The following is a 111,003-nucleotide window of genomic DNA, read 5'->3' as shown; positions in this document are numbered from 1 at the left end:
GCGGACCGGCTGGTACGCGCCTGCGCTCTTCCTCCACAAGGTCGCGCGGCGCTTGGTCCCACTCACGCTGCTACCATTATGGTTGCTGAGCGGCGCGCTGGCCGTTGCCGGCAGCGGCTGGTGGTTGCTCGTCTTCGCCGCGCTGACGGCAGCGGCATCGATCGCGACCGCGGGTGCACTCGGCGTGCGGCTAATCGGGCCGTTGCGGATCGTCTCCGGGGCGATGCTCCACCTCGCCGGCCTCGCGCTCGGCACGTTGCTGTTCCTCGGCGGGCGGCGCTACGCACAGTGGACGCCGCAGAAGGATGCGGCATGAGGCGCCTCGCTACCTTGCTCGCGCTCGGCATCGCGGCGATCGCCGGAACCACGCTGATCCAGCGGTCGGCGGCTCAGGGCGATCGGGTCACCTTCTCCGACGATTTCGACCGCGGACTGTGCGTCGGACGCTGTGCCGCATCGCCTTGGGCGATCGCGCAGCAGGTCCGCGGCCGCGTGCGCGCCGCGCCCGCACCCGATCGTTCGGGGCTCGCGCTGCTCGCCAAGGCTGGTGCGAAGACCGACGGAGTCGCCAAAGCCGATGTCGTCGCCCGTCTCCGCCCGATCGGACCGGGTCGCCGCCTCACTGTTGCCTTCGACCTGCGTATTTCTGCCGGCACCCCGCTCAATTCGCTCCAGCTCGTCGATCTCGAATGCGCCAGCTGCGGCGAAGGTGGCAATCCCGGGATCCGCCTCTATCTGCGTCGCGGGCGATTGCGGGTGGACCGCTCGAAGATCGGCGTCGCGCACGCCTGGACCCGCGATGACGCGCCGGCCCTCGCGAACGATCGCTGGCATCATATCGAATGGCAGGTCCGCGTCGCCGCCGATGACCGCGGCGCAGTGCGCGTGCTGCTCGACGGCCGTGACGTGCTCGTCGCGCGCGGAGCGACCGCCGCCGCATTGCCGCGCGTCGCGGTAGACCGCGTGCAGATCGGGATCACCGCGAACTCGAACCCGGTTCCTGCGACCGCGTGGTTCGACAACGTTCGCGTCGATGTGCGCTAGCAGGCACCGTCGCCGCGCTTGACCGCGCTGATCGTGCGCATGATTAGGTCGATGTCCTGCCTAGCCGACAACGAGCGGATATAGCGCACGTCGAGTTCGGACCGCTCGTCGAAATCGATGTTGGCGCGCCCAGACACCTGCCACAATCCCGTCAGCCCCGGCTTGACCGCCAGCCGCGGCAGATGCGCCATGCGGTAGGTGCCCGCGGCGAACGAGGTCGGCCTGGGTCCGACCAGCGCCATGTCGCCCTTCACCACGTTCCACAAATTGGGCAGTTCATCGAGGCTGGTCTTGCGCAGGAACCGCCCGATCCGGGTCACGCGCGGGTCGTCAACCAGCTTGAAGTCGGGCGAGTCGGCCGCGTGGACGTTGCGCGCGCGCAGCTTCTCCTTTAGCGCCTCCGCGTCGACTACCATCGTGCGGAACTTGAACAATCGGAAGCGCCGGCCAAGATAGCCGGTCCGTTCCTGCACGAACAACACGGGACCGCGATCGTCCAGCCTGATCGCGATCGCCACCGCCAGGAACACCGGCGACAGCACGATCGTCGCTAGCAGCGCCAGTGCGCGGTCGAGTAATGGTTTCAGCTGCCGTGCATAACCGCGCCGCTGCACCTCCAGGTGGAGCGGCACCCCGCGCATGTCGCACTCGAACCGGACACGCCGCGCCAGATCCTTGCGTCGTTCGATCGGCACTGGTTCGGTAGAGGTGTCGGTCATGCAATTCTTGCCACGTCGCTTCGCTGGTGCGGGCGCGATGATGAACAATCCGTCATGATCTACGGTCAGCGCAGCGTCCGATCACGCGAAATCCGCTCCGAAACGGCGGCGGAGCGCGAAAACCATGCGGCGCACCACCTGCATCGGCGCGAGCAGCAGGTACCAGTAATGATTGCCCTGCATCAGCCGCACCGCCGCACGCAGGTACAGCGCCTCGGCCGGCAACCAGCGGAAGCCAAGCGCGCGGTCGTTGACGTGGATGCGCGAGATCGTGTCGGCGGGTTCGTCCGCGGTGTTGCGCCCCCTACCTCCAGTCGTCGCCCGGTAGCCGAGGTCGCGCGCGATCACGCGGGCCTCGGCGCACAGCTTGTTCTCGGGCCAGCAGAACAATCGAGGCGAGATGCCCAATCGCTGCTCGAATGTCGCGCGGCACAGCGACAGATCGCCCGCAATGCGGTCGTGTAGCATCTGCACGCTCTCGCGTACGCCGTCGCGGAAGCCTCGCTCCGCAAGCGCGAGCCCCGACATCGGTATCGGGCTTCCCACCGGCACCTCGGACGGCAGGTCGCGACGATACCAGTCGTATTTCGTTCCCGGTGTCGCGTCCCATTGCAGCCACGCATGCGCGCGCCAGTTCGCCGCTTCGACGCGACCGACCACGTGCTCGCTGATCGGCACCCGCGCGTGCGCCACGCCATGCGGCTCGACCTCGAACTCGGGCTGCGCCTCGATCGCGGCGAGCTCGTCCCAGTTCATGTACCCGTCGACTGGCCCCTCGCCGCGCAACCCGCTGCCCGGATCAACGAAGTCGAGCGAGGCGAAGAAGGTGGCTGGCGCTTCGAACGCGCGCAGCAGCGGCGCGGCAAAGCGGAAGTTGTCGAGATAGCCGTCGTCGAAATGCAATACGACCTGACCGGGCGTGACCGGCGCACCGGCGTGACGTCGCTCGGTCATGGCACGGCTGCCGACGATCTGAACGCCCATGCGTCGCAGCACGCTGAGGTGCCGCTCGAAGGTAGTCGGATGAACCGCGATCTCGCGCGACCACGGCAACCACCGGGGGTCGGGGCTGACCGAGTGATAGGTCAGCACCGCAATGCCCGGCGGCGCGATCATGTATCGATGGCCGACCACCAGTCCCAAGACCGGCAGCATCAAAGCCACCCACTGCCACGACGTTGGCAGCAGCAACCACGCGGCCGTCGCGAGGACCAATGTCGCGCCGACTACGCCCGCCCAGCACAGCGTACGGCGCGTCCGCTCCCGCTTGCGCGTCACGCCGTTCGCCGCCGCTTATCGCGCCACGCCTTTGCATGCGAGCGCGCGGCATCGTAGGCGTAGAGCAGCGTGCCCGCTGGACTGTCTGAATAGAGGGTAACCCGGTAGAGCGGATCGCAACGATCGGCGAAGCGCAGCTTGTACGGCGCGGGAGTCATGCCGTTGCCCATCTTGTCGTAGCAGGTGATCGTCGGCGTCTCGAAACAATGCCGGATCATCCGTGCCGCCAGCACGTGACCGAGCGATAGGTCGGCGAACTCCTCGTCGTAAGCGACCTTCAGCAGGAACAATCGCTCGCCGCCGAGAACGCCGAACTCGAACGCGACCAGCCGCTCGCCCAGCCACATCAATCCGATCTGCAACGCGCCTGCCGCGGCGGCACTGCGCACCAGGTCGGTGTAGAAGCGCGACGCCTGCGGATCGTCGAGAATTGCCGAGCGCTCGCGCCCCTTCCAGCCCGATTGTTCGAGCGCGAGCATCTGCCGCCATAGATCGCTGGAGGTCGGGTCGGCGGTGACATGCGCGAAACGCATACCCAACCGCGCGGTCGCGTCGCTCTCACGGCGCAGCATCTGGCGAATACGCTTGCTGCGCGCGCCGAGCCACGCCTCATGGTTGCCGCTGGTGTCGATCAACGGCGCGAGCGCGTGCGGCGCGATGCGGACGCGAAAACGCCCGCGCCATTCTTCCGCTGCCTCGATCAGGCGTGAGCCGTGCGGCAGGTACTCGAGCTCAACCGCCGCCACCCCCGCGAGAAGACGCCGCGGCAGATCGTGACGCAGCGGAGCGCTGTCCGGCACACCGAAATGCACGCTGTGCGGGTTGGTTGCGCTGCGTCGTATCGCCAAGCGGAACGGCTCTAGCCGTCGCTGCGCAGCCACCAGCCGCACGCCGTCAATCTCCTCGATCTCACCGAACGCCGCTGCCCAGCAGTTGAACCAATCCGATCCGAAATGGAAGGGTTCGCGAGAACTTACCGCCAGCATTTAACCACTCTGCAAGTGCCCCCCGATACAGCGGGCTTTATCGCGCATCTTCCGAAGAATTGGTGAATGTACGGATCGGACCTTCTTGATCGTCCCACATCGGCGATGTTGAGCCACGTGCTCGATGCCGATGATGCGGCGGCGTTCGACAACTTCATGCGCGACGCGCCGTTCGGCGCTTATCAGCAGACCCGCGCCTGGGCCGCTGCCGCGCCGCGGCACGCGCGGCGCGGGTGGCAGTTCTTCATCTGCCGCGCCGACGGCGAGATCGTCGGGGCGGCCGTGATCCGCTCGACCCGGCTCGCGGCCAAATCGTGGCTGGCGACGCTTCAGCGTGGCCCGGTCGTCCACGATCCCGCCGCGCTTCCGCTCGTGCTCGGCGCGCTGCACCGTGCGCTTAAACAGGCGGGGTGCTGCTCGGTGCAGGCAGCTCCGCGCGTTCGCGGCCGACCGCTGCCGTTGGTCGCAGAGGCGATGCGCGACGGCGGCTACGTGCCGCTGCCCGCCGAGGCACAGGCGCTACATCACGTCAGCGGGATCGTCTGGCTCGACAAGCCCGAGGCAGCGATCCTCGCCGGGTTCAAGCAGCGCGCACGCCGGGCACTCCGTGCGGCGGAAAAGGCGGGGATCACGGTCCGCCCTGTCGCTGGCGAGGACGATCTGAAAACCTACCAGCACCTGCTCGACCGCTTTGCGGCGTCCCGGAGCGACTATGACATGTCCGGTCAGCCCGACGCGCGTGGCCAGGCGCATCTGATCGAACGCTCGGGCGGCGCGATGCTGCTCGCCGAGCGCGACGGGGTAGCGGTCGGCGCGCACGCCTTTGTCCGGCAGGGTGACGAGGCGATCTGGCTGTCGCTCGTCACGCTCGACCGCGACGGCGCCTCACCCGGCTATCCGTTGTTGTGGCAGGCGATGCGCACGGCGGCCGCGATGGGCTGCGTCGGCTACGATCTCGCCGGCCTGCCCGACGACGAACCGGCTGACGCGGGCGAGGCCGGACGCGTCCAGTTCAAGACTGCCTTCGCCCCGCATCGCCGCGTCATGCCGCCGATGCAGATGCTGGTGCTCCAGCCGGTGCAGCACCTTCTGCTGTTCGGCGCGCGCGCGGTCTACCGCCGTCTGCGTCGCGCGAGTGCCCGACGTGGCTGAGGCAAGCCTCACCTCGCGCTGGCGCGCGCGGCTGCGCAAGGCATGGGGCGACCACGTCTACCGCTCGAGCGAGAGCGTGATGCTCGAGTGCCGCCGCGCATGGGTGCGTGCGGGGACCGGCGTGAGCGACGGGCTGACCTTCGTGACTGCGCGCAACGCCGATGCGCTTCCACCGCTCGGCACCTGGCTCTCGCCCCGCGCCCGCGCATTTGCCGACATGTGCCGGGCGGGCAAGTTGGGGCTGTTCGTCCTGCGCGACGGACAGGCGGTCGGCTGCGCCTGGCTCGCGCTCAGCGACCACCGCGACGCACACTCGCGCGAATTTTATCGGATCGCACCCGGCGAGGCTTATCATTATTGCTGGCTGGTCGAACCGGCCGAACGCAGCCGCGGTACCGCGCTTCACCTGTGTCGCTATGTCCTGCGAATGCTGGGTGAACTGGGTATCGAACGGCAGTTCGGCATCATCGATCGCGACAATCGTGCGTCCTACCAGGTGCAGCGACATTTCGGTTACCGCGAGTGCGGCGTCCGCGTCCGCCACATCCATCTGTTCCACCAGCGCTGGACCCGCGTCTCACACTACGAGGGCATGCTCGGGTTCAAACGCATTCCACGCGTCGCGAGCGGGTCATGACGGTCCAAACCGACGCCTATCGCCCGCGCAGCTCGATGCGCACGCTGGTGCGGTCGGCCGGCGTCGTGTCCGCGATCCGTGGGCTGGATTTCGGGCTGTCGTTCCTCGTCTCGGTGCTGCTCGCCAATCGCTTCGGCGCGTCGGGGCAGCTCGACGCCTTCTTTCTCGCGCGGCGCACCACGGTCGGCTTCGCCGACACGATCCGCAAGCTGATCGGCCAGGTCGTGCTGCCGCCGGTGATGGCGGCGGTCGATCGCGGCCAGCCGCTGTCGCTTCAGCTGCTGCCGAGGCGGATCGGCTGGTTCCTGGGCCTGTTCGCGCTCGCGCTCGCGGCGGCGATGCTGGTGCCTGAACGGCTGGTGGCGCTGTTCGCGCCCGGCTTTCGGGGGTCGCAGGCGGCGCTCACCGCGGAGATGATGAGGATCATGCTGCCGCTGCTGCCGATCGCGGTTGGCGCCTCGATCCTGGCGGCGATCCTGCAGGCACGCCGGCGCTATCTGCTGAGCGAAGGCACCAACCTGGTGCAGCGCGCGATGCTGGTGCTCGTGCTGGCGCTGCTCGTCCCTCCGCTCGGCATCGTTGCGGGCGCGTGGACGATGCTGGTCAGCGGCGTGGTCGGCTTCGTCATCCTGCTGGTCGGGGCCTGGTCGATCGTCCGTCCGCATGCCGTTCTGGGCGCGGCGGGACCTCCTGTCTCGACAACATCGCCGAGCGCCGGCGGCGGCATCGTCGCCGCGCTGGTCATCAATGCCTATTTTCAGGCAACGGCGCTGCTCGACTTCGCGTTCGCCTCGACCGCGGCCGACGGGTCGGTCGCCTCGCTCGAATATGGCTCGCGCCTCGTCTCGCTGGTGCCCGGACTGGTGATGTCGAGCCTTGCCACCGTGCTCGCGCCCGAGCTGATCCACGCGGTGCAGCAATCCAACCCACGCGCCGCCGCCGCCGGCATTCAGCGGTTCCAGCGTATATCGGTGTTCGCGCAGCTGCCCGTGTCAGTCGGCATGATGCTGGGCGCGCCGCTGATGGTCGGCGCGCTGTTCGGCCACGGCGCCTTCGGTGCGAAGGCGATCGCGACCGCGGCCGCCTGCACTGCGGGCTACGCCGCCGCGCAGGTCTTTCTCGCGCCGTCGAGCGCGATCACCAGCGCGATCTACGCCGATCCGCACGCCTCGCCGCTCGCCGACCTCGCCCGCGTCGCCGTGCTGGGACTGCTGATGCGCGTCGGCGCACTCGCGCTCGCCGCGCCTTTGTGGGGCGCGGGCGGGATCGCCTGGGCCGCCGCAGCAGCGACCGCCGGTACCTTCGTGGTCGCGCAGGTGATCGCGGTGCGCCGCTTCCACCATTTCGCGATGCGCCCGCAGGCGATCGACTTGGCGCGCAACGCTTTGTGCGCCGGCATCGCCGCGCTCGCGGGTGCGGCACTGCTGCACGTCGTTCCGGCGCCTCACGCGGTCTGGACCCAGCTGCTCCTGCTGGCGGCGCTCGGCGCGCTGGTCCTGCTCGTCTATGCCGCCGCCGCCATTGCGCTGCACGTGCCCGAGGTCGCTCAGGTGCGCGACATCGTCGGCAAGATCATCGCCAAGCGTCGGCGGCGCGTGTGACGCCCGCTCGCGTCGCCTTTCTGCTGCCGCACTTCCGCGCGGGCGGTGCCGAACGGGTCGTGCTCAACTGGATCGGTGCGCTCGACCGTACCCGCTTCGCGCCGGTGCTGATGCTGGGCCGCGTCGAAGGTGCGTTCCTCGATCTGCTGCCCGCCGACGTACCCGTCGTCGCGATCGGCGGGCGTCGCGCGCTGACGCGTCCGTGGCGGATCGCGCGCGCGTTGCGCGCCAACCGCATCCAGGCCGCCTATTCCGCCACCAGCGCGATGAACCTGGCGCTGCTCGCCGCGCCGACGCGAGTGCCGCGGATCACCTCCGAGCATACGCCGCCCGCCGCCTTCGGTGCGGAGGCGAAGTGGCCGCTGCTGCGCCGCGCTGCCACTACGACGCTGCGTCATCGCGCCTCCGCGATCGCGGTGCCGACGCAGGCGATCGCCGATCAGATCACGTCCACGCGCGTCCACGTCATCCGCAATCCGGTGCTCGCGGGCTCACCGCCGCCGCTCGCCCCTTTCGATCCCACCCGCACGCACATCGTCGCGGTCGGCCGGCTCGTTCGCGCCAAGGGGTTCGACACGCTGATCGACGCTGCCGCGCTGCTCGCACGTACGGACACGCCGTTCACGCTGGCGATCCACGGCGACGGACCGGAGCGCGACAGGTTGTCGCGGCGCATCGCTGACGCGGGCATGACCGGGCGCGTGACGCTCGCGGGGCACACCGCCGACCTTGCCCCCGTGCTCGCCACAGCAGCGCTGGTCGTCTCATCGTCGCGGCGCGAGGGGTTCGGCAACGTGCTGATCGAGGCGATGGCGCTCGGGACCCCCGTTCTGGCGACGCGCGCGGGTGGGCCTGAGACCTTCATCGAGGACAAACGAAACGGCTTCCTCGTTGCCCCGGACTACCCCGCCGCGCTCGCCGCGCGCATGGACGCGCTTCTGCGCGACCCGGCGTCCCGAACCCGCGTTCGCGCCGCCGCGCGCGAGACCGCCGGGCACTACACCGTTGCCGCCTCGACCCGCGACTTCACCGCCCTGCTCGACGCCGTGCTGCCGCGGCACGCGCCCACTTAACCTTAAAGTTACGCCGCTCCGGTACCTATCCGATCCTGCCATTCCGACGAGTTTTCCCGCGCATGCGCTTGACCCTTTTTCTACCACTGGCAGCGACATTGTCGGCCTGCGCGGGACCTGTGCGCTACGCGCCCGCCCCCGCGGTGCCGCTCACGTCGGGGTCGCTCGACTTGGCGCGCGATGCGTCTCGAATGGTGGAAGCGCGGCTCGATCAGGACGGCGACTTCCACGCCGGCGACCTCGTCCGCCTGAACTTTCCCTACACGCCGCAGCTCAACAGCGACCAGCGCGTCCAGTTGTCGGGCGCGATCAGCCCGCCGCTGCTGTCACCCGTCGCAATCCGCGGAATGACCGCGTCCGAGCTGCAGGCAAGGCTGCAGGCGCTCTACCGGCCCAAGCTGGCGCGCCCGGAGGTGTCGGTCTCGATCCTCGAATACAACCGTCCGCCCCCGCCGCAGGAGATCTTCGTGCTGGGCGAAGTCGCCAAGCCCGGAAATTTTCCGTACCGTGACGGCACCACGCCGTTCGAGGGGATCGCGCGCGCGGGCGGCGGAAACCGCGATGCAGACCTGTCGCGCGTGGTCGCGCTGACGCCGATCGGCAATCAGCTGGTCGCGCGCATGCTCGACCTGTCCGCGACGCTGAAGGGCAGCGCGCGGCCGATCGACTTCCTACCACCCTATACCATCCTGATCGTGCCGCCGACGGGTATTGCGCGCGACGTCGATCGCTCGCGCCAGATTCGCGCCATCATCGGGTTCAACGGCATCAACATCGGCTCGGCCGTTACGTTGATCCAGCCGTGATCGCCGTAGTGCCACGCCGGGCCGCGCCATGAACGGGATTGGCGCCACCTACCTGCGCATCGTGCTGTCGCGCTGGCGGCTGATCCTCGCGCTCGTGCTGTCGTGCACGCTGGTCGCCGGGGGTGTCAGCCAGTTCATCCTGACGCAGAAGCCGAAGTTCGAGGCGGCGGCACGGCTCAACATCGTGCCCACCGCCGAGGAGCTCGGCTACGCGAGCCGGTTCGTGCGAGGGTCGACCTTCGACGGCGGCAGCGTGCTGCTGGGCACCTACGCCGAGTTCGCGCGGACGCGCCCGGTCGTGGCGCCAATCGTCGACCGCTACATCGCCGAGCATGCCGCCGCCGCCGGGCAGACCAGCGCGCAGTGGATCGCGGCCAACACCGGCGCGCCGTCCTTCTCACCCGGCCGCATCCTGTCGATCCTCAATTACGGCGAAGCGCCGCCGCTTCCGTTGCGTGAGGACATGATCGAGGCGGTGCTGGAGGGCACCACGATCGAGACGGTCGAGGGCACCTACCTGATCCGCATCGCCGTCGAGTGGGACGACCCGCAGTCCGCGGCCTGGTTCGCCAACGCGCTGGCCGACGCGATCATCGCGCGCGCCGACAACGCCTCGCGCAACTCGGGACGCGAGCTCGCCGGCACGATCGAGAACCGGCTGGACCAGAAGCGCGCCGAGCTCGCCGCGGTGCTGAAGCGGTCACGCGATCTCAAATCTTCGATCGGCGTCGTCGACATCGACCGGCAGAAGCAATCACTGCTGGAAGCGCGGCTGACCGAGCAGGCCGCGCTCACCACCGACCGCGCCGCCCGCGACTCGGCGGCGAGCCAGGTCGCAGCACTGCGCCGGCAGGCAGGCGGGAAGCTGTCGAGCGCGCAGGGTGTGCTCGATCAGACGCTCGCGGTCGAGGCGCCACGCGCGTCCGGGCTGGAGCGCAGCGTCGCGATCCGCGAGGGCCGCATCGCGCAGCTCGACCGCCAGATTGCCGGACTCGGCGGGTACGAGGATCGCGTCAAGGCGCTCGATGATCAGGCGACCGCGCTGCAGGCGGAGGTCACCGCGCTGACCGAGCGGGTCAGTTTCAGCCAGACCGAGAACCTCGCCAATGGCCCGCGCATCCAGCTGATCGAGCGCGCGACCCCGCCGCTGGTCCGATCGTCGCCCAAGGTGTTCTTCAACACGATACTGGGCTTCATCGCCGGATGCGCGCTGGCGGCGTGCGCGCTGTTGCTGCTCGGTCCCGCGCCGGAACGCCGGCAGGACGACGACGTGCAGGAAGAAGAAGCGCATGCGCCAGATGCGCCGCTCGACCCGGTCGCTGACGAAGACCTGCGCCCGGTCGCGGCCGTCCACCCGATCCGACCCGAGCCTGCACCGGTAACCATGCCGGCCCCTGCACGCCCGATCAGCTTCGGCAACGTGGCGGTCGCGACGCCGCCCGGTCCGGCAGTCCGCGTTGATCATCACCTCGCCCGGCCGCTGCCCCGCCCCGCCGCCCAGCAAGGCTATTCGCCCGCGGAGATCGCCGCGGCTGGCCAGTTGCTCAGCGAGGACGCGACGCTGCGGCTCGACGACGATCGCCCGGTCTTCGTCGGCGCGGTCGGACAGGATCGCGACGCGCAGCACTTGTCGCAGCTCGTCCACGGCCTGCTGCGTCGCGGCGAGCGCCGGCTCCACATCGTCGACGGAACGCAGCCGGGCGCGAACTGGGACGGACCGAACAAGCCGTTCGTCTATCTCGGCGGTTTGCAGGACAGCGCACGGCCGGACGTGATCGCGCGCGTGCCCGACGACGCGGTGCTGCTGCTCGCCGCCAGCGGCGACGAACGCGTCTACTGGCGCGAGCAGGGCGACACCGCCGCGCTGCCGACCGCGCATGTCGTCGATTTCGACAGCTGACCTGCCGCGCGGCGGCGCCGCGCATCCGTCGGATCGGCGCACCGCAGAGACGGTGCGCGCGCTCGCGATGGTGCCGCTCGTCGTCTACGCGGTGCTGACGCAGCTCGACGCGGTCGCCAACCGGCTGTCGGGCGGATCGCCGATCGGCACCACCGAGCTGACGCTCGCCGCGTTGATCGGCATGACCGTGCTCATCTTCCTCCTGCCTCGGGATGGGGCGCCGGCGCGCGCGTACGGCAGCACGGGGGCACGGTTGATCGCGCTCATGTTCTGCTGGGCGGTGGTCAGCTCGACCTTGTCGGCGCACAAGGCAGAGGGCTTGAGCTACCTGTCCAAGCTGCTGGTCGCGGTCGCGCCGGCGCTGTGCACGCTGGTGATCGCCGACCGACCCGCGCGCATCCGCCTGCTGTTATGGGCGATCATCGCGGCGGGTGCCGTATCGGCGGCGATCGTCGTAATCGAGTCGCGAACCGGCACCCGCCTCGTCTCCACCTCGGTCGCGGCGACGACGGCGGGGTTCGAGGGCGTGGCACGTTCGGCCGGCGGATCGGATCAGAACCCGACGACCGCCGCGCAGATGCTGCTCGTCTCGGTCGCGCTCGCCGCCGCGCTGTTGTTCTCGGGCGAACGGCGATTTCGCCTGATCTACGCGGGCGTGGTCGTGCTCGGCACGCTCGCGCTGGTGCTCGGCTCGGCACGCAGCGCGATCATCGGGCTCGCGGTCGCGTTCGGGTTCATCGCCTTGTCGTTTCGCCGCAAGCCCTATTTTCCGCTGCTGATCGTCGCGGGGGTGGTCGCCTGCGTCGGTGCGATCCCGTTCCTGCCGCCGACGCTGCTCGAACGCTTTTCCGCGGTCACCGATTTCGGGCGTGACCAGACGCTGTTTCGCCGCATCACCTACCTGCGCATCGGCTTCGACCTGCTCCAGCAATCACCGATCTGGGGTGTCGGGCCGGGCAACTTCCCGCTCTACTATCTGCTGCCCGACTATCGCTGGATGCCCGGACGCGAGCTCTACCCGCGCGAACTACACAACACCTACCTCGATGCCGCGGTCGAGTATGGGCTGGTCGGCTTCCTCGCCTTCGCCGCCGCGCTCGGCTACGCGCTCGCCTCCGCGTGGCGCGCCGCGCACGCGCGCAACCCGACGCTTGCGCGCTCGGCGTTCGCGGTCGGGGTCGCGCTCGCCGCATTGATGGCCGCATCGTTCTTCATGCCGCACAAGAACCTGCGTTACCTGTGGCTGGTGGTCGCGATCGCCGTGCAGTGCGGGCGCCTGCGCGCCGCCGAGGAGGACACGTGAAGCTCGCCGTCATCGTCACCGAGTTCCCGAAGTCGACCGAGACGTTCATCTACCGCGACCTCACCAAGTTCATCGAGGCGGGCGTCGACCTGCGCCTGTACCACGTCGCGCCGTACCGCCACGCACAACCGCTCCACGGCTTCGCCGCGCCGCTGAAGGAGCGCGTGGTCGACATCGGCTTCGCGCAGCCAGTCGCGGTGCTACGCGCACTGCTGCGGCATCCGCGCCGGCTGCTCGGCGGGATCGCGCGGATGCTCTGGGCCTATCGTCTTCACCCGAAGATCGCTGCCAAGTCGCTCGCGCTCGTACCCAAGGCGCTGGCGCTCGGCGTCCACGCGCGCGCCTGGGGCGCGACTCACGTCCACGCCGAATTCGCCGGGCATCCCGCGACCGCTGCCTGGATCGCGCATCTGGCGGGTGGCCTGCCCTATTCGGTCAGCTGCCGCGCGCACGACGTTTTCCGCACCCAGGCGCTGCTGGCGGAGAAGCTGGGCGACGCGCAGGCGGTTCGCACCGTCAGCGAATTCGGTCGCGACTTCCTGCGCGCGCGCGTGCCCGGCATGGCGACGCGCGACATCCACGTCATCCATTCCAGCGTCGACGTGTCGCGCATCGCGGCCGTAGAGCAGGTGCCCGCGACCGATCCGTTCCGCATCCTCTACGTCGGCGCGCTCGAACCCAAGAAGGGCGTCGCGCACCTGCTCGACGCGCTGGTGCTGGCGGGAGCGGACCTGGGCGAGTGGCGCTGCGACCTGATCGGCCACGGACCCGACGCCGAGACGCTGCGCGCACGCGCAGAGGCGCTCGGACTCGCCGATCGCGTCCGCTTCCACGGCGCGCAACCGTTCGAGGTCGTCGCGGAGGCGTATCGCACCGCCAGCGTCTGCGTCGCACCGAGCGTGATCGGCCCGGACGGCCGGCAGGAAGGCATTCCCAACGTGATGATCGAGGCGCTCGCCTATCAGCGCCCGGCCATCACCACCGCGATCTCAGGGATTCCCGAACTGATTCGCGACGGCGACACCGGCTTGCTGGTGCCGCCCGGCGACGCAGCCGCGCTCGCCGCCGCACTTCGACGCGTCCACGCCGATCCGCTCGCCGCGCTGGCGATGGCACGCCGCGGGCGCGCGCACGTCGTCGCCGAGTTCGACCTGGAGAAGAACGCGCGGCGGCAGCTCGCGCTGTTCTTTCCCGCCTGATCTTCAATAAGCGGCGCGGTCGCCGCCTTTACCGAGCGCGCGCTTGACCCGCGCCGCCGCATTCTTGATCATCCGGTGACCGGCGACCTTTACCGCATCGATCCCCGGGTTAGCACCCGACGCGGTCGGCGGCACGCCCAGCGCGCGCATCCGCTGGTTGACGCGGTGCAGCCGCGCCTCGCCGTCGCTCATTGCCGAACGCCAGGTGATGCTGAACGAGATCGAGGGCACCGGTCCGTTCTGCACCCAGTGCGGCGCCTTGACCGGTACGTAGACCGCCTCGCCCGGTCCCATCGCGAAGTCGCGCGCCTTCGCGTCGAAGCTCGGGTCGTGGCGCATGTTGCGATGCGCGCCGCCGCGGTGGAACGCCTCGTGCACCTCCTGCGGCACGATCTCCGCGTCGCCGGTCGGATAGACCCGCATCGTCTTGGTGCCCGCGATCTGGAGCAGGATGTTGTGTTCCGGGTCCATGTGGAACGGGGTCACCGATCCCGGCGCCGACAGGAAGATGAACGCCTCGCGCCGGCGATACTCGCCCGTCATCAGCTGCGTCACCGGCGCGATCTCAGCCAAGCACGCGTCGATCAGCGCCGCATAGGCCGGGTCTACATCGACCTTCTTCAACACCATCCAGCAGCCGTTGGTCGCGATCGTCCGCACGATCTCGCCCGGCGACAGCGTCGACTGACGGATACCCGAGGGGTCCTGATCGACCTTCAGATTGCCCAGGCTCTGCTCGACGTGGCTCGCCGGCAGTCGTTCGGCGAGCGCCGCCAGCGCATCCGGGGCGAACAACGGGTGATCGTGCAACTGGTGGCGGACCGCCGCCGCCTCGCCCGGATAGGCGCGCGCGAAATCGACGAGGCCGCCGTCTGCGAAGAGCGTTGCGTCGGTCATGCAGCTATTCCCTGGATTGTAGCGGAGCGATCCACGCGACGCGCGCGCCAGCGGTCCTGGCCCAGGCACAGCAAGCGCGAGAAAGCATTGTCGAACGGCACCGCCAGCGAGACGATGCGCCGCCGCTCGGGCCAGATCCGGTCGATCATCGGGTGACCGGCGCGTGCGCAGCTATCCACCCGCCGCAACCCACGGCGGTCGAGCGCGTAGGCGAGATATTCCATCTCGATCAGCACGCCGGGCGAGAAGCTCGCCCATGCCTCGTCATACGCGATCTTCAGCTGGAATGCCTCGTCGCCGCACTCGAGGTTGGTGAGCATCGCGATCGGCTGTCCGCCCACGCTCATGCGGTGGAAGTCGAGCGTGCCGTCAGCGTGCGCGGCGCGCAGGATCGCGCGGAAACAATGCTCGGTCGCCGAATCAGCCGTGGCGGCAACGCCTTCGCGCCCCTTCCACCCGGTCTGCTCCAGCGAGAACAGCGCGTCGATCCACGGGTCTACCGCGTCGCCGCGGGAAAGCCGGTCGAATACCAACGCGCCGCGATCGGCCAGCCTGGCGCGCAGCCGGCGATGTTCCTTCAACACCTTGCCGCGCACGTGCTCGGCCGCGTGCTCGGCACTCGAGCGACCGGCATGAAGCACTGCGCGCGCGTAATCGCGCGTGTGGTAATACGGGCGGCCCTGCTCGCGCAGTATGTTGAACAGCGCCTGCGAGGCGGCGCTGTCGGGATCGAGCGCGGAGAGCCGCAGATACTGCCCCGGTCGTCTTGCGAGCTCCGGCAATGCCGCGCGCCAGAACGCCGCCTCGGCACCCGGTCTCACCAACGGCTCGCCCAGCGCGCGGACGCGCTGGTCCCAGTTCTCGACACAAAGTGCCAATCCACGCACGCGCTTGATCGCGATCGGAAGCGCGCCGGCCAGCATCTCGCCCTGCCATACGAGCAGCACCTGCGGGCGTTGCGCCTCGGGCAAGGCGACGCACGCCTTCACGGCCTCGCGCGTGTAGAACGGGTTGGCGGTGCCAGCTGCGCGCGCGAGTTCATCCCACGCCGCCGCGGGTACGTCCTGCCAGTCGATGATGGATGCGCGTTCGGTCATCAGGTCCGCTTGTGGTGGTGCGGCCGGCATAGCAGTCCAAGTCTCACCAACCGGTTCACACGCTGGACGCCCGAGAGGTTGATCGTTACGCTTCCATTAACCCTGTCTGGCCGCGAGCATGATTACCGACCCCTGGTTCCTCATCGCTGTCGTCGCCAGCTTCACCGGCTACGCCATCTACCTCGCCGGCTTGCAGCGACGGCTGGTCGAGCCGAATCGCGCGTCGTGGCTGATCTGGAGCAGCGCGACGCTGGTCGAGGCGTTCACCTACGCCGCGGTCAATCCGGGAACGCCGCAGTCGATCGTGTTCATGCTGTCCGCCGCCGCCTGCGTCATGATCGCGGTCGCGCTGTGGCAGCGCTCGCGCTGGTCGGCGCCCGATTTGCTCGAAGGCATCTGCATGGGGTCGTCGCTCGCCGCGATCCTGTTGTGGCTGGTATTCCGCGAGGCGTTCTGGGCGCACATGCTGGTCGTCGCCGTCGTGCCCGTCAGTTTCTGGCCGACGTGGCGCAGCGTCTGGGGCGACCGCGCGCGCGAGCGATCCCCGGCATGGGGCCTGTGGTCAATAGGCGATCTCGCCACGCTGATGCTGGCGACGCGTACGGGCGGACAGGATATCGGCGAATACGCCTACATCCTGGTCGAACTCGCCTGCCATGCCAGCGTGTGGTTCATGATTGGGCTCGGCACGGTCAATCCGCTGCGCTCGTTCGGCTGGCGCGAGGGTCGGCTGCGCGTGCTCGACGTCTACGCACCCGCCAACCCGTTCGCGGTGCGCGAGACGCATTTGGGCAAGGCGGTGTTCGCCGCGCAACCGTTTGGCGCAGGGGACGAGATCGTGGCGTTCACCGGGCGCCGTCTGCCGGCTGAGCGACTACCCAGGCGGCTGATCGGCCAGGCTGATCGCTTCGTCCAGATCGCGCGCGATACCTACCTCGGTCCCTCGGGCGGCATCGACGACCTGATCAATCACAGCTGCGCCCCCAATGCCGGGCTGCGGTTCACGGGCGACACACCCGTCCTCGTCGCCATCCGCGACATCGCCGAGGGTGAGGAGATCGCGTGGGATTATTCCACCACGCTCGCCGACGCGCAGTGGCGCATGACCTGCACGTGCGGCGCGCCCGAATGTCGCGGCATCATCGCCGCGTTCGACACGCTGCCCCCTGATCGACAGCGCTGGTATCTGTCGCGTGAATTGGTTGCGCCGTATCTCGTCCCCAACCGCAGCGACGTGGCGGCGTAAAAAGAAACCGATGCTGACCTTCTCGTAAAAACACGACCGAGATTGTTCTTCCCGCCGTTTCAGCACGCATACTCGTAAGATGGACTAGTGCAACGCTGCCACGGACACTGCCGGCCTCTCACGTGTTCAAACACGTAACTTGATCGTTACGATTGCGAGATCGTCGTTCGAGAGACAAGCAGATGAGAGGATCAACTCTATGAACGCTCGTTCTTTGCCCGGTACGATCGCGCTGACCGGCTCGCTAGCTGCGACGCTCGGCCTTGCGGCCTGCGTGAATCCGTCTGCCAAGATCGCGAGCTCGCTGGAGGGCTACGGCTTCCAGCCCGCGCAGTCGCAATGCTTTGGCGATCGATTGGAGGCGAACCTGTCGCTGGGTCAGTTGCAGCAGCTCGGCCGTGCGACGCGCGCCGCGCGAGAGGGTGACACCACGCCGGGTCGATTAACCGCCAGCGACTTCATCCGCGTCGCGGGACAGGTGAAGGATCCGAAGGTCCCCCTCGAAGTCGGCAAGGCGGCGGCCGGCTGCGGCATCCTGACTGACCCCGCCTCCCCGCTCTGAACATTCGGTCGCGGTGGCGGTCTACGCCGCGGCATCCATTTCGATAGCAGCCGGTGCGCGCAGCGTCAGGATCGCGCGCGCACCGGTCCCGCGCCCGTCGCTTTCAAGGCGCAGTGCACCCTCCATCGCGGTCATCGAATTGGCGCACCAGTGGAGCCCCAGCCCGCCCGACTTGTGCGCGCGGGTCGAATAGCCGCGCTGGAACAACGTCGCGCCGACCGCCGGATCGAACCCCTCGCCATCGTCGCTGATCCGCACCGTCACGTGCTCGTCGTCGCGCGCGAACGAGACGGCGATCCGCCCGCCGCTCCGACCCGCCGCCGCGATCGCCTCGCCCGCATTGGCGAACAGATTGCCGACCACCTGGCTCAGGATCACGCGATTGGCGAGCACCGGACATGGCTCGGCCGGATAGCTGAAGCCGATCTGGACCTTGCCCGAGTAGCGCGCGATCGTCGCATTCTGCGCGATCACGTCGGTCATGTCGCACACCGACAGCTGCGGACGCTCGTGCGCCGCCGCCTGCTGCTGCCCGATGATGTCGAGCACGTGGCCGAGCGCGTCGCGTCCGATGCCGAGCTGCTCGACCTGCTCGGCCCGCGCCGTCTCCATCGCGGCGACGCCCGCGCGCACGAACGCGGCGAGTTTCTCACGCCGTGCCGCGGGGATGTCCGGCTTGCCCAACTCCTCCGCCGCGCGCGCCAACATCGCCTGATCGACCGGTGCGGCGCGGTTGATGCCGTGGCTGATCACGGTCGAGATCGGCGACAGCGCATTGCGGACATTGTGCATGACCGCCACCGCGCTCTCCGACCGGCCGAGCGCGAAGCTCTGCGCCTCGATCTGTTCGCGCAGGTCCTTCAGCTGCGTCAGCATGCCGTTGAAGCTCAATCCCAGCGAGCCGATCTCGTCGCGCCGCCCATCGTCCTCCAGCAGCGCGAGCGAGCCCGAGGCGCGAACCCGTTCCATGTGGCGCTCGACCCGCGCCAATGGGGCGAGCACCAACCGGCCAATCATGCGCCGCAGCATCATCAGCACGACCAGCAGCAGCAGCACCGATCCCGCGATCGCGAGCAGCAGCATGCGCCGGCCGAGCAGCGTCACCTCGCGCGGTACGGTGAAGCGCGCGCTCGCAACCGGCTGCCCGTCCGCGCCCGCGATCGGCACGGTGATCGTCATCCGCGCGCGCGATTGCTGCACGACTTCGCCCGCGGTCGGCGTCAGGTCGATTACCGCATTGAGCTGGAGCAATTCGGCGAGCTGGCGCGAACTGATCTCGCGCGCCATCAGCACGTAGCCGCGCGGGGTACCGGTCCCGTCGCTGCGACGGACTTTGGCGACACCGACGGCGGCGACGACGCCGCCCATCCGCGCGTAGAAACTGGTCGAACTGCGCGTGCTCAGCAGCCGCGGCAGATCGAGTCCTTCGATCGATCCGACCAGTCGTGCACGCATCTTCGGCTGATCGCGCCGCGCCTCGTCGATCCAGCGTGCGATGACGATGCGGCGATCGATGCCGACATAAGCCATCGCGTTGACGTCGAGGTTCGCCATCGCGAGCGGCGAGAAGCTCTCGTGCTCGAAGGTGGCGCTCGGATGCGCCATATATTCGTAGCTGTCGTTCCAATCGCCGTAATCCTTGACGGCGCTCTCGACCTTGTTGGCGTACTCGGCGAGCGCGGCGTGGGTCCGCTCGACATGCGCGTCGACCGAGTGCCGCTCGAGCTTGCCGAAACTAGGCGTGATGATCGACGCGAGCAGCAGCGCGATTGCGACCGCGCCGCCTGCCCCGACCAACGTCAGGATCAGCACCAGTCGCGCGCCGAGCGACCGCGGGTTGCGCAGCGCCCTTACACGGGTGCCGACATGGCGACGGACGTGCGCGGCCATCAGCCCGTCTCCCTCAACCGAGCGTGCCCGTCGCGGGCTCCACCTCCAGGAAGCGCGCGTGCGCCATGTCGCGCGCGAGCGGTTCGGCCAGCGGCTTGGCGAAGTGGTAACCCTGCAGGTGGCTCGCGCCCGCGACGCGCAGCAGGTCGACCTGCGCGGCAGTCTCCACCCCTTCGGCGATGACGGTCAGGTTGAGCGACTGCGCCAGGTGAACGATTGACCGCACGATCGCGGCCGATTCCTTCTCGCGCGACATGCCGTCGATGAAGCTGCGGTCGATCTTCAGCGCATCGAGCGCGAATTTACGAATATTGTAGAGCGACGAGTAACCGGTGCCGAAATCGTCGAGCGCGATGCGGAAGCCCATCTGCCGCAGGCGGTACAGCGTTTCCGCGGCGCGGTCGGCATCGTCGAAGATTGCGGTTTCGGTGATCTCGATCTGCAAACGCTGCGGCTCGACCTCGGCGCGCTGGCAGCGCTCCATGATATAACCGACAAAATTGTGCCGCCGGAATTGCCGCGGGCTGAAATTGACCGACACGTACTGCCCCGGCCAGCTTTTCAGGACATCCAGGCTTTGCGCCAGCACCCAGTCGCCCAGCTCGTGGATCAGGTTCGATTCTTCGGCGATCGGGATAAAGGTCGCCGGGCTGATCGGGCCGTATTCGCGCGTGTTCCAGCGCAGCAGCGCCTCGAAGCCCACGACCTCGAACGCGCCGTGCGCGACGATCGGCTGGTAGACGAGCGCCAGTTCGTCGCGCGCGATCGCCTGCGACAGTCCGGTCTCGATCCGGCGACGCACGCGTACGCCCTCGTCCATGCTCTCGTCGAACAGCCGCGCGACACCGCGACCGCTCCGCTTCGCGTCGTTGAGCGCCAGGTCGGCGCGACGGATCAGGTCGATCGGGTCGCGGTTGTCGCCCTCGCCCGCGGTCACCACGCCGGCCGAGGCGGCCGCCTGAACCGAATGCCCCAGCACCTTCAACTCGACCGAGATGGCGTGCACGACGCGCGTGCACGCCATCTCGGCCGCCTGCTCGCCCGCCGCCTCGAACAGCAGCCCGAACTCGTCCCCGCCGAGGCGCGCGACCAGGCCGCCCGCCGGGATCGTTTCCTGCAGGATCGCGCAAATCGCGCGGATCAGCTCGTCGCCCGCCAGATGCCCGAGCGTATCGTTGACCAGCTTGAACCGGTCTAGGTCGATCATCCCGACAGCGAAGCGTCCCGGCTGCTTCGATCGCTCGCCGAGCGCGCGCAGGAAGGCGAGCCGATTGGGCGCCTCGGTCAGCGAGTCGTGATTGGCGACGTGGATCGCCTTCATCTCGTTGGCGGCGAGCTCGGCCGCCTGTTCCTCCAGCTGGATCACCTGCCGCGACAATTGCTCACGCGCGACCTTCAACGCACGGTCCGCCTCCCAACGATGCGCTAACGCGGTCGCGGTCTGGACGATCTCGGCCACCTCGAACGGTTTTGCGATATAGAAGATCTTGTCGGCTGGGCCGGCCACCTTGCTGATCTCGACCGGCGAAAAGTCGGAATAACCGGTCACGATGACGATGTTGATGTCGGGGTCGGCCGCGCGGATGCGGCGCGCGGTTTCCTTGCCATCGATGCCGGGCGGCATGCGCACGTCGATGAAAGCGACAGCGAACGGTTGATCGCCGCCACGCGAGCGCTCGACCTCCGCGACCGCGTCCAGTCCCTGCATGTGATGAACGCAGTCGAAGCTGACCGCTTCGCCGTCGTCCTCCGCCGCTTCGTCGCCGAACAGGTCGGCCGCCATCGCGGAAAGCGTATCGTCGCGCGAACTCGCCGCCGACGCGAAGCTGCGCCGATAGCTGTCGTGCATCGCCGGTTCGTCGTCCACGATCAATATGCGCATGCGTCACTGCCTCTTCGTCACGCAGGCCAGTCGGGCCGCGGATGGCGAGACGGTAAGCGAGGAGGGTTAAACGCGCGTAAAGGGTGTTGCGTCGCGCTCCGCCAGCGCCTGCTGCCCCAGCACGACGGCGCCGAGCGGTCCGGCGTTCGCGCCAAGCGCCGCGGGCACGATGAAGGTATCCATATCCTCCAGCTCGGGCCGTACGACGTAACCGTTCAGGGTCAGCTTCGTCGCCGTCCGCAGTCGTGGCAGCAGGTGCGGGTTGCCGACCATCACGCCGCCGCCGAGCACGATGCGGCGCGGCACGCCCGTCAGCGTAAGTGTCCCCATCAGGTTGGCGAGCGCGTCGACGACGCTGTCCCACACGGGATGATCCGCGGGCAGGTCCTCGCCCTTGATGCCGGTCCTCGCCGCGATCGCCGGCCCCGAAGCAAGCCCTTCAACGCACGCCCCGTGAAACGGACACGCGCCGCTCCAATCGTCACCGGCCAAGCGCGGAACACGAATGTGGCCGAGTTCGGCGTGCGTCAGCCCGTCGACCGGCTGACCACGCGCGATCATGCCGGCGCCGATGCCAGTACCGACCGTCACATAGGCGAGCGCGTCGAGGCCACGTCCCGCGCCCCACCGCGCCTCACCCAGCACCGCACCGACGACATCGGTGTGGAAGCCGACCGGCACGTCGTAGCGATCGGCGAAGCGACGCGCGACGCTCGTGTTCGCCCAGCCGGGCTTGGGTGTCGAGGTGATCTGACCGTAGTCACGCGATTGACGGTCGATCGACACGGGGCCGAAACTGCCGATGCCGATCGCAGCGAACCCGCGCCACCCATCCAGCACGGCCTCCAGCGCGGCCAGCGTCTCCTCGGGCCGCGTGGTCGGCACGCGGACTTCCTCGAGGATCGCGTCCGGCCCGCTCGCCAGCATGGCAACGCATTTCGTTCCGCCAAGCTCGAGCGCGGCGATCAGCGCGGCCTCGCTCACGCGCTCGCTCCGGCAGCGGCGTCGATCCGGCGAAGCATGGCGGTGAACTGATCGATCTCTTCCGTGCTGAACCGCGAGAAGATATGCGCCTCCAGTTCCTTCGCCTTCGGCGCCACCTCGGCGTAGAGCGTTCGGCCGGCCGCGCTCAGCATCAGGTGGTGCGAGCGCCGATCCTGGCTGTTGGGGCTGCGCTCCAGCAGTCCGCGTTGCGTCAGCGCGATCGCCGCGCGGCTGACCGTTACCTTGTCCATCCGCGTCCGCTCGCCAATTTCCGCCTGCGTCGTCGCTGTCCCTTCCGCAATCACGGTAATCAGCCGCCACTCGGGAATGCTGAGCCCGAACAGCGCCTCATAGGCGGTGGCGATGCGGCCGCTGACGCGGTTGGAGGCGACCGACAGCAGAAAGGGGACGAAATCGTCGAGGATCAGGCGATCGGTCATCAGCGATGTGGCTACCACGCACTGTTGCGCGCGCAAAGCGCCGGAACATGCCGCGGTTCATTGCATTTTCATGACAAGGTCCGCATCGGTGCGGCGGAGGCAGGCGTGGCACAGGTTCGGGCAAACGGCATCACGATCGAGTATGAGGATTTCGGCGATCGCGATGCGCCGCCGATCATGCTCGTCATGGGATTGGGCGCACAGCTCGTCCGCTGGCCGATCGAGCTGGTAGACGATCTGGTCGCCCACGGCTTCCGCGTCATCCGCTTCGACAACCGAGATGTGGGTCTGTCGACTAAATTCGATCATGCGGGCACGCCCAACATCGTGTGGACCGCGATGGTGCAGCAGTTCGGCCGCACGCCACCCGTGCCGTACACGCTGCAGGACATGGCCGCAGACACGATCGGGCTGATGGACGCTTTGGGGATCGAGGCCGCGCACATCGTTGGCGCGTCGATGGGCGGGATGATTGCACAGCTGGTCGCCGCCTCCTGGCCCGATCGTACGCTATCGCTCACCTCGATCATGTCGACAACGGGCCGCTCGGACTGCTCGCGCCCGACGATGCGCGCGACCGCGGTGCTCCTGCGCCATCCGCGCGGCGACGATCTGGAGGCGATCGTCGCACACGGCACGCTCGCCGCGAACGTCGTCGGTGGACGCTTTCCGATGGAGGGTGCGTTCCTGGCCGAGCGTATCCGCAGCGAGACGCTGCGCAACCGCCATCCGGCCGGCTTCGTACGACAAATGGCGGCCATCATCGCCGATGGCGATCGCAGCAGTCGGCTCGCGCGCATCACCGCGCCGACGCTCGTCATTCACGGCAGTGACGATCCGCTGGTGCCAGTTGCGGGCGGGCGAGAGACCGCGCGCGCCATCCCCGGTGCACGCCTGCTCGAGATCGACGGCATGGGACACACGCTGCCGCCAGAGGTGCTGCCGCAGATCGTCGCCGCGATCGACGCTCACGCACATGGCGCCTCGATGGGAAAGCCGATCGCCACCGCGGCGTGATGCGGGTTGTCGTTCTGTAGCCATACAAAAAAGATTTCCACCGGCTAAGAGAGCCAAACCCTCCGCCGATCAAGGGTGACTGGCAATTAGAAGTTCCGGCGTGGTCCACCTAGTAGCCGGCAGGAACGGAATCTCGGCGCCCGGAGCGCCCGAGCGCGACAATGAAGTTTTCCGTCGCGACACCCGTCAGGCCCGGGTCAACGCGCTCAGGAGCCTCTCAAGCAAGAGATGATGCAGCGGCGGCGCCCGTCCGCCGAAGGTGAACAACGGCACCAGCCATCCCAACCCGCACCGTCCATCGAGGCGCAGGCCAGGCCAGACATCGAGCGTCGGCCCCCAATAACGGTCCATCGCCTGCGCGATGCGCGGCAGGTTCGCGTGGCCGCGCCGATCTGTCATGCCGAGCGCTTCCAGCGCCGACATGCGATCCGCAAGACGCAGGGCCGGATCCTCGCCACCGCGGTCGTTCAACAGCGCGTCGCCCTCGCGCGCCAGCACGAGCAGATCGTGTTCGACGTGACCTTCACGCATGTGGGTGCTGGGGGGCATGTCGTCCGGGCAGACGTCACGGGATGCCGCGACGTAGCCACGTCGGCGCATGTCCCTCGTCACCGTCGAAGGACGCAACTCGATGCCGTGATCAGGGCAGACGAGCGACGACGGCAGCTGGTGCGTGCGTCGCCACCACGGATCCGGATGGCGGTCCAGCATCTCGATCATGCAAGCGGGGCAGAACCTCAGCCTGTCCGGCGGCGGCAAGTCGACGAACCAGCTGCCGAGGACCTGGTGTGGCCAGCCCCCATCCCCCTGCATCACGGCGATCGCTCCGCCCACCGCCTCCGGCCCGGCGAAGTGGCCGTGGTATTGGAGCAGCGTCCACTCGCGCACGGCGTCATCGACCGCCATCCGCCCGAACGCGCCGGACGCCGCGATCCTGCCGATCCCGACGGGCATGTCGTCGAACAAGGACAGGTCCGCAGAGAGGACCGCCTTCTGCAGGGCGCCGCGCGACTTGCCGCCCAGATAACGCGAGAGCCGCGCCATACCGGAATACAGCGTCTCGTCATGGCGCATCGCGGTGACCGGTGCGCCGCTCATGCGGCCTGCGCCCGCGGCAGGGACGCCTCGGCCACAGCCATCCGCACCTCCTCCAGCCATTCCATCGGCAGTCCCGCCGCTCGCAGGACGTCGCATGCCGACAGGTCGCGATCGTCGAGCGCCCGCGACACGCACCACGTCAACCGCCTCCCGCGGAACGCATCCGTGGCCTCCAGCGCGGCCTCGACCGCGGTGATCGTCTGCGGCAGCTTGGCGGCGCGCTTCCTCAGCCAGTCGCGCTTCGCCACGCGGCGCTCGATCTCCGCGAAGGTCGCGCGGCACGGCGGCTCCGCGGCCACAATCTCCGCCACCGCTCTGCGCGTTGCGCGCGCCAGCCGCACGTCGATCGCGAACCAGTTGCGCAGTGCCCGTCGGCGATGCGGCCGACGGTGACGCCGCGGAGGCGCCGTGACCGACATCTTCGGGATCGGAACGCCGCCCGACGCGCCGGTCGTCCACGGCACCGCCACGCCCGCCATCGCCGCTTCACGCATCAGCGTCTTCGGATCCAACCCGAGCGCTCGGGCGGTCGGGCGCAGGCCGTCACCGCAAGCGACCGCCGCCTGGAGGGCGGGCACCAGCATCGGCCCGAAACGACGATACCTGGGCTCACCCACGGTGCCATCTGCATGGCAGGCGCGCGTGTAGATGTAGCCGCATGAGCAGGCGAAGTCGCCGTATAGCGTGCCGCGGTCGCGCCTCACCGTCACGTCCGTGATCGCCTCCAATCCGTGATGGTGCGCGAGCGGGTTGCGGCACGGCCAGGGACCCGCTCCGAAAGGGCGCGCGACCGGCACGTCGGCAAGGCGCTCGAGCACCGCTTCCAGCAGGACGTGCTGAAGCGGGTGCGCCGCGCGGCGATCGTTGCGGACGAGCTGGGTCAGCCACGACTTCTCATTCTCCACGAGTTCGAGGCCGGGAATGAGGCGCGTCACGCCGCCCCACCGATCCGCGAAGGCGGCATGGAGGGCGGCATGGTCAACCTTGCGCCTGGAGCGCATCAGACCGACCGCCGCCATCCGGTCACGATGGTCTGTCATGATCTTGCCGTAGGACCGAGCGGGGGGCGGTGCGTCAAGCAGGGCAGCCGCGCGACCCGCGAGGTCGGCAAGGCTTTCGATATCGGCGTCACTCGCGCCTTCAAGCGCGAGCGGCGCCTCCGCCCGGCAGACAGCCCTTGTCGCCGCGACGAACGAATGGCGCTCACCGCCCGGCGTCACGTCGCTCAGCCTGAGGATCGATCCATGCACCGGGCAAACGGGGACACCCGGCATCTGGTGATCGCGTCGCCACCACAGGTCGCCCGCCGACTGCTCCATGTCGTCCAAGCAGGCCGGGCAGAAGCGCAACCGATCCGGCGGCCGCACCCGGAACGCCGCCAGGCCCAGCCTCACATACAGACCGGCCACCTCGCCGCGCATGGCCGAGCGTGCCTCTGCCCGGATCTCGGCGGGCGCGAACGCGGTGTGGAACGGCATCAGCGTCGCGCCGTCGATCCAGGAATCCACGGCGTCGCCCTGGTCTTCAGCAGGAAGGTCGCACGCGAGGTCATCGAGGCCACCGGGCAGGTCGACGGACGCCACGGCCCAACGCCGCCCGAGCAGCTCGCGCATGAACGGCCCGGCGCCCGGCGCCTGCAGGTAACGCCGACCCCGCGCGATGGCGGAGTAGAGCAGCTCCTGCGTCCTGATGGCGGGCACCAGCACGATGGATCAGGCGGCTGCCGCGATCCCGTCACCGCCCTCGCGGCGCAGATCCCCATCAATGAACGTCGCCTCGACCTCGGCCTTCGTCGGCGGCCTGCTGCGCGCGGTCTTCGACACGGCGCCTTCGGTCTTCAGTTCGGAGATGATGTCCGCCATGCGCGCGAAGTAGACCGGCAGATTGCTCGCGTCGGGCGCGCCCACCGCCTCCGACGTCCGCCGCATGACCTCGGCGGCGCGGGCCTCGTCGAAGCCCTGCCATTCCAAGTTCTCACGCACGACGCTGGCGCACTGCCCGACATAGGCGGGTCCCGTACGGCGCGCCGCCTGGTCCGCGTCGGTCGAAATCGATCCGTTCAGAACCGGTCCGTCGACATCCTTCAGCGAATTCCAGAACGCCTCGTTCCGAGGCGCGACATCGTCAAACCTGCGAATCAGCGCCGGATCGCCGCTGCGCACCGCGGCGAGCAGCCCCTCCATGGGCGCCAGGTGCCGGTCGGCCACCTCGTTGATCATCTCCTCCGTGATGATCTCCTCGATCTCGCCGCCACTCGCCTCGCTGTCGTCCATCGCCGCCACCTGCACGGCGAACCAGAGCTTGGTAACGATGTCGACGATGCCCTGGCTGCGATCATGCAACGCCTTCAGCATCGCGGGCGTCGGCGGCGTGTATTGCGCCGTCCACTGGTATTCCCAAAGCTCCGTCACGAAGCGCTGCCACTGCGCGTCACTTTCGGGATAGTGGTTCCAGATGCCCGCGGCAGGACCGATGGACCGGCGTCCCATCCGGCCCGTCTTCGAGAAACGGTCATATGCCGACATGGTCCCGACGAACAGGACGGGCACCCCGATCTTGTTCACCAGGGTGGTGAGGAACGTCATCAAAACGTGCTGCTCGTCCCCCGCCTTGCCCAGGTGCTGGATCTCGTCGATGACCAGGCAGCCGAGCGAATGGATGTTCGCCACCGCGACCATGCCGTCCATCAGATCGTCGTCCGACACGTGCTTGCCGGCATAGAGCTTCTGGTAGGTCTCCTGCCCGAGGAGCGCGTCCACCCCCTTGAAGAAGTCGCGGCAGGTCTGCCGGATCGACCCCATCGCAGGACACTCGAGCTTGAACCAGACGATCTGGACCTGTCCGTCGGCGTGCCGCTTCATCTGCGGATAGCGCGCCAGCACCCCGTCCAGCGTGGCGGTCTTCCCCATGCCGGGAACGCCGAGCAGTGCCGAACTGCTTGCGTGCCGGATCACGACCGGCGCGCCCGGCTCGAGCAGCCCACCCGCCTCGCGCGCCGAAGCCACCGCATGCATCCGCGCCTCGTGCGCCCGGGTGCTGTCGTCGCGCCCACGATAGCCCTCGCGCAGCACCGCGTCGAAGCCGCGGGCGAAGTCCGCCTGCCGCGCGCCGGCCCTGAAGAAGCGAAGCACCCGGAGCGCGCACAGGTATCGCTCGCCATGGGACAGCTTGCGCTCGGCCTCGTCCCGCTCCGGCAGCCTCGTCAGGAAACGCACCCACTCCGGGCGGGACAGGGGTGCAGGCAGGGCCGCGATATAGGCGTTGTTCTCGTAGTCGGACGACATCGCCGCGCTCCTCGGGATCAGTTCAGGAAGTCGGACTGGCGATTCTGCCGGTCCGTAGTGGCGGGCTTGCCCTTGTCGCCGGCGATCGCCTGCCCGACCGGCACCACGTCGCTGGCGGGCTGCAACCCCCGTCGACGGGCACGCTCGCGCTCGCGCTCCTCGATCCGGTTCGCCTTGCCGCCCTGCGCCTGCCCTGCGGTCAGGGGACCCGGACGCTCGGCGTTGGCCGCGTCGTTGATAGACTTCATGGCGCGAGCGGCGCGCGCGAGCCCGGCATGGAACGCCGGCTTGTTGTTCGCGGTGTCGACGGCGTCGTCACGCCGAAGGGCACGCGCCTCCTCGAACGATACATCGGCATAGGCGATCGAACGGTCGGTCAGATCGAGCGCGACGCGCCCACCCTGAGCCGTGCCGTCGTGCAGCCAGACGCGCGTCGTCCGCAGCGGATCGTAGGAGACGTCGACGTGCGACACCCCGTCCTGACGGGCGCGGTCGAACACCTGCCACTGCTCGCGCTCCGCCGGGCGGTAGTAGAGATCGCGATAGCGATAGCCCATCGACGTCACCGTCGCGCGTCCGACGGGAAGCATGGAGAACTCGACCTGGTCGACCGAGGCGCGGACCAGTTCGTCCATCCCTCGATCGACCGACCAGTTCCAGAGCTCCCGCGGCACAGCCCTGACCCGGTCGGCAATCATCTCGCGGGTGCGCGGATAGTCGACCAGCTTGTTGCTGTTGTTGAGGAAGATCGCGACCTCGATGACGCAGGCGGTCACCTCCGCCAGCGTCAAGATCGCATCGCGGCGGTAGTCGCGATCGCCTCGCTCCTGCACCTTCTTCTCGATCATGCCGTCCAGCTGCGTGCGCAGCAGCCGGTGGAACTGGTCGAACTTCTTCTCGGTCGACCCCTTCTGGTCACCCCGATAGGGGGAGGCCACCTCGACGACGACCGACGACTTCTCGGCAAAGGCGGTCGCGTCGAATCCCTCCCATTCGCCCCGGTCGGCCATGTATCGCGCGGGCTGGACACCGGAACACGGCCACTCGCCCGCGTCGATGGACACGCCGTATCCGGCGCAGAAGGCAACCTTGTCCTCGACTACGTTCCGCACGGCGAGGCCGGCCGCCATCCAGGACGCGTTCTCGAAGCCGACGTAGATGCCGCAGATCAGCTTCGTCAGCACGTCGGTCACCTGGTAGAAGGTGGGTCGGCCGACAGGCACCGTCCGGTCGATCTCGGACACGCAGCCGACGTCGATCGGGGTGGAGTCGATCTCGAAGCGGCTCCCCGCCCCCATCAGCCCCGCCACCGCCGTCCCGACGATGCCGCGCATGTCCTTGTCGTAGCGCGAGCCGCCCTCGCGCTTGCGCCGGATCTGCAGCAGGTCCGGGCGCTTGTCATACCAGAACCGGAACTGGCGGAAGGTCGGGTAGCCGGTCACCGCCCACTCGGCCTTCGGCGGATACTCGGTCCTGCCCGTCACCGGATCGACGACCGTGTCGAGGAAGAAGTCGGTGACCATCAGGTCGTAGGCCGCCTTCAGGCTGACCTTCCTGCGCGCGGCTCGGTCCGAGACGTAGTAGCGGCGGAGCCCGGTATCGAAGATGTCCTCGATCGCCGGCGTCACGTTCACGCCGCGCTTCATCCCCTCCGCGGGCGGCGCGCCCAGCTTCGCCTCGCCGGGCGTCCGCTTCCCCTTCCCGCAATTCCCGAACGACGGGGTCAGCGCGTTGGCCGACATGCCCCGCCGCCAGTAGCGGTCGAGCGCATCGTGCACGGTCTTGGCCGACGCGAACGCCTTGCGCTCCTCCGGGTCGGCGCAAGCCTGCAGCGCTCGCTCGATATCGGCAACCGCGCGGCCCCGCACCGCGTCGTCGAAGATCATCGGCGCCCGGTCCAGCAGCGGACCGATGATGCGCATCAGCCTATCGCGGCGGTCCTTCTGCGCCTTCGTCAGCCGTGCGGGATTGGGGTGCAGGTCGTATCCGTGCTCCAGGAGAAGGCGGGCCGATCCGTCGTCGAGCTGGGCCATGACCTCGGCGCGCGGCCGCCGCGCCAGCCGCGTCCGCGACGACGACAGGTCGAAGAGCACGACCTCGCCCCCGTGGCACCATACGACGCGCTGGTCGACGGTCTCGCCGCCGTCCCCGAACCGGATGACGTCCCGCGCGTGCAGCATCACGCCGCCTCATCCGGTCGGATCGTCGGCGCGACGACGAAGTCCGAGGCAGGCCGAGACAGAGTGAACTGCCGATCCATGTCGAACGCCAACGCGTGCTTCGCGCACAGCAACCGGACGGCGGTCGGAAAGTCGCGGCGGTCGAGCGTCCCAGCCGCGTCCAACGCGCGGGCGAGCTGATCGAGCGTACGCGGGCCACCGTCAGCGATCGCCGCATGGACGGCGAGCATCGCTCGCTGCCAGTGCCCGTCGGGCCGTTCGGGATCGGGCCTCACCCGGAGGACGAATTCGATGTTGCCCTTGCGGACCTTGGACAGCCGGTCCTCGGTCAGGAGGTCCCAGGACACGCCGCGCTCCAGCCAGTAGCGGCGCTCGATCTCGAGCTTCTGCCGGGTGCGGCGGATCGATACGAGCTTTCCTCGGGTCGGGACCGCCGGCATGTCGATCGCCGAACTCTCCTTCACCGCATATGCGGCCTGTTCGACACGGCCGTCGACCAGACGCTTCACCAGAAAGTCCGTCGACAGCGGGATGGGCTCGCGCGGTCGTCCGTCCGCCGGATGACGCACCTTCATCTCGGCCGCGATCCGGAGCGTGTCCTCCAGGATCAGCGGCACCTGCTCCTTCACCTCGATGACGGCCGGATCCCACTGGAAGTCGCGCAGCGCCGCGGTCTCCCAGTCCGACAGCGTGTGCATGACGCGTCCGGCGCTCGGGATCCTGCTCGAGCGGCCCCGCGACGCGACGTCGTGGACGAAAAGCCAGGGCCTGTAGGCCGCACCCTCGCCGCGACCACGACCCTGCCGCTGACGGTTCTCCAACACGGCACGCGTCTGCGTGCGCTTCCTCTTTGCCATTACTGACGACCTTCGAATCCGGCGACGCGGCGCGAATCGCGCTCAGTCGTGCATCGCCTGTCGGGCGTTAAGGTCCGGTTCGACGCCGGACCGGGCGAACGCTCAGCCGCGTATCGCCACCGCGAAGCGAACCAGCGATGGTGGCTCGCACATCGATCTCGCTTCGAAGGACATCGGCACACCCTCACATAAACCTTGACAACGTGTCAAGGTTCAATGTTGGGCCTAATCGACGGACGTCAAGTCCCGCTGCCGGGAGTCGCGCCGCGGCGTCTCCCGAGCCGATGGTGGGCGTTCGGGATTGACCCTCTCGATCCTGAGTCCCCGCGGCTTGTCGGGCGAGGGCGCGCGCCAGTCGATGTCGGTCTCGGCATCGGCATCGGCCATCCTTGCCCGCGCGCGATCGAGCATCCCGTCGATGCGACCTCTAAGCTCGCGCAGAGCCTCGGTCTTGCGCTCGAACTCGGCGAGCGCCTCGTCCTCGGCCGCGTGATCGCCGTCGCCCGCCCGGTCCATCATCGTCAGGAGCTGCGCGATGACGTTGGTGGAGAAGCCAACGTCCTGGGCGAGCGCGATCGTCCGCATCCGCTTCACGTCGGCGTCGCCATAGGCGCGGTAGCCACCCTCGCTACGCGCGGGCTCCGGGATGAGGCCCTGCTTCTCGAAGTAGCGGATCATCCGCTCCGAGAGGCCGCTGGCCTTCGCTGCCTGACCGATGTTCACCCCTTCAAGATAGGACGGAAGCCGCCTGCGTCAAAGCGCAGTCCGTCGATTGAGGGTGGTCCAGGGGAAAACTGGCTGCCGCCGAACGACGGAGATCATCATGGGCAAGGCAATCACCGAGGCGTCCTGGATCGGCAAGGCCGCCTACGAGATCATGCAGACCAAGGGCTGGAACGGCCGCGAGGCCAACGCAAGCGCGCGCGATCTCGCCGCTGGCCTCCTCGACTACGGCGTCGACCTCGCACGCATCGATCCACGCGACTACGCACGGCGGCACTTCGGCTTCAGCGCACCCTCCGCCGCGCGGATCGCGCCCGTCGCCACCCGCCTCTTCGTCAGCCATGACGAGGACGGACTCGAACTTCACGTCGATGCCGGCGGCCTCTTCGCCGATCGCCTGATCGGCTGGGACTTCGCCAACGCGATCATCGACGCCTTCCACGGCCGCAGCTGGAGCGACGCCCGAGGCTACTCGGTCGACACCGCCAGCGACGGGATCGTCGTCACCATGCCGGCCACCGCCGTGCGCCACGGCGTCGCCTTCACCCTGTCCCGCGCGCAGGTCGTCGACTTCGGCAACGCCTGCCTGACCGTCGTGCGCGACGGGTCCCACCTAGAACTCGCGAGCGTGCCGGGCCGCTGGGGCGCCGGGCCGACCAGCCCCGTCGTGCGTGCACGCCTCGCCGAGCGCTCGCGCCTGGCGGCATAGCCCGCAAGCTCAACCCATCGTCTAATACCGATGCATCGTTGACGAACGACGTTCGCATCGGCTATTTCCGATGCATGGATGAAGCATCAGCCCTGGCCGCTCTGGCCGCGCTCTCGCACCCGACCCGTCTTTCGGCATTCCGCCTCCTGGTGCGCAACGAGCCCGACGGCTTGACCACCGGTCGACTCGCCGAGGCGGCGAACCTGTCGCAGAGCACCTTCTCGACGCATCTCGCGGTCATGGCGAAGGCCGGGCTCGTCACCGCCGAGAAGCAGGGGCGCCATCAGGTCCAGCGCGCCGGCATCGACACCCTCCGCGAGCTCATGACCTTCCTCGCCAAGGACTGCTGTCAGGGCCGCGCCGAACTGTGCGAGCCGCTGCTCGCCGAACTCACCTGCTGCTGAAGGACCGCGCCGTGGCCGACGTCATCATCTACCACAATCCCGCATGCGGCACTTCCCGCAACACCCTCGCGATGATCCGCAACGCCGGCATCGAGCCGCACGTGATCGAATACCTGAAGACGCCGCCGTCGCGCCCTTTGCTGATCCAGCTCATCGAGCGCGCAGGGCTGACGCCGCGACAGCTGCTTCGCGAAAAGGGCACGCCCTATGCCGAGCTCGGTCTCGACGACGAGGCGGTCAGTGACGAGGGGCTGATCGACGCGATGATGGATCACCCGGTCCTGATCAACCGTCCGCTGGTCGTGACTCCGCTCGGCGTGCGCCTGTGCCGCCCATCCGAGACGGTGCTCGACATCCTGCCCGATGCGCAGCGCGGCGCCTTCGCCAAGGAGGACGGCGAGCAGGTAGTCGACGACGCCGGCGAGCGGGTGCGCTGATGGCGACGATGGCAGCGGAGGCGCGGCGTCCCGGCATCGGCACCTTCGAGCGCTATCTCTCGATCTGGGTGGCGCTCTGCATCGCTGCGGGGATCGGCCTCGGCCACCTCCTCCCCGGCGCCTTCGCGGCGATCGCGTCGGCAGAGGTGGCCCGCGTCAACCTCGTCGTGGCCGGACTGATCTGGTTGATGATCGTCCCCATGCTGCTCAAGATCGACTTCGGCTCGCTCGGCTCCGTCCAACAGCATTGGAAGGGTGTCGGCGTCACGCTGTTCGTCAACTGGGCGGTGAAGCCGTTCTCCATGGCGGCGCTCGGCACCTTCTTCCTCGGCTGGCTGTTCGCGCCGCTGCTGCCCGCGGGCGAGATCCCGTCCTATATCGCCGGGCTGATCCTGCTGGCCGCCGCGCCGTGCACCGCAATGGTCTTCGTCTGGTCGAACCTGTGCGACGGCGAGCCGACCTATACGCTGAGCCAGGTCGCGCTGAACGACGTCCTGATGGTCTTCCTCTTCGCGCCGCTGGTGGCGCTGCTCCTAGGCGTCGCCTCGGTGACGGTGCCGTGGGACACGCTGCTGCTGTCGGTCGCACTCTACATCGTCGTGCCAGTCATCGTCGCCCACATCGTCCGCCGGGCGCTGCTCGCCTCGGGCGGCCAGCCCGCGCTCGACCGGCTGCTGGCGGCGCTGGGACCGGTGTCGCTCGTCGCGCTGCTCGCCACGCTGGTCCTGCTGTTCGGCTTCCAGGGCGAGCAGATCATCCGGCAGCCGGCGGTCATCGCGCTCATCGCCGTGCCGATCCTCATCCAGGTCTATCTCAACGCCGGCATCGCATATTGGCTGTCGAAGCGGGTGGGAGTGGCGTGGTGCGTGGCGGCGCCCGCCGCGCTCATCGGCGCGTCGAACTTCTTCGAGCTTGCGGTCGCGGCCGCCATATCGCTGTTCGGCCTGAAGTCCGGCGCGGCGCTGGCGACCGTCGTGGGCGTGCTGGTCGAGGTTCCCGTGATGCTCTCCGTGGTGTCAATCGTGAAGCGGACCCGCGGATGGTACGAGTCCGGGGCGCGCGCATGACCGACCTCACCTTCACCGACGTCCCGCGTGGCGAATACGACGTCATGCGCCTCCAACTGGAGATGGCCGGTCTCCCGACCGACGATCTCGACGGCCCCGACCGCCTTTTCTTCCGCCTGTCGGACGGGCATGGCCCAGTCGGCTACATCGGTCTCGAGGGGAACGGGCCCGACCGCCTGCTTCGCTCACTCGTCGTCATGCGCCGGCATCGGGGCCACGGTCACGGTCGCGAACTCGTCCGCCGCCTCGGGCGGGTATGCGACGGCGCGGTCAAGCGGCTGCACCTGCTCACCACGGGCGCGGCGCCCTTCTTCCGTAGCCTCGGTTTCGTCGATGCCGAGCGCGGCACCGCGCCGCAGGCGATCGCATACACCAGCCAATTCACCTCGCTCTGCCCGTCCAGCGCCATCTACCTCGTCAAGGATATCGCATGAGCCGCCTCCGTCACCTGCGGGACGCCGACGTCCTGCCGGCCCTCGATCCCGCCTTCGTGATCCGCCGGCCCGCCATTGGCTTGGCAGACGACCAGTCGCCGCCGCGCATCCTGCTGCTCTACGGCTCGCTACGCGAACGCTCCTTCTCCCGCCTCTGCGTGGAGGAGGCCGCCCGGCTGCTCCAGCTCTTCGGGGCCGAGACGCGCATCTTCGATCCGTCCGACCTGCCGCTGCCCGACCAGGTCGCCGGCGACGACCATCCGGCCGTCCGCGAACTGCGTGACCTGTCGATGTGGAGCGAGGGTCACGTATGGTGCAGCCCTGAGCGCCACGGCCAGATCACCGGCGTGATGAAGGCGCAGATCGACCACCTGCCGCTATCGATAGGCGGCATGCGACCGACGCAGGGCAGGACGCTCGCGGTCATGCAGGTTTCGGCCGGATCGCAGTCCTTCAATAGCGTGAATACGCTCCGTCTGCTCGGCCGCTGGATGCGGATGTTCACCATCCCCAATCAGTCGTCGGTCGCCATGGCCTACAAGGAGTTCGGCGACGACGACCGAATGCGGCCGTCCAGCTACTACGACCGCATCGTCGACGTGATGGAGGAGCTGGTCCGCTTCACCATCCTCCTCAGGCCGCATACCGATCAGCTGGTTGATCGATATTCCGAACGGAAGACGGCGGGAGTCCGCGCGACGGAGGATCACTCAGCTGTAGCGATCGGAGGCAGGTGACCGGGATTGAACTTCGTCGCGTTCCGCCGCGAACAATCCCCCAACCGAATCGTGTTGACTGACCGGGCCGAGTCACGGCGGATCGTCGGATGACGACCGAATGGCTCCTACCGCTGTGCATCTTCCTCGGTGCCGCTCTCTATTCGAGCGTCGGTCATGCCGGTGCGTCCGCATACATCGCCCTGATGGCGCTTTTCGGCATCCCCGCCGCCGTCATGCGGCCGACCGCATTGGTCCTGAACGTGATCGTGGCGACGTTCACGTCCGGACGCTTCGTCCACGCGGGCCTATTTCGCTGGCGCACGTTGTGGCCCTTCCTCATCGGCGCGATCCCCATGGCGTTCGTGGGCGGGATGATCGTCCTGCCGGGACACGTCTATCGGCCGCTGGTCGGCGTGGTGCTATGGCTCTCCGCGGCGCGACTGCTCTGGCCCACGGGGCTGAAGGCGGTCGACGAAACGCGGGACCCGCCTCTGGTCGCCGCCATTCCCGCGGGCGCCGCCATCGGCCTGCTGTCAGGCCTCACCGGCACAGGGGGCGGGATCTTCCTCTCGCCGCTGCTGCTCTTCCTCGGCTGGTCGACCGCACGTCCCGCCTCGGGTGTCGCCGCGGTCTTCATCCTCGTGAACTCGATCGCGGGCATCGCGGGGAACCTCGCTGCGCTCGGCAGCCTACCGCCTTCGCTGCCGATCTACGCCATCGCGGCGCTCGCCGGCGCCGCCATCGGTACGACCGCAGGGATCAAGCTGTCGACCAAGATCATCACCAGGGCGCTGGCAGCCGTTCTCGTCATAGCCGGGGCCAAGATGATCGGCGTCTACTGACAGATGCGATCATCTTCGGGACATCCTGGGCCAGCCTCGCACAATGGAAGTCTTCATTGTTGCAGCAACGCGCTGCCGGAGGTTTCCATTGTCACTCGGAAAAATTGATTGTTCGCTTACACGTTCCCGGCAACCCGCTTCTAACTCACTCGACGGTGACGCTCTTCGCCAAATTGCGCGGTTGATCGACGTCGGTGCCCTTGGCGACCGCGACGTGGTAGGCGAGCAGCTGGATCGGCACCGCGTAGACCAGCGGTGCGATCAGCGGGTGAACCTTGGGCATGGTGATCGTCGCGACGCAGCCCTCGCCCGCCGCCTGGATGCCGTCATAGTCGCTGATCAGCACTACGCGCCCGCCGCGTGCCTGTACTTCCTGCATGTTGCTGACGGTCTTGTCGAACAGCGGGCCCGACGGCGCGATCACGACGACAGGTACGGCGTCGTCGATCAACGCGATCGGCCCATGCTTCATCTCACCCGCGGCATAACCTTCGGCGTGGATGTAGCTGATTTCCTTGAGCTTCAACGCCCCCTCAAGCGCGAGCGGGTAATCGGTGCCGCGGCCCAGGTAGAGCACGTCGCGCGCCGTAGCGACGACGCCCGCCATCGCCTCGATCGCCTCGTCATAGGCGAGCGCGGCGTTGATCGCGGCCGGTGCCTCGCCCAGGTGGCGGACGATCTGACGCTCCTCGCCAGGCTTAAGCTGCCCCTTCGCGCGCGCCAGATTGGCGGCGAGTGCAGCGAGCACCGCCAGCTGGCAGGTGAACGCCTTGGTCGAGGCCACACCGATTTCGGGCCCGGCGTGGGTCGGCAACAGCAGGTCGGCCTCGCGCGCCATCGAGCTGGTCGGCACGTTGCAGACGACCGCAATCGTCTGCCCCTCGCTGCGCGCGTGACGCAGCGCTGCCAGCGTGTCGGCGGTCTCGCCCGACTGGCTGATGAACAGGGCGAGGCCACCCGCCTCCATGACCGGCGCGCGGTAGCGGAACTCGCTCGCGACATCCAAGTCGACCGGCACGCGCGCGAACTGCTCGAACCAGTATTTGGCAACCATTCCGGCGTAGAAGCTGGTGCCGCACGCGACGATGGTGACGCGCTTGATCCCCGACAGCTCGAACTCGGGGATCGGCAACGTGATCGTCTCGTCCATGCGCTGCAGGTACGAGCGCAGCGTCTGCGCAACGACGATCGGCTGCTCGTAGATCTCCTTGAGCATGTAGTGGCGGTGATTGCCCTTGGAGATCAGCTCACCGGTCACGCCCGAGATCGTGACGGCGCGCTCGACCGCATTGTTGTCGCGATCGAACACCTGCGCGCCCTCGCGCGTGCAGATGACCCAGTCGCCCTCTTCCAGATACGCGATCCGCTGCGTCAGCGGGGCGAGCGCCAGCGCGTCGGAGCCGAGATAGGTCTCGCCGTTGCCGTGCCCGACGACCAGCGGCGAGCCGAGCCGAGCGCCGATCAGCAAGTCGGGGTGGCGGCGGAACAGGATCGCGAGTGCGAAGGCGCCGTGCAGCCGCGGTAGAACGGCGCGGACGGCGCTCTGCGGGTCGAGCCCGGCCTCGACCTGCTCGCTGACCAGGTGCGCGACGACCTCGGTATCGGTTTCGCTGGTAAAGACCCGGCCGCGCGCGATCAGCTCCTCGCGCAGCGGCTTGAAGTTCTCGATGATTCCGTTGTGGACGACGGCAACCTCGTCGGTCGCGTGCGGGTGCGCGTTGTTGGTCGTCGGGCCGCCGTGCGTCGCCCAGCGCGTGTGCGCGATGCCGGTCTGGCCGGGCAGCGGATGCTCGGCGAGTTCGCGCGCCAGATTGACCAGCTTGCCCGAGGCGCGCCGGCGCTCGATCGCGCCGTCATGGTCGGTCGCGATGCCGGCCGAATCGTAGCCGCGATATTCCAGCCGCTTCAATCCGTCGAGCAGCCGGTCCGCCACGTCGTCCCGCCCCACGATGCCGACGATGCCACACATATACTCTACCCCATTGAAATGCCGGGCGCGGCTGCTGCCCGGTGGTCGCGGTCACGACCTAGTCACCGATAGCATGATCACGCAACCGCCCGCTTGCCGCCGCGTGAACATGCCGTCACGTGCGTGCGCGAGCAGCCTTGCGCGCGCGCATCTTCTCGCGAAAGCGAGTCGCCCAGTCCGGCTTGCTGACCTGCTCGGGTCGCACGAGTGCCAGAGCGCCCGCCTCCACGTCGCGGGTCAGTACCGAGCCTGCCGCGACGATCGCACCGTCGCCGACCGTCACGGGGGCGACCAGCGCCGAGTTGGAGCCGATGAACGCACCCTCGCCGATCACCGTCTTGTATTTGAAGAAGCCGTCGTAGTTGCACGTGATCGTGCCCGCGCCGACGTTCGCGCCCGCGCCAACCTCGGCGTCGCCGAGATAGGTCAGGTGGTTGGCCTTGGCGCCGCGCGCGAGCCGCGTTTTCTTCACCTCGACGAAGTTGCCGACCTTGGCACCCTCCTCCAGCACCGCGCCGGGGCGGAGCCGCGCGTAGGGGCCGACCTCGACGCCTGACCCGATCTGCGCGCCCTCCAGATGGCAGAAGGCGCGGATCGTCGCGCCGTCCGCGACGCTTACGCCGGGGCCGAAGAAGACGTTCGGCTCGACCACCACGTCGCGCCCAAGCACCGTGTCGTGCGCGAACCACACCGTTTCGGGCGCGATCAGCGTCGCGCCGTCCGCCATCGCGCGGGCACGACGCGCGACCTGCCACGCCGCCTCGACCGATGCCAGTTCGGCGCGGCTGTTGACGCCAGCGACCTCGGCCTCGCTCGTCTCGATCACCGCAGTGATGCGGCCGTCCTCGCGTGCCAGCATGACGATGTCTGGGAGGTAATATTCGCCCGCGGCATTGTCGTTGCCGACCCGCGCGAGCAGCGCGAACAGGTCGCGCGAGGCGACGGCCATCAGCCCGGAATTGCACAAGGTTTCGGCACGCTCGGCCGCGTTCGCGTCCTTAAATTCGACCATGCGGGCGATCCGGTCGCTACCCGCCTCGGTGAGGACGCGGCCGTAAGCGGCGGCATCGGCGGGGCGAAACCCTAGCACCACGGCCGCGGGCGCGTCCGCGCCGTGCAATCGCTCGAGCATCCGCTGCATTGTCGCTGCGCCGACCAGCGGCACGTCACCGTAGAGGATCAGCACGTCGCCATCGAACCCGTTCAGCGCCGTTTCCGCCTGCGCGACCGCGTGTCCGGTGCCGAGCTGCTCAATCTGCTGCGCGGTGGCCGCACCGCGTGGGGCTACCGCTGCCTCGACCTGCTCGCGTCCCGCGCCGACGACGACCACCGTCCGCTCCGGCGTCAGCTGCTGGACGGTATCGATCAGGTGCAGCAGCATCGGCTTGCCCGCGAGCGGGTGAAGCACCTTGTGGAGGTCGGACTTCATGCGCGTGCCCTTGCCCGCGGCAAGGATGACGACGGCAAGCGGCGTTGAGGCGAGAGGCGGCTGGCTCATGGCGTGCGCCCTGCCACCGTGCGCGATCAATTGCCAGCGGCTGCCGACGCCATCGTAAGGAGTCATCGCAGGCGAGCCCGCTTGCCTTGGCGAGCGGGCGCGGGCACGGCCGCGGCGATGACCTCTCTTCCTTCCATCGTCGGGTTCGACCTCGACGGCACGCTGGTCGACACCTCGCGCGATCTTGCCGCGGCGGTCAACCACGCGCTCGGCGCCGCGGGACGCCCGACCCTGCCGGTGGCCCGGATCATCACGATGGTCGGCGGCGGCGCGCGCCGCATGCTGGCGCAGGCGCTCGATGCGACCGGTGGATACGACCCGGACGAGCTCGATCGGCTGCACGACGCGCTGCTCGACTATTATGCCGCCAATATCTGCGTCGACTCCACTTCGTATCCGGGTGTCGTCGAAGCGCTCGACGCGCTCGCTGAACGCGGCGTCACGCTCGGGATCGTCACCAACAAGCTGGAGCGGTTCACCCGTCCGCTGCTCGGTCAGCTCGGTCTCGCGCATCGCTTCGCCGCGATCATCGGCGGCGACACGCTGGGCAACGGCATGGCCAAGCCTTCACCAGAGCCGATCCGGACGATGATCGAAGGCTGCGGTGGAGGGCGTGCGGCGTTCGTCGGCGACTCGATCTACGACGTTTCGGCGGCGCACGCCGCCGGCATCCCGGCGCTGGTCTATCGCGGCGGGTTCACGCTCGAAGGCGTCGACCGGCTGGGCGCGGACGGCGTGATCGATCATTACGACCAACTCGTCGCCATGCTGGAGCGGCTATGACCTTTCTGCGCGCGCCTCTTGTCTGGCGCATTTTGCTCATCGCGGCGACGCTGTTCGCCGTCACGATGGCGCTGTTGCCGCACCCGCCCAGTGTCGGCGACATCAACGACAAGTACCAGCACATGACCGCCTTCGGGACGCTGACGATCCTCTACGCGCTGGCTTATCCCGCGACGCCGCTGCTGCGTATCGGTGAGCGGCTGTCGTTCCTCGGCGCGCTGGTCGAGGTGTTCCAGTCGATCCCCGCGCTGCACCGAGATTGCGACGTCATGGACTGGATCGCCGATACGTTCATCATCGTCGTCGTGCTGGGGATCATCGCATTCGCGCGGCGTCGGCGCGGCGTCGCGCCTTGATCAGCAGGTGCCGCGCGAGCAGCAGCGGCGGCATCCGGATCCAGTGCGAGCGGACGTAGAACGCCAGCCGCGTCGCGGGATGGGTCTCTCGCCCCCAGGCGTCGCGCGATAGCAAGCGCCGCTCGTACAGGTGATCGCCCAGGCGCACCCTACGCCATGCCGGAGGCACCGGTGTGTCGAACAGGCGCGCGGCCAGTCGCACGGCACGGGCAACGAAGGGAACTGCCTGATGCTCCGCGGCTCGGGCGTGCAGCTTGAGCCAGAAATCGCCGTCCTCGTCCGTGAACTCGCGCAGGAGCCGATCGATGTCCCACAGGTTGCGTAGCCCGCCGGCCAGGTCGCCGTCGGCAAAGAGGTGAAGCGCGGCGTGGATCACCATGTCGGCCGGCGCGAGGATGCTGAGGCCATTCGCCAGCGGCACCGCCCCCGCGATCAGCGCATCGGCGTCGGGGGTCGGGCGCGAGGTCGGCGGCAGGATCGTGTGGTGAACGTCGATCATCCGGTCGCGGTCGCGGTGGAGCAGCGGCGGCAGCTCGTGCATCCAGCGGCGATAATAATCGTCGTCATAGGCGTCTGGCTTGGCCCAGTCCCAGCCGGCGCTGAGCAACGCCTGCTCGACTGTGGACAGATCGTCGCGGCGTACCAGCAGGTCGAGGTCGCCGATATGGCGCCCCTGCCCCGCCAACAGCCCGCCCGCAACGAACGCGGTTCCCTTCAACAGCACGAGCGGAATATTGAGCGGCGCCAGCACGCGACGCATCATCTCCGCCTCCCACAGCGCCGCACGCCGCTGCTCGGTCGCGTCCTGACGCGCATCGCGCAGGATTTCTGAGACGACCGGCGGCACCGCGGCATGGTCGAGCCGCAAAGCGAGCGTACCGACCAGCTGCTCGGCACGGGCGACGCAGATCACTGCATTCCACGCCGCCGCATCCAGTTCGGTGGCGCGCGCCGGCTCCGCAAGCAGGCGGGCGAGCAGCCGCGCGGAGTTCACAGCCCGCGCCACAGCTCTTCCACCTGCTCGATAGCGGCTTCGCTGTCGGGATAGTCGATCGCGCGCGCCGGTACCTGATCGACCAGTCTGGTCAGCGCGCGAAAGCCGCGCTCCCCCAGCGCGGTATAGTTGGTCGACGCCTGGGTCAGGCGGACGAACGCCTCCGCCGCGCCGACCGATCGCACCTCACGCGCCAGCCCGAAGGTCGGAAACAGCAGCAGCGCCGGATGCGCCGGCTCGTCCATGCGCGCGATCGCGTCGGCGGGTGGCACGAGATGCCGGATATCACCCTTCGGTGTCCCGAGCAGCAATGGGCCGAACCGCGCGTCCGGGCACGCGCGCTCGATTACGCCGATCGCCTGGTTCTTGAGGCTGATCGCCCGCGGAAAAGCGTGCGCCGCGCCATTCTCCGGATCGATCAGCACGAACTCGTCGCCCATGAAGCGCCAACCGCGCGTGCCGAGCAGCGTCGCGAGCGTCGACTTTCCCGACCCCGACTCGCCCGTCATCAACAGCGCGCACCCGTCGCGCTCGACACATGAGGCATGCAGCAGCAGGTGCCGGCGGTGGCCGAGTGCGACCTGCAGGTTCATCGCCATCTCGGCCGCGAGCAGCCCGTGCGCCAGCGGCAGCGGCGCGGTCTCGGGGAGCATGTAATCGCCCTCGATCCTCACCGCCGGACGAACGAGCCGTCGCCACGGCGCCGTCGCGGGCAGGCGAATGGTAAAGTGCGCGATCTCGGGCGTCGGATAATCGGCATAGAGCTCGCGCAGCGCCGCGATCGGCGCGGCAAAGTCGCTGCCGACCCGAAAGCCGATCGGACCGACACGGATCGATGTGACGTGCCTCACGTCACGTGCACCAAGCCGACCGTGACCAGTTCCTCCAGTCGCGCAGTGAGCAGGTCAGCGTCGGCATCCGCGACTTCGAAACGCTCGATCAACGCCCGCAGTAACTCATCGCGGGTCAAGGCACGCTCCGCCAGCAGCTCGAGCAGTTCGGGCGCGGGTGAGGCGAGCAGGTGCGTCATACCCGACGCACGATGATAGAGTGCGTAAAGGTCGTCCAGCGGGTGGATCAGCAGCGCGTCGGCGGGCGGCGCGCGGTAGCGCGTCGCGGACAAGCGACTATTTCCGCAGCATCTGGACCGAGGCGAAGCAGGTGAACCCTGCATTGCCCCGCTGCAGTCGCTGCACGTATTTCAGATAGGCACGGCTGCGATCGTAATCGTAGCCCGGCAGGTTCGATCCACTGGCGAGCGCACGGCGTACGTCCTCGCCTTTCAAGGGCCGCCCCGGCGGCGCATAGGCGCCCGCGGTTCCGGCCGCCACGACCTCACCGTCCTTGTTGATATAGCCGCCCGCGCGCCCGGCGTCGGGCACCGGGATATCGCACATCAGCACCGATCCCGCAGCCTGCGCCAGCGCGGGTCTGATCGACACCACCGAGGCGGCACCGACCGCACCGAGCATCAGCGCGCGGCGTCGCGTCGTACGACCTGCCTGATCGTCGGTGTGGGAGGTAGTGTCGTCGTCCATTGGCCTCTTCTACGCGCCATCGCCCTTCCACATTACTAATGTGGCGGCAAGACAGCGAGGAGCGCGACCTTGCGGGCGTGCCATCCGGGCACGTTAACCATGTCGCATGCACCGCGACCACCTGCCTCTTGCCGCGCGCCGCGAAGCGGCTAGTCAGCAGCGGGTGATCGAAGGCTTCGCGCTCCGCACCTGGCTTGCCGGCACGATCGCGGTCGTCACCGCGGCGATCGTCTTTGCCTATTCGCGCGACGTACAGCTCGCGCTAATCGCGCTGGTCGGCGGGGCGACCGCGACCGTGATCGCGCGCAGCATCGGCGACAACGACCTTGCCGACATCGAAGCAGGTGGCGAGGGTGAGAGCTCGCTGGAACTCGCGCCGGTGCTGGAGGCGATCCTCGATCCCGTCGTCATGGTGCGCGACGGCCGCGTAATCGCCGCGAATGGCCCTGCCCGTCTGCTGCTCGGCCAGCATATCATCGGCGAGGACGTGCGCACCGCGATCCGCCATCCGGCGGCGAGCGATTACCTGACGATGTCACCGGCCGACCGCGGCGACGCGCCGATCGAACTCGTCGGGCTGGGTGCGCAGGACCGGCGCTGGCAGATGCGTGCGACCGAGACGGCGCCGGGCACGCAGATCGTCCACCTGCTCGATCAGACCGGACAGCATGCAGCCGAGCGGATGCGCGTCGATTTCGTCGCCAACGCCAGCCACGAACTGCGCACACCCTTGTCCTCGATCCTCGGCTACGTCGAGACGTTGAGCGACGAGGCCGGAGACGACCCCGCGATCCGCCGCCGCTTCCTCGGCATCGTGTTCGACGAAGCGACCCGCATGGAACGACTCGTCGAGGATCTGATGAGCCTGTCGCGGATCGAGGCGGAAAAGTTTCGGCTGCCGTCCACCACGGTTGATCTCGCGGTACTCGCGATCGAGGTGCACGAGGCGCTGCGCCACAGCCGCGGCGCGCGCGGCGAGGACGTCGTGCTGCGGATCGGCGAGGATGTGCCGCCGGTTGCGGGCGACCGCGTTCAATTGTCGCAACTGCTTCACAATCTGATCGGCAACGCGATGAAATATGGCCGTGCCGGGACACCGGTGACGGTCACGCTGAAGACCGGATCGCGCGACGCAGTGCTGCTGCAGATCGAGGACGAGAGCGAGGGCATCGCGCCGGAGCATCTTCCACGGCTGACTGAGCGGTTCTACCGCGTCGACGCCGGGCGCAGCCGTTCGCTTGGCGGCACGGGGCTAGGCCTTGCGATCGTCAAGCACATCGTCGAGCGGCACCGCGGGCGGCTCGACATCGCCAGCGTGGTCGGCACGGGCACGCGCGTGACGGTGACGCTGCGCGCGGCGGAGCGCTGATCCTCGACCGGTCCGACGCGCTGTCATCAAGCGGTAACGCGAGTGTCACACGGAGCCTGAGCGGGTCGGCGCCGCGGGGGCGCGACTGTCTGTTTAAGGGAATCGATGCGTCGTCTCGTCCTGGCGCTCGCGGCAGTGTTGCCGGTCGCGCTCGGCGCCTGCGTGGATCAGGCGGCCGGCGGCGGTGCGGGCGCGCGCGACCAGATCCGCGTCGTCGGCTCATCGACCGTTTACCCGTTCACGACGCTAGTCGCGGAGCAGTACCTCGCCGCCAATCCCGACGCGCGGCCGCCGGTGATCGAGTCGACGGGCACCGGAGCGGGCATCCGCCTGTTCTGCAGCGGTATCGGCGCTTCCTACCCCGACTTGGTTGACGCATCGCGTCGCATGAAGCGCCGAGAATATGACGAATGCGCCAGCCACGGCGCGGGCGATCTGATGGAGGTGCAGATCGGGATCGACGGGATCGCGCTTGCCGAGGCACGTCGCAGACCGCCGATGCAGCTGACGCCTGCGCTGCTGTTCCGCGCGCTCGCCGCCGCCCCCGGCGGACGACCGAACCGCAGCCGTACCTGGCGCGACCTCGACCCTGCCCTGCCCGCGACGCCGATCCGCGTCTACGGCCCGCCCGCGACGAGCGGAACGCGTGACGCCTTCGCCGAACTGATCCTCGCGCGCGGATGCGAAGCGCTCGACCCGCGGTTGGCGACCATGCGCGAGCGTGACCGACCGGCATTCGATGCGCGCTGCCTGCGCGTGCGCGACGACGGCGCGTTCATCGACGCGGGCGAGAACGACAATCTGATCGTGCAAAAGCTGCGCGCCAACCCCGATGCGCTCGGCATCTTCGGGTACAGTTACCTTGAAGAGAACAGCGATGCGGTGCGCGGCATCGCGATCAGCGGCGTAGCACCGACCTATCAGGCGATCGCCGACGGACGCTATCCCGGTGCGCGACCGCTATACGTCTACGTCAAGCGATCGCACCTGCGTGCGGTACCGGGGCTGCGCCGTTTCCTCGCGCTCTACGCCGCCAACTGGGCCCCGGGCGGGGCCCTCACGCGTCGCGGGCTGATCCCCAGTGCGGCGAGCGTGCGTGCGCGCGCCGCCGACACGATCATGCACGATCGCGCGCTCGACCTGCGTACGCTCGACTGATGTCGCCGCTGACGCTCCTGTTCCTGATCTCCGCTCTGGGACTCGTCGCCTGGGTGATCGCGCGCACCCGCGCGCGCCGTTTTCGCCGCGTCACGCGCCAGCGGTTCAGCTCGCTGCCGCAGCATCACGGCTGGTATGTCGCTTTGTGCACGGTGGTACCCGCGCTCACGTTTCTGCTGATCTGGTATTTCGTCTCCCCTGCGCTCGTGACCGACGCGGTGCTCGCCACGTCGCGCGCTGCCTTGCTGCCCCCGCCCGGCTTCGATCGCGCGGCGATCCTGTCGGAGGCGCGCGAGATCGCCGCCGGACGCGCCTTCGGTGCCTTCACCCCGCTCGGCCAGGCACTCGCCCCCGCCTACGCCGCCGCGCAGGCGCGCTTCGACACGATCGGTACCGTGGTGGCGCTGCTGCTCGCGTTCGCGGGCGGCGCGTGGTCGTTCCTGCGGGTACGCCCCGGCTTCTCCGCGCGCAGCCGGACCGAAGGGCTGATCATGTGGCTGCTGCTCGCCGCGTCGCTGGTGGCGATCGCGACCACGGTCGGGATCGTGCTCAGTCTGGTCGTGGAAAGCGCGCGCTTCTTCCGCATCGTGCCGGTCGCCGACTTCCTGTTCGGCACGCACTGGAGCCCGAGCGTGATCGACCCGCGCGATCCCGGCGCAGCACTCGGCGCCGTTCCGCTGTTCTGGGGCACGTTCTTCATCGGCGCGGTGATCGCGATGGCGGTGGCGGTGCCGCTGGGGCTGATGAGCGCGATCTACCTGACGCAATACGCCACCCCCCGCGCGCGCCGCTGGATGAAGCCGCTGCTGGAGGTGCTCGCGGGCGTACCGACGGTCGTCTATGGCTATTTCGCCGCGCTGACCGTCGCGCCGGTCGTGCGCGAGGCGGGTAGCGCGCTCGGCATCGCTTCTGCCTCGTCGGAGAGCGCGCTCGCGGCCGGACTGGTGATGGGGATCATGATCATCCCGTTCGTGTCGTCGATGGCGGACGACTCGCTCGCGGCCGTTCCCTCCGCGATGCGCGACGGCAGCCTCGCGATGGGGGCGACCAGCGCCGAGACGATCAAGCGCGTGCTCGTGCCCGCCGCACTGCCGGGCGTGATCGGCGGCGTGCTGCTCGCAATCAGCCGCGCGGTAGGCGAGACGATGATCGTTGTCATGGCCGCGTCGGGGACCGCCACGCTGACGCTCAACCCGTTTGCCAGCACCACCACCGTGACCAAGCAGATCGTCGACCTGCTGACCGGCGAAGCCGAGTTCGCCTCCGCCAAGACGCTCGCCGCCTTTGCGCTGGGATTGACGCTGTTCGCCATCACGCTGCTGCTGAACGTCGTCGCGCTGATGGTCGTGCGACGCTACCGCGAGGCGTATGACTGAGACGCTCGTCCCCCAGGCGCCGGTCAGCACGGCCGAGATCGCGCCGCATCGCCCGACCGACTGGCGGAGCCACGCGATGGAGCGACGCATCCGTCGCCGCTACACGGCCGAGCGGCGCTTCCGCCTGCTCGGGCTCGGCGCAGTGGTGGTGTCGGCTGCATGTCTGGCGTTCCTGCTGATCGTGATGATCGCGCAAGGTTATCAGGGCTTCGTCGAGACACGGCTGACGCTGCCGCTCGACCTGCGCGACCTGAGGCTGGAGCGCTCGCCCGAGCGGCTGAAGGGACCCGGCGCCGACCTGGCGCTCGCGGGCGCGGGGCTGGAGCGTGCGGTCGATGCAGCAGCGAACCGGGCCTACGAGGCCGAAGGCGGCGCCGCGCTGCTGTCGGACGGAGCGTGGCTGCGCGTGCGCGATGCGATCAAGCACGACCCGCGGCTGCTCACCCACCCCTTCACGCTCGCGCTTCCCGTCGCGAGCGCGATCGACGTCGCCGCCAAGGGCAACGGCACCCCCGCTGCCGAGCGATCGGTCGCCAAGCTCGGCGCGCATCTGTCTTGTGGCGCGGCGTGGGATTTCTTCACCGGCGCCGATTCGACCGACGCGGCGCGTGCGGGGATTTGGGGAGCGCTCAAGGGATCGTTGCTGACGATGGTCGTCACGCTCGCGCTTGCCTTCCCGGTCGGCGTGCTCTCGGCGATCTACCTGGAGGAATATGCGCCGCGGAACCGCGCCACCGACTTCATCGAAGTGTCGATCAACAATCTCGCCGCGGTCCCGTCGATCGTCTTCGGGCTGTTGGGACTGGCGGTGTTCCTCGGCACGCTCCACCTGCCGCGTTCGGCGCCGTTGGTCGGCGGACTGACCCTCGCCCTCATGACGATGCCGGTCATCGTGATCGCGTCGCGAAACGCGATTCGTGCGGTGCCGCCGTCGATCCGCGATGCCGCACTGGCGGTCGGCGCGTCGCCGATCCAGGTCGTGTCGCACCACGTGCTGCCGCTCGCGGCACCCGGCATCCTGACGGGCACGATCATCGGCATGGCGCGCGCGCTGGGAGAGACCGCGCCGCTGCTGATGATCGGCATGCGCGCCTTCATCGCCGCGCCGCCTGCCGGGTTCACCGACTCGGCAACCGCACTGCCCGTGCAGATCTTCCTGTGGTCGGACCAGGTCAGCCGCGGCTTCGTTGAGAAGACATCGGCGGCGATCCTGGTGCTGCTCGTCTTCCTGGTCGCGATGAACGGCGTCGCGATCTTTCTTCGCAACCGTTTCGAGACGCGCTGGTGATGAGCAACAATCCGCCCAAGATGACCGCCAGCCACGTCGACGTGTCCTACGGCACCAACCACGCGATCCGCGACGTGTCGATCGACGTGTATCGGGAGGATGTCACCGCGTTCATCGGTCCGTCGGGCTGCGGCAAGTCGACCTTTCTGCGCAGCCTGAACCGCATGAACGACACCATCCCGACCGCGCGCGTATCGGGCGACATTCGCCTCGATGGCGAGGATATCTACGCGCGAGAGATGGATGTGGTGCAGCTGCGCGCGCGCGTCGGCATGGTGTTTCAGAAGCCCAATCCATTTCCCAAATCGATTTACGAGAATGTCGCCTACGGTCCCAAGATCCACGGACTGGCGCAATCGAAGGGCGAACTCGACCGCATTGTCGAACGCTCGCTGACGCGTGCGGGATTGTGGAACGAGGTGAAGGATCGATTGTCCGATCCGGGCACCGCGCTGTCGGGCGGGCAGCAGCAGCGGCTGTGCATCGCGCGCGCGATCGCTGTCGATCCCGAAGTCATCCTGATGGACGAACCCTGCTCCGCGCTCGATCCCGTTGCCACCGCGCGGATCGAGGAACTGATCCACGACCTGCGCGGGCGCTACGCGATCGTGATCGTCACGCACAACATGCAGCAGGCCGCGCGCGTCAGCCAGCGCACCGCCTTTTTCCACCTGGGCCAGCTGATCGAATACGGCGACACCTCCGACATCTTCACCAATCCTCGGCAGGAACGGACCAAGGATTACATCACCGGCCGGTACGGCTGAGGGAAACAGCGATGGCAAGCAGCCAGGAACATACGGTCAAGGCGTTCGACCAGGACATTGGGCAGCTGCGCGGGCTGATCTCGCAGATGGGCGGGTTGGCCGAGGCGGCGATCGGCAACGCGATGCTGGCGCTCCAGCGCGGCGACCACGAGCTCGCGGCACAGGTACGTGCCGACGACAAGAAGATCGACGCGATCCAGCACGAGGTCGAGCGCGCGGTGGTGCGCATCATCGCGCTCCGCGCCCCGATGGCGAACGACCTACGCGAGGTGGTCGCCGCGCTGAAGATCGCGACCGTGGTCGAGCGGATCGGCGATTATGCCAAGAACATCGCAAAGCGCGTGCCGCAGATCGAGAGCGAGCACCGGATCGATCCGATCTCCACGCTGCCCGCGATGGCGCGGATGGCGTCGGACATGGTCCGCGACGTCCTCGACGCCTTTGCCGCGCGCGATCCCGACGCCGCGATCGCGATCTGCGAGCGCGACGACGCGCTGGACGATTTCTACGACAGCATCTTTCGCACGCTCGTCACCTATATGGTCGAGAATCCGAAAACGATCAGCCAGTGCGCGCACCTGCTGTTCGTCGCCAAGCACCTGGAGCGGATCGGCGATCACGCGACCAACGTCGCCGAGATGATCCACTTCGCCGCGCACGGCACCCCAATCGCCGAGCGCGACCGGTCGGACGACGTCGCGACCTCCCCTTTCTCGTCAAGGAGCTGACCCAAATGGCACGCGCACGCATGTTGCTGGTCGAGGACGACGCGAGCCTCGCCGAGCTGCTCGTCTGGCATTTCTCACGCGAGAATTTCGACGTGCAGCACACGATCGACGGCGAGGAGGCGCTGCTGCTCGCGCGCGAGACCCCGCCCGACATCGTTTTGCTCGATTGGATGGTCGAGGGCATCTCCGGCATCGAGGTCTGCCGACGCCTGCGCCGCGCCGCCGAGACGCAGAACGTGCCCATCATCATGCTGACCGCGCGCGGTGAGGAGGAGGACCGCGTTCGCGGGCTGGAAACCGGCGCCGACGATTACGTCACCAAGCCGTTCTCCCCACGCGAGCTCGTCGCGCGCGTCGGCGCGGTGCTGCGCCGCGTGCGCCCTGCGCTCGCGGGCGAGGCGCTCAGCTACTCCGATCTCGAGATGGATACGGTCGGTCACAAGGTTCGGCGCGGCGGCGAGGTGATCCCGCTCGGGCCGACCGAATTCCGCCTGCTCAAGCATTTCCTGGAGCATCCCGGCCATGTCTTCTCGCGCGAGCGGCTGCTCGACAGCGTTTGGGGACACGACAGCGACATCGAAAGCCGGACCGTCGACGTCCACATCCGCCGCCTGCGCAAGGCGATCAACGAAGGCGGCCGGCCCGACATCATCCGCACCGTCCGCTCGGCCGGCTACGCGCTCGATGCCGGGCACTGAACGCTGGAAAGTGCCGCTCCGGCGCTGAATCTTGGATCGCATCCGCAACGACGGACCCTTCCTGCCGGTCGCACGTTGGCCAGACCGCGTGTCATTCACACGATTGATTTTCGGCAGGAGAGTTCTGATGAAGTCTATCCTACTTGCAGCCGCCGCGATGATCGCGACCCCGGCCATTGCACAGACGACGACCACCCCGACGGACAGCGGCTCGACCATGCCGCAGGACCAGACCGCGCCGCCAACCGACTCGACCGGCACGACGACGCCGTCCGACCCTGCGATGTCGACTCCGCCGACCGCGTCGGACCCGACGATGTCGTCGCAGAGCATGCCGACGACGCAGTCTTCGTCGATGCCCGCGCCGACGACCGGCGGCGACGGCACGATGGCGACCCCGGCAGGCGGCTACCAGCCGAGCCAGCCCGCTATGAGCGGTCAGATGGCACCGGGCGCGACTGTCCGCTACCAGCAGGCGCAGGACCCGAACACCGCCTATCCGCCGCCGGCACCCAAGGCGAGCTACCCGATCTGCAAGGCCGGCCAGTATGATGGCTGCATGCAGGCGAGCGACGCGCGCGGTTCGCGCAAGGCGACGCGCCGCCGTCGCTGAGACGATGAGCGGGCGGTTGCGCCCGTTTGAATGATGAGTATGGGAAGGCGCTCCAGTTCACACGAAGGAGCGCCTTTTCCATGTCCATCCGTTTCGATGACAAGGTCGCGATCGTCACCGGTGCCGGCGGCGGCTTGGGGCGCGAATACGCGCTCGAACTCGCTCGCCGCGGCGCGAAGGTCGTCGTCAACGACCTCGGCGGCGACCGCAGCGGTACCGGCGCTTCCGACGCCGCGCAGAAGGTCGTCGAGGAAATTGAGGCCGCGGGCGGGCAGGCGATCGCGAATGGCGCCAGCGTCACCGAATACGACCAGATGGTCGCAATGGTCGCCCAGGCCAAGGAGAAGTGGGGCGGCGTCCACATCCTGATCAACAACGCGGGCGTGCTGCGCGACAAGACGTTCGCGAAGATGGAGCCAGCCGACTTCGACTTCGTCGTCAAGGTGCACCTGATCGGTTCCGCCAACGCGACCAAGGCGTGCTGGGAAACATTCCGCGAGCAGAATTACGGCCGCGTGCTGATGACCGCGTCGTCGACGGGTCTGTTCGGCAATTTCGGCCAGTCGAACTACGGCGCGGCGAAGCTAGGCCTCGCGGGTCTGACGAAGACGCTGTACCTCGAAGGCGCGAAGAACAACATCAAGGTCAACACGCTCGCGCCCACGGCGGGAACGCGCATGACGCAGGACATCTTTCCCGAGCAGCTGTTCGACGCCTTCTCGCCCGACAAGGTCGTGCCGGCGGCACTGTTCCTCGTCAGCGAGGATGCCCCGACCAACCAGATCGTAGGCGCGGGCGCGGGCGTGTTCCAGGCGAGCTACGTCACGCTGACTCAGGGTGTGGCGCTGAAGGGCGACGATTTGTCGCCCGAGGGGATCGCGGCGCACTGGGCGCAGATCACCGATCGCACCGGAGAGATCGTGCCCGACTCAGGCTCGGCACAGGCGATGCTGATCGGGAAGAAGCTGCAGGAAGGTTGAAATTTCGCGGGGCGCGTCTGGGAAGGCGCCCCTTGTCATTCCTCAACAAGCTTGAGCAGGCGGCGCTCGACCGGCGCCAGGACCGGGCCGAGCTCGTGACCCCGTTTCACCACCTGCCCCGCCTCGCCGACCAGCGCCCACATACCCTGACGTTGCCTGAGACTCGGCCGCTTCTCGATCCGGAACTCGGGCCGCTCGGTCGCACGGCGAAAGGCCGAGAACGTCGCCGCCTCGCGTCCGAGATCGATTGCGTAATCGCGCCAGTGACCCGCCGCGACCATGCGGCCGTACAGATCGAGGATGCGGGTTAGCTCCTGCCGGTCGAACGCGACCTGCGTCGGTCCGCCCGCCACTTTCGGAAACGGCGTGACGGTACCCATCAGGCGCGGTTACGCCTTTCCTCGCTCTGTTCATCGAGCAGCACGTCGAGCCGCTTGCGCATTGCCTCCAGCTCGCAGCGGAGCAGTTCAACCTTCTGCGTCGCAGGGTCGAACATCTCCGAACACGGCGTGCCGTAGGGCACGAAACGACGCTCGGGCGCCTGTCCGCCCTCCACCATCGTCGGTCGCGCAGGGATCCCGACCATCACCGCACCCTCGGGCACGTCGCGTGTCACGACGGCGTTGGCACCGACCCGAGCACGCTCGCCGACCGTAATCGGCCCAAGCACCTGCGCGCCCGACCCGATGATCGCACCATCGGCGATCGTGGGGTGCCGCTTGCCGCCGACGCCATTGTCGGGGCTGGTCCCGCCCAGCGTGACGCATTGATAGATCGTGACATTGTCGCCGATCACCGCTGTCTCACCGATGACGACGAAGCCGTGATCGATGAAGAAGTTACGCCCGATGGTTGCACCGGGATGAATATCAATCGCCGTGGTCGCGCGCGAAAAATGGTTCACGCAGCGGGCGAGGAAGAACAATCGGGCGCGGAAAAGGCGATGCGCGACCTTGTGCCAGCCGAGCGCCCACACACCCGGATAGGTCAGGATCTCCGCACGGCTTCGCGGTGCCGGATCGCGCGCGCGGATCGAATCGAGGTAAGTAAGAAGAGACATGGTACCGCGCCCCTATACGCGTGAGCGATCCACTTAGGTGCACGTCCTGCCCTTTTCCAGCGCGCGACGACGTGCGATCAAAGCCTAGTTCCACCATAGGATTTCTCGCTCGACCGCTTACGGCGCGTTTGACAAGGAGATCACATGCCTGATCTGACCCTCATCGACACTGGCACGATCCTGCCGTTCATCGCGATCGGATTTGCCGCGCAGCTGGTCGACGGCGCACTCGGCATGGCGTTCGGTGTGATCTGCAACGTGCTGCTGGTCGCAGTCGTCGGCGTCGCGCCGGCACGTGCGTCCGCCAACGTGCATATAGTGGAGACGTTCACGACGGCGGTGTCGGGGATCAGCCACGCGCTACACGGCAACATCGACCGCAAGCTGTTCGTGCGGCTGCTCGTGCCCGGACTGATCGGTGGTGTCACCGGCGCTTACGTGCTGACCAGCGTCGATGGCAGTGTCGTGAAGCCGTTCGTCCTCGCCTACCTCGTCGCGATGGGCATCTACCTGCTCGTCCGCGGCCTCACGTCGATGCCGCGGCATGGTCACGCACGGATCGTCGCGCCGATCGGGCTGGTTGGTGGTTTTCTCGACGCAGTCGGCGGTGGTGGCTGGGGCCCGATGGTGACCTCGAACCTGCTGGTTCAGGGGGTCGAGCCGCGCCGCGTGGTCGGCACGGTCAATTCGGTCGAATTCTTCCTGACGCTCACCGTGTCGGCGGCGTTCATCTATCATCTGGGTTTGAAGGATTTCGCGACGGCCACGCTCGGGCTGCTGATCGGCGGGGTCGCTGCTGCGCCGCTCGGCGCGGTGCTGGCGAAGCGCATCCCAATCCGCACGCTGCTGATCCTCGTCGGGGCGGTCCTGACCATCACCAGCACCTACGGCTTCATCGTCGCGGTGCTGATCTGAACGCTGATGCACGCCAACCACGCACCGGTTGCCTGATCGAACCAATCGTTTATTGCCACGTGATCTGATCGAGTGGAGCGATGAATGTCAGCCACCTATCTGCCGACGCTCAAGCAGCTGCAGTATCTGATCGCGCTCAAGGATCATGGACATTTCGGCCGCGCCGCCGACGCCTGCTTCGTCACGCAGTCGACGCTGTCGGCGGGGCTGCGGGAGCTGGAGACGCTGATCGGCGTGACACTGGTCGAGCGGACACGCCGTGTGGTTCGCTTCACGCCGCTCGGTGATCAGATCGCGACCAAGGCGCGGCGCGTGCTGCGCGAGGCGGAGGAACTGGGCGACATGGCGCGCGCGGCGGGGCGGCCGTTGTCGGGGGAGATGAGGATGAGCGTCATTCCGACGATCGCCCCGTTCATGCTGCCGCGCATCCTGCCGCGGCTTCGCGCCGATTACCCCGAATTGAAGCTTTTCCTGCGCGAGGAACCGAGCGGCCCCGCGTGCGAGGCCTTGGCGAACGGACGCGCCGACTGCGTGCTGCTTGCGCTTCCGTACGCGTGCGGCGATGTGTCGGTCGCGCCGTTGTTCGACGATCGCCTCTTCCTGGCTTTCCCGGAGGGCGAAGTCGCGGCATCGCACGGCGCGATCCAGCCGGCCGATATCGACGAGACGCGGTTGCTGCTGCTGGAGGACGGGCATTGCCTGAAGGACCACGCGCTCGCCGCCTGCAACCGCCCGGAGCTGCGCGCCGAGGCGACGATGCTCGGCACTTCGCTCCACACCGTCGTTCAGATGGTCGACAACGGGCTCGGCGTCACCATGCTACCCAAGATCGCGCTCGATGCGGGCATCCTCGACCACACCCGTGTCGCGGCACGCCCGCTCGACGCCGAGCACCCATCGCGCACACTGGCGCTGGTGTGGCGTCGCGCGTCACCGCGTGAACGCGATTTCCAGCTGCTCGCAGAGGTGCTAAAAACCGCGCATTGATCTCAGCGCCAGCGATCGGCGGCGTGATCGTCGCTGTCGCGCGCCTCGACCCAGCGCCCCTCTCCACCGACAACCTCGCGCTTCCAGAACGGCGCGTCGGTCTTCAACCGATCGATCAGGAAGGCACAAGCCTCGAGCGCCGCGGCGCGGTGGGCCGAGGCGGCGCCGGTGAAGACGATCCGCTCACCCGGCTGCATCGGCCCGACACGGTGGATGATCGACGCGGCCGAAAGCGACCAGCGTTCCACCGCCTCCTCCGCCAATCGGGTCAACGCTGCCTCGGTCGCGCCGGGATAATGTTCGAGTTCCAGCGTCGCGACGCCGTCGTCGGCGCGCACCAGACCAGTGAAGGTCGCGACCGCTCCGCCCTGCTCCAGCGCAATCTGCTCCACCGCCACGTCGATCGCCTCGGTGGTGACGAGCACGCGAATGATCGCCTGATCGCTCATCCGCCCGTCACCGGCGGAAAGATCGCGACCTCGCGCGCGCCGACCACCGATGTATCCAGCGGCACGAACGCCTGGTCGATCGCGGCGCGCAACCGTGCCGGATCGGCAAAGGCGGCGGCATGGCCGTCGCTGCGTGACGAAAGCCAGGCGATCAGGTCGGCAACGGTGGCGATGGTCACGGGCGGATCGACTTCTTCGGCACCCAAGCCGATACGTTCGCGAACCCAGGCAAAGTATAACAATTGCACGCGCTTAATCCATGTGCCTGATACCGACGCGCAGGTAATCCCAGCCGGTGATCAGCGTCAGCGCGGCAGCTCCCCACAGGCACCCGAGCCCCACCGCCTTGATCCACAGCTGCGCCGGCAGCGCACCAGCGAGGATCAACGCGCCGAACGCGACGAGTTGCAGCGTCGTCTTCCATTTGGCGAGCCGCGAGACCGGAAGCGACACTTGCAGTCCCGCCAGGAACTCACGCAGGCCCGATACCGCAATCTCGCGCAGCAGGATGACGAGCGCCGCGATGATGTGGACGCCGGTGATCACCGCGACATCGTCGTGACGCGTGCCGACCAGCATCAGGATGACCGCCGCGACCATGATCTTGTCCGCGATCGGGTCCAGAAAGACGCCCAGCTTAGACACCGTCCCCTGCGCGCGCGCCAGATAGCCGTCGAAGTAATCGGTGACGCCCATCAGGCAGTAGAGCGCGAACGCGATGCCGAACCCCGCCGCCCAGGTCGGCCACCACAGGAACCAGACGAGCAGCGGTACCGCCACGATGCGCGACAGCGTGAGAAGGTTCGGAAGCGACAGCATGGCCCGGCACGCTTGGACCCGGCGCGGGTATGATACAAGGGGTGCGGGTGCACCACCTCTCCCGATTTGGCCGGTGCGATCGGGCCGACACGCGCACAAACGCCATTGGTGCGGGGAGGTTAAGCGGCTATGCCGACGCCAATCCAGCCATTGGACGGGCCTTCTCTCGCGTCATGATCAATGCCCTCGGGCTCCTGAAACGCCGCAATTTCCTGCCGCTGTTCACCACCCAGTTCTTGGGCGCCTTCAACGACAATCTGTTCAAGCAGGCGATGGTCCTGTTCGCGACCTACGCGATCTTCAACGACCCCAAGGTCGAACAGAGCTTCAACGCGTTCGCGACCGCACTGTCGACGCTGCCGTTCCTGCTGTTCTCCGCGCTCGCCGGGCAATTGGCCGATAGTCACGACAAGGCGCGGATCATCCGCATCGTCAAGACTGCCGAGATCGGCATCATGCTGGTCGGCGCCGCCGGTTTGCTGGTCGCGCACACCGCCTGGCAGACGACGGGCGTCGGGCTGATGCTGGGAGCGGTGTTCCTGCTGGGCCTGCATTCGACCTTTTTCGGACCGATCAAATACGCGATCCTGCCGCAGCATCTGGCGCGCGGCGATGTGCTGGGAGGTACCGGGCTCGTCGAGGCGGGTACCTATCTCGCCATCCTGACCGGCACCGTTGTCGCCGGATGGATCACGCCGCACAGCGCCGCGATCGGCGTGCTGATCGTCGCTGCGATCGGCTGGTTTTCCGGGCGTCAGGTCCCGCCCGCACCTCGACTGGGGCCGCCGATCAAGCTCGACCTCAATCCGTTCCGGTCGTCGTGGCAGCTGGTATCCGCGACGCTGCACATCCCGCGACTGTTCCTCGCGATCCTCTCGATCAGCTTCTTCTGGACGATCGGCGCGGTGCTGATCATCATCTTCCCGCCGCTGGTAAAAAACGTGCTGACCACCAGCCAGCAGGTCGCGAGCATCTTCACCGGTACGCTCTCGGTCGGCATCGCGATCGGATCGGTGGTGATCAACACGATGCTGAAGGGCCGCATCTCGGCCAGATACGCGCCGGCGTCGGTGATCGCGATGGGCGTGTTCGTCGTGCTCTTCTCGCTGCTGGTGCGTACCTGGGTGCCGGCACCGGCGGGGCAGCTCTACGATTGGACCGCATTCATTGCGCAGCCGCGCGCGGCGCTGGTGTTGCTCGTGCTGCTTGCAATCGCGGTGACGGGCGGCATGTTCGTCGTGCCGCTCTACGCCTTCCTGACCACCACCGTGGCGGAGGATCAGACCGCGCGAACGGTGGCGGCGAACAACGTCGTCAACTCGGGCGCGATGGTCGTCGGCGCGGGCGTGGTCACCGCCATCAGCATGGCGGGCGTCACCGCCGAGGACCTGCTTTTCGTCGTTGCCGGCATGTGCCTGGTAAGTGCGTGGCTGGCGCAGAAACTGCACCGCGCGTGCGACAACGGCTGCCCGGCAGCGGATTGCGCCGGCTGATCCGGCCTCAGAATATCAGCGTGTAGAAGCAGGTAAAGAAAGCGAAAAAGCTGAGCACGAACAGTTTTACGTCCTGATCGTCGCTGCGCTTCGTTGGTGTCGTGACGGGCGGCGGCAGCGTGCGACGAAAAGGATGGCCGGCGGCTTCGTTGGTGAGAACAAGTCTGCGTTTCATGGTGGTGGTAAACGCGACGTTTACATTTTGGTCGATCAGCGCCGGTGGTTAACGCCCGTGTCGAAACGGGACGTGCCCGAACGGGACAGAGACAAGGAGAGAACGACGTGCCGCTCTACGCCTTCAAGGGACATCGCCCGACCTGCCACCCCACCTCTTGGGTCGCGCCCAGCGCGGACGTGGTCGGTGACGTAACGCTGGGCGAGGATGTCAGCGTGTGGTTTCGTGCGGTCATTCGCGCCGACAACACGCCGATCCCGATCGGCGCGCGCAGCAATGTGCAGGAGGGCGCGATGCTCCACTCCGATCCGGGGTCGCCGCTGACGATCGGCGAGGATGTGACGATCGGCCACCACGCGATCCTGCACGGCTGCACGATCGGGCACCGCGTGCTGATCGGCATGGGCGCGACAGTGCTGAACGGCGCGGTGATCGCGGACGATTGCCTGGTTGGCGCCGGCGCGCTGGTGACCGAGGGCAAGACCTTCCCGCCCGGCAGCCTGATCGTCGGCAGCCCGGCAAAGGCGGTACGGCCGCTCGACGAGCGCGCGATCACGATGCTGAAGGTGTCGGCCGCGCATTACGTCGAGAATGGTCGCGCCGCCGCCGCCCACCTGCGCGAGGTCGAATAGCACGCTGGACAGTCGCGAGCCGGTCTGCATAACCCGACTTATGTCGAAGCCTGCGATCCTATCCCGCCTGCGCCTGCCGATCATCGGCTCGCCGCTGTTCATCATCTCCAGCCCGGAACTGGTGATCGCGCAGTGCAAGGCGGGCATCGTCGGCTCGTTCCCGGCGCTCAATGCACGCCCGGCGACGATGCTCGACGAATGGCTGCACCGCATCACCGAGGAGCTCGCCGCGCACAATCGCGCCAATCCCGACCGGCCCGCCGCCCCCTTCGCGGTCAATCAGATCGTGCACAAGTCGAACGATCGGCTCGAACAGGATTTGGCGGTCTGCGCCAAGTGGCAGGTGCCGATCACGATCACGTCGCTCGGCGCGCGCGCGGAGGTCAACGACGCGGTGCACGGCTGGGGTGGCATCACGCTGCACGACGTGATCGACGACCGCTTCGCACGCAAGGCGATCGAGAAGGGCGCCGACGGGCTGATCGCGGTCGCGGCGGGCGCCGGGGGTCACGCCGGGCGTACTTCGCCCTTCGCGCTGGTGAGCGAGATCAGGCAGTGGTTCGACGGCCCGCTCGCGCTGTCGGGGTCGATCGGCACCGGCGACGCGGTGCTCGCGGCCGAGGCGATGGGCGCCGACTTCGCCTATGCCGGCTCGATCTTCATCGCGACCGAGGAGGCGAACGCCGACGATCGTTACAAGCAGGGGATCGTCGAGGGACGCGCGTCCGACATCGTCTATTCCGACCTGTTCACCGGCGTGCACGGCAACTATCTGCGCGGCTCGATCCAGGCAGCGGGGCTCGACCCCGACAATCTGCCCGCGGGCGACTACAAGACGATGAACTTCGGCGGCGGCGACAATGCGGGCAAGGCGAAGGCATGGCGCGACATCTGGGGTTCGGGTCAGGGCATCGGCGCGGTCGACAAGGTCGAGAGCGTCGCCGCGCGGGTCGACAAGCTGGAGCGCGAATATCGCGCCGCGCGTGAGCGGCTAGGGGTGGCCGAAGCCGCCTGACCGGCCAGCCGCGTTCGGATCAGAACGCGGTCGCGAGCCGATCGAGCATCATGCGCGCGGGGCTGGGACCGGGCAGGCTGCGCTCCTGCGCCGCATCGAGCCGCGCGACGCGGCGATGCAGGTCGACGCTGGCCGCGATCATCCGCTGCGCTTGTTCGGGCAGATCAACGGCGACGAGCGCGTCGGTGTCGGGCGCCTCGCCCAGCCGCCGCGACGGCTCGGTCGCCTGCGCCGCGGACAGCTCACCCGCCAGAACCGCGCGCTGGGTCAACAGCCAGGCGATGACGTGCATCAGCCGCGTCGTCACCTTGAGCGACTCGCAGCTGAACGACACGCGCGTCATCGGCGACAGCATCTCGCGCTCCAGCCGCCCGACCTCGTCGAAATAGCTCCGCGCCTCGTCGGCGAGCAACATCGCCTCGACGTAGATCGAATCGATCAGCCGGCGATGAATACGGTCGTCGGGAAAGCGGTGCAGCATGGTTCAGGGTCGTGCCACAGCGCGGGTGCCGGTGCCACGTCGGCGTGGTCGCGAGTCGCGTGTCGCCAGTGTCATTTCGGGATCAGGCGATGCTGTCGGGCATGAGATAATCTTCCAGCTCGCTGATCTCGTCGCGCAGCCGCAGCTTACGCTTCTTCAGTCGGGCGAGTTGCAGCTGATCGGGAACACCGCCCGCCAGCGCGGCGATCGCGCTGTCGAGGTCGCGGTGCTCGATCCTGAGCAGGTTCAGTCGTGCGAGAATATGCTGTTCGTCCACCCGCTCACGCCCCCTGCCCGCACCGTCTCGCGCCTGCCGTCCCTTATAGCGGCTCCGTGAACGCTTGTGCAGCAAATCGCACGTCGTCGCGCCCGCGTCGCGGCCCGTCGCGACGATGCGATTTGTCACGAGACTTTCACACGAATTGGTGGTTCACTCTTTGGTCTCGTTCAACCACGAAGGAGGATAGAGCGATGCAGACTGCCCATGTGCAGGCACTCGAAGCGAAGCACGCCACACTCGATCAGCGGATCCATGACGAATCGCAGCGGCCAATGCCCGACAACGCCGTGATCGCGGACCTCAAGAAACAGAAGCTGCGACTGAAGGAAGAAATCGTCGCGGCGCATTGATCGCCCGGCCCGGCGGAGCCGATCCGCCGGGCTATACCGCGCGGTTCAGGGTGGCGCGCTAACGCTTCATCTGCTGCGCGATGCCGCGCCTCGTCGCCGCGCCATAGGGCGGCTTCAACCCTGCCAGTTTCGCGACATCCAATTTCGGCTGCCGGTACACCGCTCGCGTGTGGCTGAAGGTGCGAAAGCCGTCCTGGCCGTGATAGCTGCCCATCCCGGAGGCGCCGACGCCGCCGAAGGGTAAATCCTCCATCGAGACGTGGAAGATTACGTCGTTGATCGTTGCCCCGCCCGAGATCGTGCGATCGAGTACGCGGCGCTGCTCGCGCTCGTCCTCACCGAAATAATAGAGCGCCAGCGGGCGATCGCGGCGGTTCACTTCGTCGATCGCGCCGTCGATCGCCTCATACCGGCGGATCGGCAGCACGGGGCCGAAGATTTCCTCCTGCATCAGCACCATGTCGTCGGTCACGTCGCGCACGATCGTGAGCGGCATCTTGCGACTGTTGGAGGTCGCGAAATCCTCGCCAACCGGGTTCACCGCCTCGACGCTGGCACCCTTGGCGCGCGCGTCCTCTACCAAGTCGGTCAGTCGCTGATGATGGCGATCGTTGATGATGGCGGTGTAGTCGGGGTTCGCGAGCAAGGTCGGGTACATCGCCGAAGCCGCGCGGCGCAGCCCGTCGACCACTGCCTGCTCCTGTTCTGCCCGAACAAGCATGTAATCGGGTGCGAGGCAAATCTGCCCGGCGTTGAGCATCTTGCCGAGCGCCACCCGCTCGGTCATGCGCGCGATGTCGGCGCTTTCGCCGACGATGACGGGCGACTTGCCGCCGAGTTCAAGCGTGACGGGCACCAGATGGTCGGCCGCGGCGTGCAGGATGTGGCGCGCGATTCCGGTCGCGCCGGTGAAGATCAAATGGTCGAACGGTAGCCCCGCAAACGCCTTGCCGACCTCGGGTCCACCCTCGACGAATGCGAGTTCGGTCCGATCGAAATACTGGCGCGCGATCTCCGCCATCAGCGCGCCCGTCGATGGTGTGAACTCGCTCACCTTCACCATCGCGCGATTGCCCGCGGCGAAGATGCCGGCGAGCGGCGACATGACGAGATTGACCGGAAAGTTCCACGGCGCGATCACGCCGACGACGCCCTTGGGCTGATATTCGACCGCTGCCCTTGCGCCGAGCAGCCCGAGCGGAAATTGCACGTCGCGCTTCTCCGGGCGCGCCCAACGGTCGAGGTGCTTCAACGCGTGGCGGATCGGCGCGACCGAACTCGCGATGTCGGTCATCATCGATTGTTCGCGGCTGCGGTGGCCGAAGTCCTCGGACAAGGCATCGCACAGCCGCGCGGCGTGATCGGACACCATCGCCGCGGCGCGGGTCAGGCGGTCGCGGCGGACCGACAAGGGTTCCGGCATCGCGGCCATGAATGCGGCACGCTGAGCATCCAACAGGTCACGCATCGCACTCTCCCTTTTCTATCTTTCCTAGCTCGCGCAGCCGATCATCCCGGCGAGTGGCATGATGACGCCGTCCTTTCCCGCACGCTCGACCAGCAGCGTCGCGTCGGATACCAGCGCACCCTGCGCCAGGTCGGGCCGGCGGGACACGGTCATCGTCAGCGTCAGCGCGGTATCGCCCGCGACGTATCGCGTCGTCTCCGCGAAGCCGAGGTCGGCCACCGTGCCGGAGGACGCACGCGCATAGTCGCGCTCCTTTCCGTCGAGCGCGATCCGCAGTGTTCCGGCCTCTGCCCCCGCCATCGCTACCAGAGTCCGCGTCGCGCCGGTGCTGAACAGATAGGCCGCGCAGCCCTTTGCCGGCAGCGACTGGCGCCCGATGCCGCCGATCGGATAGCCGTCGATCGAGGCCGGTGGGCGCGGGTCGGCGGCGGGCGCGAGCAGCAATGCGGCAAGGAGTGCAGCGATCATGGTCCGAGGATTACCATGACCAGCCACGCCGGGTAAGCCGCCAGCCCGAGGAAGGTGCCGAACGGCAGCGCGTCCTGCGCGTCCACAGTCCGTCCGCGGATGATCTGCAACAGCACGACTCCCAACCCGATCAGCCCGGCGAGCAGCAGCACCGCGGGCAGCATTCTCCAGCCGAGCCAGAGCCCGATCGCACCGAACAGCTTCGGATCGCCGCCGCCCAGCCCCTCACGCCCGCGCGCGAGCCGATAACCGGCCGCGACCAGCCAGAGCAATGCGAACCCACCCGCCCCGCCGATCAAGCGGTCGACGAGCGGCGGCTGGCACCAGTTCGCGCTGGCGAGCCCGGTGAGCGCGAGTGCGGCGACGAGCGGATCGGGCAGCCAAAATTCATCCGCGTCGAGAACAGCGAGTGTCAGCAGCAGCCAGCCGAACACCGCACCCGCGATGCCCGCCAAGCCGGGGGTAGCGAGCGCAGAGACGATGCCGATGGCCGCGCAGCCAATCTCGACCGCCGTATGGCGCGGGTTTATCCTTGCACCGCAGCTGCGGCAGCGCCCGCGCGCGGCGATCGCGCTGACGATCGGGATCAACTCCCACGCCGCCAGCGTACGGCCGCACCCGTCGCAGGCCGATCGCCCGTGCAGCACCGATCGGTCGGCGGGCCAGCGCACGACGATAGTCGACAGGAAACTGCCCGCGATCGCGCCCGCGACGCCCAGGATCACGGCCAGCAGCCACGAAGGGAGCATGGCTGACGCGACCGCGGTATCGAACATGCCAGCGTTCACGTCGCGCTTGTCCCTCCAGCTATGGCAATCGCGCGATCCATATCTTAGGTGCAGTGCAGCAACCAGCGTCGGCACGACACAGGCCGACCGTTCAGCAGGAGCATGTCATGGCCGCCGATCCCGTCGTAATCCTATCCTATGCCCGCACCCCGATGGGGTCGATGCAGGGGAGTCTCGCGGGTGCGAGCGCGCCGCAACTGGGCGCGACCGCGGTGAAGGCAGCGGTCGAGCGCGCGGGCGTGAGTGCCGAAGCAGTGGAGCGCATCTACATGGGCAACGTGCTGTCGGCCGGGCTCGGCCAGGCGCCGGCGCGGCAGGCCGCGATCTTCGCGGAACTGGGCGAACATGTCGAGGCGACCACGCTCAACAAGATGTGTGGCTCCGGTCTGCAGGCCGCGATCATGGGCACGGAGGCGCTCGGCGCCGGTTCGATCGACCTGCTGGTCGCGGGCGGCATGGAGAGCATGACCAACGCGCCCTATCTGTCGAAGGCGCACCGCGGCGGCGCGCGCATCGGACACGATCGCCTGTTCGACCATATGTTCCTCGACGGACTGGAGGACGCCTACGAGCCCGGCAAGGCGATGGGTGTGTTCGCGGAGGAAACCGCACAGGAATATCAATTCACCCGCGAGGCGCAGGACGCGTACGCGATTCGGTCGCTCGAGCGCGCGCAGGCAGCGCAGAAGTCAGGCGCGTTCGACCGTGAGATCGTCGCGGTCGAGGTGGCAGGACGCAAGGGCAGCACGACCGTCAGCCTCGACGAGCAGCCCGCCAAGGGCGACGTGGCCAAGATCCCGACGCTAAAGGCCGCGTTCGCAAAGGACGGCACGATCACGGCGGCGAACGCTTCCTCGATCTCCGACGGTGCGGCGGCGCTGGTCATGACGCGGCTGTCGGTCGCGGAGAAGCTCGGGATCAAGCCGGTCGCGCGCGTCGTTTCCCACGCCGCTCACGCCCATGCCCCCGCGCGTTTCACCACCGCGCCGGTCGCGGCAATGCGCAAGGCACTGGAGCGTGCGGGCTGGAGCAAGGACGAGGTCGACCTGTTCGAGGTCAACGAGGCGTTCGCCTGCGTCGCCATGATCGCGATGCGTGACTTAGGCCTCGATCACGAGAAGCTGAACGTCAACGGCGGCGCCTGCGCGCTGGGTCACCCGATCGGCGCGTCAGGCGCGCGCGTGTTGGCGACATTGCTCGGCGCGCTGGAGAATCGCGGTGAGAAGCGCGGTCTCGCCTCCCTGTGCATCGGCGGAGGCGAAGCCGTGGCGATGGCGGTCGAGCTGATGAACTGACCTGACCCGCGCTCCCTTGACGGGGAGCGCAAATTATCGCCGTTCGGGCTGGAAGGCGTAGCCTTCGCCCGAACGAACGACATAGCCGACGCCCGGGTAGGGAAAGTGTCCGGCAAAGATACGCTGGTGCGTCGCCGCTAGCTGAGCGAGTTCTCGCACCCGGGTCTGCTCGCCCTGCGGCTTGTCGCCGTCGTATTGGATCGGCCACATCGGCCTGGCGAGCGACACGACCGCGCTGTGCGCCAGATCGCCGATGACGAGCAGGCTCTGCTTGCCCGAGGTGATCCGGTAGCCGCTGTGTCCCGGCGTGTGTCCGAACAACGCGACCGCGGTGATCCCCGGCAGGATCGCGGCACCCGGCGCAAAGGTCTTCACCTGCGCCTTGATGGCTGGCACCACATCCGCGCCGCGCCCCTGCTGGATCGACTGCCACTCGGGCGCCGACAGATGCACGACCGCCTTCGGAAAAGCCGGCTTGCCATTCACGTCGACCAGCCCGCCGACATGATCGGGGTGGCCGTGGGTAATCAGCACATCGGCGATCTGATCGGGCGCGACGCCGGCCTGCGACAGGCTTTGCATCAGCGTCCCGCCGACCTTCGGCCCGAGACCAGTGTCGATCAGCACCAGCCGACCCGGCAGCCGCACCAGCAACTGATCGACACCGAGCGTGATCGGATCGGCCGGCGCACCACGCTTGCGCAGCACCTGCGCCACCTCGGTCGGCGAGTGGCCGAGGCCGAACGTCTTGCCGTCGTTCGGCACCACGTTGACCGCATCGCGCAGCGACACGACTTCCACTCCACCGACGCGGAACGTGGTGGCAGCCGCGCCAGCGACGCGCGGCGCGGCGGATACCGCCACCGCGGCGAAGGCAGCGCCGAGGGCAAGCGAGGCGAGCGGGCGGATCATGCAAGGTCCTCTGAACGGTGTCAGAGGCGAAATGACCGAGCCGCGCGCGCGTTCCCGCTGGCCCGATCAGACGCGCACGGGCTCGCGCCAGCCGTGCGGATCGGGCGCGCGACCGCGCTGAATCGCATTCAGCGTATCGAGGATGCGCTGCGTCGTCTGCCCCGTCGATCCGCTGCCGATGGTGAATTCATAGCCAGGCCCCGCGACGCGCCCGATCGGCGTCACCACCGCGGCGGTGCCGCAGGCGAAGCTCTCGACCAGCCGACCGCTCGCCGCGTCGTCGCGCCATTGCTCGATCGAGTACGGCTCCTCGCGCACCACCAGCCCCTCGTCGCGCGCGAGCGTCAGGATCGAGTCGCGCGTGATACCGGGCAGGATCGTACCCGTCAGCGGCGGCGTCTGGATCGAGCCGTCGTCAAACACGAAGAAGATGTTCATGCCGCCCAATTCCTCGATCCAGCGGCGCTCGGCCGCGTCGAGGAAGACGACCTGATCGTAGCCGCGCCGGATCGCCTCCTGCTGCGCGACGAGGCTGGTGGCGTAATTGCCGCCGCACTTTGCAGCACCCGTGCCGCCCGCGCCCGCGCGCGTGTAATCGTGGCTGACCCACAGCGACACCGCGCGCGCGCCGCCCTTCCAGTAAGCGCCTACCGACGAGGCGAGCACCATGTAGATGTACTGCGCCGCGGGCTTCACGCCCAGGAACACCTCCGACGCGATCATGAATGGGCGGAGGTAGAGCGATCCTTCGGCGCTGGTCGGGATCCAGTCGCGGTCGGTCTTCACCAGCTGGTGGATCGATTCGAGGAACAGCTCGTCGGGCAGCTCGGGCATCGCCATGCGGCGCGCGGAGGCGCGGAACCGCTCGGCGTTGGCGCGCGGACGGAACAGCGACACGCTGTCGTCCTCCTGCCGGTACGCCTTCATGCCTTCGAAGATTTCCTGCGCGTAGTGGAGCACCGCCGAGGCCGGGTCCATCGTCAGCGGCGCGCGCGCGGCGATGCGCCCGTCATGCCAGCCCCGCTCCTCGTTGTAGAGCAGCACCGCCATGTGATCGGTGAAGACGCGCCCGAATACCGGGTCCACCAGGCGCGCTGTACGGTCCTCGATCGAGACGGGGGTTGGGTGACGTTCAAGCGCGAACACGATGGTCCTTCCAGTCTGATGCGCCGCAAAGCGGGTTGCGGACGGTTATGGGCGATGGCAAAGCCGGTCAACATGACTGCCCCACCCCAGCCCGCCCCTTCCCAGATCGCGTCGCCGCAGTTTCTTCGGGAGCCCGAGCTGCGTCGGGGCATGGAGCTGCTCTACTTCGGGAACAGCCATATTACACGCGCGATCGACCGGGGCCTCGCGAAACAGGGACTGGGTCGCGCGCACCATCGCGCGCTGTATTTCATCGCCCGGCGCCCCGACATGCCGGTCAGCGAATTGCTGGCGCTGCTCAACATCACCAAACAGTCGCTCGGCCGCGTGCTCAACGAACTGATCGAGCGCGACATGGTGGACACGCGCCCGGGCGAACGCGATCGTCGTCAGCGGCTTTTGCGCCTGACCGAGGCCGGTGCCGCGCTGGAGGCGCAGTTGTTCGACGCGCTGCGCGAGCGGCTGTCCGCGGCCTATTCGCGCGCGGGGATGAACGCGGTGACGGGGTTCTGGGCGGTGCTCGAAGGGCTGATCCCGCCCGAGGAAATGCCGCGGGTCGAGGCGCTGCGCCGCTGAGTCAGTTGCGGCGACGCTCCGCCGCCATTTCACGGCCACGGTGGATCGCTGCCTCGAGCGTTCGTGTCAGCAGCGCGTTGAGCGCGCTCTGATCGTCGAGCACGTTCAATCCCTCGCGCGTCATACCGCCCGGACTCGCGACCGCGTCGGCGAGCGCCGACGGGCTGCGCTCGCTTGCGGCAGCCATCGCGGCGGCGCCCGACGCGGTGACCTTGGCAACCGCGGCGGCATCATCGGGCGCGAGGCCCATCGCCTCGCCCGCCGCGGCGAGCGCGTCGATGAAGCGGAACAGGAAAGCGGGCCCGGTGCCCGACAGCGCGCCGGCGGCCTCGAACCCGGCCGCGTCGTCGAACCAGCGAACGAGCCCGAGCGGTGCCATCAGCGCGTCGACCCGCGCACGAGCGGCCTCGCTCGCGTCGGGCGCGTGGATCGCCACCACCCCCTGCCCGATCTCGACCGGCAGGTTGGGCATGACGACGACTGGCTCGGGTCCCGGGAAGCGGCTGCCGAGCGCGGCGGCATCAACGCCCGCCAGCATCGACACGATCACCGGCGCCGCGCTCACGCGCGCGGCATAACGCTCGGCGACCTCGTCCAGCTGCTGCGGCTTGACGCCCAGAATGACGAGATCGGGGGTGTCCGCGTCGGGCAGATCGCGCGATTGCACGACGCCAAGTGGCAGATCACGGTTGCCGCGATTGACGACGTGAACGTCCTCGGCAAGCACCACGCCGCTCGCGATCCAGCGCCGCAGCATCGCGCCGGCCATGTTGCCGCAGCCGATCATCCACAATCGCATCGCGCTTACGCCTCGCCGTGCGTTTCGACCATCGCGGCGGCGATCGCCTCTGCCGGGGTCTTGCCGCCCCACAATACGAACTGAAATACGGGATAGAAGCGCTCGCACTCGTCGATCGCAGTCTCGATCATTAGTTCGGCGGCGGTCAGCGACAGGCTCGGCTCGTCGTCGATCGAGTCGACCAGCGTCGCGTTCCGGTAAAGCAGGATGCCGCTCGACGACCAGAGCTCGAAATGGCCGAGCCAGAGCTGTTCGTTGACCAGCGCCAGCGTTTCCCAGATTGCGGGGCGGCGATCCTCGGTCACTTTCACGTCGGGGAAGGCGAGGAACTGGAGCACGCCGTCCTCCTCGCGGAACAGCGCGCGCAGCTCGTACTCGGTCCAGCTGCCCTTGATCGTCGCGGTGATTTCCTCGTCGTGACGCTCACACGTCCAGCCGTGCGCGAGGAAGTACGACTCGAGCATCTCGAGCGGTGCCTCGCGTTCGGGCTCCAGGTCAGCTTCGTCGAGCATCATCGACGTCATCGCACATCGGCGCGAAAAACGGAAAGGGGCGCGTTATAAGGAAGCAGGTGTCGCCTCAGCCGTTCTGCGGCTTGCTCGCCGCCTCCAGCGCGTCGAGACGTGCGCGCAGCACGTCATTCTCGTCGCGCGCCGCCGCCGCCATCGCCTTCACCGCCTCGAACTCGTCGCGGCTGACGAAGTCGAGCCCGCCGACCCACTCACGCATACGGTCACGCGCGCCGGCTTCTGCCTCGCGCCCGACGCCCGCCAGCGTGCCGGCGGCACCGTTGAACAGTTTGGCGAGGTCGCCGAAGATCTTGTTTTCCGTCTGCATGACGCGTGTGGCTCTCGTTGATAGATGTCAGCGCAGTATCTGGGACGTTCCACCCGCCGGCACAACCGTATCGGCATTGGGGTTCAACCGCACGATCTGCCAGTTGAGGACGCCCGCGAAGGCGAGCCAGGCGAGGTACGGCAGCATCAGCGCCGCCGCGGTGGGTCTGAACCGCGCGAACACCCAGGTCGTCGCCAGCGACAAGGCGAAGATCAGCGCGATCACCAGCAGCGCCGCACCGATCCGGTGCGCACCGAAGAACAGCGGCGTCCAGGCAAGATTGAGCGCGAATTGCGCCACAAACAGTACCACGCCGACCACACGCAGCGGTGCGCCGCGCGCGGACAACGCGATTGCCAGCGCGAAGCCGATCAGGATGTACAGAAGCGTCCAGGCGACGGGGAATACCCAGCCCGGCGGCGTGAACGCCGGCTTGGCGAGCGCGACGTACCAGGCGTTCTGGTTGCCCGACGGCACGCTGCGTCCCGACAGGAAGCCGAGCAGCAACACCAGCGGCACCACGAACGCGGCCCAGCGCACGAAGGACATCCGCAACTGGCCCCTGGACGCGATCGAACCCAATGTAATCCCCTTTCGGTCGTGGCGCCGGTGCACGATCGGCGCGCGCGCGTAAACCACCTATTACGCACCCCCGTTCCGGGTTGGATCAATGATCGGCGCTGCGGCAGGCCGCGTGGCGGCGATCAGGAATTCGACGTTGCCGTTCGGGCCGGTGATCGGACTTTCGGTGATCCCCTGCACCATCCAGCCACGCGCGGTGAACCAACTGGCCACCTCATCGCAAACGCGCGCGTGCACTGCTGGATCGCGCACCACGCCACCCTTGCCCACCTCTTCGCGTCCGGCCTCGAACTGCGGCTTTATGAGCGCGAGCACGCGCCCGCCCCGACGCACGAAGCCGAGCGGCACGTCGAGCACCTTGGCCAGCCCGATGAAGCTCGCGTCGCACACGACCAGGTCGACGGCCTCCGGCACGTGCGCGTCGGTCAGAATGCGTGCGCTGGTCTGTTCGTGTACGATTACGCGCGGGTCCTGCCTGAGCTTCCACGCCAACTGGTTACTGCCGCTGTCGACCGCGTAGACGCGGGCCGCACCGCGGGTCAGCAGCACATCGGTGAAGCCGCCGGTCGACGAGCCCACGTCGATCGCGATCGCGTCGCCCACGTCCCAGCCGAAATGATCGAGCCCGTGCGCCAGCTTCACGCCGCCGCGCGAAACCCAAGGGTGATCGCGACCACGCACGTCGAGCAATGCGTCATCGGCCAGCGCCTGCCCCGGCTTATCCACCTTTCGATCGCCCGCGAACACCAGCCCTGCCATGATCAGCGCCTGCGCGCGCGCGCGCGACTCGGCCAGACCACGGTCCACCAGCATCTGATCGGCGCGTTGTTTCGGCATCGCCGCGCCTTACCGCGACCCGATCTCGATCTGACAGCGTTTTCAGCATGTCCTGCGAAAACGCATCGTCGCAGCCGCGTGTCGTCTCATGCGAAATGCTGCACCGCACGATTGTCCATCGACTTAGTAGATAATACCGTTTGGATGAGGCCGCGGTGGTGCCGACCCCCTAGACTGCGCCGCGGCCTCGCCCTGCCGGCCGTTTCCGACGCGCCGGCGAACAAGGAGGTGACGCATGGCACGCGCGATGTCCGACCTGGCAGTGACCCCGACGATCCTCACCGTACCCGGTCTCGGCGGCTCCGGCTCCGCGCACTGGCAGAGCTTGTGGGAGAAGAGCCGCCCTGACACGAGGCGCGTCGATCTCGGCATGTGGGAACGCCCGCACCGCAACACGTGGGTGACCAAGCTCGATCAGGCAGTTTCGTCAGCGCGTGCGCCCGTTATCCTCGTTGCGCATTCGCTCGGCTGCATCGCGGTCGCTTGGTGGGCGACGATGAGCCCGCAGCCTTACGGCTGGCCGGTCGCGGGCGCGCTGCTGGTCGCCCCCGCCGATGTCGATCGCCCGCAGGTCGCGGTCGAGCTCGCGCCCTTCGCGCCAGCGCCCAAGCAGCCGCTGCCGTTCCCGTCGATCGTGGTCGCGTCGGGCGACGATCCCTGGATCGACCTTGACCGCGCGCACAGTCTGGCGGTCGATTGGGGCAGCCATTTCGTCGACGCGGGACCGCAGGGCCACCTCAATGCTGCGAGCGGCCTGGGACACTGGCCGGAGGGGCAGGAGCTGCTCGACCGCGTGCTGGCCGCCGCGGGCGGACCACATGGCGAAGTGCGATCACCCGGCGATGCGCGCGCGATCCTCTCGCTTCCGCGCGACCGCGACGATCGCCTGCCGCTCGGCTAGCCGCGGAGCCGCGCGTCGACGTAGCGGGTCAGCGCGGCGATGTCGGGCAGCGCGGGGATCACCCGCGCCTCTGGGGCATCGGGCGCGAGCCCGTAAACGACCGCGTTCGCCAGATCCTCGATCTCGCCGCTATCGAGCTTGAGGAAGCGTTTGAGCGTGTCCTCAGGCCGCGGCACCACGCCCTCGCCGTAGAGCGGCGCGACCGCGGCGCGCACCGCGGGCGCGACGCGCGGGTCACAGTCGGCGAACACCGCGTCGAACTCTTCCGCGGTCCACGCCGCTCTGACCGCCTGCGCGTGGCGGACGCGGCGCACCATCGTCCAGTTCACCCACAACAGCCCGACGACGTAGAGCGCGGTCAACGCCGCGACTTTCTGCCACCCGGTCATGGGGAACAGAACGATTGAGCGATCAGGCGCTCGCCGCCTGACCCGCCCCGCCGTGTCCAGCCTCGTTGTAGCGCAGCGCCTTCAACACCGTGTCGACGATCGCCTCAGCGTCGAGCCCGGCCTGCGCGTACTGCACCTCGGGCTTGTCCTGATCCTGGAACAGGTCGGGCAGGCGCATCGTGCGGATTTTGAGTCCTGCGTCGGTCAGTCCCTCGTCGGAGGCCATCGTCAGCACGTGCGCGCCGAGGCCGCCGACCGCATTCTCCTCGATCGTCACCGCGACCTCGTGGCTGGTCAGCAGGCGCCGGATCAGCGCATTGTCGAGCGGCTTGGCGAAGCGAAGGTCGGCGACCGTGGTCGACAGCCCGCGCGCGTCGAGCGTGTCGGCGGCGCGCATCGCCTCACTCAGCCGGGTACCGAGCGACAGGATCGCGACCTTCTTGCCCTCGCGCACGATCCGGCCCTTGCCGATCTCGAGCAATTCGGGCGTCTCGGGCAGCGCGACGCCGGTGCCGTTGCCGCGCGGATAGCGCACCGCGATCGGGCCGGAATCGTGCTCGACGCAGGTGTGGACCATGTGAACCAGCTCTGCCTCGTCCGCCGCCGCCATGACGACGAAGTTCGGCAGCGTCGCCAGGTATGTCACGTCGAAGCTGCCCGCGTGGGTCGCGCCGTCGGCGCCGACGAGGCCAGCACGGTCGATCGCGAAGCGCACCGGCAGGTTCTGGATCGCCACGTCGTGGACGACCTGATCGTAGGCGCGTTGCAGGAAGGTCGAGTAGATCGCCGCGAACGGCCGCATGCCCTGCGCGGCGAGCCCGGCGGCGAAAGTCACCGCGTGCTGTTCGGCAATGCCGACATCGAAGAAGCGATCGGGATAGGCGTTCGCGAACTTGTCGAGTCCGGTGCCCGACGGCATCGCCGCGGTGATCGCGCAGATACGTGGATCGTTCGCCGCTTCCTTGGTCAGCGCCTCGCCAAACACGTTCTGATATTGCGGCGGTCCCGGGGGTGCCTTTGCCTGAGCGCCCGTGATGACGTCGAACTTCTGCACGCCGTGGTACTTGTCCGCCGCGGCCTCGGCGGGGGCATAGCCCTTGCCTTTCTTGGTCACGACGTGAACGAGGATCGGGCCCTCCTCCGCGTCGCGGACGTTTTCCAGCACCGGGATCAGATGCTCGAGATTGTGGCCGTCGATCGGGCCGACATAGTAGAAGCCCAATTCCTCGAACAAGGTGCCGCCCATCGTCATCCCGCGGGCGAATTCGTCGGTCTTGCGCGCGGCGGAGTGGAACGGGCGCGGCAGCTTGCGCGCGACCTTCTTCATTAGCTCGCGCAAGCTCAGGAACTCGCGGCTCGATACCATGCGGGACAGATAGGCGGACAGCCCACCGACAGGTGGCGCGATCGACATGTCGTTGTCATTCAGGATGACGACCAGCCGGTTTCCCGCGGCTTCGGCGTTGTTCATCGCCTCGTATGCCATGCCCGCGCTCATCGCGCCGTCGCCGATCACCGCAATGCCCTTGCCGGGCGTGCCCGCGAGCTTGTTGGCAATCGCGAAGCCGAGCGCGGCGGAGATCGAGGTCGAGGAGTGCGCCGCGCCAAACGGGTCGTATTCGCTCTCGCTCCGCTTGGTAAAGCCCGATAGACCACCGCCCTGACGCAGCGTGCGAATGCGGTCACGCCGCCCGGTCAGAATCTTGTGCGGATAGCATTGATGGCCGACGTCCCAGATCAGCCGGTCGCGCGGCGTGTCGAACACGTAGTGGATCGCGGTCGTCAGCTCGACCACGCCGAGTCCCGAGCCCAAATGCCCGCCAGTCGTGCCAACGGCAGAGATCGTCTCCTGCCGCAATTCGTCTGCCAGCTGCGGCAATTGCTCCGGCGAGAGCTTGCGAAGGTCGGCGGGCGAGTGGACGGTGTCGAGCAGCGGCGTCACGGGAACATTGGCCATCACGGCCGGATAGACCAGCCGATGCGTCGTGTCGATTGCAACGATCTACCAGGCAGCATCTCGCGCCGGAGCGGTCAGTTGCTCCCGGCCGTGCAGGCGGCACAGCGTCCGCGAACCTCGATCACGGGGCGTTCGGGCGTGAACCCGGCATCGCTCGCCGCCGTGCGGACGGCAGCGGTGATGCTATCGTTGTCTAGGTGAGTGGTAGTGCCGCACGCGTCGCAAACGAGGAAGATGCAGTCGTGACGGCAATTAGGATGCGTGTTCGCGACATACGCATTCTCGCTCTCGACCCGGCGCGCCAAGTTATTGCCGACGAACAGATCGAGAATGCGATACACGCTGTTCGCGGCGACGCGGCGGTCCTGCGCCAGCGAGACCGCCTCGGCGATGTCATAGGCGGAGGCAGGCCGGCTGAACCCGGCGAGCGCGGTGAACACGCTCTCGCGCATCTTGGTCCACTGCTCGCCCGATTGCTCCAGTTGCGCCTGCGCCGCGCGGGTCAGTTCCTCACTGCCGCTCTCAAGATGATCGTGCCCCGCCATGCCGATCGAGATAGGAAGATCGCGACGATGCGGCAAGCGACCGTAGACGGCGCAGCGCTCAGGCGTGGCGATGCCGGTTGAGCGCGTGTCCGGTTGCGAGCACCACCACGCCGGCGATCGTCAGCGCGCTTTCGGCGAGATGATGCGCGCCGTGCGGCACGGTCACCGCCGCGGCCATCATCGTCAGCCCGGCCCCGCCGAGCAGCAGCGGCAGCGGTCGACCGTGCGCCACGACTCCTTTTCCGAACGCGACCGCACCGATCAGGATCGCGAGCACGAGGCCGACCTCGTGGATGAGCGGATTGCCGAGCAGCCCTCCCGCCGTCGACAGGACCGCGACCAGAACCGTGGTCGCGACACAATGCGCCAGACAGGCCGCGGACAGCCAGATCGCCCAACGGTCGAGCCGACTACCCGGCGCCGTCGTGTCGGTCGAGGTGGTGCGCTGCGCCATCGCACCGACATCTAGGCCAGCTTCGACCGAGATACAATATCACATGGGACATTTTGTCTCATCGCCGCGTCATCGACGCCCCGATCCAGGCGGCGTATAGAGGGCGGATGCTTCAGGCGACCCCCGGATATTCGACGACCGCGCGTCCGCTCGCGATCGCGCGCTGGCTATATGCGGTGGCGGCGCTGATCGTCGCGATGGTGGTTGTCGGCGGCATCACGCGGCTGACCGAATCGGGTCTGTCGATCACCGAGTGGAAGCCGGTCAGCGGGATCATTCCTCCGCTCACCACCGCGCAGTGGCAGGCCGAGTTTGCGAATTACCAGCGTATTCCAGAGTATCAGCAGCTCAATCGCGGCATGACGCTCGACGGGTTCAAGGCAATCTTTTTCTGGGAGTATCTCCACCGCGTGCTTGGGCGCGTAATCGGGATGGCGTTCGCGCTGCCGCTGATCTGGTTCGCGCTGCGCCGACGCATCCCAGTTGGCTATGGCTGGCGGCTTACCGCCCTGCTCGCGCTCGGCGGGCTGCAGGGTGCAATCGGCTGGTGGATGGTCGCCTCGGGCCTGTCGGTGCGAACCGATGTCAGCCACGTGCGCCTGGCGGTGCACCTCGTCACCGCGCTGACCATCCTGGCCGGGATCGTCTGGACCGCGCGCGACCTGCGCTCGCTCGCCGCCTCCCCGCTGGAGCGTCCCGCTCACCTTGCGCTCGGGGCCGCCGCCGCGCTGCTGCTGCTGTTCACGCAGATTACTTATGGTGCGTTCACCGCCGGACTCGACGCAGGCTACGCCTTTGCGAGCTGGCCGCTGATGGGCGACACACTGTTCCCCGCGGGCGTGCCCATGCTCAGCCCCGGCGCTGCCAACCTCGTCGACAATCCGATCGTCGTGCAGTTCATCCACCGCTGGCTGGCCTTTGCCGCGGCGGGCGGCCTGCTGTGGCTGGCGTGGCGCACACGGGCGGCCGGTCACCCGCGTGCGGCAATCGCCGTTGCCGCGCTCGTCGTGCTGCAGATCACGCTCGGCATCGCGACGTTGCTGTCGGGCGTGGAGATCGTGATCGCGGTGGCGCACCAGGCGAATGCCGCCCTGCTGCTGATCGCCAGCGTGGTTGCCGCGCACGGGATCAGCACGCCGCGACGCACCGCGGGGTAGTCAGGTATTCCGTTACCCGTCAGCAAAGTGGCGCAAACCTTGACTTGCCGGGCGTACGGCGGCAATTGGCCGGCAACGACGCGCGGGCACCCTCGCCGCGTCGCTTTTCTTTTCGTTGATAAAGGTCACTAGGCCCATGAAGGCGCTGATGAAGACCACCAAGTCGGCCAAGCCGCACGAGGTGGAGAAGAAGTGGCACATCGTCGATGCGGAGGGCCTGGTGGTCGGTCGCGCGGCGGTGGTGATCGCCAACGTGCTGCGCGGCAAGCACAAGACGAGCTTCACCCCCCACGTCGATTGCGGTGACAATGTCATCGTCATCAACGCGGACAAGATCCGCTTCACGTCGAACAAGGCGGAGAAGAAGGTCTATTACAAGCACACCGGATACGCCGGCGGCATCAAGGGCGTGACCGCGGCCAAGGTGCTGGAAGGTCGCTTCCCCGAGCGCGTGCTGGAAAAGGCCGTCGAGCGCATGATCCCGCGCGGCCCGCTGGGTCGTGAGCAGATGCGCCACCTGCGCATCTTCAAGGGCGCCGAGCATCCGCACGAAGCCCAGAACCCCGAGGTTCTCGACATCGCCGGCATGAGCCGCAAGAACAAGGTGGGCGCATAATGTCCGACAATCGCCAGTCCCTTTCCGATCTCGGCGCCGCGCTGCAGCAGCAGTCGACCGCTGCGAAGGACGCGTCCGATAACCAGGCCGACGCTTACATGGCCGGTCAAATCGACGAGCCGGTACAGCGCGCTCCGCTGCGTGCGCAGGAACTCGACAAGTACGGCCGCGCCTACGCCACCGGTCGCCGCAAGGACGCGGTCGCTCGCGTCTGGCTGAAGCCGGGTTCGGGCAAGATCACGATCAACGGTCGCGATCAGGAAACCTATTTTGCGCGTCCGACGCTGCGCCTCGTCATCAATCAGGTGTTCGGCATTACCGAGCGCGAGGGCCAGTATGACGTGATCTGCACTGTCAAGGGCGGCGGCCTGTCGGGTCAGGCCGGCGCGGTCAAGCACGGCATCAGCCAGGCGCTGACCAAGTACGAGCCGATCCTGCGCTCGCCGGTCAAGGCCGCAGGCTTCCTGACGCGCGACCCGCGCGTCGTCGAGCGCAAGAAGTACGGCCGTGCCAAGGCACGCCGCAGCTTCCAGTTCTCGAAGCGCTAAGGTTCAACCTTCCCGGTTGTACATGGGGGCGGTCCGGCAACGGGCCGCCCTTTTTGTTGGCGGTTGGCACACGGCCGATCGGGCAAGCGGCGCTTGCGTAGCCCGCGTTTTCACATGCGAGCCGAACCGTTCACCGAGCTACGTTGCCTAAGCCGCCTTCCGCATTCACAAGTCGAACATGACTGCGATCCAAGCTGCCACATCGACCAACGCCGTCTCACCGACGAAGCGCCATTACGTCTCCCTCGATGGCCTGCGAGGGGTCGCATCGGTCATGGTGGTGCTCTTTCACGTCTTCGAGACGTTCACGAACGGTGATCCGCAGATACAGATCATCAACCACGGCTACCTCGCGGTTGATTTCTTCTTCCTGCTTTCAGGCTTTGTCATCGCCTACGCCTATGACGATCGCTGGGGCGGTATGGACCTCGCCGGATTTCTAAAGCGCCGACTGATCCGCTTGCAACCGATGGTGATCGTCGGAAGCATCTTGGGAGCACTATTATTTACGTTTCAGACTTCTCCTGTGTTTCCAAAGATGCCTGACGTATCGGTAGCGCAGGTGATCGGCGTCATGCTGCTCGGTTTCGTGATGATCCCGCTGCCGAAAAGCGCCGATATTCGCGGGTGGGATGAAATCTATCCGTTGAACGGGCCGCAATGGTCGCTCTTCTACGAATACATCGCGAATGTTCTCTACGCCGTCGCCTTTCGCAAGCTATCCAACCGCGCATTGGCGATGTTCGTTGCGCTGTTTGCTTGCGCGGCCATCTACCTAGCCGTCTTTAGCGTGCGCGGTGATTTCATCGGTGGGTGGGCGCTCGACGCGAACGGTATTCGGATTGGGCTGACGCGTGTCCTGTTCCCTTTCTTCGCCGGCGTATTGATGCTGCGGCTGGGAGCGCGGATCAGTATGCGGCACGCGTTCGCGATCAGCAGCGCGATCCTGATTACGGCCGTTAGCCTGCCGCGTTTCGGCGGGCACGATAATCTATGGCTGAACGGATTGTACGACGCCGTCTGCGTTATCCTCCTGTTCCCGCTAATCGTGGCGATTGGCGCAGGCGACGGTGGAGCGGAGGGCACGTCGCTGCGAGTGGCGCGCTTCTTCGGCAACCTCTCCTTTCCGCTCTACATCACCCACTATCCGCTTATCTACATCTACACGGCCTGGGTTGCGGACACGAAGCCGTCGCCGATACTATCTGCGCTGGTCGGCGCTGGTCTGGTGATCACGGCGGTGATCCTCGCGTTCGCTTGCCTCAAATTGTTCGACGAGCCGGCAAGGCGCTGGTTGGCAACTCGTTTCCTTCGCCGGGCGTGACGGCCGCACGGTGAAGCGATCATAAGGGGCGAGGCTTTCCTCAAGCGACTAAGCAAGCGTTCGCCTGAGCGCGTCGCGCCAGCCGGCGATCAGGGGCGCGCGCGCCTCGGCCGTCATCTTCGGCTCGAAACAATGTTCGCGCGACCACAGACGCTCGAGTTCGTCGAGCCCCGACCACACGCCCGTCGCCAGCCCGGCGTGGAAGGCGGCGCCGCGCGCGGTGGTCTCGAGATCGTCGGGACGCTCGACCGGCACTTCGAGCAGGTCGGTGAGGAAACCGCACAGCCAGTCATTGGCGGCCATCCCGCCGTCGACGCGCATCGTCGCGGGTCGAGCACTGCCGTCCGCGACCATCGCCTCGACCAGGTCCATCGTCTGATAACCAACTGCCTCCAGCGCCGCGCGCGCGAGATGCGCCTGCGTCGCGCCGAGCGTCAGCCCGAAGATCGCGGCGCGCGCGTCCGGGTCCCAGTGCGGCGCGCCGAGTCCCACGAAGGCGGGAATCATATAGACCCCGTGGCTGTCGGGCACCTGCGTCGCCAGATCGTCGGTCTGGCTGGCATGGGTGATGACGCCGATGCCGTCCCGCAGCCACTTGATCGCGGCGCCGGCGACGAAGATCGACCCCTCCAGCGCATAGGTCGTGCGGCCGTCGAGCCGGTACGCCGGCGTCGTCAGCAGCCGGTTTTCCGACGCGATCGCCTCCGCGCCGGTGTTGAGCAGCATGAAGCATCCGGTGCCGTAGGTCGACTTTGCCATACCGCGCGCGAAGCATGCCTGCCCGAACAGCGCCGCCTGCTGGTCGCCGGCGATCCCTGCGATCGGGATGGGCGCGTCGAACAGCCCGTCTGCCGTGTGGCCGAAGACGTGGGCGTTATCGTGCACCTGCGGCAGCAGCGCCATCGGCACGTCGAGCAGGCGGCACATCTGCTCGTCCCAGCAGCCCTCGCGTATGTTCCACAGCAAGGTGCGCGACGCGTTGGTGACGTCGGTCGCGTGAACCGTGCCGCCGGTCAGCCGCCACAGCAGGAACGAATCGACCGTACCGAAGGCGAGTTCCCCCGCCTCGGCCCGCGCGCGCGCGCCGTCGACGTGGTCGAGGATCCAGGCGAGCTTGGTGCCCGAGAAATACGGATCGAGCAGCAGCCCGGTGCGCGCGCGCACGTCGCCTTCCGCGCCCTCGGCCTTGAGCCGCGCGCAGGTGTCGGCGGTGCGGCGGTCCTGCCAGACGATGGCGTTGTGGATCGGCTTGCCGGTGGCGCGGTCCCACACCAGCGTCGTCTCGCGCTGGTTGGTGATGCCGATGCCGGCTATCGCCTCCGCGCCGACGCCGCTCTCGGCGATCGCCTCACGCGCGGTCGCCAGTACGTCGCGCCAGATGTCCTCGGGATCGTGCTCGACCCAGCCAGGCGCGGGATAATGCTGTGCGAACTCGGTCTGCGCGCTGGCGACGCGTTTCGCCGACGCGTCGAAGACGATGCTGCGGGTCGAGGTCGTGCCCTGATCGATCGCCAATATGTGCGTCTTCGCCATCGCTAACCCTCTCAATTACGCAGGTCACAGCAGTCGCGCGCTCCACGTGCTTCCGTCAACACTTTCGTTTTGACGCGTTTTGACTACATACGAAAGCGTAAACGAAAGTGAGCGATATGGCTGAGCCTATTACCTACGACCTGCTGATCGTCGGCGGCGGCATCAACGGTGCCGGCATTGCGCGCGATGCGGCCGGGCGAGGCCTCTCGGTGCTGCTGGTCGAACAGGACGATCTCGCCAGCCACACCTCCTCCGCCTCGACCAAGCTGATCCACGGTGGTCTACGCTACCTGGAGTACGGCGAGTTCCGGCTGGTGCGCGAGGCGCTGATCGAGCGCGAGCGGCTGTGGCGGATGGCGCCGCACATCATCTGGCCGCTCCGTTTCGTGCTGCCGCAGACGCAGTCGCCGCGCCCCGCGTGGATCGTTCGGCTAGGCCTGTTCCTCTACGATCACCTTGGCGGGCGAGAGGAGCTGCCGGGCACCAACACGATTGAGCTGCGCGAGACCGTCTATGGCAACGGACTAAAGGACGCGAAGGGCAAGGCGTTCGTCTATTCCGACTGCTGGGTCGAGGACAGCCGCATGGTGGTACTGAACGCACGCGACGCGGCCGAGCATGGCGCCGCCATCCGCACCCGTACGACGCTCATCGACGCGCGGCGCGACGGCGCGGGATGGACCGCGACGATCGAGGGCGAGCGCGGGCGCGAGACGGTGCGCGCGCGCGCGCTGGTCAACGCGGCAGGCCCGTGGGTCGCCGACGTGATCGGGCGAACGGGCGCGAACCGCAGTGAGCGCGGCGTGCGGCTGGTCAAGGGCAGCCACCTCGTCGTGCCGAAATTGTACGATGGCGACCACGCCTTCATGCTGCAGAACCCCGATCGCCGCATCGTTTTCGCGCTTCCCTATGAAGGTAAGTACACGCTGATCGGCACCACCGACGAACCGTGGGAAGGCGCACCTGCGAAGGCGCAGATCAGCGAGAGCGAAACCGACTATCTGCTCGATACCGCCAACCGCTATTTCACCCACGCCCTGACCCGCGCGGACGTGGCGTGGAGCTACGCCGGTATCCGGCCGCTCTACGACGATCAGGCCGGCAGCGCCTCCGCGGTGACGCGGGACTACGTGCTCGACCTCGACGCCGGCGAAGGCCGCGCGCCGATGCTGAGTATCTTCGGCGGCAAGATCACGACCTATCGCAAGCTCGCCGAGCACGCGCTGGCCGAGCTGTCACCGTTCTTCGCGCAGGCTGGCGCTGCGTGGACCGCGGGCGCGACGCTACCCGGCGGCGACATGGACGATTTCGAACGATTCCTCGCGCATCTGACGCAGGATCATCCCGACGTTGCCCCTGCCCTGCTGCGACGGCTGGCGCGCGCGTACGGGACGCGGGTGTCCCGAATCCTCGACGGCGGTCTGGGTGAGGATCTCGGCGGTGGGTTGACGAGCGCAGAGGTCGACTATCTGGTCGCACAGGAATGGGCGCGTACCGCCGAGGACGTACTCTATCGCCGCAGCAAGCTCGGCCTTCACGTGCCGGATGGCACCGAGGCGCGGCTGACCGCGTATCTGTCCGCGGGATGAGCCAGCCCGCCGACCTCGCGGCCGATCGTCACCGCCGCATCCTCGAGCTCGCGCGCCAGACCGGCAGCGTCTCGGTCGACGCGCTAGCATCCGCGCTCGGCGTTACGCCGCAGACGATCCGCAAGGATCTGAATGATCTCGCCGCGCGCGCGATGCTGTCGCGTGTCCACGGCGGCGCGGTGGTGACCTCGGGCGTCGGCAACCTCGATCACGCAACGCGCGCGGCGGTAGCGGCGGAGGCGAAGGCGGCGATCGGTGCGGCCGCCGCGCGGCTGGTGCCCGATGGCGCGAGCCTGTTCGTCAACATTGGCACCACCACCGAGGCGGTGGCGCGCGCGCTGGTCAGTCACCGCGAGCTGATGGTTATCACCAACAATCTGAATGTCGTCGACATCCTGGCGGGTCGCGACGGTGTCGAAGTAATCGCCGCGGGCGGGCGCGTGCGGGCCAGCGACCGAGCGGTGGTCGGCGCGCTGGCGATGGACTTCATCCGCGGCTTTCGCGTCGACCACGCGGTGATCGGCGCTTCCGCGATCGACCGGGATGGAACGCTGCTCGACTTTGACGTGGAAGAAGTGCGCGTGTCGCAGACGATCATCGCGCACGCGCGCAAGGTGATCCTGGTTGCCGACGCGAGCAAGATCGGCCGCCCTGCCCCGGTCAGGATCGCCGGGCTCGACCACATCGACTATCTGGTGATCGACCGGATCGATCCCGAACTCTTGCGCGCCTGCCGCGACGCAGAGGTGACCGTTATCGAGACCGGCGCGCCTTAAGCTCTACCCGACCCGATCAGTTGGCGATCGCGAACCAGATCGTGTGAACCGCGCCCTTGCCGTTGCTGCGCGCACGCACGGTACGTTCCTCCACCGCGAAGCCCGCCGACGACAGCCGCCGCGCGAAGGCCGCATCGGGTGCCGCCGACCAAACCGCCAGCACGCCGCCGGGGCGTAGCGCCTCGCGTGCCAGGTGTAGCCCACGCATCGCGTAGAGGCGGTTGTTGGCGGCGCGCACCAGCCCGTCGGGTCCATTGTCGACGTCGAGCAGGATGGCGTCATACTCGCCCGGCCCTTCGGCAATCATGTCCGCCACGTCGATCTGCACGACGCCGACGCGCGGATCATCGAGGCAGCCGGCGGTCAGGGCTGCCATCGGCCCTTGCGCCCAAGCGATGATCTCCGGCACCAGCTCCGCCACGGTCACGCGCGCGTCACTGGGCAGCACCGCCAGCGCGGCGCGCAGGGTAAAGCCCATGCCGTACCCGCCGATCAGCAGCCGCGGCGCAGGGCGACCGCCCAGCCGCTCAATCGTCATGGTGGCGAGCGCTTCCTCCGACCCGCTCATCCGGCTGTTCATCAGTTCGTTGCGATCAAGCACGATCATGAAATCGGCGCCGCGCCGGAACAGCCGCAGATCCTCTCCGCCGGGCACGCGCGCGGTGCCGATCAACTCTCTGGGAACCATGATACCTGCCCGCATCCGACGTGAAATCTCGAGTGCGGGTTACCGCCGGTCGCGGCGCTTGGCGACTGTTCAGCCGCGATCGAACCGCAATCTTTTGCCAAAAACGCTTCCTTGCGCTATATCACGCATCGGCAACGCGCCTTTGCGCGTTCTTGGCCCACCCACCAACAATCAGGAATTCATCGACCTTCATGGCTGCGTTCAAGGAACAGGGTTTTCAGGAGCGCGCCGCGCTCGCCGCCAAGGCCAAGCAAGCCGCGATCGAGAAGCTGCGCGCGAAACCGCCGGTCGACGAGGCGGTGCTGGCCGAACAGCGCAAGATCGCGGAGGCACGCGCGGCGGAGCAGGCTCGCGTCAGCGCTGAGAAGAAGGCCGCGCGCGAGCAGGCGGCGGCCGAGAAGAAGGCCGCCCGCGAAGCAGCCGCAGAGGAAGCGCGCCTGGCCGAGGAGGCCAAGCAGAAGATGCGCAAGGTCCCGACCGAGGCCGAGATGAAGGCGGCACGCGACGCCCGCTACGCCGCGCGCAAGGCTCGCCTGAAGCGCTGAACGAGAGCGGCCGCGCCGACGAGTGCGGCCGCTGTGTTTCGGCGCTTGTATGCGATCAACCAGCGCCGAACACGACCGTGTTAGCCAATAAGGCGGCGTACTAAAAAGGTGATGTCCGAGCGTTTTCTTCCCGCTCGTCTTTGCCACGACGATTTGGACAGCACGCATGCACCACGCCGCGTTTACGCAGTTGGTGACCCCTACGGGAATCGAACCCGTGCTTCAGCCGTGAAAGGGCCGCGTCCTAACCGCTAGACGAAGGGGCCGTGAGGCGAGGCGGCGCATTGCGGCAAAAGCGGCGGTGGGTCAAGCCTCTTGTACGCGCATCGCCACGATAATCAGTTCGCCCAGGCGGCATCGTCGAGGTGCAGCTCGGCCGCGGCGCGGCTGCCCCAATCGTCGAGCTTGGCGCGCCCCGCTAGCCAGAGCCGCCGGGTCGGGCCGGCCGCGAGCAATGCCAGCCCGAGCGGCGTGTCGGCGGCACGGAACGCCATTGCCTTGATGCTGCGCCCGTCGTCGCCCGCGACGATCGCGCGGACGTGGCCGTTGCCGACAACGTCGACCTTGATCATACGCACCGGACCGACCGCGACGCGCGGTGAAGGCCAGCCGGTGCCGTAAGGTCCACCCGCCTCCAGTGCCTGCACCAGATCCGGCGTGACGCCGCCGGGGGCGAGCACCGTATCAACCAGCAGCGCGCGGTTCGCCGTCGCCTGCGCGACCGCAGCCGACAGCCGTTCGTCGAGAAAGTCCGCGAGCGCGTCGATCCGGTCGGCAGCGACCGTCAGCCCCGCCGCCATCGCGTGTCCGCCGCCTGCGACAAGCAGTCCGTGTCCCTTCGCCGCCAGGATCGCGGCGCCCAGGTCGACGCCCGTGATAGATCGTCCCGATCCCTTGCCGACGCCATGCTCGTCCAGCGCGATGACGATCGCGGGGCGGCCGAGCTTTTCCTTCAGCCGTCCCGCTACGATGCCGATGACGCCCGGATGCCAGCCCTGCCCCGCAACCACCACCACCCCGCGGTCGGCGACGATATTCGCCTCCGCGCCTTCCTGCACGATCGCCTCAATCGCGCGGCGCTCCTCGTTGAAGCGGTCTAGCTCCGCCGCGATCGCGCGCGCCTCGCCGGCATCCTGCGTGGTGAGCAGCCGCACGCCCAGATCGGCTAGCCCGACGCGCCCACCCGCGTTGATCCGCGGCCCGAGCGCGAAGCCGAGGTCGGTTGCAGTCGGCGCACGCGTCAGCCGCGATGCCTCGATCAGCGCCGCGATGCCCGGATTGCGCCGCGCCGCCATGACCTTCAATCCCTGCGCCACGAACGCGCGGTTCAACCCGCGCAGCTGCGCAACATCGGCAACGGTACCCAGCGCGACGAGATCGAGCAGGTCGAGCAGCTTGGGCTCGGCGCGATCCGTGAAATAACCTCGGGTCCGCAGCACGCGTACCGTCGCGGCGGCGAGCAGGAAGCAGACCCCGACTGCGGCGAGATGGCCGTGCGCGGCGCCGTCGGTCTCGTCGAGGCGATTGGGGTTCACCACCGCGTGTGCGCGCGGCAGTTCGCTCGCGCATTTGTGATGGTCGACGACCAGCACGTCGACCGGCACGTCGGCCAGCGCCTCGAACGCCTGTGCGCCGCAATCGACCGTGACGATCAGCGTCGCGCCCTCCGCCGCCAGCAGTTGCATCGCTACCGCGTTGGGGCCGTAGCCCTCGGTCAGGCGATCCGGAATGTAGACACGCGCGTCACGCTTGAGCGCGCGCAACAGCAAGACAAGCAGCGCCGAGGAGGTCGCGCCGTCGACGTCGTAATCGCCGAAGATCGCGATCTTCTCCCCCGCCTCGACCGCGTCTGCGAGGCGCGCGGCGCCCTTGTCCATGTCGCGGAAGATCGACGGGTCGGGCATGAAGCTGCGGATCGAGGGCGTGCGGTGGTCGTCGAGCGCCTCACGCGTGGCCCCGCGCGACAGCAGGATCTGCGTGACGAGATCGTCAGGTTTGAAGCCCGCGCGCTGATCATCGGCGAGCGCGCGCCAGCGCCATGCCTGCCCGAGGATCGAGCGATCGATGTCCAGAACGTTCCGCATCACCGATAGTTAGCGGAGATGGAGGTTCCGGTCACGTGTCCCGCCGCGGCCGGGTTGGTACGCGGCGATCACGCCTGCCGCATGACCCAGGGGTGCTCGCGAAACCACTTGGTGACGATGTACTTGACGCCCTCCACCACCGGCATGCCCTCGTGCAGCGTGCGCGTATTGGGGCGACCGTCCGCTTCCATGTTGTTCCACGCAAGCAGCATGCCGCGCCGGGGTACCGCGCGGACGCCGCCCTGCGGGAACCAGGTCGCCCCGCCCTCCTCCACCTCGTTCAGGTAGATCATCGCGGTCCAGGTGCGCTGCCCGCCGCTCGCCTGCATTCGCGGCCAGTAGCTCTCGCCCTCGTGGAAGTAATCGTGATGGATGCGGAAATGCTGACCAGGGGCGTAGCGCTGTCCCTGCATCGTCTCACCGTGCGCCGGATCGAGCCCGAGCGCGCCGGCGATCAGTTCGTCGACCGCGCGGATGTCGGGCGCGTCGCGGTCCATGTCGCAGCTGTCGCTGGTTCGGTTCGCGTTTCGCCCGGTGTCGGACAGCAGCGTCGACGGTCGCCGCTGCCGCTCGATCAGCGCGACGAGGTGATCGCACGTCGCGTCGTCGAGAAAGTCGAGGCAGCGATAGGCCTGAATCGTCTCGCTCGGCAGCCGCGTCATGCGCGGATCGGCGTCGAGCCGCACGGCGACCTGCGCGCCGATGTTGGCGCGGGCAGCGGATGGGTGACCTGGGGGTACGCTCGTCGTGGCCATGCCGTCATCCCTCGCAAGCCGCGGCGGGTGAGGCAAGCCTCACCCGCCGGCTCGCTGCCTTACCAGAAGATGTCGTAGATCGTGTCGACCACCTCCCCGGTGTAGACGTCCACCAGCACCGCATCGTTGTAATAGCGTACCCAGCGGTACGGCCCGTAGGGTTCGGGCAGGCGGTAGGCGAACGGATCGTCAATCCAGTAGCTCTGCGCGAACAGCACGGGCGAGAGCCGCGCACCAATGCCGAACCGCTGGTAACCGCGGTTCCACCCATAGGGCGCGTAGTAGCGCGGCAGGCGATAGGCGCCGCGATTGGAACTGCGATAGCCTGACCAGTCATAGCGACGCTGCTGCCGCCAACCGCGATCCCAACCCCGCGACGACGCCCCGCCCCAGCCGGACACACGACCATCTCGCCCCGCGATGCCGCGACGATCGTTCCAGTCGCTCCGCGCGCGCCAGTCTGTTCCTGCTCGCCAGTCGCGTCCGGTCGGGCCGCGATCGCCCCACCCTCGCTGGGTGTCATCGCGACCGCGCCAGTCACCGTTCGGCCTGCGCGCGTCGGGTCCAAGCCTATCGCCGCGCTGATCCTCGAAACGTCGATCCTCCAGCTGCGGACGGCCCGGGGCATCGCCGCGGTCGCCGCGCGACCAACCCTGCCCGCGGTCGGGCCGCTGCGCCCCATCGCGCGCGTCGCGGTTCCAGTCGCGGGTCGGGGCCGGCACCACTGCGCGTTCGCCGCCGCGGTCGGGACGTGGTCCGCCATCGGCGCGCGGACCGCGATCGTCGCGACGCCACTCGCCGCGGGCGGCCCCCTCAGGCCGATCGGGTCGCTGCCAGCCGCCGCGATCGCCACTCCGCTCCGCTCCCGTCGGTCGCTCGGGACGACCCTGCGCCTCGACCCGCGCCTGCATGCGCGCGCGCATCATGTCGCGCACCGACCCGTCCTGCGCACTCGCCACACCCGGCACGATCCCCGCCGCCGCCGCGAGCAGCCCGGCAACCAACGACCTGATCATCTTGCTACGCACTCCCACACGCCAGCCGACCGGCCGGCCCCGCCACGGATGCTGCCCGGCGGATCCGGTCAGCGACGGTGCAGTGATGGGCTCGGCGTGTCGAACCGTTGCTGAACTGATGCGTCAGCTAAATGAAAGCTGCGCAGTCAGCTGCTCACACGCTCGACGATGATCGCCGGCGCCATGCCGCCCGCCGCGCACATGGTGACGAGGCCGTAGCGCTTCTCCTGCCGTTCCAGCTCGTCGACGATCGTGCCGATCAGGATCGCGCCCGTCGCGCCGATCGGGTGGCCGAGCGCGATCGAGCCGCCGTTGACGTTGACCTTGTCACGATCGAGCGCGAGATCGCGGATGAACTTCTCGGCCACCACCGCGAATGCCTCGTTGATCTCCCACAGGTCGATGTCGTCCTTCGTCAGCCCCGCCTTCGCCAGCACCTTCTTCGCCGCGGGCACCGGCGCGTTGAGCATCAGCGTCGGATCGTCGCCGACGTTCGCCATTGCGACGATCCGCGCGCGGGGTTTGAGACCGTGCTTTTCGGCATAATCCTTCGACGCCAGCAGCACCGCCGCCGCGCCGTCGACCACGCCAGAGGAGTTACCGGCATGATGGAAATGCCGGATGTCGAGGTCGGGGTAGCGCCGGTTGATCTGCTTGCGGAAAGTGTCGCCGTCCTTGTTATAGGGCATGTCCGCCATTGCGGCGAACGAGGGCTTGAGCGCTGCCAGCCCTTCCGCCGTCGTCTGCGGACGCGGATATTCGTCGTGGTCGAGTATCACATTGCCGTCGTCGTCGGTCACCGGCACGATCGAGCGATCGAAGCGCCCCTCGTCGATCGCGACCTTGGCGCGCCGTTGCGACTCGAGCCCCAGCGCGTCGAGCGCCTCACGGTCGATCCCCTCCATGCTCGCGATCGCGTCGCCGCACACGCCCTGATGCGACTGCGGGTGGCTGAGGTTCAGACGCTCGTTGCCCGATCCCATCCCGAGCATCGGCTTGCCCGACGCCATGTCCTCCTGCATCATCGCCGCGGTCAGGCTCATCATCTCGGTACCGCCCGCGATGACGAGGTCCTCCATGCCGCTCATGATCTGCGCGGCGGCGAAGTTCACCGCGGTGATGCCGCCGCCGCAAAAGCGATCGAGCGTCGTGCCCGACGCCTTCACGTCGTACCCTGCATCCAGCGCCGCCATCCGGCCAAGGTCACCGCCTTGGTGCCCGCGCTGCGTCGAGGTCGACCAGATGATGTCGTCCACCTCCGCCGTGTCGATCGCGTTGCGCTCCGCTATTGCCTTAAGCACCGTGGCGGCGAGGTGCTGCGGATGCAGGTGCGCGAGCGCTCCTTTCCCTTGCTTGCCAATTCCGCGCGGGGTGCGAACCGCGTCGATGATGTAAGCCTCGGCCATCGTCGTTCCTCTCTCGCCAGACAAGCGCAGGCGGCGCTTTACCGCTTCGCCGATCTCGCATAACCTTCGTTATGGTAGCAGGCATGTCAAGCGACGCGGATATGGCGACAGGCAATGCGGTGAAGGAAGCGGCCCCCGCCCGCTCGCCCGATCTGACGCCCGCGGCGTGGCTGGAGGCGGGTCAGTCGCTGCTTCGGCGCGGAGGGCTGCGCGCGCTCAAACTTCGCCCACTCGCGGAGGAGCTGCGCGTATCGACCGGCAGCTTCTACCATCACTTCCGCGACTTCGACGATTACCAGGGCAAGCTCGCGCACTATTTCGCGGAGGATCAGGTCAGCGACCTGATCGGCGCGCTGGAACGCGCAACGCCCGATCCGATCGCGCGCATTCGCCTGCTCGGCCAGACGGTGCGTCGCCGCGGATCGTCGCGGCTGGCCATCGCGATGCGTGCCTGGGCGGAAAGCGATCCGCGCGCACGCGCAGCGGTCGAGCGACACGACACGCTGATGCTCGACTTCCTCTCGCGCTGCCTGACCGCGGCCGGGTTCACGCGCGCGGAGGCGGAAATCCGCGCCTACGGCCTGATCACGCTGGGATTGAGCAAGGTACATGCGCCGCACTTGAACATTGCGACGCTGTTCGACGACCTGCTCGACATCATGATCGCGCGGGCGCCGGTGCCGTGAAGGCGCTGCGCGTCTCCACGCTGACGCCTGACCTATCGGGCGTGTCGCTCGAGGAGGTGCCCGCGCCCGAGCCGCGCACCGGACAAGTCCTGATCCGCGTCCGCGCCGCCGCGCTCAACTACCCCGACCTGCTGATGACGCGCGGCGACTATCAGCTCAAGCCTGAACTGCCGTTCGTGCCGGGCATGGAGGTGGCGGGTGAGGTCGTCGCCGGCGACGGCTTCACGCCAGGCGAGGTGGTGGTCGCGGGCACGCGGCTGGGCGCATTCGCCGAGCTGGTCGCCGTCGACGCGGGCGCGGTCAGGCGCAAGCCCGCGCACCTGTCGTTTGAGCAGGCCGCCTGCGTCGGTGCGGCTTACCTGACCGCCTATGTCGCGCTGGTCCGGCTAGCGCGAGTCGAGGCCGGCGAGTGGGTGCTGGTACACGGTGCGACCGGCGGCGTCGGCTGGGCCACGGTCGACCTCGCCCGCGCGCTGGGTGCCCGCGTGATCGCCACCGGGCGCGACCCAGCAAAGCTTGGTGTATTGGCGCGCGAGCAGCCGGGAACGATCACGCTGCCGGTGCCGGACTTTCGCGAGCGGGTGAAGGAGATCGCCGGCGGCGGCGCGGACGTGATCGTCGATCCGGTCGGCGGCGACGTGTTCGACGAATCCGTGCGCTGTATTGCGTTTGGCGGACGGCTGTTGGTGGTCGGCTTCACCTCCGGGCGGATCGCGGACGTTTCCACCAACATGCCGCTGATCAAGGGATTTTCGGTCATCGGCGTTCGCGCGGGCGAGTACGGCCGGCGTTTTCCGGCGCGCGGACGCGAGAACCTGGATGCGATCTGGCAGCTGGCGGAGGCGGGACGGATCACGCCCCGGATCGAGCGCGCGCTGCCGCTAGCCGACTGGCGCGAAGCGTTCGAAGCGATGCGCGACAGCCGCGTCGTGGGAAAGATGGTGCTGGTACCCTGAGGTTGGATGCACACGCGATCTCGCCGGATGAGGAGAAGAAGTGATGCCCGGATACGATTACGTCATCGTCGGCGGCGGCTCGGCCGGCTGCACGCTCGCCGCGCGCTTGAGCGAGGACCCGGCGGCGAGCGTCTGTCTGATCGAGGCCGGCGGCACCAACAAGGAGATGCTGGTGCGGATGCCCGCCGGCGTCGGCAACCTGATCAAGGCCAAGGGCAAGCACAATTGGGGCTTCTGGACCGAGCCGGAGCCGCACCTGAACAACCGCCGTTTGTGGTGGCCGCGCGGACGCGGGCTCGGCGGATCGTCGTCGATCAACGGCATGATATACACCCGCGGACACCCGCGCGACTATGACGACTGGCGACAAATGGGGATGTCCGGCTGGAGCTGGGACGACGTGCTGCCCTATTTCCGTCGGCTGGAGGGGCATCATGGTGGCGAGAGCGGCGGCCTGCACGGCGACGCAGGCCCTTTGCACGTGTCGGCGGGCGAGAGCGACAGCCCGTTCCACGACGCGCTGGTCGAGGCGGGACGCCAGGCGGGTTACCCCGTCACCGACGACTTCAACGGCGCCGAGCAGGAAGGCTTCGGCCGCTACGACCTGACGATCAGCAACGGGCAGCGCTGGTCCGCTGCCGCGGCCTATCTGCGCCCCGCCTTGTCGCGTCCCAACCTGACCGTCATCACCGACGCGCGCACGTCGCGGATCGTGGTCGAGCGCGGGCGTGCGGTGGCGGTCGAATACCTGCGCGGGCGTGAACGCGCGCTGGTCGAGGTAGTGGGCGAATTGCTGCTCGCCGCGGGTGCCGTGCAGTCGCCGCACATCCTGCAACTGTCCGGCATTGGCAACGCCGCGGACCTGCGCGACGTGGGTGTGACGCCGGTCCACGACCTGCCGGGCGTCGGTCAGAACATGCAGGATCACCTGGACGTCATCATGAACTGGACGACGCGCGGAATCGTCACCGGCTATTCGGCGACCCGCGGGCTATCGATGCTCAAGACCGGCGTGAACTACGCGCTGCGCGGACAGGGATTGGGGCGGCAGCAGTTCCTCGAATCGGGCGCGTTCCTGCGCTCACGCGAGGGGCTTGAGCGGCCCGATGTGCAGATCCACGGCGTGCTGGCGATCATGCGCGACCACGGACGCACGCAGGTGAAGGAGGACGGCTTCTCGCTCCACCTGTGCCAATTGCGCCCCGAGAGCCGCGGACGCATCGCGCTCGGCTCGGCCGATCCGACCGCCGACCCGCTGATCTTCGCCAACTATCTCGCCTCACCCGAAGATCGCCGCGTGCTGCGCGAATGCGTCAAGATCGGGCGCGACGTGGCGAGCCAGCACGCGCTCGACCCTTACCGCGTCGACGAAATCTATCCAGGTCCGCAGGTGCGCAGCGACGAGGAAATCGACGCCTGGGTCCGCGCCACCGCAGAGACAATCTACCACCCGGTCGGCACGTGCAGGATGGGGGCGGACGGTGACGCGGGCGCGGTAGTCGACGGCACCTTGCGCGTGCTCGGGATCGATCGGCTGCGCGTCGTCGACGCCTCGGTCATGCCGACGCTCGTCGGATCGAACACCAATGCACCAACGATCATGATCGCGGAAAAGGCCGCCGACATGATCCGGGGAAGAGCGTTGGCAGCGGCTGCCTGACGTGCCGCCGGGCGGCTCTGCCTAAGCGCAGATGGCGTACAGTCGTGCGATCAGGTCGTCGCGCGTGAACGGTTTGCGGATCACGCGCTCGTCCGGCACGTCGCGGATCGCGTCCGCATCGGCGTAACCGGTAACGAACAGAACGGGCAGCCCCGGCCAGCGTTGCTGTGCCAGCGTTCGGAACTGCGCGCCGTTCATCCGCGGCATCGCGAAATCGGCGACCACTGCGTCGACGCGCCCAATCTCTTCCATCGCGTCGAGCGCGCCCTGCCCGTCCGCTGCCTCGATCACGCGGCAGCCGGCGTCGCGCAGCGTGTCGGCGGTGACGCCGCGCACCGCATCCTCGTCGTCCAGAACCAGGATCGTACGACCCGACACGTCGAGCAGCCCGGTCGTCGCCAGCTTCGGTGCGGCCGTAATCGCGGTCCCTCGCGGCAGGAACACGCTGACCGTCGTTCCGCGCTCGACCGCGGTGTCGATCCGTACGCCGCCGCCCGATTGCTTGGCAAAGCCGAACACCTGCGCGAGACCCAGGCCCGATCCCTTGCCGACTTCCTTGGTGGTAAAGAACGGCTCGAACGCGCGCGCCAACACCTCCTCGCTCATGCCGGTACCGGTGTCGGTCACCGACACGGCGACGTAGTCCCCCGCCGGAGGTTCCTCCGGCCGCTCGGGCGCCCCGCGCGACACGTTGGCCGTCGCGACGGTCAGCGTGCCGCCGTCGGGCATCGCGTCGCGCGCGTTGATCGCGAGGTTAAGGATGATGAGTTCGATCTGCGTCGGATCAACCAGCGCGGGCCACAATCCGTGGGCCGGCGTCGTCTCAATCGCGATCGCGCGGCCGAGCGTGCTCTGCATCAGCGCGCTCATCCCCGACACGGTGGTGTTGAGATCAACCGTCTTCGTCTCAAGGTGCTGGCGGCGCGAGAAGGCGAGCAGCTGCGCGGTCAGCGTCGCGCCGCGCTGCGCGGCGGTGCGGACGTGATCGAGCCGCTGCAGCGTGCGCTCGTCGAGGCCGGCGCTCCGGACGGTACGCGCAATCACGTCGACGTTGCCGAGCACGACCGTCAGCAGATTGTTGAAATCATGCGCAACGCCCGAGGTCAACTGCCCCACCGCCTCCAGCCGCTGTAGCTGGTGCAACGTCTCCTCAACGCGCTCGCGCTCACCGATCTGCTCGCGCAATTCGGCGGTTCGGTCAGCGATCCGCGCCTCCAGCGCCTCGCCGGCCAGATGCGCGTCGGTCACGTCGATCGCGCAGCCGACATGGCCCAGGAACGCGTCGCCGACGAGGTGTGGGCGGACCTCGACATGGATCCAGCGCGTCTCACCCCCCGCGGTGCGTACGGGATAGTCACGGCCGAGCGACTTGCGCTGCTCGAGAAAGAGCGGGCGCGCGGCATCGAGTGCGCGTGCGTCGGCCTCGGTCAAGACAGCCGCCCAGCCCTCGCGGAGCATGCGTTCGGGTGCGATACCCAGCATCGTCTCGAACCCGCGATTGACGAAGACGAGGCGACCGTGCTCGTCCGACATCCACACCAGCGCCGGCAGGCTGTCCGACAGCGCGCGAAAACGCCGCTCGCTTTCCTTCAATTGCTCGCCGTCGACCTTTCGGCGGGTGACGTCGATCAGGCTGCCGAGCGCGCGGGTGCAGCGCCCGCTCGTGTCGAAGAAGCCGCGCCCCTTGGCGGTCAACCAACGCACCTCTCCGCTGTCGGCGCGAACGATCCGGTACTCGACATCGTAACCCGCGCGCCGATCGGGATCGGTCGTCGCCTCGAGCGCGGCGCGCACCATGTCGCGATCGTCGGCGTGAACGCGCGCGAAGAAGTCGTCGATCGTCACCGGGCGGTCGAGCGGCAGACCGAAGATCGTCTTGGTGCGCGACGAGCAATTGAGCAGGCCGGTCGCCACGTCGACGTCCCAGGTCCCGATCTCCGCCGCCTCGGTCGCGAGTTCGAGCGACTCGCTGCTGGCGAGCAAAGCTTCCTCGGCACGGTGCCGCTCGGTTACGTCGACCCCTTCGATGAAGACTCCCGTAACAGCGCCTGCGGCATCCTTGATCGGTTGGTAGACGAAGTCGAGCAGCCGCTCCTGCTCGGACTGCCCGTGCGCTGTTTCGATCCGCAGCGTGCGGTTCTGCCCGAAAAAGGGCGTTCCCGTCGCGACCACGGTGTCGAGCAATTCGGCGAAGCCCTGCTCGACCGCCTCGGGCACCGCCTCCGCCAGCGTGCGCCCGACAACCTCGCGGCCGCCGACCAGCCGCCGATACGATGCATTGGCGAGTTCGAAGCGGTGGCCCGGTTCCCGCAGCACCGCCATGAAGCTCGGCGCGGCGTCGAACATCTCCGCCAGTCGCGCGTGATCCTCCGCCACCGCTCGCGCGGCGCGCACGCGCTCGGTCGTCTCCGACACGATGCACAGCACGCCCCCCACACCGCCGTTCGCCAGCGGGATGGCGGAATAGGAGATGTCGAAGAACACCTCCTCGCCGAAGCCGTGCCGTTCGATGTAGAACGGCCGGTCCTTGGCGGAATAGGTCTGCCCGGTCGTGCGCACATGGTCGAGCAACGGCTCGAGATCATCCCACAACTCGCGCCATGCCTCACGTGCGGGACGTCCCAGCGCGGCGGGATGCTTGTCGCCGATCGTCGGCGCGTAGGCATCGTTGTAGAAAGCGACGTACTCCTCGCCCCAGAACAGCACGATCTCGGCCGCGGCGGGCAGCAGCAGCGCGACCGCATTGACCAGCTCGACCGGCCAGCCTTCGATCGGCCCAACCGGCGAGCGGGTCCAATCGTGGGTGCGGATGCGCTCACCCATCTCGGAGCCGGCGAACAGGGCAATCGGGGGGCGAAGCTCGTTCATCGTAATGCCAGGATTTAACGGGGGGCACGACGCGCGCAAGTTGCCATTTGCCTCGGCGAGCGCCTAACGCCTTGTGCTATGAGCGAACGTTTCCGGTCGATCCACCATCACCGCATGCTGCGCGTCGCCGCCGCGACCCCGCCCGCGAGCGTCGGCGATGCCGTCGCCAACGCACAGGCGGCGATCGCGCTTGCCCGGCAGGCGCACGAGCAGGCGGTCGACCTCGTCGTCTTCCCCGAACTGAACCTCACCTCCTACGCGATCGACGATTTGCACCTGCAATCGGCGATGCAGTCGGCAACGCTCGCGGCGCTTGAGGCGGTACGCGCGGCTAGCGCCGAGTTGCGCCCCGTTCTGCTGGTCGGTGCCGCGCTGGTGCGAAACGGGCGGCTGTACAATTGCGCGGTCGCGATCGCGCGCGGACGCGTGTTGGGCGTCGTGCCCAAGACGTTCCTGGCCAATTACCGCGAATATTACGAGAAGCGCTGGTTCGCGAGCGGGATGGGGCTGACCGGGCTCGACATCCACATCGGCGACGAGCGCGTGCCGTTCGGCACCGACCTGATCTTCGCCGCCGACGATTTGCCGCACTTCGTCTTCCATGCCGAAATCTGCGAGGATTACTGGGCTCCCACGCCGCCCTCGACGAGCGGCGCGCTGGCGGGCGCGTTGGTGTGCTGCAACCTGTCCGCCTCCAACGTCGTCATCGGCAAATCGCGCGAGCGGATGATGCTGTCGGCGTCGCAGTCGGCGCGTGCGATCTGCGCCTACGTCTATTCCGCCGCGGGTCCGGGCGAGAGCACCACCGATCTCGCCTGGGACGGACAGGGCAGCGTCCACGAACTGGGCGAGCTGCTCGCGTCGTCCAGCCGCTTTGCCCGCGCGCCCGAACTGCTCGTCGCCGACGTGGATTGCGAACGGCTGATCCAGGAGCGATTGCGCAACGGTACGTTCAACGACGCCGCGCGCGCACTCGGCTCGCCCGAACTCGGCACACGCCGTGTCTCCTTCGCGCACCGGCCCGATTTCGCCGATGTCGGCCTGCGCCGCGCGATCCGCCGCTTTCCCTTCGTGCCCAATACCCCGGACAAGCTCGATGAGGATTGTTTCGAAGCGTTCAACATCCAGGTCGAGGGCATCGCTAAGCGATTGCAGGCAGTCGGCGCCGAACGGCTGGTGATCGGCGTCTCGGGCGGGCTCGATTCGACCCACGCGCTGATCGTCGCGGCGAAGGCGCTCGACCGGCTCGGTCGTCCGCGCTCCGACATCCTCGGCATCACGATGCCGGGCTTCGCCACCAGCGAAGGCACCAAGGACAACGCCTGGGCGCTGATGCGCGCGCTCGGGTGCGAGGCGGAGGAGATCGATATCCGCCCGGCCGCGACGCGGATGCTCGCCGACATGGGGCATCCGTTCGGCCGCGGCGAGCCGGTCTATGACGTGACGTTCGAGAACGTGCAGGCGGGCCTGCGCACCGATTACCTGTTCCGCATCGCCAACCAGCGCGGCGGGCTGGTGGTCGGTACCGGCGACCTGTCCGAACTCGCGCTCGGTTGGTGTACCTACGGCGTCGGCGACCAGATGAGCCATTACGCGGTCAACGCGGGCGTGCCGAAAACGCTGATCCAGTTCCTGATCCGCTGGGCGATCGGCACCGACCAATATGATGCGGAGACCGACCGCGTGCTGGAGGCGATCCTAGGCACGGAGATTTCGCCCGAGCTGGTGCCGGGCGAGCAGTTGCAGAGCACCGAATCGAAGATCGGACCCTACGCGCTCAACGATTTCTTCGCGCATTACGTGATCCGCCACGGGCTCGCTCCGTCCAAGATTGCGTTCCTCGCATGGCACGCGTGGCAGGATGTGAGCGCCGGACGCTGGCCAATCGGATACCCTGAGGAGGCGAAGACCGCTTACGATCTCGCCACGATCAAGCATTGGCTCGAACGGTTTCTGTTCCGCTTCTTTCAGATCAGTCAGTTCAAGCGGTCGGCGATCCCCAACGGGCCCAAGGTATCCGCAGGCGGCGCGCTGTCGCCGCGCGGCGACTGGCGCGCGCCGTCCGACGGGACCGCCAAGGTGTGGCTCGACGAACTCGCGGTCAACGGACCGTAATGCGGCGCCGTTGAACCTCCGCCCGCGCTACCCGTTGCCGCAAAAACAGGCGGAGAACGGCGATGGACGGAACGACACGGCGGACGGTACTTGGCGGCGCGGCGGCAGCTGCAGGGATGGTGCTGGGTAACAGCGCGGCGCAGGCGCAGGCGCAGGGCGGCACCGGCGGCGCACCGGCGCAGGGCACACCGCCGGCCGGGTTGCAGGACCCGCGAACCAAATACACCAACAAGCCCTTCCCCGAGCAGCGCCAGCCGTGGCCGGCGTTGCAGAGCAAGATGACGCCGCCGCCCGATTGCGGGGAAACCTCCTATCGCGGCTCAGGCAAGCTGACCGGCCGCAAGGCGCTGGTGACGGGCGGCGACAGCGGGATCGGGCGCGCTGCCGCGATCGCCTTCGCGCGCGAGGGCGCCGATGTCGCGATCAACTACTACCCGACCGAAGAACCCGATGCGCAGGAGGTCGCGCAGCTGATCCGCGCGGCCGGGCGCAAGGCGGTGCTGCTTCCCGCCGACATCCGCAGCCGCGACAATTGCGAGAAGATCGTCGCGAGCGCGATCAAGCAATTGGGCGGGCTCGATATCCTGGTCAACAACGCGGCGTACCAGCAGAGCAAGGAAAGCATCCTCGACATTAGCGACGAGCAGATGGTCCGCACGTTCGAGACCAATTACTTCGCGATGTTCCGCATCAGCAAGGCGGCGGTGCCATCGATGCCGGCGGGGTCGGTCATCATCAACACCGGGTCGGTCAACAGCTACGATCCGGGCGAGGAACTGCTCGATTATGCGTCGACGAAAGGCGCGATCCTGATCTTCACCAAGGGGCTGGCGAAGCAGCTCGCCAAGCGTGGCATCCGCGTCAACATGGTAGCGCCGGGTCCGTTCTGGACGCCGCTGCAGGTCGCGGGCGGGCAGCTGCCGGGCACGATGGGCAAGTTCGGGCAGGACCAGCCGCTCGGCCGCGCTGGGCAGCCAGCCGAACTCGCGGCGCATTACGTCCTGCTCGCCTCGGGCGAGTCGAGCTACACGACCGGCGGCGCGGTGGGTGGCAACGGCGGCAAGGGCAACCCGTAAGCGGTCAGCGGCCGAGGATGCGGCGGTAGAGCGCCAGATACTCCTCGGCCATCCGCTCGACGCTGAACCGCTCGACCACGGTGCGGCGACACGCGGCGCGGTCGATCTCGCCAATACGGTCGATCGCCGCAATAGCCTCGTCGATACTGTCGACGAGGAAGCCGTTGACGCCGTGCTCGATCAACTCGGACATCGAGCCGCGACGCATCGCAATCACGGGGGTACCGCACGCCATTGCCTCGATCACCGACAATCCGAACGGCTCGTCGAAGTTGATCAGGTGGAGTAGCGCCCTTGCCTGCCCGAGCGCACGCACCCGGGCCTCGCCGCCGACCGCGCCGTGGTAGCGGATGCGCGTGCCGTCGATGTGCGGCGCGACCTCGCGGTCGAAATAGCCCTGGTCCTGCACGATGCCGTACAGGTCGAGCGCGCGTCCGCTCGCGCGGGTGGCGGCAATCGCCTCGGCCGCTCCCTTGTCCGGGTGCATGCGGCCGAAGAACAACAGGTCGTCGCTGCCGTTCGCGTCGAAGGCGAAGTCATCCACCGGAATACCGTGGTGGATCGTCGTCGCGTAGCGCAGCCGCGGGTGACGATCGGCATCGCTGATCGCGACATACTGCACGCTATCCTGATACGGCTCGTACATCGGCAGGATGCGATCGGAGCCGAAGCCGTGGATCGTCGTCACCAGCGGCGTCGTGACCAGCGGCGCAAAGGCGTGCGCGGGAAAGTCCGCTTGATTGTGGATGATATCGAACTGATCGGCGCGCTCAAACACGTAGGACAGGTGGCGATATTCCCACACCTTCGCGTCGACACCCGGGTCCTCGTTGTAGGAAGCAGGCACGACACCGTCGAGCTTGGCCGTGGTCACGCTGTCGAGCGTCGCGAACAAGGTCACGTCGACGCCGAGCGCGACCAGTGCCTCGGTCAAAAGCGAGGTAACCAATTCCCACGGGCCGTAGTGCCGCGGCGGGGTCCGCCACGCGATCGGCGCCAGCATCGCAACACGGATCGTCATGCGGCGACCAGCCGCAGGATCAGCCCCTCGTCAGGTAACAGCGTGCTGTCGGGCGCGCGTGGCGGTAAGGTCGAGTGCATGACCGCGGTGATGGCGGTTCCCGCGGGCAGGATCAATCGCCGCGTCGACCCCGACAGGTTGAGCACGATCAGCAATCGTTCGCCATCGTAGTGCCGTTCGAATGCGAGCACGTCGCTGTCGGCCTGCGCCGACACGTAATCGCCGACCGACAGCGCGGGAGTCGCGCGCCTGAGCGCCAGCAGCCCACGGTAGAGCGACAGCATCGACCCCGTATCGTCCGCCTGCGCGGCGACATTGCGAGTGCGCCAATCGTCATGCAGCGGCAGCCACGGCTCGCCGGTGGAGAAGCCCGCGTTCGCGCGGTCGTCCCACGCCATCGGCGTACGCGAACGGTCGCGCCCGATGTCGAGCGTTGGCTGGCGGAAATGCTGCGGGTCGCGGATGCGATCGGGCGGAATCGCTACCTGTCCAATCCCGATTTCATCGCCCTGGTACAAGGTCGGCGTGCCGCGCAAGGTCAGCAGCAGCATCGCGGCGACGCGTGCCTGCGCCTCGCCGACGCGCGCGGCGATCCGGGCCGCGTCGTGGCTGCCGATCACCCAATTGGGCCAGCCGTGCGACGGGATCGAGCGCTCGTAATCGTCGATCACGCGCGCGAGCACGTCCGCCCGCCACGGCGTCTCGATCAGCGCGAAGTTGAACGGCAGATGCACCTCGGGCCGCTCGGGTGTGCCGTGCCAGCGCGCGAGGCGGTCGTTCGGCAGGAAGATTTCCCCGACCAGCACGGCGTCATATTGGTCCGCCAGTGCGCGGAACTCGGCGGCGATATCGTGCGCCTCGGGCTGGTCGGTCGAGTATCGCTGGAGCAGCCGGTCGCGCTCGGTGATGCCGGGGTGCCATGCCGGGTTGACCGGATTGTCGGGCAACCCCTCGGCCTTCACTATATGCCACAGCACGTCGATGCGGAAACCGTCGACGCCGCGCGCGAACCAGAAGCGCAGCACGTTCATCATCGCCGCACGCAGGTCGGGGTTGCGCCAGTTGAGGTCGGGTTGCTCCTTCAGGAAGGCGTGCAGGTAATATTGCCCGGTCGTCGCGTCATACTCCCACGACGAGCCGCCGAAATCGCTGATCCAGTTGTTGGGCGGGCCGCCGTCGGCTGCGGGATCGCGCCAGATATACCAGTCGCGCTTGGGGTCATCGCGCGAGGATCGGCTCGCCTTAAACCAGGGGTGCTGGTCGGACGAGTGATTGGGCACGAAGTCGAGCAGCAGTCTCAGCCCGCGCGCGTGCACCGCGGCGATCAGCCGGTCGAACGCCGCCAGATCACCGAACATCGGCGACACATCGCAGTAATCCGCGACGTCGTAACCGAAGTCCGCCATCGGCGACGGAAAGATCGGCGACAGCCAGATCGCATCGACGCCGAGCGAGTGGACGTGATCGAGATGCGCCTCGATCCCCGCCAGGTCGCCGATGCCGTCACCGTTCGCGTCGGCGAAGGAGCGCGGGTAGATCTGGTAGATCGTGCCGCGCTGCCACCACGGTGCCTGTTCAACAGCCATCATCATGGCCACGCGCCTAGCACGGTCAGGCGAGCGTCGGCAGATCGATCTCGACGCGCAAGCCCGGGCGCGCGTCGCCCAGCCGGATCGTACCGCCGTGCAGCCGCGCGACCGCGGCGACGAGCGACAGCCCCAGTCCCGATCCGCCGGCACTCCTCGCCTCGTCGAGCCGCCCGAACCGCCGCAGCGCCTCCGACTGGCGCTCGGCCGGGATACCCGTGCCCTCATCGGCGACGCTGACCGTCACCGCGCGTGGGTGGACCGCGAGTGCGAGCGTGATCGTGCCCGCGCCGTATTTCAGCGCATTGTCGACGAGATTGCCCAGCGCCTGTCCGAACAGCTCATGGTGCACCGGCAGCGTCGCCGAGACGGGCGCATCGACGACGATCGCGCGGTCGCAATCCTCCGCGAGCGGACCGTAGATTTCCGCGATCTGCGCCAGTTCGTCGGCGAGGTCGGTGGCGGTGAACGCGTCGCGCCCAATCCCCGCCTCGGCACGCGTGATGCGGAGTGCGGTCTCGACCATCGCGAGCAGCCGTTCGCCCTCCGCGACCGCGCGATCAACGGCCTCTTGCGCAGCGGGTTCGCGGACTTCAAGCGCGGCGCGCTCCAAGGCGGAGCGCAACCGGGTCAGCGGCGATTTCAGGTCGTGTGCCAACGCATCGGTCGCGAGCGTCAATTCGCCCAGCAGCGCCTCGACACGGTCAAGCGTGGTGTTGACCTCTCCTGCCAGCTCGTCGAACGCGTCGCCAGAGCGGTGCTGCTCGACGCGGCGGAGGAAGTCGCCGCCGCGCACGGCGCGCAGCGTCGCGACGGTGCGCCCGAGCCGCGCCGCGATCATGCGCGCAGTTAGAGCCGCGGCGAGGACCGCGAACAACGCCGCGAGCGCGAGCGCGACCAACGTCGCGGCCTCCAGCTCGTGGAGCAATCGTCGGTCCTGCTCGACGATGACGCCGGTCAGCAGCCGCTCGCCCCCGGCGAGCCGCGACACGCGGACGCGCATCGCCTCGGGCTGCGGGTGACCGCGGCGGAGCTGACGCACTTCGGCCGAGCGCGCATCCTCGGCCAAGTCGGCGGGCCAGCCGGCGAGGTTCCCCGCCAGTATGCGCCCGTCGCCTCCGACCAGCAGCATGACCGTGTTGGGCGTGATCTCGCGGCTGGAACGAAGTGCGACCGTATCGACCAATGCGCGCTGACCGCCGCGCGCGTAGCTGGCGAGCAGGTCGTCGCGCAGCACGGCCGAGGTAGCGGCGGCGTCGGCCGCGCTCTGCTGCCGAACGATCGCACCGACACCCAGCAGCAACACGATCGCCGCCGCCAGTTGCAGCACGAAGACGAGTGCGGCGATCCGCAGCGTGGTCGAGCGCGCGTTCACCGATGCCGCATCCTACGGATTAACCCCGAGCCGGTATCCTGCGCCGCGAACGGTATGGAGCAGCGGTCGTGCGAACCCCTCGTCCACCTTTTTGCGCAACCGGCTGAGGTGGACGTCGATGACGTTGCTGCCGGGGTCGAAATGGTAATCCCACACGCCCTCCAGCAACATGGTGCGGGTCACGACCTGATCGACGTGGCGCAGCAGGAACTCGAGCAGCCGGAACTCGCGGGGTTGGAGATCGATCGCCTTGCCGCCGCGGCGAACGCGCCTGGCGAGCAGGTCCATCTCCAGATCGTCGCAGCGCAGCAGCGTGTCGGGCGCGTTACTCGGCGCGCCGCGGCGGATCAGCAGGCGGATGCGCGCGAGCAGTTCGGCAAAAGTGAACGGCTTGGTCAGATAATCGTCGGCCCCGCCGGTCAGCCCCTTGATCCGGTCCTCCGGCGCGCCGAGTGCGGAGAGGACGATGACCGGCGTCTCCACCCCTGCCCCGCGCATGCCGGCGAGCACCGCCATGCCGTCCATCCCCGGCAGCATCCGATCGAGCACGATGCAGTGGTAACTGCCGTCGGTCGCGTGGAACAGCCCGTCGCGGCCGTTGGTCGCTCGGTCGACGACGAAACCTTCCTCGCCCAGCCCCTTGGCGATGAAGTCGGCGGTAGAGGCATCATCCTCGACCAGCAGTATCTTGTTCGCCACGCGCGTGCCCCCTTTCAGCTCCTCACACGAGGCCGAGAAATCGTCGCTGCTGTCAAGCACGCAGCGACGCCGGCTGCGTGGCGGGTGCTACGCGCAGCTGCTCCAGCACCTCGTCGAGCCGCGCCGCGACCGCGAGGTCGATCTTGTCGTGCAGCCGCAGCATTTCCAATTCGGTGCGCAGATTCACCTCGTAATCGAGCCGCGCGGCGAGCCGGTCCTTCGCCGCCTGCCGGTTCTGACTCATCATGATGATCGGCGCCTGCACCGCGGCGAGCGTCGACAGCATCAGGTTGAGGAAGATGTACGGGTACGGATCGAACGCGTGCCCCCAATGCGTCAGCACGTCGCTGTTGAGCAGCATCCAGCCGATCAGCACCGCGGAAAAGGCGATGATGAAGCTCCACGACCCGCCGACCGCCGCGACCTTGTCCGACAGGCGGTCGCCGAAGGTCGCGACATCGTCCGCCACGTCGGCGGCATCGCGCGAGACCGGACGTTTCTCCTGCATCGTGGCCAGCACGCGCTGCTCCTCCGCGTCCAGCGCGGCGGGAGTCTTGCCGATCAGGCGGCCGACGATCACGTGCAGGGGGTTGGTGGCCATGACGAAGTTCCTTTACTCATGGAACCGAGTGCCTGCCCGCCCCTGTTCGCGCGCTGAGCGTCACATGACAAAACGTCCATGAACGCGCGCGGCAGGAAACATGAAACGGATTTAAGCTAGACCTCAGCCGCGCGCCATCGCGCATGGGCTAGGCCGGTCATGCCGGGCATCAGGCCCGCACCGGGAGCCGCCATCATGTTCTTCACCGTCACGCCGCTGACCAGCCCGGAGCCGCGCTGAGCCATGCGCGCGCCCGTCTTCTTCGATCCGACCGGTCGGCGCAGCCGCTGGTCCAAGCGGTTGCTGGGATTGATCCTGCTGTCGGTGATCCTCGCCGCGGTAGCCTTCGCCTCGACGCTGGTGCGTGTGCCGCATGAGCGTGACCTGGCGCTACCGCTGCCACAGCCGCACGCGTCGCGGCTGCGCGGCAACCCGCCGCGCCACGGGCTCGCCGCCTGGCTGCCGCGCCACGCCGGCAAGAGCGCCAACACCGCGCTCAGCATCGGCTTCTACTCGCCCGGCGACGACGGCAGCATCGCGTCGCTGCGCCGGCACGTCGGCTCGCTCGACTGGGTCGTACCGTCGCTGATCACCTTTGCGGGTGCGAAGCACCAAGTGACGGTCAACGACGACGTGCGCTTCAACCGCATGATCGCCGCCATGCCGCATCCGCCCAAGGTGCTGCCGATGGTGCAGAATTTCGGCAATGCCGACTGGGACGGCGCGGGTGCCGCCGCGCTGCTCCACGACACCGCCGCACGGCGCTCGTTCGCAATTAAGCTCGGCAAGTTGGTAATCGCGCGCCACTACGGTGGGGTGGTGCTCGACATCGAGGCGCTGCCCGCCAGCGCGATGCGTGACTATCTGCGCTTCTTAGGCGACGTGCGCGTCGCGCTGCCCAAGGGCGCGCAATTGGCAGTGACCGCTCCCGCAGAGGACGAGGCGTGGCCCCTGGCGGCGATCGCGCGCGCGTCCGACAAGCTGATTTTCATGGCCTACGACCAGCATTGGGAAGGTGGCTCCGCCGGCCCGATCGCGGCGCAGGACTGGTTCGTCGCGCAGGTGCAGGACGCGTTGAAGCGGGTCGGGCGTGAGAAGCTGGTCGTGGCGCTCGGCAGCTACGGCTATGACTGGCACGGCGACGACACCGATGCGCTGACGATGGAGGAAGCGTGGATGGCGGCGCACGACAGCGATGCCGCCATTAGCTTCGATCCTGCCAGCGGCAACGCAGGCTTCGCTTATGACGAAGGTGGCGTGCACCACGCGATCTGGATGCTCGACGCAGCCACCAGCTGGAACCAGATGCAGGTGCTCAAACGCCTGGGGGTTGGCGACGTGGCGCTATGGCGGCTGGGCAGCGAAGACCCGGGATTCTGGTCCGACCTGGGCGCATTCCGCACCGGCGGCACGCCCGATCTGTCGACGCTCAAGCAGTTGCTCAACACCGATGTCGAGGGCAGCGGAGAGATCCTGCGCATCACCGCGACGCCGCAGACGGGGCACCGCACGGTCGCGGCCGACGCCAGTGGGATCATCCGGCAGGAGCGCTACGACGCGCTGCCGACGCCCTACGTGGTGCGGCGCGCGGGTGCGGCCGATCCGAAGAAGCTGGCGCTCACCTTCGACGACGGGCCAGACGGCACCTGGACGCCCAAAATCCTGAACGTGCTGGAACAGGCGCACGTGCCGGGTACCTTTTTCGTCATCGGCGAGAACGCGCTGGAGCACCCCGGGCTGCTCAACCGCATCATCGCCGACGGTGGCGAGATCGGCAATCACACCTACACCCACCCCAATCTCGCTGCCGCCAGCGCGCGCGAGACTGATTTGCAGATGAACGCGACACAGCGGATGGTGCAGGCCTATACCGGCCGGTCGATGCGGCTGTTCCGCGCGCCCTATTTCGGTGACGCGGAGCCGACCACGACCGACGAGCTCGGGCCGGCGCTCGCTGCGCAGGAAGCGGGCTATACCGTCGTCGGCCTCCACGTCGACCCGAACGACTGGCAGCGCCCCGGCACTGACGCGATCGTCACCCAAGTGATCGATCAGGTCCACAGCGCGACGCCCGACAATTCCGCCAACGTTATCCTGCTCCACGACGGCGGCGGCGACCGGTCGCAGACGGTGGCGGCGCTGCCGCGAATCATCGCAACGCTTAAATCGGAAGGGTATCAGTTCGTCACCGCGTCCGAGCTGGTCGGCGTGCCGCCGGCGCAGGCGATGCCGAAGGTGTCAGGCCACGACCTGCTCGCCGTGCGTACCGATGTCGCGGTGTTCATCGCGCTCGCCGCCATCTCCGCGCTGCTCGGCTGGCTTTTCTTCGTCGCAATCAGCCTGGGCATCGCGCGCGGCGTGATGATGGCGGGGCTCGCGTGGCTGCAGAGCCGCCGCAAGCGTCCCGAGCCGCCGGTGTTCACGCCCAGCGTCTCGGTCATCATCCCCGCATATAACGAGGAGCGCGTCATCGCCGCCTCTGTCGCGCGCGTGTTGGCGAGCGACTATCCGGCCTTGCAGGTGATCGTCGTCGACGATGGATCGAAGGACCGTACCAGCGCGATCGTTGCGGAGACCTACCCGGACGACCCGCGCGTCACGCTGCTGACGCTCCCGAACGGCGGCAAGGCGGCGGCGCTCAACCGCGCGCTCCGCGACGCGACCGGAGAGGTCGTGATCGCGCTCGACGCCGACACGCAGTTTGAGCCGCAGACGATCCGCCGCCTGGCACGCTGGTTCGCCGACGCGCGGATCGGCGCGGTCGCGGGCGACGCGCGCGTCGGCAACCGCGTCAATTTGGTCACTCGCTGGCAGGCGGTCGAATATATCACCTCGCAGAACCTGGAACGCCGCGCGCTCGCGGGCTTCGATGCGATGACCGTCGTGCCGGGCGCGGTCGGCGCGTGGAGGCGGGCCGCACTGGACGCAGTCGGCGGCTATCCTGAGGACACGCTGGCGGAGGATCAGGATCTGACGATCGCGATCCAGCGCGCGGGCTGGCGGGTCACCTTCGATCCCGGCGCGGTCGCCTGGACCGAGGCGCCGGAGAGCTTCCGCGCGCTCGCCAAGCAGCGCTACCGCTGGGCGTTCGGCACGCTGCAATGCCTGTGGAAGCACCGCGGCATCCTGCGTAACCGGCGTCCGCGCGGGCTCGCCTTCGTTGGCATGCCGCAGGCGTGGCTGTTCCAGATCCTGTTCGCCGCGATCTCGCCGTTGATCGACCTGGCGCTGATCCTGTCGATCGCCGGCACCGCGCTGCGCGTGTCGCAGCACGGCTGGGCGCAGACGAGCGGCGATGTCGGCACAATGGCGCTCTACTGGATCGCCTTCACCACCATCGACGTGCTGTGCGGCTGGGTCGCCTACGTGCTCGACGGCGGACGCGCACGCTACCCCGCGCATCTGCTCGTCGCGCAGCGGCTGGTCTATCGCCAGATCATGTACTGGGTGGTGCTGCGCGCGATCGCGTCGGCGATCGGCGGCTGGGTGGTCGGCTGGAACAAGCTGGAGCGCAGCGGCCGCGTCACCGCCGCGACGGCGTGAACCGGTGAGTGGCGCGGATAACACCGCGCCACTCACCGGTCACCTCGCCGATCGTCTCGACTGCTTGAGGCCGGCATCGGGTCCGATACACGCGTGGTCGGATTCCTCGCTAACCGATCAGGTCTGCGCGCAATCAGCGCCCGCTGCCCGCCAGGTACCGCGCGACCGGATCGATCATCTCTTCGGGGATGCGCCGTGCAATCACCGGCATGATCGCCTGCGATTGTCGCGCGTCGTTCTCCTTGCCGTCGCCCTTCCAGTGACGCAGCCGTGCCGCGATGTAGCTCGCGCGCTGCCCGGTCAGGATCGGCTGCGGCTTGCCCGGAGCGTGACAGCTGGCGCAGGCGGGCAGCTGGATCCGCGGCACGCCGCGTTCGACGATCTGCTGCGCGCGCCGCTGGGAGCGCGATGCGGTAATTGCGGCGGCGGGTCGATCCTCCAGCCCCGGCTTTGCTGCGAAATGGCGCGCCAGGGCGCTGATCTGCGTATCGTCCAGCGTCGCCGCCGCCTGCTGCATCACCGCGCTGTCGCGTTCGCTCGCGCGGTAGGCGCGCAGTGCCGCCTCCAGCGCCGCGACGCGCTGCCCGGCCAGGATCGGAATGTCGCCCTGCCCGCGCCCGCGACCATCGGTGCCGTGGCACCCGGTGCAGCGCGCGACCAGCGCCGCTCCGCCCGCGGGCAAGCTCGCCGGCGCAACCGGCGCCGCCACGAGCGCCCTGTATCGCGCCGGCGTCATCGTCGGCAGCGCGCGGACGAACGCGACCATGCGCCTGATCTCGTCGTCGCGTCCGTCGGCGCCCCACGCCGGCATGCCCGAGAATTTGACGCCGTGTCGCAGGATCCAGAATAGCTGGCGGTCGCTCCACTCGCGCGCGTTGACCGACAAATCGGGTGCGTGCGGGGTCGCGCGCTGCATGACGGGCAGCGGACGCACGCCGGGCGCACCGTGGCACGAGGCGCACGCCTGCGCGAAATGCCCGGCCGCGCTGACCATGCCGCCGCGGTCGATGATCGTCTCCGGCGTCGAGATCGCCGCGTGGGTGCGTACCGAGTTGCGCATCACCCAGTGCAGGAACCAGTTACTGATCGCCCAGTGACCGCTCGATGCCGCCACGTTGAAGATGCCCGACCAGGCGAATGCCATGCCGAAGGCGAAGATGCCCAGCAGCGAAACGATCACCCGCTTCCACGTCAGACGGATCGTCACGCGCGTACCTCCTTCTGCCGCAACAGTCCGGCGAGCATCCACAATCCCCCCAAGCAGTAACTCGCGCCGCCCACGACGAGCATGACGACGCCGCCGAGCTGCTGGTCGGCGAGCGCGTCGAGCCCGAACGTGGGATGCATCGCCATGCCGGCATAGAGCGGGCGCGGCGCTAGGCCGATCAGGACGCCCAGCAGGGTCATGTGCATAGAGGTCAGCAGCAGCGCCGCCACGCCCGTGGCAGGCCGCATCAGCGCGCTGCGCCATAGCGCGTAGCCGACTGCGAGGAACATTGCCTGTTCGAGCAGCGCAACCGCCACCCAGCCATCAGCCGCCGCGCGCGCCGCCGGCAGGTGCCAGCCCCACACCACCACCAGCTCCACCGCCGCAACCAGCAGCGGAGCGCCGTGGCCCGCCGAGCCCGCAGAAACCGCATCACCGCGCCACGCGAGCAACGGCGCGGCTACCGCAACCGCGAGCATGTGCCCCGCCATGTGTCCGGTCATGCCGAGATGCGCGATCGACAGCGCCACCGAAAGCGCAGCAACGAAGAGGCCTCCGGCGCGGATCACCGGCAGTCGGTCAGCATCAGCGCCGGCGCCGCGGTGAACAGCACCGCGACGAAGCTCAACCCCGCGAGCAGCAGCGTCGCGGTCGCGAGGAACCGCGTGCGGTCGATGCCCGTGCTCTCGTCGTGCGGTGGCGGATCACCGGGTGTGCGGCTCTGGACAAAGGCGATCGCGCCCGACGCGACGATGATGCCGAGCGCCAGAATCGTGCCGGCGACGAACGCGATGGGAAAGCGCGCGAAGCCCCCCTGCTTGGCGCACGACACTGCGACCCACAGATAGCAGAAGAGGAAATGCACCGCCCAGACGGTCGGCGGAACGATCAGCGTCCACAAGGTTACCCGCCGCTCGCGCAGCCGCTCGGTCAGGCCGCGATCGTCGTCGCCGCTCGTGTCGTCCTCGCTCATGATGCGAGCGGGAACAGCCCGATCGTCGCGTAGGTGACGATCGCGGTAAGTGCGAGGAAGTGAAAATAAACGGTGATGTTGCGGAGGTCCGCGTCATATTCAGGCGTCATGCGGCCGGCGATGCTCCTGGCGAGCGTGTAGGACTGGCAGATCACGCCGACCCCGGCGTGCGTCGCGGTCCAGATCGCGAGCGTCCATACGATCGCCGGGTAGACGTGCAATGTGGGTGCGAGCCCGGTCACCCACGGTCCTGCAAGGCCCGCGAACAGGCTGGCGAGTGTGACGAGGATGCCGACGCCGAGCAAACCGCGCGCGACCGACACCTGTCCCCGCGCGTGCAGTTCGCGCGCCGCGACCGTCATCGCCCATGACGCCAGCGTCAGCCCCATCGCCGTCATCGGCCAGAACGCGCCCGGCCCGTTCATGCCCAGCCCCGATGGCGGGAACGCGGGGTGCACCGTCCAGAAGAAATAGTAACCAAAGACGAGGCCGGAAAAAGCGGTCGCGTCGGCCATCATGGTGATGAACATCGCCCACCAGCCGGGTGCTGCGGGACCGGAGCGGTAGAGCGGCAGCACGATGCCGTGCCCGATCGGCTTCTCGCGCTTCTCCGGTATCTCCGCAGTCGACCACAGCCACCACAGCACCGCCGCCAGCGTCACCACTCCGCCCGCGAGCGCCAACCAGTAGAGGTGATAGGTCGTCAGGATGAACACGCTGCCGAGCGCGACCGCGGTGATCATCGGCACGACGCTGGGCGTACCCAGCCGGATTACCTGCGCCGGGCGCGCGTCGATCGTCGTCGTGATAATCGTCTCGCGCCGGCCTTCCTCCGCGTCGGGCAGGAAGAAGCGGCCCTCGTCGACCTTGGCGACAAAATCCTTCTGATCCCAGATCGGATAGCGGCTCTCGATCAGCGGTACCGAGCGGATGCCCCAATCCTCGTCGTCGGGGTGCGCCAGCCACTCGAGCGTGCCCGCATGCCACGGATTGCGCGGCGCCTTCGCGCGCCTCGGGCTGAGCGCCAGGTCGACCACGATCACCAGCACGCCGGCGGCGAACAGGTAGCTGCCCACCGTCGACAGCAGGTTCAATCCGTCGACGCCCAGCTCGGCCGGATAGGTGAACACGCGCCTGGGCATGCCGAGCAAGCCAGTGATGTGCATCGGAAAGAAGGTCAGATTGGCGCCGACGAACAGGATCCAGAAGGCGGTACGCCCCAGCCGGTCAGAAAGCTTCTTTCCCGTGATCAGCGGCCAGTAATAATAGAGCCCGCCGAACAGCGGCAGCAACGTGCCGCCGATCAGCACGTAATGGAGGTGCGCGACGATGAAATAGGTGTCGTGCGCCTGCCAGTCGAACGGCGCGATCGCGACCATCACGCCCGTCAGCCCGCCGATGACGAAGA

112 protein-coding genes and 1 tRNA gene (2 of these 113 running past the window's edge) are annotated in these 111,003 nt (G+C 68.0%); 53 read left to right on the top strand and 60 right to left on the bottom strand.

Features of this window, described 5'->3' with window-relative positions:
* On the top strand, window positions 1-316 hold the 3' end of the coding sequence (locus BMW51_RS14245; RefSeq protein WP_093007588.1) for a glycosyltransferase. Its footprint begins 824 nt before the window's first position; 316 of the gene's 1,140 nt are visible here — the last part of the coding sequence; its start codon lies beyond the left edge, outside the window; its stop codon occupies window positions 314-316.
* Entirely contained in the window at window positions 313-1,044 is a 732-nt protein-coding gene (locus BMW51_RS14240) for a heparin lyase I family protein (RefSeq protein ID WP_093007586.1), read from the top strand. Before BMW51_RS14245 ends, BMW51_RS14240 begins: the two co-directional genes overlap by 4 nt.
* Here the strand turns inward: BMW51_RS14240 and BMW51_RS14235 are convergent.
* The 3 genes from BMW51_RS14235 to BMW51_RS14225 form a co-directional block, all read right to left on the bottom strand.
* Window positions 1,041-1,763 (bottom strand): sugar transferase, encoded by a 723-nt coding sequence (locus BMW51_RS14235; RefSeq protein WP_093007712.1) that lies wholly within the window; start codon window positions 1,761-1,763, stop codon window positions 1,041-1,043. The genes BMW51_RS14240 and BMW51_RS14235 overlap by 4 nt on opposite strands.
* Window positions 1,764-1,844: 81 nt before the next feature.
* Entirely contained in the window at window positions 1,845-3,041 is a 1,197-nt protein-coding gene (locus BMW51_RS14230) for a polysaccharide deacetylase family protein (protein WP_093007584.1), read from the bottom strand.
* Window positions 3,038-4,027 carry a GNAT family N-acetyltransferase gene (locus BMW51_RS14225; RefSeq protein ID WP_093007582.1) on the bottom strand — a complete coding sequence of 330 codons (990 nt, stop codon included), beginning with the start codon at window positions 4,025-4,027 and terminating at the stop codon, window positions 3,038-3,040. Before BMW51_RS14225 ends, BMW51_RS14230 begins: the two co-directional genes overlap by 4 nt.
* 66 nt (window positions 4,028-4,093) lie before the next feature.
* Here BMW51_RS14225 and BMW51_RS14220 point away from each other — a divergent pair, with 66 nt between their 5' ends.
* The 8 genes from BMW51_RS14220 (at window position 4,094) to BMW51_RS14185 (ending at window position 13,698) form a co-directional block, all read left to right on the top strand.
* Complete coding sequence (locus tag BMW51_RS14220) at window positions 4,094-5,179, top strand: GNAT family N-acetyltransferase (protein ID WP_093007580.1); 1,086 nt, start codon at window positions 4,094-4,096, stop codon at window positions 5,177-5,179.
* Window positions 5,172-5,816 carry a GNAT family N-acetyltransferase gene (locus BMW51_RS14215; protein ID WP_143051876.1) on the top strand — a complete coding sequence of 215 codons (645 nt, stop codon included), beginning with the start codon at window positions 5,172-5,174 and terminating at the stop codon, window positions 5,814-5,816. Before BMW51_RS14220 ends, BMW51_RS14215 begins: the two co-directional genes overlap by 8 nt.
* Window positions 5,813-7,417 carry a lipid II flippase MurJ gene (locus tag BMW51_RS14210; RefSeq protein WP_093007575.1) on the top strand — a complete coding sequence of 535 codons (1,605 nt, stop codon included), beginning with the start codon at window positions 5,813-5,815 and terminating at the stop codon, window positions 7,415-7,417. Before BMW51_RS14215 ends, BMW51_RS14210 begins: the two co-directional genes overlap by 4 nt.
* Window positions 7,414-8,490 carry a glycosyltransferase gene (locus BMW51_RS14205; RefSeq protein WP_093007573.1) on the top strand — a complete coding sequence of 359 codons (1,077 nt, stop codon included), beginning with the start codon at window positions 7,414-7,416 and terminating at the stop codon, window positions 8,488-8,490. Before BMW51_RS14210 ends, BMW51_RS14205 begins: the two co-directional genes overlap by 4 nt.
* Before the next feature lie 62 nt (window positions 8,491-8,552).
* The gene (locus tag BMW51_RS14200) at window positions 8,553-9,296 is read left to right on the top strand and encodes a polysaccharide biosynthesis/export family protein (RefSeq protein ID WP_093007571.1); all 744 of its coding nucleotides are present in this window, start codon (window positions 8,553-8,555) and stop codon (window positions 9,294-9,296) included.
* Between the two features lie 28 nt (window positions 9,297-9,324).
* Entirely contained in the window at window positions 9,325-11,196 is a 1,872-nt protein-coding gene (locus tag BMW51_RS14195; RefSeq protein WP_093007569.1) for a GumC domain-containing protein, read from the top strand.
* Complete coding sequence (locus BMW51_RS14190) at window positions 11,174-12,499, top strand: O-antigen ligase family protein (protein WP_093007567.1); 1,326 nt, start codon at window positions 11,174-11,176, stop codon at window positions 12,497-12,499. The genes BMW51_RS14195 and BMW51_RS14190 overlap by 23 nt, the downstream gene beginning before the upstream one ends.
* Window positions 12,496-13,698: a glycosyltransferase gene (locus BMW51_RS14185; protein ID WP_093007565.1), complete on the top strand. Its 1,203-nt coding sequence runs from the start codon at window positions 12,496-12,498 to the stop codon at window positions 13,696-13,698. The genes BMW51_RS14190 and BMW51_RS14185 overlap by 4 nt, the downstream gene beginning before the upstream one ends.
* A gap of 3 nt (window positions 13,699-13,701) precedes the next feature.
* Here BMW51_RS14185 and BMW51_RS14180 read toward each other — a convergent pair whose 3' ends face one another.
* A complete protein-coding gene (locus BMW51_RS14180; RefSeq protein ID WP_093007563.1) occupies window positions 13,702-14,595 on the bottom strand; it encodes a cupin-like domain-containing protein in 894 nt (297 codons plus the stop codon).
* Window positions 14,592-15,692 (bottom strand): GNAT family N-acetyltransferase, encoded by a 1,101-nt coding sequence (locus BMW51_RS14175; protein ID WP_177171693.1) that lies wholly within the window; start codon window positions 15,690-15,692, stop codon window positions 14,592-14,594. The genes BMW51_RS14180 and BMW51_RS14175 overlap by 4 nt, the downstream gene beginning before the upstream one ends.
* Before the next feature lie 118 nt (window positions 15,693-15,810).
* Between BMW51_RS14175 and BMW51_RS14170 the strand changes: the two genes are divergently transcribed.
* Together BMW51_RS14170 and BMW51_RS14165 are read left to right on the top strand one after the other, a co-directional pair.
* A complete protein-coding gene (locus BMW51_RS14170) occupies window positions 15,811-16,938 on the top strand; it encodes an SET domain-containing protein (RefSeq protein WP_093007559.1) in 1,128 nt (375 codons plus the stop codon).
* Window positions 16,939-17,137: 199 nt separating this feature from the next.
* Complete coding sequence (locus BMW51_RS14165) at window positions 17,138-17,500, top strand: hypothetical protein (RefSeq protein ID WP_093007557.1); 363 nt, start codon at window positions 17,138-17,140, stop codon at window positions 17,498-17,500.
* Window positions 17,501-17,521: 21 nt separating this feature from the next.
* Here the strand turns inward: BMW51_RS14165 and BMW51_RS14160 are convergent, their stop codons facing one another.
* The 4 genes from BMW51_RS14160 to BMW51_RS14145 form a co-directional block, all read right to left on the bottom strand.
* Window positions 17,522-19,390, bottom strand: coding sequence for a CHASE4 domain-containing protein (locus BMW51_RS14160; protein ID WP_093007555.1), 1,869 nt, complete (start codon window positions 19,388-19,390; stop codon window positions 17,522-17,524).
* 13 nt (window positions 19,391-19,403) lie between these two features.
* A complete protein-coding gene (locus BMW51_RS14155) occupies window positions 19,404-21,272 on the bottom strand; it encodes a putative bifunctional diguanylate cyclase/phosphodiesterase (protein WP_093007553.1) in 1,869 nt (622 codons plus the stop codon).
* A gap of 66 nt (window positions 21,273-21,338) precedes the next feature.
* Window positions 21,339-22,256: an ROK family protein gene (locus BMW51_RS14150; protein WP_177171692.1), complete on the bottom strand. Its 918-nt coding sequence runs from the start codon at window positions 22,254-22,256 to the stop codon at window positions 21,339-21,341.
* A complete protein-coding gene (locus tag BMW51_RS14145; protein WP_093007551.1) occupies window positions 22,253-22,696 on the bottom strand; it encodes a MarR family winged helix-turn-helix transcriptional regulator in 444 nt (147 codons plus the stop codon). Before BMW51_RS14145 ends, BMW51_RS14150 begins: the two co-directional genes overlap by 4 nt.
* Before the next feature lie 105 nt (window positions 22,697-22,801).
* Between BMW51_RS14145 and BMW51_RS14140 the strand changes: the two genes are divergently transcribed.
* Window positions 22,802-23,713 carry an alpha/beta fold hydrolase gene (locus BMW51_RS14140; protein ID WP_093007708.1) on the top strand — a complete coding sequence of 304 codons (912 nt, stop codon included), beginning with the start codon at window positions 22,802-22,804 and terminating at the stop codon, window positions 23,711-23,713.
* A gap of 186 nt (window positions 23,714-23,899) precedes the next feature.
* Here BMW51_RS14140 and BMW51_RS14135 read toward each other — a convergent pair whose 3' ends face one another.
* From BMW51_RS14135 to BMW51_RS14110, 6 genes are all read right to left on the bottom strand, one after another.
* Window positions 23,900-24,811, bottom strand: a complete 912-nt coding sequence (locus BMW51_RS14135; RefSeq protein WP_177171691.1) for a TniQ family protein — start codon at window positions 24,809-24,811, stop codon at window positions 23,900-23,902.
* On the bottom strand, window positions 24,808-26,511 hold the full coding sequence (locus BMW51_RS14130) for a TnsD family Tn7-like transposition protein (RefSeq protein ID WP_177171690.1): 1,704 nt from the start codon (window positions 26,509-26,511) through the stop codon (window positions 24,808-24,810). Before BMW51_RS14130 ends, BMW51_RS14135 begins: the two co-directional genes overlap by 4 nt.
* A 12-nt stretch (window positions 26,512-26,523) precedes the next feature.
* The gene (locus tag BMW51_RS14125) at window positions 26,524-28,095 is read right to left on the bottom strand and encodes an ATP-binding protein (protein WP_093007545.1); all 1,572 of its coding nucleotides are present in this window, start codon (window positions 28,093-28,095) and stop codon (window positions 26,524-26,526) included.
* 17 nt (window positions 28,096-28,112) lie between these two features.
* On the bottom strand, window positions 28,113-30,275 hold the full coding sequence (locus BMW51_RS14120) for a hypothetical protein (protein WP_093007543.1): 2,163 nt from the start codon (window positions 30,273-30,275) through the stop codon (window positions 28,113-28,115).
* Window positions 30,275-31,132: a TnsA endonuclease N-terminal domain-containing protein gene (locus tag BMW51_RS14115; RefSeq protein WP_093007541.1), complete on the bottom strand. Its 858-nt coding sequence runs from the start codon at window positions 31,130-31,132 to the stop codon at window positions 30,275-30,277. Before BMW51_RS14115 ends, BMW51_RS14120 begins: the two co-directional genes overlap by 1 nt.
* Before the next feature lie 225 nt (window positions 31,133-31,357).
* Window positions 31,358-31,855, bottom strand: coding sequence for a MerR family transcriptional regulator (locus BMW51_RS14110; protein ID WP_093007539.1), 498 nt, complete (start codon window positions 31,853-31,855; stop codon window positions 31,358-31,360).
* A 100-nt stretch (window positions 31,856-31,955) separates the two neighbouring features.
* Between BMW51_RS14110 and BMW51_RS14105 the strand changes: the two genes are divergently transcribed.
* The 7 genes from BMW51_RS14105 to BMW51_RS14075 all read left to right on the top strand — a co-directional run bounded on the left by BMW51_RS14105 (window position 31,956) and on the right by BMW51_RS14075 (window position 36,467).
* Window positions 31,956-32,564: a hypothetical protein gene (locus BMW51_RS14105; RefSeq protein ID WP_093007537.1), complete on the top strand. Its 609-nt coding sequence runs from the start codon at window positions 31,956-31,958 to the stop codon at window positions 32,562-32,564.
* Window positions 32,565-32,638: 74 nt separating this feature from the next.
* Complete coding sequence (locus BMW51_RS14100) at window positions 32,639-32,968, top strand: ArsR/SmtB family transcription factor (RefSeq protein WP_093007706.1); 330 nt, start codon at window positions 32,639-32,641, stop codon at window positions 32,966-32,968.
* 11 nt (window positions 32,969-32,979) lie between these two features.
* The gene (gene arsC, locus BMW51_RS14095; RefSeq protein ID WP_093007535.1) at window positions 32,980-33,405 is read left to right on the top strand and encodes an arsenate reductase (glutaredoxin); all 426 of its coding nucleotides are present in this window, start codon (window positions 32,980-32,982) and stop codon (window positions 33,403-33,405) included.
* Window positions 33,405-34,472 carry an ACR3 family arsenite efflux transporter gene (gene arsB, locus BMW51_RS14090; RefSeq protein ID WP_177171688.1) on the top strand — a complete coding sequence of 356 codons (1,068 nt, stop codon included), beginning with the start codon at window positions 33,405-33,407 and terminating at the stop codon, window positions 34,470-34,472. Before arsC ends, arsB begins: the two co-directional genes overlap by 1 nt.
* Window positions 34,469-34,906 carry an arsenic resistance N-acetyltransferase ArsN2 gene (gene arsN2, locus BMW51_RS14085; protein ID WP_093007702.1) on the top strand — a complete coding sequence of 146 codons (438 nt, stop codon included), beginning with the start codon at window positions 34,469-34,471 and terminating at the stop codon, window positions 34,904-34,906. Before arsB ends, arsN2 begins: the two co-directional genes overlap by 4 nt.
* The gene (gene arsH / locus BMW51_RS14080; protein WP_093007533.1) at window positions 34,903-35,643 is read left to right on the top strand and encodes an arsenical resistance protein ArsH; all 741 of its coding nucleotides are present in this window, start codon (window positions 34,903-34,905) and stop codon (window positions 35,641-35,643) included. The genes arsN2 and arsH overlap by 4 nt, the downstream gene beginning before the upstream one ends.
* An 89-nt stretch (window positions 35,644-35,732) precedes the next feature.
* The gene (locus BMW51_RS14075; protein WP_093007531.1) at window positions 35,733-36,467 is read left to right on the top strand and encodes a sulfite exporter TauE/SafE family protein; all 735 of its coding nucleotides are present in this window, start codon (window positions 35,733-35,735) and stop codon (window positions 36,465-36,467) included.
* Window positions 36,468-36,612: 145 nt separating this feature from the next.
* Here the strand turns inward: BMW51_RS14075 and glmS are convergent, their stop codons facing one another.
* On the bottom strand, window positions 36,613-38,436 hold the full coding sequence (gene glmS, locus BMW51_RS14070) for a glutamine--fructose-6-phosphate transaminase (isomerizing) (protein WP_093007529.1): 1,824 nt from the start codon (window positions 38,434-38,436) through the stop codon (window positions 36,613-36,615).
* 115 nt (window positions 38,437-38,551) lie between these two features.
* Entirely contained in the window at window positions 38,552-39,934 is a 1,383-nt protein-coding gene (glmU, locus tag BMW51_RS14065) for a bifunctional UDP-N-acetylglucosamine diphosphorylase/glucosamine-1-phosphate N-acetyltransferase GlmU (RefSeq protein ID WP_093007527.1), read from the bottom strand.
* 117 nt (window positions 39,935-40,051) lie between these two features.
* Between glmU and BMW51_RS14060 the strand changes: the two genes are divergently transcribed.
* Together BMW51_RS14060 and BMW51_RS14055 are read left to right on the top strand one after the other, a co-directional pair.
* Window positions 40,052-40,717: an HAD-IA family hydrolase gene (locus BMW51_RS14060; protein WP_093007525.1), complete on the top strand. Its 666-nt coding sequence runs from the start codon at window positions 40,052-40,054 to the stop codon at window positions 40,715-40,717.
* Entirely contained in the window at window positions 40,714-41,073 is a 360-nt protein-coding gene (locus BMW51_RS14055) for a VanZ family protein (protein ID WP_093007523.1), read from the top strand. The genes BMW51_RS14060 and BMW51_RS14055 overlap by 4 nt, the downstream gene beginning before the upstream one ends.
* On the opposite strand, the gene BMW51_RS14050 is transcribed toward BMW51_RS14055, so the two are convergent.
* Genes BMW51_RS14050 through BMW51_RS14035 form a run of 4 tightly spaced genes read right to left on the bottom strand, consistent with a single transcriptional unit; the run spans window position 41,033 to window position 43,605 of the window.
* Window positions 41,033-42,079, bottom strand: coding sequence for a nucleotidyltransferase domain-containing protein (locus BMW51_RS14050; RefSeq protein WP_093007521.1), 1,047 nt, complete (start codon window positions 42,077-42,079; stop codon window positions 41,033-41,035). The genes BMW51_RS14055 and BMW51_RS14050 overlap by 41 nt on opposite strands.
* Window positions 42,064-42,918 carry an HprK-related kinase A gene (locus BMW51_RS14045; protein ID WP_093007519.1) on the bottom strand — a complete coding sequence of 285 codons (855 nt, stop codon included), beginning with the start codon at window positions 42,916-42,918 and terminating at the stop codon, window positions 42,064-42,066. The genes BMW51_RS14050 and BMW51_RS14045 overlap by 16 nt, the downstream gene beginning before the upstream one ends.
* The gene (locus BMW51_RS14040) at window positions 42,915-43,190 is read right to left on the bottom strand and encodes an HPr-rel-A system PqqD family peptide chaperone (RefSeq protein WP_245708556.1); all 276 of its coding nucleotides are present in this window, start codon (window positions 43,188-43,190) and stop codon (window positions 42,915-42,917) included. Before BMW51_RS14040 ends, BMW51_RS14045 begins: the two co-directional genes overlap by 4 nt.
* 4 nt (window positions 43,191-43,194) lie before the next feature.
* Window positions 43,195-43,605, bottom strand: coding sequence for a hypothetical protein (locus tag BMW51_RS14035; protein WP_093007515.1), 411 nt, complete (start codon window positions 43,603-43,605; stop codon window positions 43,195-43,197).
* 163 nt (window positions 43,606-43,768) lie between these two features.
* On the opposite strand from BMW51_RS14035, the gene BMW51_RS14030 reads away from it, so the two are divergent.
* From BMW51_RS14030 to BMW51_RS13990, 9 genes are all read left to right on the top strand, one after another.
* A complete protein-coding gene (locus tag BMW51_RS14030; RefSeq protein ID WP_093007700.1) occupies window positions 43,769-44,974 on the top strand; it encodes a sensor histidine kinase in 1,206 nt (401 codons plus the stop codon).
* A gap of 105 nt (window positions 44,975-45,079) precedes the next feature.
* The gene (locus tag BMW51_RS14025; RefSeq protein ID WP_093007513.1) at window positions 45,080-46,132 is read left to right on the top strand and encodes a substrate-binding domain-containing protein; all 1,053 of its coding nucleotides are present in this window, start codon (window positions 45,080-45,082) and stop codon (window positions 46,130-46,132) included.
* On the top strand, window positions 46,132-47,508 hold the full coding sequence (pstC, locus tag BMW51_RS14020) for a phosphate ABC transporter permease subunit PstC (RefSeq protein ID WP_093007511.1): 1,377 nt from the start codon (window positions 46,132-46,134) through the stop codon (window positions 47,506-47,508). Before BMW51_RS14025 ends, pstC begins: the two co-directional genes overlap by 1 nt.
* Complete coding sequence (gene pstA / locus BMW51_RS14015; RefSeq protein WP_093007509.1) at window positions 47,501-48,796, top strand: phosphate ABC transporter permease PstA; 1,296 nt, start codon at window positions 47,501-47,503, stop codon at window positions 48,794-48,796. Before pstC ends, pstA begins: the two co-directional genes overlap by 8 nt.
* Window positions 48,796-49,563 (top strand): phosphate ABC transporter ATP-binding protein PstB, encoded by a 768-nt coding sequence (gene pstB / locus BMW51_RS14010; RefSeq protein WP_093007507.1) that lies wholly within the window; start codon window positions 48,796-48,798, stop codon window positions 49,561-49,563. The genes pstA and pstB overlap by 1 nt, the downstream gene beginning before the upstream one ends.
* 11 nt (window positions 49,564-49,574) lie before the next feature.
* Complete coding sequence (gene phoU / locus BMW51_RS14005) at window positions 49,575-50,291, top strand: phosphate signaling complex protein PhoU (protein ID WP_093007505.1); 717 nt, start codon at window positions 49,575-49,577, stop codon at window positions 50,289-50,291.
* Between the two features lie 5 nt (window positions 50,292-50,296).
* Window positions 50,297-50,989 (top strand): phosphate regulon transcriptional regulator PhoB, encoded by a 693-nt coding sequence (phoB, locus tag BMW51_RS14000; RefSeq protein ID WP_093007503.1) that lies wholly within the window; start codon window positions 50,297-50,299, stop codon window positions 50,987-50,989.
* Window positions 50,990-51,116: 127 nt separating this feature from the next.
* Window positions 51,117-51,602 (top strand): RodZ family helix-turn-helix domain-containing protein, encoded by a 486-nt coding sequence (locus tag BMW51_RS13995; protein ID WP_093007501.1) that lies wholly within the window; start codon window positions 51,117-51,119, stop codon window positions 51,600-51,602.
* An 80-nt stretch (window positions 51,603-51,682) separates the two neighbouring features.
* Window positions 51,683-52,582, top strand: coding sequence for an SDR family NAD(P)-dependent oxidoreductase (locus tag BMW51_RS13990; protein WP_093007499.1), 900 nt, complete (start codon window positions 51,683-51,685; stop codon window positions 52,580-52,582).
* 35 nt (window positions 52,583-52,617) lie between these two features.
* Here BMW51_RS13990 and BMW51_RS13985 read toward each other — a convergent pair whose 3' ends face one another.
* Both BMW51_RS13985 and epsC read right to left on the bottom strand, forming a co-directional pair.
* On the bottom strand, window positions 52,618-52,962 hold the full coding sequence (locus BMW51_RS13985) for a DUF2794 domain-containing protein (RefSeq protein WP_093007497.1): 345 nt from the start codon (window positions 52,960-52,962) through the stop codon (window positions 52,618-52,620).
* Complete coding sequence (gene epsC, locus BMW51_RS13980; RefSeq protein ID WP_093007495.1) at window positions 52,962-53,642, bottom strand: serine O-acetyltransferase EpsC; 681 nt, start codon at window positions 53,640-53,642, stop codon at window positions 52,962-52,964. The genes BMW51_RS13985 and epsC overlap by 1 nt, the downstream gene beginning before the upstream one ends.
* Before the next feature lie 144 nt (window positions 53,643-53,786).
* Between epsC and BMW51_RS13975 the strand changes: the two genes are divergently transcribed.
* Entirely contained in the window at window positions 53,787-54,557 is a 771-nt protein-coding gene (locus BMW51_RS13975; RefSeq protein ID WP_093007493.1) for a sulfite exporter TauE/SafE family protein, read from the top strand.
* 84 nt (window positions 54,558-54,641) lie between these two features.
* Window positions 54,642-55,544 carry a hydrogen peroxide-inducible genes activator gene (locus tag BMW51_RS13970; protein ID WP_093007491.1) on the top strand — a complete coding sequence of 301 codons (903 nt, stop codon included), beginning with the start codon at window positions 54,642-54,644 and terminating at the stop codon, window positions 55,542-55,544.
* Window positions 55,545-55,546: 2 nt separating this feature from the next.
* Here BMW51_RS13970 and BMW51_RS13965 read toward each other — a convergent pair whose 3' ends face one another.
* Genes BMW51_RS13965 through pgsA form a run of 3 tightly spaced genes read right to left on the bottom strand, consistent with a single transcriptional unit; the run spans window position 55,547 to window position 56,812 of the window.
* Window positions 55,547-55,978 (bottom strand): molybdenum cofactor biosynthesis protein MoaE, encoded by a 432-nt coding sequence (locus BMW51_RS13965; protein WP_093007698.1) that lies wholly within the window; start codon window positions 55,976-55,978, stop codon window positions 55,547-55,549.
* An 11-nt stretch (window positions 55,979-55,989) separates the two neighbouring features.
* A complete protein-coding gene (gene moaD / locus BMW51_RS13960) occupies window positions 55,990-56,241 on the bottom strand; it encodes a molybdopterin converting factor subunit 1 (RefSeq protein WP_093007489.1) in 252 nt (83 codons plus the stop codon).
* Between the two features lie 4 nt (window positions 56,242-56,245).
* A complete protein-coding gene (pgsA, locus tag BMW51_RS13955; protein ID WP_093007487.1) occupies window positions 56,246-56,812 on the bottom strand; it encodes a CDP-diacylglycerol--glycerol-3-phosphate 3-phosphatidyltransferase in 567 nt (188 codons plus the stop codon).
* Window positions 56,813-56,985: 173 nt separating this feature from the next.
* On the opposite strand from pgsA, the gene BMW51_RS13950 reads away from it, so the two are divergent.
* Complete coding sequence (locus BMW51_RS13950; protein ID WP_093007485.1) at window positions 56,986-58,305, top strand: MFS transporter; 1,320 nt, start codon at window positions 56,986-56,988, stop codon at window positions 58,303-58,305.
* Between the two features lie 7 nt (window positions 58,306-58,312).
* On the opposite strand, the gene BMW51_RS16145 is transcribed toward BMW51_RS13950, so the two are convergent.
* The gene (locus BMW51_RS16145; protein ID WP_177171686.1) at window positions 58,313-58,480 is read right to left on the bottom strand and encodes a hypothetical protein; all 168 of its coding nucleotides are present in this window, start codon (window positions 58,478-58,480) and stop codon (window positions 58,313-58,315) included.
* Window positions 58,481-58,587: 107 nt separating this feature from the next.
* Here BMW51_RS16145 and BMW51_RS16380 point away from each other — a divergent pair, with 107 nt between their 5' ends.
* On the top strand, window positions 58,588-59,112 hold the full coding sequence (locus tag BMW51_RS16380; RefSeq protein WP_093007483.1) for a gamma carbonic anhydrase family protein: 525 nt from the start codon (window positions 58,588-58,590) through the stop codon (window positions 59,110-59,112).
* 40 nt (window positions 59,113-59,152) lie between these two features.
* Window positions 59,153-60,127, top strand: a complete 975-nt coding sequence (locus tag BMW51_RS13940) for an NAD(P)H-dependent flavin oxidoreductase (RefSeq protein ID WP_093007481.1) — start codon at window positions 59,153-59,155, stop codon at window positions 60,125-60,127.
* A 19-nt stretch (window positions 60,128-60,146) separates the two neighbouring features.
* Here BMW51_RS13940 and BMW51_RS13935 read toward each other — a convergent pair whose 3' ends face one another.
* Window positions 60,147-60,608 (bottom strand): DUF1465 family protein, encoded by a 462-nt coding sequence (locus BMW51_RS13935; protein WP_093007479.1) that lies wholly within the window; start codon window positions 60,606-60,608, stop codon window positions 60,147-60,149.
* A gap of 82 nt (window positions 60,609-60,690) precedes the next feature.
* Window positions 60,691-60,885 carry a YdcH family protein gene (locus BMW51_RS13930; RefSeq protein WP_019515102.1) on the bottom strand — a complete coding sequence of 65 codons (195 nt, stop codon included), beginning with the start codon at window positions 60,883-60,885 and terminating at the stop codon, window positions 60,691-60,693.
* 194 nt (window positions 60,886-61,079) lie between these two features.
* Here BMW51_RS13930 and BMW51_RS13925 point away from each other — a divergent pair, with 194 nt between their 5' ends.
* Complete coding sequence (locus BMW51_RS13925) at window positions 61,080-61,238, top strand: YdcH family protein (protein ID WP_093007477.1); 159 nt, start codon at window positions 61,080-61,082, stop codon at window positions 61,236-61,238.
* A 58-nt stretch (window positions 61,239-61,296) separates the two neighbouring features.
* On the opposite strand, the gene BMW51_RS13920 is transcribed toward BMW51_RS13925, so the two are convergent.
* Genes BMW51_RS13920 through BMW51_RS13910 form a run of 3 tightly spaced genes read right to left on the bottom strand, consistent with a single transcriptional unit; the run spans window position 61,297 to window position 63,950 of the window.
* Window positions 61,297-62,706, bottom strand: a complete 1,410-nt coding sequence (locus tag BMW51_RS13920; protein WP_093007475.1) for a coniferyl aldehyde dehydrogenase — start codon at window positions 62,704-62,706, stop codon at window positions 61,297-61,299.
* A 24-nt stretch (window positions 62,707-62,730) separates the two neighbouring features.
* On the bottom strand, window positions 62,731-63,174 hold the full coding sequence (locus tag BMW51_RS13915; RefSeq protein WP_093007473.1) for a hypothetical protein: 444 nt from the start codon (window positions 63,172-63,174) through the stop codon (window positions 62,731-62,733).
* On the bottom strand, window positions 63,171-63,950 hold the full coding sequence (locus BMW51_RS13910) for a prepilin peptidase (protein ID WP_245708554.1): 780 nt from the start codon (window positions 63,948-63,950) through the stop codon (window positions 63,171-63,173). Before BMW51_RS13910 ends, BMW51_RS13915 begins: the two co-directional genes overlap by 4 nt.
* A gap of 119 nt (window positions 63,951-64,069) precedes the next feature.
* Between BMW51_RS13910 and BMW51_RS13905 the strand changes: the two genes are divergently transcribed.
* Window positions 64,070-65,257 (top strand): acetyl-CoA C-acyltransferase, encoded by a 1,188-nt coding sequence (locus tag BMW51_RS13905; protein WP_093007471.1) that lies wholly within the window; start codon window positions 64,070-64,072, stop codon window positions 65,255-65,257.
* Between the two features lie 33 nt (window positions 65,258-65,290).
* On the opposite strand, the gene BMW51_RS13900 is transcribed toward BMW51_RS13905, so the two are convergent.
* Together BMW51_RS13900 and BMW51_RS13895 are read right to left on the bottom strand one after the other, a co-directional pair.
* The gene (locus BMW51_RS13900; RefSeq protein WP_093007469.1) at window positions 65,291-66,169 is read right to left on the bottom strand and encodes an MBL fold metallo-hydrolase; all 879 of its coding nucleotides are present in this window, start codon (window positions 66,167-66,169) and stop codon (window positions 65,291-65,293) included.
* Window positions 66,170-66,235: 66 nt separating this feature from the next.
* The gene (locus tag BMW51_RS13895; protein WP_093007467.1) at window positions 66,236-67,315 is read right to left on the bottom strand and encodes a branched-chain amino acid aminotransferase; all 1,080 of its coding nucleotides are present in this window, start codon (window positions 67,313-67,315) and stop codon (window positions 66,236-66,238) included.
* Between the two features lie 72 nt (window positions 67,316-67,387).
* Between BMW51_RS13895 and BMW51_RS13890 the strand changes: the two genes are divergently transcribed.
* Entirely contained in the window at window positions 67,388-67,891 is a 504-nt protein-coding gene (locus BMW51_RS13890) for a MarR family winged helix-turn-helix transcriptional regulator (RefSeq protein WP_093007694.1), read from the top strand.
* 1 nt (window position 67,892) lies between these two features.
* Here BMW51_RS13890 and BMW51_RS13885 read toward each other — a convergent pair whose 3' ends face one another.
* The 5 genes from BMW51_RS13885 to BMW51_RS13865 form a co-directional block, all read right to left on the bottom strand.
* Window positions 67,893-68,690 (bottom strand): pyrroline-5-carboxylate reductase family protein, encoded by a 798-nt coding sequence (locus BMW51_RS13885; RefSeq protein WP_093007465.1) that lies wholly within the window; start codon window positions 68,688-68,690, stop codon window positions 67,893-67,895.
* A gap of 5 nt (window positions 68,691-68,695) precedes the next feature.
* Window positions 68,696-69,205 carry a type III secretion system chaperone family protein gene (locus BMW51_RS13880; RefSeq protein ID WP_093007692.1) on the bottom strand — a complete coding sequence of 170 codons (510 nt, stop codon included), beginning with the start codon at window positions 69,203-69,205 and terminating at the stop codon, window positions 68,696-68,698.
* A 64-nt stretch (window positions 69,206-69,269) separates the two neighbouring features.
* Window positions 69,270-69,527 carry an accessory factor UbiK family protein gene (locus BMW51_RS13875; RefSeq protein ID WP_093007463.1) on the bottom strand — a complete coding sequence of 86 codons (258 nt, stop codon included), beginning with the start codon at window positions 69,525-69,527 and terminating at the stop codon, window positions 69,270-69,272.
* 27 nt (window positions 69,528-69,554) lie between these two features.
* A complete protein-coding gene (locus BMW51_RS13870) occupies window positions 69,555-70,076 on the bottom strand; it encodes a TspO/MBR family protein (RefSeq protein WP_093007461.1) in 522 nt (173 codons plus the stop codon).
* A gap of 93 nt (window positions 70,077-70,169) precedes the next feature.
* Window positions 70,170-70,946: a TlyA family RNA methyltransferase gene (locus tag BMW51_RS13865; protein ID WP_177171685.1), complete on the bottom strand. Its 777-nt coding sequence runs from the start codon at window positions 70,944-70,946 to the stop codon at window positions 70,170-70,172.
* A 235-nt stretch (window positions 70,947-71,181) separates the two neighbouring features.
* Here BMW51_RS13865 and BMW51_RS13860 point away from each other — a divergent pair, with 235 nt between their 5' ends.
* Window positions 71,182-71,847, top strand: coding sequence for an RBBP9/YdeN family alpha/beta hydrolase (locus BMW51_RS13860; RefSeq protein WP_093007459.1), 666 nt, complete (start codon window positions 71,182-71,184; stop codon window positions 71,845-71,847).
* Here the strand turns inward: BMW51_RS13860 and BMW51_RS13855 are convergent.
* The 4 genes from BMW51_RS13855 to BMW51_RS13840 all read right to left on the bottom strand — a co-directional run bounded on the left by BMW51_RS13855 (window position 71,844) and on the right by BMW51_RS13840 (window position 75,192).
* Window positions 71,844-72,236 carry a hypothetical protein gene (locus BMW51_RS13855; protein ID WP_093007456.1) on the bottom strand — a complete coding sequence of 131 codons (393 nt, stop codon included), beginning with the start codon at window positions 72,234-72,236 and terminating at the stop codon, window positions 71,844-71,846. The genes BMW51_RS13860 and BMW51_RS13855 overlap by 4 nt on opposite strands.
* Before the next feature lie 22 nt (window positions 72,237-72,258).
* Window positions 72,259-74,193, bottom strand: a complete 1,935-nt coding sequence (dxs, locus tag BMW51_RS13850; RefSeq protein ID WP_093007454.1) for a 1-deoxy-D-xylulose-5-phosphate synthase — start codon at window positions 74,191-74,193, stop codon at window positions 72,259-72,261.
* A 74-nt stretch (window positions 74,194-74,267) separates the two neighbouring features.
* Window positions 74,268-74,738, bottom strand: a complete 471-nt coding sequence (locus BMW51_RS13845) for a Fur family transcriptional regulator (protein ID WP_093007452.1) — start codon at window positions 74,736-74,738, stop codon at window positions 74,268-74,270.
* 58 nt (window positions 74,739-74,796) lie between these two features.
* Window positions 74,797-75,192, bottom strand: a complete 396-nt coding sequence (locus BMW51_RS13840; RefSeq protein WP_093007450.1) for a MerC domain-containing protein — start codon at window positions 75,190-75,192, stop codon at window positions 74,797-74,799.
* Between the two features lie 107 nt (window positions 75,193-75,299).
* Here BMW51_RS13840 and BMW51_RS13835 point away from each other — a divergent pair, with 107 nt between their 5' ends.
* The 4 genes from BMW51_RS13835 to BMW51_RS13820 all read left to right on the top strand — a co-directional run bounded on the left by BMW51_RS13835 (window position 75,300) and on the right by BMW51_RS13820 (window position 78,837).
* Entirely contained in the window at window positions 75,300-76,349 is a 1,050-nt protein-coding gene (locus BMW51_RS13835; protein ID WP_177171684.1) for a COX15/CtaA family protein, read from the top strand.
* A gap of 136 nt (window positions 76,350-76,485) precedes the next feature.
* The gene (rplM, locus tag BMW51_RS13830; protein ID WP_093007448.1) at window positions 76,486-76,965 is read left to right on the top strand and encodes a 50S ribosomal protein L13; all 480 of its coding nucleotides are present in this window, start codon (window positions 76,486-76,488) and stop codon (window positions 76,963-76,965) included.
* Complete coding sequence (rpsI, locus tag BMW51_RS13825) at window positions 76,965-77,513, top strand: 30S ribosomal protein S9 (RefSeq protein WP_093007446.1); 549 nt, start codon at window positions 76,965-76,967, stop codon at window positions 77,511-77,513. The genes rplM and rpsI overlap by 1 nt, the downstream gene beginning before the upstream one ends.
* A 178-nt stretch (window positions 77,514-77,691) precedes the next feature.
* On the top strand, window positions 77,692-78,837 hold the full coding sequence (locus tag BMW51_RS13820) for an acyltransferase family protein (RefSeq protein WP_093007444.1): 1,146 nt from the start codon (window positions 77,692-77,694) through the stop codon (window positions 78,835-78,837).
* 48 nt (window positions 78,838-78,885) lie between these two features.
* On the opposite strand, the gene glpK is transcribed toward BMW51_RS13820, so the two are convergent.
* Window positions 78,886-80,370 carry a glycerol kinase GlpK gene (gene glpK / locus BMW51_RS13815; RefSeq protein ID WP_093007442.1) on the bottom strand — a complete coding sequence of 495 codons (1,485 nt, stop codon included), beginning with the start codon at window positions 80,368-80,370 and terminating at the stop codon, window positions 78,886-78,888.
* Window positions 80,371-80,486: 116 nt separating this feature from the next.
* Between glpK and BMW51_RS13810 the strand changes: the two genes are divergently transcribed.
* Complete coding sequence (locus tag BMW51_RS13810) at window positions 80,487-81,959, top strand: glycerol-3-phosphate dehydrogenase (RefSeq protein WP_093007440.1); 1,473 nt, start codon at window positions 80,487-80,489, stop codon at window positions 81,957-81,959.
* A complete protein-coding gene (locus BMW51_RS13805) occupies window positions 81,956-82,735 on the top strand; it encodes a DeoR/GlpR family DNA-binding transcription regulator (RefSeq protein WP_093007438.1) in 780 nt (259 codons plus the stop codon). Before BMW51_RS13810 ends, BMW51_RS13805 begins: the two co-directional genes overlap by 4 nt.
* 16 nt (window positions 82,736-82,751) lie before the next feature.
* On the opposite strand, the gene BMW51_RS13800 is transcribed toward BMW51_RS13805, so the two are convergent.
* Window positions 82,752-83,423 (bottom strand): spermidine synthase, encoded by a 672-nt coding sequence (locus tag BMW51_RS13800; RefSeq protein WP_093007436.1) that lies wholly within the window; start codon window positions 83,421-83,423, stop codon window positions 82,752-82,754.
* A 191-nt stretch (window positions 83,424-83,614) separates the two neighbouring features.
* On the opposite strand from BMW51_RS13800, the gene BMW51_RS13795 reads away from it, so the two are divergent.
* A complete protein-coding gene (locus BMW51_RS13795) occupies window positions 83,615-83,968 on the top strand; it encodes a DUF6481 family protein (protein WP_093007434.1) in 354 nt (117 codons plus the stop codon).
* 191 nt (window positions 83,969-84,159) lie between these two features.
* Here the strand turns inward: BMW51_RS13795 and BMW51_RS13790 are convergent.
* The 5 genes from BMW51_RS13790 to BMW51_RS13770 all read right to left on the bottom strand — a co-directional run bounded on the left by BMW51_RS13790 (window position 84,160) and on the right by BMW51_RS13770 (window position 89,229).
* A tRNA-Glu gene (locus BMW51_RS13790) sits at window positions 84,160-84,234 on the bottom strand.
* A gap of 72 nt (window positions 84,235-84,306) precedes the next feature.
* Window positions 84,307-86,052: a single-stranded-DNA-specific exonuclease RecJ gene (gene recJ, locus BMW51_RS13785; RefSeq protein ID WP_093007432.1), complete on the bottom strand. Its 1,746-nt coding sequence runs from the start codon at window positions 86,050-86,052 to the stop codon at window positions 84,307-84,309.
* A 68-nt stretch (window positions 86,053-86,120) separates the two neighbouring features.
* Window positions 86,121-86,807, bottom strand: coding sequence for a prolyl hydroxylase family protein (locus BMW51_RS13780; RefSeq protein WP_093007430.1), 687 nt, complete (start codon window positions 86,805-86,807; stop codon window positions 86,121-86,123).
* 59 nt (window positions 86,808-86,866) lie between these two features.
* Window positions 86,867-87,823, bottom strand: a complete 957-nt coding sequence (locus BMW51_RS13775; RefSeq protein ID WP_245708553.1) for an RcnB family protein — start codon at window positions 87,821-87,823, stop codon at window positions 86,867-86,869.
* 146 nt (window positions 87,824-87,969) lie between these two features.
* Window positions 87,970-89,229 carry an acetyl-CoA C-acetyltransferase gene (locus BMW51_RS13770; RefSeq protein WP_093007428.1) on the bottom strand — a complete coding sequence of 420 codons (1,260 nt, stop codon included), beginning with the start codon at window positions 89,227-89,229 and terminating at the stop codon, window positions 87,970-87,972.
* A gap of 83 nt (window positions 89,230-89,312) precedes the next feature.
* Here BMW51_RS13770 and BMW51_RS13765 point away from each other — a divergent pair, with 83 nt between their 5' ends.
* From BMW51_RS13765 to BMW51_RS13755, 3 genes are read left to right on the top strand one after another with little or no spacing between them, the layout of a single operon-like run.
* A complete protein-coding gene (locus BMW51_RS13765; RefSeq protein WP_245708546.1) occupies window positions 89,313-89,915 on the top strand; it encodes a TetR/AcrR family transcriptional regulator in 603 nt (200 codons plus the stop codon).
* A complete protein-coding gene (locus tag BMW51_RS13760) occupies window positions 89,912-90,871 on the top strand; it encodes an NADPH:quinone oxidoreductase family protein (protein WP_093007425.1) in 960 nt (319 codons plus the stop codon). The genes BMW51_RS13765 and BMW51_RS13760 overlap by 4 nt, the downstream gene beginning before the upstream one ends.
* Window positions 90,872-90,914: 43 nt before the next feature.
* The gene (locus BMW51_RS13755) at window positions 90,915-92,531 is read left to right on the top strand and encodes a choline dehydrogenase (RefSeq protein ID WP_093007423.1); all 1,617 of its coding nucleotides are present in this window, start codon (window positions 90,915-90,917) and stop codon (window positions 92,529-92,531) included.
* Between the two features lie 21 nt (window positions 92,532-92,552).
* On the opposite strand, the gene BMW51_RS13750 is transcribed toward BMW51_RS13755, so the two are convergent.
* Window positions 92,553-95,399, bottom strand: a complete 2,847-nt coding sequence (locus tag BMW51_RS13750; RefSeq protein WP_093007421.1) for a PAS domain-containing hybrid sensor histidine kinase/response regulator — start codon at window positions 95,397-95,399, stop codon at window positions 92,553-92,555.
* 78 nt (window positions 95,400-95,477) lie between these two features.
* On the opposite strand from BMW51_RS13750, the gene BMW51_RS13745 reads away from it, so the two are divergent.
* Together BMW51_RS13745 and BMW51_RS13740 are read left to right on the top strand one after the other, a co-directional pair.
* Window positions 95,478-97,514 carry an NAD(+) synthase gene (locus BMW51_RS13745; RefSeq protein WP_093007419.1) on the top strand — a complete coding sequence of 679 codons (2,037 nt, stop codon included), beginning with the start codon at window positions 95,478-95,480 and terminating at the stop codon, window positions 97,512-97,514.
* Between the two features lie 62 nt (window positions 97,515-97,576).
* Window positions 97,577-98,590: an SDR family oxidoreductase gene (locus BMW51_RS13740; RefSeq protein ID WP_093007417.1), complete on the top strand. Its 1,014-nt coding sequence runs from the start codon at window positions 97,577-97,579 to the stop codon at window positions 98,588-98,590.
* Between the two features lie 4 nt (window positions 98,591-98,594).
* Here the strand turns inward: BMW51_RS13740 and BMW51_RS13735 are convergent, their stop codons facing one another.
* The 5 genes from BMW51_RS13735 to BMW51_RS13715 are packed head-to-tail and all read right to left on the bottom strand — an operon-like array spanning window position 98,595 to window position 103,872.
* Window positions 98,595-99,605: a glycosyltransferase family 4 protein gene (locus BMW51_RS13735; RefSeq protein ID WP_093007684.1), complete on the bottom strand. Its 1,011-nt coding sequence runs from the start codon at window positions 99,603-99,605 to the stop codon at window positions 98,595-98,597.
* Window positions 99,606-99,607: 2 nt separating this feature from the next.
* Window positions 99,608-101,197, bottom strand: a complete 1,590-nt coding sequence (locus BMW51_RS13730) for an alpha-amylase family glycosyl hydrolase (protein ID WP_218139398.1) — start codon at window positions 101,195-101,197, stop codon at window positions 99,608-99,610.
* Between the two features lie 25 nt (window positions 101,198-101,222).
* Window positions 101,223-102,572 carry a sensor histidine kinase gene (locus tag BMW51_RS13725; RefSeq protein ID WP_093007415.1) on the bottom strand — a complete coding sequence of 450 codons (1,350 nt, stop codon included), beginning with the start codon at window positions 102,570-102,572 and terminating at the stop codon, window positions 101,223-101,225.
* A 12-nt stretch (window positions 102,573-102,584) separates the two neighbouring features.
* Window positions 102,585-103,271: a winged helix-turn-helix domain-containing protein gene (locus BMW51_RS13720; protein WP_093007680.1), complete on the bottom strand. Its 687-nt coding sequence runs from the start codon at window positions 103,269-103,271 to the stop codon at window positions 102,585-102,587.
* 52 nt (window positions 103,272-103,323) lie between these two features.
* Window positions 103,324-103,872 carry a DUF1003 domain-containing protein gene (locus tag BMW51_RS13715; RefSeq protein ID WP_093007413.1) on the bottom strand — a complete coding sequence of 183 codons (549 nt, stop codon included), beginning with the start codon at window positions 103,870-103,872 and terminating at the stop codon, window positions 103,324-103,326.
* A 243-nt stretch (window positions 103,873-104,115) separates the two neighbouring features.
* Here BMW51_RS13715 and BMW51_RS13710 point away from each other — a divergent pair, with 243 nt between their 5' ends.
* The gene (locus BMW51_RS13710) at window positions 104,116-107,415 is read left to right on the top strand and encodes a trifunctional glycoside hydrolase family 18/polysaccharide deacetylase/glycosyltransferase family 2 protein (RefSeq protein ID WP_093007411.1); all 3,300 of its coding nucleotides are present in this window, start codon (window positions 104,116-104,118) and stop codon (window positions 107,413-107,415) included.
* A 133-nt stretch (window positions 107,416-107,548) separates the two neighbouring features.
* Here the strand turns inward: BMW51_RS13710 and BMW51_RS13705 are convergent, their stop codons facing one another.
* The 4 genes in view from BMW51_RS13705 to ctaD are tightly spaced (each overlapping or abutting the next) and all read right to left on the bottom strand, a layout consistent with a single transcriptional unit that may run on beyond the window.
* Complete coding sequence (locus BMW51_RS13705) at window positions 107,549-108,622, bottom strand: c-type cytochrome (RefSeq protein ID WP_093007409.1); 1,074 nt, start codon at window positions 108,620-108,622, stop codon at window positions 107,549-107,551.
* A complete protein-coding gene (locus BMW51_RS13700; RefSeq protein WP_425440998.1) occupies window positions 108,619-109,191 on the bottom strand; it encodes a cytochrome c oxidase assembly protein in 573 nt (190 codons plus the stop codon). The genes BMW51_RS13705 and BMW51_RS13700 overlap by 4 nt, the downstream gene beginning before the upstream one ends.
* Window positions 109,188-109,595: a hypothetical protein gene (locus BMW51_RS13695; protein WP_425440997.1), complete on the bottom strand. Its 408-nt coding sequence runs from the start codon at window positions 109,593-109,595 to the stop codon at window positions 109,188-109,190. The genes BMW51_RS13700 and BMW51_RS13695 overlap by 4 nt, the downstream gene beginning before the upstream one ends.
* Window positions 109,592-111,003: the 3' portion of a cytochrome c oxidase subunit I gene (gene ctaD, locus BMW51_RS13690; protein ID WP_093007407.1), read on the bottom strand. The gene runs 1,111 nt beyond the window's last position; the window shows 1,412 of its 2,523 coding nt (coding positions 1,112-2,523); its start codon lies off the right edge, out of view; it ends in the stop codon at window positions 109,592-109,594. Before ctaD ends, BMW51_RS13695 begins: the two co-directional genes overlap by 4 nt.

The sequence above is a fragment of the Sphingomonas palmae genome (assembly GCF_900109565.1).
GTDB classification, from domain to species: domain Bacteria; phylum Pseudomonadota; class Alphaproteobacteria; order Sphingomonadales; family Sphingomonadaceae; genus Sphingomonas; species Sphingomonas palmae.
Note: the sequence above shows the minus strand (reverse complement) of the source record. Positions and strands in the feature narration are given on the sequence as shown.

Bases quoted from the DNA above. Each gene is read 5' to 3' on its own strand.
- BMW51_RS14035 (WP_093007515.1), bottom strand. From the start codon at position 43,605: ATGGACGACGACACTACCTCCCACACCGACGATCAGGCAGGTCGTACG.
- BMW51_RS14025 (WP_093007513.1), top strand. From the start codon at position 45,080: ATGCGTCGTCTCGTCCTGGCGCTCGCGGCAGTGTTGCCGGTCGCGCTC.
- BMW51_RS13990 (WP_093007499.1), top strand. From the start codon at position 51,683: ATGTCCATCCGTTTCGATGACAAGGTCGCGATCGTCACCGGTGCCGGC.
- BMW51_RS13765 (WP_245708546.1), top strand. From the start codon at position 89,313: ATGTCAAGCGACGCGGATATGGCGACAGGCAATGCGGTGAAGGAAGCG.
- BMW51_RS13820 (WP_093007444.1), top strand. From the start codon at position 77,692: ATGACTGCGATCCAAGCTGCCACATCGACCAACGCCGTCTCACCGACG.
- BMW51_RS14100 (WP_093007706.1), top strand. From the start codon at position 32,639: ATGGATGAAGCATCAGCCCTGGCCGCTCTGGCCGCGCTCTCGCACCCG.
- BMW51_RS13805 (WP_093007438.1), top strand. From the start codon at position 81,956: ATGAGCCAGCCCGCCGACCTCGCGGCCGATCGTCACCGCCGCATCCTC.
- BMW51_RS14075 (WP_093007531.1), top strand. From the start codon at position 35,733: ATGACGACCGAATGGCTCCTACCGCTGTGCATCTTCCTCGGTGCCGCT.
- BMW51_RS14240 (WP_093007586.1), top strand. From the start codon at position 313: ATGAGGCGCCTCGCTACCTTGCTCGCGCTCGGCATCGCGGCGATCGCC.
- BMW51_RS14210 (WP_093007575.1), top strand. From the start codon at position 5,813: ATGACGGTCCAAACCGACGCCTATCGCCCGCGCAGCTCGATGCGCACG.
- BMW51_RS14160 (WP_093007555.1), bottom strand. From the start codon at position 19,390: ATGGCCGCGCACGTCCGTCGCCATGTCGGCACCCGTGTAAGGGCGCTG.
- BMW51_RS13860 (WP_093007459.1), top strand. From the start codon at position 71,182: ATGGCACGCGCGATGTCCGACCTGGCAGTGACCCCGACGATCCTCACC.
- pgsA (WP_093007487.1), bottom strand. From the start codon at position 56,812: ATGCTGTCGCTTCCGAACCTTCTCACGCTGTCGCGCATCGTGGCGGTA.
- arsN2 (WP_093007702.1), top strand. From the start codon at position 34,469: ATGACCGACCTCACCTTCACCGACGTCCCGCGTGGCGAATACGACGTC.
- BMW51_RS13880 (WP_093007692.1), bottom strand. From the start codon at position 69,205: ATGATGCTCGACGAAGCTGACCTGGAGCCCGAACGCGAGGCACCGCTC.
- BMW51_RS13975 (WP_093007493.1), top strand. From the start codon at position 53,787: ATGCCTGATCTGACCCTCATCGACACTGGCACGATCCTGCCGTTCATC.
- BMW51_RS13875 (WP_093007463.1), bottom strand. From the start codon at position 69,527: ATGCAGACGGAAAACAAGATCTTCGGCGACCTCGCCAAACTGTTCAAC.
- BMW51_RS14145 (WP_093007551.1), bottom strand. From the start codon at position 22,696: ATGACCGATCGCCTGATCCTCGACGATTTCGTCCCCTTTCTGCTGTCG.
- BMW51_RS13750 (WP_093007421.1), bottom strand. From the start codon at position 95,399: ATGAACGAGCTTCGCCCCCCGATTGCCCTGTTCGCCGGCTCCGAGATG.
- arsB (WP_177171688.1), top strand. From the start codon at position 33,405: ATGGCGACGATGGCAGCGGAGGCGCGGCGTCCCGGCATCGGCACCTTC.
- BMW51_RS14135 (WP_177171691.1), bottom strand. From the start codon at position 24,811: ATGAGCGGCGCACCGGTCACCGCGATGCGCCATGACGAGACGCTGTAT.
- BMW51_RS14180 (WP_093007563.1), bottom strand. From the start codon at position 14,595: ATGACCGACGCAACGCTCTTCGCAGACGGCGGCCTCGTCGATTTCGCG.
- BMW51_RS13715 (WP_093007413.1), bottom strand. From the start codon at position 103,872: ATGGCCACCAACCCCCTGCACGTGATCGTCGGCCGCCTGATCGGCAAG.
- BMW51_RS13835 (WP_177171684.1), top strand. From the start codon at position 75,300: ATGCTTCAGGCGACCCCCGGATATTCGACGACCGCGCGTCCGCTCGCG.
- BMW51_RS13730 (WP_218139398.1), bottom strand. From the start codon at position 101,197: ATGGCTGTTGAACAGGCACCGTGGTGGCAGCGCGGCACGATCTACCAG.
- glmS (WP_093007529.1), bottom strand. From the start codon at position 38,436: ATGTGTGGCATCGTCGGCATCGTGGGGCGGGACGACGTGGCGGACCGG.
- BMW51_RS13940 (WP_093007481.1), top strand. From the start codon at position 59,153: ATGTCGAAGCCTGCGATCCTATCCCGCCTGCGCCTGCCGATCATCGGC.
- BMW51_RS14115 (WP_093007541.1), bottom strand. From the start codon at position 31,132: ATGGCAAAGAGGAAGCGCACGCAGACGCGTGCCGTGTTGGAGAACCGT.
- glmU (WP_093007527.1), bottom strand. From the start codon at position 39,934: ATGAGCCAGCCGCCTCTCGCCTCAACGCCGCTTGCCGTCGTCATCCTT.
- BMW51_RS13710 (WP_093007411.1), top strand. From the start codon at position 104,116: ATGCGCGCGCCCGTCTTCTTCGATCCGACCGGTCGGCGCAGCCGCTGG.
- BMW51_RS14165 (WP_093007557.1), top strand. From the start codon at position 17,138: ATGAACGCTCGTTCTTTGCCCGGTACGATCGCGCTGACCGGCTCGCTA.
- BMW51_RS13905 (WP_093007471.1), top strand. From the start codon at position 64,070: ATGGCCGCCGATCCCGTCGTAATCCTATCCTATGCCCGCACCCCGATG.
- BMW51_RS13910 (WP_245708554.1), bottom strand. From the start codon at position 63,950: ATGTTCGATACCGCGGTCGCGTCAGCCATGCTCCCTTCGTGGCTGCTG.
- BMW51_RS13870 (WP_093007461.1), bottom strand. From the start codon at position 70,076: ATGTCCTTCGTGCGCTGGGCCGCGTTCGTGGTGCCGCTGGTGTTGCTG.
- BMW51_RS13845 (WP_093007452.1), bottom strand. From the start codon at position 74,738: ATGGCGGGGCACGATCATCTTGAGAGCGGCAGTGAGGAACTGACCCGC.
- BMW51_RS14195 (WP_093007569.1), top strand. From the start codon at position 9,325: ATGAACGGGATTGGCGCCACCTACCTGCGCATCGTGCTGTCGCGCTGG.
- BMW51_RS14120 (WP_093007543.1), bottom strand. From the start codon at position 30,275: ATGCTGCACGCGCGGGACGTCATCCGGTTCGGGGACGGCGGCGAGACC.
- BMW51_RS14060 (WP_093007525.1), top strand. From the start codon at position 40,052: ATGACCTCTCTTCCTTCCATCGTCGGGTTCGACCTCGACGGCACGCTG.
- epsC (WP_093007495.1), bottom strand. From the start codon at position 53,642: ATGTCTCTTCTTACTTACCTCGATTCGATCCGCGCGCGCGATCCGGCA.
- BMW51_RS13775 (WP_245708553.1), bottom strand. From the start codon at position 87,823: ATGATCAGGTCGTTGGTTGCCGGGCTGCTCGCGGCGGCGGCGGGGATC.
- BMW51_RS13855 (WP_093007456.1), bottom strand. From the start codon at position 72,236: ATGACCGGGTGGCAGAAAGTCGCGGCGTTGACCGCGCTCTACGTCGTC.
- rplM (WP_093007448.1), top strand. From the start codon at position 76,486: ATGAAGGCGCTGATGAAGACCACCAAGTCGGCCAAGCCGCACGAGGTG.
- BMW51_RS13920 (WP_093007475.1), bottom strand. From the start codon at position 62,706: ATGCGTGACCTGTTGGATGCTCAGCGTGCCGCATTCATGGCCGCGATG.
- recJ (WP_093007432.1), bottom strand. From the start codon at position 86,052: ATGCGGAACGTTCTGGACATCGATCGCTCGATCCTCGGGCAGGCATGG.
- BMW51_RS14125 (WP_093007545.1), bottom strand. From the start codon at position 28,095: ATGTCGTCCGACTACGAGAACAACGCCTATATCGCGGCCCTGCCTGCA.
- BMW51_RS13925 (WP_093007477.1), top strand. From the start codon at position 61,080: ATGCAGACTGCCCATGTGCAGGCACTCGAAGCGAAGCACGCCACACTC.
- BMW51_RS13890 (WP_093007694.1), top strand. From the start codon at position 67,388: ATGACTGCCCCACCCCAGCCCGCCCCTTCCCAGATCGCGTCGCCGCAG.
- phoU (WP_093007505.1), top strand. From the start codon at position 49,575: ATGGCAAGCAGCCAGGAACATACGGTCAAGGCGTTCGACCAGGACATT.
- BMW51_RS14105 (WP_093007537.1), top strand. From the start codon at position 31,956: ATGGGCAAGGCAATCACCGAGGCGTCCTGGATCGGCAAGGCCGCCTAC.
- BMW51_RS13900 (WP_093007469.1), bottom strand. From the start codon at position 66,169: ATGATCCGCCCGCTCGCCTCGCTTGCCCTCGGCGCTGCCTTCGCCGCG.
- rpsI (WP_093007446.1), top strand. From the start codon at position 76,965: ATGTCCGACAATCGCCAGTCCCTTTCCGATCTCGGCGCCGCGCTGCAG.
- BMW51_RS13770 (WP_093007428.1), bottom strand. From the start codon at position 89,229: ATGGCCGAGGCTTACATCATCGACGCGGTTCGCACCCCGCGCGGAATT.
- BMW51_RS13935 (WP_093007479.1), bottom strand. From the start codon at position 60,608: ATGCTGCACCGCTTTCCCGACGACCGTATTCATCGCCGGCTGATCGAT.
- BMW51_RS13970 (WP_093007491.1), top strand. From the start codon at position 54,642: ATGTCAGCCACCTATCTGCCGACGCTCAAGCAGCTGCAGTATCTGATC.
- BMW51_RS14190 (WP_093007567.1), top strand. From the start codon at position 11,174: ATGTCGTCGATTTCGACAGCTGACCTGCCGCGCGGCGGCGCCGCGCAT.
- BMW51_RS14175 (WP_177171693.1), bottom strand. From the start codon at position 15,692: ATGACCGAACGCGCATCCATCATCGACTGGCAGGACGTACCCGCGGCG.
- BMW51_RS13800 (WP_093007436.1), bottom strand. From the start codon at position 83,423: ATGGTTCCCAGAGAGTTGATCGGCACCGCGCGCGTGCCCGGCGGAGAG.
- BMW51_RS14235 (WP_093007712.1), bottom strand. From the start codon at position 1,763: ATGACCGACACCTCTACCGAACCAGTGCCGATCGAACGACGCAAGGAT.
- BMW51_RS16145 (WP_177171686.1), bottom strand. From the start codon at position 58,480: ATGAAACGCAGACTTGTTCTCACCAACGAAGCCGCCGGCCATCCTTTT.
- glpK (WP_093007442.1), bottom strand. From the start codon at position 80,370: ATGGCGAAGACGCACATATTGGCGATCGATCAGGGCACGACCTCGACC.
- BMW51_RS13740 (WP_093007417.1), top strand. From the start codon at position 97,577: ATGGACGGAACGACACGGCGGACGGTACTTGGCGGCGCGGCGGCAGCT.
- dxs (WP_093007454.1), bottom strand. From the start codon at position 74,193: ATGGCCAATGTTCCCGTGACGCCGCTGCTCGACACCGTCCACTCGCCC.
- BMW51_RS14220 (WP_093007580.1), top strand. From the start codon at position 4,094: ATGTACGGATCGGACCTTCTTGATCGTCCCACATCGGCGATGTTGAGC.
- BMW51_RS13985 (WP_093007497.1), bottom strand. From the start codon at position 52,962: ATGGGTACCGTCACGCCGTTTCCGAAAGTGGCGGGCGGACCGACGCAG.
- BMW51_RS13795 (WP_093007434.1), top strand. From the start codon at position 83,615: ATGGCTGCGTTCAAGGAACAGGGTTTTCAGGAGCGCGCCGCGCTCGCC.
- BMW51_RS13865 (WP_177171685.1), bottom strand. From the start codon at position 70,946: ATGCCGAAACAACGCGCCGATCAGATGCTGGTGGACCGTGGTCTGGCC.
- phoB (WP_093007503.1), top strand. From the start codon at position 50,297: ATGGCACGCGCACGCATGTTGCTGGTCGAGGACGACGCGAGCCTCGCC.
- BMW51_RS13995 (WP_093007501.1), top strand. From the start codon at position 51,117: ATGAAGTCTATCCTACTTGCAGCCGCCGCGATGATCGCGACCCCGGCC.
- BMW51_RS13695 (WP_425440997.1), bottom strand. From the start codon at position 109,595: ATGAGCGAGGACGACACGAGCGGCGACGACGATCGCGGCCTGACCGAG.
- BMW51_RS14225 (WP_093007582.1), bottom strand. From the start codon at position 4,027: ATGCTGGCGGTAAGTTCTCGCGAACCCTTCCATTTCGGATCGGATTGG.
- BMW51_RS13745 (WP_093007419.1), top strand. From the start codon at position 95,478: ATGAGCGAACGTTTCCGGTCGATCCACCATCACCGCATGCTGCGCGTC.
- BMW51_RS14200 (WP_093007571.1), top strand. From the start codon at position 8,553: ATGCGCTTGACCCTTTTTCTACCACTGGCAGCGACATTGTCGGCCTGC.
- BMW51_RS13840 (WP_093007450.1), bottom strand. From the start codon at position 75,192: ATGGCGCAGCGCACCACCTCGACCGACACGACGGCGCCGGGTAGTCGG.
- pstB (WP_093007507.1), top strand. From the start codon at position 48,796: ATGAGCAACAATCCGCCCAAGATGACCGCCAGCCACGTCGACGTGTCC.
- BMW51_RS13885 (WP_093007465.1), bottom strand. From the start codon at position 68,690: ATGCGATTGTGGATGATCGGCTGCGGCAACATGGCCGGCGCGATGCTG.
- BMW51_RS14155 (WP_093007553.1), bottom strand. From the start codon at position 21,272: ATGCGCATATTGATCGTGGACGACGAACCGGCGATGCACGACAGCTAT.
- BMW51_RS13755 (WP_093007423.1), top strand. From the start codon at position 90,915: ATGCCCGGATACGATTACGTCATCGTCGGCGGCGGCTCGGCCGGCTGC.
- BMW51_RS13780 (WP_093007430.1), bottom strand. From the start codon at position 86,807: ATGGCCACGACGAGCGTACCCCCAGGTCACCCATCCGCTGCCCGCGCC.
- BMW51_RS14055 (WP_093007523.1), top strand. From the start codon at position 40,714: ATGACCTTTCTGCGCGCGCCTCTTGTCTGGCGCATTTTGCTCATCGCG.
- BMW51_RS13950 (WP_093007485.1), top strand. From the start codon at position 56,986: ATGATCAATGCCCTCGGGCTCCTGAAACGCCGCAATTTCCTGCCGCTG.
- BMW51_RS14170 (WP_093007559.1), top strand. From the start codon at position 15,811: ATGATTACCGACCCCTGGTTCCTCATCGCTGTCGTCGCCAGCTTCACC.
- arsH (WP_093007533.1), top strand. From the start codon at position 34,903: ATGAGCCGCCTCCGTCACCTGCGGGACGCCGACGTCCTGCCGGCCCTC.
- BMW51_RS13810 (WP_093007440.1), top strand. From the start codon at position 80,487: ATGGCTGAGCCTATTACCTACGACCTGCTGATCGTCGGCGGCGGCATC.
- pstC (WP_093007511.1), top strand. From the start codon at position 46,132: ATGTCGCCGCTGACGCTCCTGTTCCTGATCTCCGCTCTGGGACTCGTC.
- pstA (WP_093007509.1), top strand. From the start codon at position 47,501: ATGACTGAGACGCTCGTCCCCCAGGCGCCGGTCAGCACGGCCGAGATC.
- BMW51_RS13915 (WP_093007473.1), bottom strand. From the start codon at position 63,174: ATGATCGCTGCACTCCTTGCCGCATTGCTGCTCGCGCCCGCCGCCGAC.